Genomic DNA, 115,343 nt, shown 5'->3' with positions numbered 1-115,343 from the left:
GTGTACGCCTTGATGTTTTCAAACTTGGAATCCAGCAGGCCAGCCATCACAGCGTTAGGGACGTTGCCCACGCCGGACTGCATAACGAAGCGGTCGTAGGACAGGCGGCCAGCAGCTACTTCGTCCTCCAGGAACGCGATGAAGTTAGCAGCAATCTTCTCAGAAACCTCATCTGGAGCCTTGAATGGCGCGTTTCGGTCTGGAGCGTTGGTCTCAACAACTGCAACGACCTTCTCAGAAGGCAGCTCGATGAAGGTCTCACCAATGCGGTCTTCAACCTCGGTGATTGGGATTGGCTGGCGGTTAGGCAGCTTGGCAATACGGTAGATGTCGTGCATGCCTTCGAGGTTCTCGGACTGCCAGGAGTTAACTTCCAAGATGATCTTGTCAGCAGCCTCGATGTACTCCAAGTTATTGCCTACAGCGGAGGAAGGAACGATGTTGCCATCTTCCAGGATGCGGACAACCTCGATGATTGCTACCTGGAAGTCACCGTTAAAGCCCTCCTCAACCTGCTGGCCAGAGTGGGAAAGGTGAATATCCTGGTAGAGAATCTCGCCAGCATTAGCCTTATTACGCAAGATTGGATCAGAGTTGTATGGGGAGCGGAAACGCAGTGCATCCGCTTCAGCCAGGACACCGTCACAGTCAGGGGCGGTAGAAGCGCCGGAGAACAGGTCAATCTTGAACTCTTCGCCAGCCGCGTGAGCAGCCTTTGCCTTCTCAGCAATTGCAGTGGGCAGGGCCTTCGGGTAACCAGCACCGGTAAAGCCGGAGATGCCTACACGGTCACCATGGTTAACGAACTTGGCTGCATCTTCAGCAGACATGACCAGGTCCTTGTAATTGCCAATCCTGTCAGACAAATTAATTACCTCCTAGTAGTTACGCCGCTACTTCGCCTGTCAAAGGGCATGTGAAATTTCAGCAACGGCGCTTTAGTTAGTTACATAGCCCACAATAGCGAACTTCTACAGTTTACGCCCAATTGTCCTGCATGCGAACAATGGCTCCCCACCACACTGTGACCTGCTATGGGGACATGTCACGCACACTTGCCATTTCACCTGCATCAAGAGCACAATATCCCCCGTGGCTTTAACAATCGGAAACATTGAACTCTCCTCCCCCGTCATCCTTGCACCGATGGCGGGGGTAACCAACGTTGCCTTCCGCTCGCTGTGCCGCGAACAGGAAGTAGCACGCACTGGCACCGTCTCCGGGCTTTATGTTTGCGAGATGGTCACCGCGCGTGCGCTGGTTGAGCGCAATGAAAAGACCATGCGCATGACCACTTTCGCGCCGGACGAGGATCCGCGTTCCCTGCAGCTGTACACCGTCGATCCGGAGTACACCTACAAGGCCGCGAAGATGATTGTGGACGAGAACTTGGCCGATCACATTGATATGAACTTCGGTTGCCCCGTGCCAAAAATCACCCGTCGCGGCGGCGGTTCGGCATTGCCCTATAAGCGCCGCCTGTTCGGAAATATTGTCGCTGCTGCCGTTAAAGCTACCGAAGGCACCGACATTCCTGTCACCGTCAAGTTCCGCGTGGGCATCGATGATGAGCACCATACTCACCTGGATGCTGGCCGTATCGCCGTCGAGGAAGGCGCAGCCGCCGTCGCATTGCACGCCCGCACCGCAGCCCAGCGCTACTCCGGTGAAGCCGATTGGAATGAGATCAAGCGACTCAAAGAGCACTTGGATCACACAAATATTCCGGTCTTGGGCAATGGCGACATTTTCAAAGCAAGCGACGCCGACCGCATGATGACTGAGACCGGCTGTGACGGCGTTGTGGTTGGACGCGGCTGCCTGGGCAGGCCGTGGCTCTTTGCTGAGCTCTCAGCGCAATTGCGCGGCGAGGACATCCCTTCTGAACCCACCTTGGGAGAGGTTGCCGCCATTATCATCCGCCATGCAGAATTGATGGCCCACTACGACGGCGAATCTCACGCCACCCGCGACATCCGCAAGCACATTGGTTGGTACCTCCGTGGCTTCCCAGTGGGCGGCGAGGTACGCTCCGAGCTTGCTCGCGTGGAGTCACTTGCCTCTTTGCGCGAACTTCTCGCACCGTGGGCAGACTCGCCAGCGCTTGCCGATGACGCCGATGGCCCACGCGGCCGTCAGGGCTCCCCGGGCAAGGTCGTACTTCCCGATGGCTGGCTAGACGATCCTGAAGATGAATCGGTTCCTGAGGGCGCGGAGCTAATGCACTCCGGCGGATAGATCATGTCATTCCTCCAGCTAACACGAACAAATTCAAACATGAACTAATAAATCATTGAATTTACCCACATTCGGGGTCTACCAATAGCAGACATTTTCATTTCGGCGCGCAGATCCCCGGCCGATGGCTTAAACTACCCCTATGCGAAATGCTTATAGGGAAGAACTCAACGCTTTCGCACATGACTTGATCGTGATGTGCGATGGCGTTTCTGCGATCATGCAAAAGGCTTCCCAGGCGTTGTTGACGGCTGAACTTCAGCCCGCCGAAGAAGCTATCACACTATCTGATGAGCTCGATGCCGTAAGGGCACGTTGCGAGGAACGCTCCATGGAGCTCCTGGCACTAGAAAACCCTGTGGCGAAGGACCTCCGCCAGGTGGTTTCATCGATCTATATCGTTGAAGAACTTCAACGCATGGGCGATCTGGCAAAGCATATTGCTAATGCTGCGCGCCGCCGCCACCCAGAATCAGTCGTTCCTGATTCCTACTTGGGCTACTTCAAGGAACTCGCGCGCTTGGTCGCGGATATGGTCTCCATGACCCGTGACGTTCTCGTGGACCCTGATACTGATGTCGCGCTTCGTCTGACTTCTGAAGACGATGCCGTGGATGACATCAATGAGCACTTGCTCAATATTTTGACGCGCCGCGAGTGGACTGAATCTACCCGCGCAGCCGTTGATATCGCGCTGCTTTCCCGGTTCTACGAACGCTATGCTGACCACTGCGTTAACGTTGCTGCCCGCGTCGTATTCCTCATCACTGGCATGACGCCCAAAGAATACCTCGCCGACCGTGAGGTAAGATCAGAACGCGCTGACGTCGAAGCCCGGTTTGCTGAACTTGAGCGCCAATTCCGCAATTAATTAATCAGACCCGCCCTTGCCCAACATGGCAGAGAAAACCTGAAAGCCCAGTTCTTCCCAGTCCCGCATAACCGGGATAAAGGGAGGAACTGGGCTTCTGCTCAGACAATCATTAAGAGCGAATAACCAGATCTAGCCGAAAGGTTTAGCCGAAGCGACCGGAGATGTAGTCTTCGGTTTCCTTCTTATCAGGATTCTCGAAGATCTTCTTGGTCTCGTTGTACTCAACCAGGTGGCCTGGCTTGCCGGTTGCTTCCAAAGAGAAGAAACCGGTCTTATCAGACACACGTGCTGCCTGCTGCATGTTGTGGGTCACGATAACGATGGTGAAGTTTTCCTTCAACTCGTGGATCAGGTCCTCAACAGCCAGGGTGGAGATTGGGTCCAGTGCGGAACAAGGCTCATCCATGAGCAGAACCTCTGGTTCGACTGCAATTGCACGAGCGATGCACAGACGCTGCTGCTGACCACCGGAAAGGCCGCCGCCTGGCTTGTCCAGACGGTCCTTGACCTCTTCCCACAGGTTCGCGCCGCGAAGAGACTTCTCAGCAACTTCCTTGAGCTTCTTCTTGTTCTTCTCACCAGAGAGCTTCAGACCCGCAACGACATTGTCCTCGATGGACATGGTTGGGAATGGGTTAGCTTTCTGGAACACCATGCCGATGGTGTTGCGAACAGATACTGGGTCGACCTTGTTGCCGTAGATGTTCTCGCCGTCGAGCAAGATTTCACCCTTAACGTAAGCGCCCGGGATGACCTCGTGCATACGGTTGATGCTTCGCAGAACGGTGGACTTACCGCAACCGGATGGGCCAATGAACGCAGTCACAGCTTGTGCTGGGATATGCATGTTGACGTTTTGTACGGCGTGGAAGTCACCGTAAAAGATATCCACGTCATTAAGTTCGAGCTTTGACATTTTTACTCCTGGAACAAATCAAGTGTTGGGGTGGCGTTACTGCTTGATGGAGAACTTCGCTGAAATAACGCGAGCACCAATATTGAGGATTGCGATGATCAGAACCAGCGTGAACGCTGCGCCCCACATCTTGTCAAGAACATTCGGGTTCAGACCGGCCTTGTACATATCCAGCATCATCAGAGGCAAGGAAGACATAGGGCCCGAGGTTGGGTCCCACTTAAGTGCTGGGGTGGTGCCCACCAGAATCAGAACTGGTGCGGACTCACCCATGACGCGGGCAATTGCCAGCATGATACCTGTCGCAATACCGGACAGGGCGGTTGGAAGAACGATTCGTGCGATGGTCTTCCACTTTGGAACACCCAGTGCATAAGACGCTTCACGCAGGTCCATTGGGACCACGCGGAGCATTTCTTCAGTGTTACGCACGACAATTGGAATCATCAGCAACAGCAAGGACCAAGCCACAGCCAGACCGGAACGGTCAAAGCCCAAGACGGTAATCCAGGCAGCGTAGATGAACAGTGCAGCAACGATGGAAGGAACACCAGACAAGATGTCCACCATGAAGGTGGTTGTGCGGCCCAACCAGCCACCGCGGGAGTACTCAACCAAGTAGATAGCGGTGAATACGCCCACTGGGATAGCAATTACGGAAGCAATTGCAGCCTGTACGAAAGTACCGACGATAGCGTGCAGTGCACCGCCGCCCTCTTGAGCGTAACGAGTACCCAGCATGTCTTCGGCCCACCACTCGATGTTGAGTACTGGTGGAAGGCCCTTGGAGATGAGTTCCCACAGCACGGCAACCAGCGGAATAATCGCCAGTGCCATGCACAAGTAGATCAATACCTTAGCGGTAGTGTCGCCAGCCTTGCGGCGGCCAGAAATCTGCAAGAAAGCAGAAGTCTTCTTAACTCCGGTTTCTGAAGGAGAAGCTACGTTAGTCATTTTCTCTCCCCTACCCTATTTCTTCTTGCCCGAGACAATGGAACGAGCAATTGCGTTAACCACGAAAGTCAACAGGAACAAGACCAGGCCGGCTGCGATGTACGCACCCGCCTTAATGTCATTGTTAAATTCTGGTGCTGCGTTAGCAATCGCGGTAGCGAATGTTGTACCACCATCGAAGAGTGAGAACCTGAAGGCCGACGATGGAGACACGACCATATACAGCGCCATGGTCTCACCCAGCGCGCGGCCCAAGCCGAGCATCGCACCAGAGATATAACCGGAAAGACCGAATGGAAGAACGGTCATGCGGACCACTTCCCAACGGGTTGCGCCAAGTGCGAGTGCGGATTCAACCTGCCCCTTAGGAGTCTGAACGAAGACCTCACGTGCGGTTGCCGCAATGATCGGCAGAATCATGACTGCCAGGACGATGCCACCGGTGAACATGTTACGGCCGGTAGCGAACGATGGAGAGTTGCTGTAGGTAGCGAAGAGGAAGAAGTCGCCGCCCCAGCTTTCAATCCACTCGTAGAAGCCAGACAGGAATGGGCCCAGAACAAGCCAGCCCCACAGACCGTAGACGATGGAAGGAACTGCAGCCAACATGTCGACCAAGTAGCCCATTGGCTTAACCAAGGACTTTGGTGCGTAGTTGGAGAGGAAGAGTGCAACACCCAATGCAATAGGCATGGCAATAATCAATGCCACAACCGACATCATTACAGTCGCTGCGAACAAGTTCGGAATACCGAAGTACATGTTCTCAAGATCTGAGGTATTCCACGTATCGGAATAGGTGAAGAAGCCAAGGTAACCATTGGCGTTTCGGTTCAGTGCAGGAATTGCACGGAGGATTAGGAAGATACCGATAGCGGCAATGAAAACCGTAATCAGCGTTGCGGATGCGGTAGAGAGAAATTCAAATACGCGGTCGCCGGGACGACGAACGCCTCCCTTTTTTACACCTTCATTCGTACCTGCAGGCTCAGATCCACTGGAATTGACGGTAACCGGATGCGCTTCGGCATTACGGTTATCTTCCAATTTCACGTGGTCGCCCGCGGTCGAGTTGTAGTCAGCCATGTGGCGCAATCCTTCAACTTCGTGGGTTCTATTTTTGGTCACAGTCGCCGGCTAAGCGGCGCGAAGCCCCCGAAGCTTGTATCGGGTGCTTCTGCACACTTTACAAGCTAGCGGGGGCGCTTACTTCCCCAAGGTTAATGCCATTAGGAAGCGCTGGTTATTTAGCTAAATAACCGATTTCGAACTAGCTGTTGATAGCCTGAACAGCCTCAACCAGGCGGTCGTAGTGGCCACCGGTGACTGGGATGTGGCCAGCCTCAGACAGGCCCTCGTCCTGAGCGGACAGAGCGGTCATCAGGAAGTCCTTAACCAGGTTTGCCTCGTCCTCGGAGTAGCCACCGGAGCAGACGATTTCGTAGGTGGTCAGGATGAGTGGGTAGCCAGCATCAGAGCCGTAGAGTGCCTCAGAGTCAACAACCATGTTGTGACCCTCGGTGGTGAACTCCATTGACTCAAGTGCCTGACCAACAGTCTCTTCGTTCAGCTCGGTTGGGCCCTGGCCGAAGTCAATGTTAGCGATGCCCAAGCCGGAGTCAGCTGCGTGAGAGTGCTCAACGTAGGTGATGCCGCCATCAATCTGCTGAACCTGAGTTGCAACACCGGAGGAGCCCTGTGCGCCCTCGCCAACTGCGGTTGGGAAGTTGGTGCCTTCGCCCTCCCAGCTGCCGGTGGACTCGGACAGGAAGGACTGGAAGTTGTCAGAAGTACCGGACTCATCGGAGCGGTATACAACAGAGATGTCGGTGTCTGGAAGCTCAACGCCCTCGTTATCAGCAGCGATAGCGTCATCGTTCCAGGAGGTGATGTCGCCGGAGAAGATACCAGCCAGGGTCTCGGTGGACAGGTTCAGTGGCTCTTCTACACCCTCAAGGTTGTAAGCGATAGCAACTGGGCCGATAACGAATGGCAGGTGCCATGCCTCGTTGCCACCACAGCGCTCAGCTGCTGCGTCAACCTGGTCATCTTCCAGTGGGGAGTCGGAGCCCGCGAAGACGACCTGGCCAGCTACGAAGTTGGTGCGGCCGGAACCGGAGCCGGTTGGGTTGTACTCGAGGTATGAGTCGCCGCCGGTGACTTCCTGGTAAACGGAACCGAAGTAGTCCATAGCGTTCTGCTGGGAGGATGCACCCTCAGCAACCAGACCACCGGTAGCACCGGACAGGGTGTAACCGCCAGGCAGCTCTACGTCGGAGCCGCCTTCTGCGGAAGAGTCTGCAGAGGAATCTTCTGCGGAATCGGAGCAAGCTACGAGGGCGACGGAAGAAGCAGCGACAGCACCAATGAGGGCAGCGGTGCGCTTGAAGTTGCGAATCACGGGAAACCTTTCCGGTTGGGAATTTGGAGAGTTTGATTGTCCGAGCACTGCCCCCGCAACCCGCGTAGTTTATCCATGCTTTCCGTTAAAGGATTTCTAGATATACAAGCAGCGAAATCACAGGCTGTTGTGCTCACGAGTTGCTAACCTATCCGGCGCGGGTTAACCGCAATAGGTGCATCTGGTTAACAAAAGGTTAATTTCGGCGATTTTTCTCGTGAGACTAGTCACTTGTTGTCATCTCACCTAGGTTTCGTCTCATAAACCACATGGTTTTCGGCAATCCCGAAACCAAGACGCTCATAAGCTTTCACAGCCGGTCCGTTATCGGCTTCCACATATAAAATCACGTGTTCAGCACCTTTTTCGACCATGCGAGCTAAGCCAGCGTTAAGCAGTGGACCGCCCAATTTCTGGCCACGGAACGCATCAGCCAACCCGACCACGTAGACCTCTCCAAATCCCGGATCTACTTCATTGTGCCATTTTGTCCAGTGGAAACCTGCCATTTCCGGCTGGGATTCACCTGTGGATTTATTGGCAGTTCCCCAGAAGAAGATGACGTCTTTCTCATCAAACCAGTCGGCTTCCATTCCCCGGTGCAAACGCTCAATGTCCCAGCCCCCTTGCTCTGGGTGCCATGAGAAAGCCTCATTATTAGCCTTGAGCCACTGTTTTTCCACATGCTCCTTGCCAAACTGCGCAACCGAATCTGCGTAGTTAGCAACCAATTTGTCAGTATTCGGCACCTGTGCGGCCTTCTTCAATGCATCGCCTTCGATGGCCATCACCAGTAGATGCCGTGAAATCTCCATGCTGTGCTTCTTGGCTAATGCCTGGGCACCCTCAAAATTGCCATGGGCCCACACTGGTGTTGGTGAGACTGCCTCAAGCAGAGCGGTGCCTCGCCCTTGCTGACGCAGCTCGGGTGCGACAAATAGCTCAGCGCTCGCGCCATCGCTAGCAGCGATAGCTTCCACGGTGCCATCGGATTCAATAATCCAGTGCTGATGGTTTAAGCGCTCATCGCGCAAACCGAGCAAGAACCGTTCTGAGAAAGGATCAATTCCATCGTGCTTGCCGGCCTGCTGCGCAGCGGCCTCCACAGCTGCCGCGAGTTCAGGATCACTCAGGACATTGGCGTTTTTAATCTCAAAAGTCATATCCCCACCCTAGTGTTCATGGTGACGCTAAGTAAGATTTCCTATAACGAGCAATGAAAGTAAGGAATTCATAGTGAGCACACCTGCGTATACCGCCACCGTAACTGTGCCTGCGCGTGCAGTAAAGCCGCTCAAGGTGGTTGGCGGAATCGTGGCAGTTGTCGGTGTATTCGGCGTTGTGGATACGGGTTTCGCCATTCATGCTGAGCACACCTTGGCGCAGCAGGTGAAGGCGGAGGCTCAGCTAGAAAACACCCCTCAGGTTTACATCGGAGGCATGCCATATCTCGGCGCCGCCGTCACACCCGATCACGAGATTCCGCTGATTGAAGTTAATGCTCTTGATATTGAAGTACCTCGTCTGGGACTGGTGAATGCGTCCACCACGCTGCGTGATGTTGAAGTAAGCCCCGATCAGCTCTTCAGCGGCAATTTTTCTGGGGCCGCGGTCTCCACGTGGTCACGCGCGATTTCAATTGATGCGGTGTCACTGGGCCGATTGATGAATATCAATGACTTGCAGATTGCAAATCCAAAGAACATCTCCCCTACATCTGGCACCTCTGCCGAAGCCAGCTTGGTAGGCACCCTGCCCGGCGATGAAGAGGCCACTACCGTTGAAGTTACGCTGCGGCTGGTTGATGAAATGTTCATCATGACTCCAGTCGACGCGGAAAGTGAAGAAGTCCACGAGGCCTTTAGCTATGAGCTCGACACTCGTCTGCTTCCGCTCTCCGCCCAAGCTACAGCTGTACGCCTGCAGGGTGGCTCCATCACTTTTGAGACCCAGCACCGAAACACCACGTTAGATGTCTCAGAGCTCTCACCTGTTGAAATCGACGGTCGCTATGACAGCGAAGGCCGCGAAAACTAAAGTTCGAGCCCTGAGTCGAGGGATTAAAAGACTCGGATAAAGTCGCGGACAATCTCCCGTATTCCGCGTTCATGTGGGGCGCGAGCTTGTCGCGGCGCGTAAATTTCTACCGCATCCGGCACAGCTCGCAGCTCCACCACGGTGTGCTTGCCTTCGGATTCGCCATCTGCTTGGAAGCGATGCGGGCTGGGACAGCTAAGTTTCACAGAACTTGCGTGGTCGAACTCAATCGTGCGTGCATTAGTGAACTTATTCAGCACACGCTTGGGGTCCGCACCAAAGAGATGCAGCACGCCAACCAAGCCACCTAGTCCGGAAAGATCGGTGACGCCGAAGAGGCTCAAGCCATCATCAAAAGAGTTTTCCGGGTTCGTTCCGACTGGCAACGGTCCTAGAAATGTCCACGGATTGGTATTTGAAGCGAGCAATACTGGTGCTTCCGTGATGGAGAATTCCTCGCCCTCAAATGAGGTTGCGGTGGCATTAATCTTCGGTGGACTCTTTCGCGCGCGAAGAAACGCCCGAGAGCCAATGGAAAGGTAGCGAAATGGTGTTGCGGCGAAACCTTTTTCGCGCACGCGGTCTACCTTCGCCAAGACATCCGCGTCTAGGCCGAAACCAGCGTTGACACCAAACCACCGGTCATTCCACGTGCCCAAAGAGATGGTGCGCGAGATATCCTTATTGATCAGCCGAGACAGAACATGCGCGGCTTCCACTGGGTCGGCCGAGAATCCGAGTGCTCGCACTAGAACATTCGCCGAGCCAGTCGGAATGACAGCGAGCTTAGGCAGGGTATCTGGTGCAGGGTTGTCAGTCTCCGCTGAACCCAACAATCCGTTGACGGCTTCATTAACGGTGCCATCACCGCCGAGCAAAATGATCAAATCATAGTCAGCCCGCGTAAGACCTTTCACCATTTCTTCCGCATGGCCTGGATATTGAGTGAATTGGGCAAACAGCCTCAAGCGCTCAATAGCAAAGAGCGGCGGCAAGATTTCTCGCAGCAGTTCAGCAGATTGAGTGGTTGAGTTCGGGTTTAGGATCATTAGTGCTCGCACACCTGTAACACTATCTTTCTTTGTTTCCCAATGTGGTGTCCATAACGACAATTGCCAGGAAATTAAGAACCAACCATGCACTATGACTAGGCTGGTGCACCATGAGCGAAAACAACAATGAATCATCGAATTCCATCCCCGACTCCGCTGCTGATGCGCTAGCAGCTAATTCTGGTGAGGGTGGCCGCCTTAACGGTAATGACGCGGTCAATCTTGCTGCTGAGGCATGGAAAGATGCTGCTTCGCAGAATATCCCTACTTTCACCTTTGCCGATGAAGCATTGGAACCTGATACCGCAAACTTGCGCCAGGGGCCTTCGCTTAACGATGCCCTCTTGGGCCTTCTTCCGCTCGTCGGCGTATGGCAGGGCGAGGGCGAGGCACATGCTTCCGATGGCAGCCAGTTCCACTTCGGCCAGCAGCTCATTATTGCCCACGATGGCGGCGAGTACCTGACGTTTAGCTCCCGAACCTGGAAGATCGATTCCGAGGGCAAAGCCGCAGGGCAAGGTGTCCGTGAGACCGGATTCTGGCGTATTTCTGCCAAGGATGAAATTGAAGTAACCTACACTTCATCTAATGGTGTCGTGGAAATCTTCTACGGTGAAGTCTTCAATGAGCGCGCATGGCAGCTTCAGTCGGCATCCACTATGGTCACCGAAACCGGCCCGAAGAATCTCGGACCCGGCAAGCGTATGTATGGCCTGATGCCAAACAACAACCTTGGCTGGGTTGATGAGCGTTTGGTTGATGACGAGATGCGCCCATACATGTCGGCTGAGCTGCGCCGTGTGGCCGGCTAGCCGTTAGATCCGCCACGCCGCTTAACGCTGGCAGGCTGTGAAACTAGCCTGCCAGCGTCATAGCAATATCGATAAGGTCCCGGATTTCTTTTTCATTACCCGGGGCCTTTAATTTATGCTCCCCCAAGCGCCTGACGCGTGTTGCGATGCGAATGGAAGAGACCAGCCACACCGAATCCGCATCCAACAGATAGTCCAAATCAAGGACTTTTTGTTTACAGCGATATCCCTGCTCAGTCGCATAATCAAACAGAGCGGCCTGGGTTGTGCCCGGCAAGATGGTGTCATCATATGGGGTGCGGATTTTATCGCCCTTGACCGTCACCACCGTGGATGTCGCACCCTCGAGAACATGGCCTTCATACGGGTCGGTGAAAATCACATCATCAAAGCCTTTATCCCGCGCCAGCCGCAACGTCGCCATCGTGGCGGCATAGTTCAGTGTCTTTGCCGGCAATTCTGACGGGAATGACCAATCGCGCTCGCTCAGCATCACCCGCACGCCTTCTGCACGCTGGGCAATCACGTCATCGGATACCGGCTGGATCGATACCCATGCGGTGGGTAAACCAGTCGATGCCCGGCCCCGCGAATAGGTCCAGGTGCATTTGCCTTCACCGTCACCAAATTCTTCGATGGCTGCATTGGTCGCCGTTATCCAAGAGTCCAGGATAGGTTTGGGCAATCCCAATGCTTGTGCAGAAGTAGTAAATCTTTGTGCGTGGCGCTCAATATTGGCTGCCTTACCATCACGAATCAATATCGATTCAAAGATCCCGTCACCGCGGGTCACTGCATAATCATCCCAGTAAATTAGTGGGAGGGAAGGATTATGCCAACGAATCGAACCACCGAATGGTTCAACAACAAAGATAACCGGCTTAGATGAAACCATACTTTCGATTATGCCTTGCCTCATCAATTAAGTCTCGGCGAATATCTCACAGCACAGCAATTTCATCGGCTAGCTGTCCACCAGAGCGACTGAAAGGCGTTCAATGGCCCAGGGGTATCATTAATTGCCTTGGGCAGGTAGGGTGGCTTCTGTGAGTTATACTTCGCCCCTAATGCAATTGCCGGGTGCGGCGGTCGTCCAAGACACCACGCTGATTGACTCCCAAGGAGTCGCGTGGCACTACGGAGACCCGCTAGTTGAGCAACGAGCAATACATTTTGATACCCCTGTGCTGGTAGATCGCTCGCAGCGTCGAGTCATCTCGGTCACCGGACCTGATGCCCCAGAGTTTCTCAATAACCTGCTGTCGCAAAAGCTCGATGACGTTAATGCCGGCTACACCGCAACCGCGTTGGATCTAGATATCCAAGGCCGCATTCTTCACCATGCAGATGTTGTCCGTACTGAAGAGGGCTTCTTTTTAGACACCACTGAGGCTGAGTTCTCAACATTCTTGGACTTCCTGACCAAGATGATTTTCTGGTCGCAAGTCGAAGTGAAAGAAGCCGACCTGGCATTGCTGACTCTCTTAGGTCCAATACCGGAGCTACCTACCGAGGTAACAAGCGAAGCCGCATTTGTCCGCGATGTTCCAGCCTGGACTAAAACTCCACGCACGGATATTGCTATCCCACGTGACCAACTGGCTACCTTGGCCCGCACTTTGATTGATGCTGGCCTGAAACCTGCCGGGCTGATGGCATTTACCGCTGAGCGCATCCGCAACTTGGAACCAGAACGCGCTGCAGATTTGGATGATAAGTCCATCCCGCACGAAGTGTGGCATTGGATTGGCCGCGGCGAGCTTCCAGGCGCTGTGCACTTGGAGAAGGGCTGCTACCGCGGTCAGGAAACCATTGCCCGCGTTGAAAACTTAGGCCGCTCCCCTCGTCTTCTGGTTCTGCTCTACCTGGATGGTTCTGCGCCTGAGATGCCAGAAATCGGTGCAGAAATCACGTCAGGTGGCCGCAAAGTAGGCCGAATGGGCACCATCATTGATGACTTTGAATATGGCCCCATCGCTTTGGGCTTGGTCAAGCGTTCCGCGTTGCCCGCCACCGAGGATGCAGATGCCGCAGCAACTGAGCTGTTAATAGGTGATGTCGCCGCAACCATCGATGTTGACTCTTTGCCTCGTGATGAAGGAATCAAGCTCGGACGCAACGCTATCGATAAGCTGCGCGGCAAATAAGTCGCGCCCCACTTAAAGGCTTCAAATTTTAAGCAAGCCTTTTGTTGCTTAATTTACCGCACTCCTCCCCTTAACGCCCTCTACCGACTCATAAACATGCAGGTCAGCGCAGAGGGCGGGGGTCAGTGCGGCATTTTTGGGCTGTACAGGCTATTGTGTCTAACAGGAACATATACAAGATTACAGCCGATGGGGCGTCCGAATTCCCTGGATTGCCCTACACACCTCAAGGGGGTCATGCACATGGGACGCGGACGCGCAAAGGCAAAGCAGACCAAGGTTGCACGCCAACTAAAGTACAACACTCCTGATATGGACTTGGATTCTCTTCAAAGGGAGCTGGCTTCCCAGCGCCCTGGGGATTCTCGTTCTCAGGATGATGACGACGATTACGGCGACTCATATGACGATTATGTCGATGAGTGGGACGACGACCAGGATGAGGATGACCGGCGTTAGTTACTCTTAAGCGCCCTCGCGTGAGTTGTATGACTTTCAAGGGTTGTTCTTTTAAGCCTTGAGGGTTTTATGTAACTCTTCAACTCATTCGCCAGTAAAACATTAATACCGCACCACGTGGACTTCTCGGTTCCTAGAAAAATCCACGATACGGTGCGGTATTTGTGTTTTTCACCCCGTCCCCCTCTGCCACAACGCAGGAAAGGAGGGGTTACTAATGTAAAAACGCGACTCAACATGAGAGCTCGATTCAACGTGACAGCACGCGTCAGCGAGCTGGCACGCTAGAAGTTGGTGTGCTCGCCCTGCATGATGACGCGGGCGGTATCGCTATCCTGGGTGGTACGGACGGTGCCCAGCTCCCATGCGTCCAAGTGGCGTGCGGTGAGCATCGCGAGTGCACGGTCACGGTCTTCTGGAGAGACAACAGCAATCATGCCTACGCCCATGTTGAAGGTCTTTTCCATCTCTTCCAAAGAGACCTTGCCGAATGACGCGATGGTGCGGAAGATTTCTGCAGGGGTCCAGGATGCGCGGTTCACTTCAGCGGTGAGACCCTCTGGGATAACGCGCTCGAGATTGCCAGCCAAGCCGCCACCAGTGACGTGGCAGAAGGTAGACACTTCGCACTCTGCTGCCAGTGCCAGGCAGTCCTTAGCGTAGATGCGGGTTGGTTCCAGCAATTCTTCGCCGAGGGTGCGGCCCAGTTCATCAATGTAGCCATCGAGCGGTAGGCCAGCCTTTTCCAGCAGGACGTGGCGCGCGAGCGAATAGCCGTTGGAGTGCAGGCCGGAAGAACCCATGGCAATCAGCACATCACCGTCGCGGACCTTAGTTGGGCCGAGCAACTCATCTGCTTCAACAACACCGACCGCGGTAGCGGAGACGTCGTAGTCATTTTCTTCCATAACGCCTGGGTGCTCAGCAGTCTCGCCGCCGAGCAGAGCACAACCAGCCTGAACGCAGCCTTCTGCAATACCCGCGACGATCTGCGCGACCTTTTCTGGCACGACCTTGCCCACAGCAATGTAGTCCTGCAAGAACAGTGGTTCGGCACCGCAGACAACGAGGTCATCCACGCACATTGCCACCAAGTCAATGCCGATGGTGTCATGCTTATCCATTGCCTGCGCAACGGCCAGCTTGGTGCCGACGCCATCGGAACCAGCTGCCAGGATTGGCTCCTTGTACTCGCCAAGCTTAAACAAGCCGGCGAATCCACCAAGGCCACCCATGACCTCAGGGCGGGTGGCGCGCTTAGCGTGTGGCGCGAAGAGTTCTACGGCGCGGTCGCCTTCTTCAATGTTGACGCCTGCCGCGGCATAAGTATTTTCAGACATGTTGGTCAAACCTTTCAGTTTTTCTCGCCGAGCAAGGTCCGCACAGCGTCAGCATTGGGGTTAGCAGTTGGAAGGCCAAGTTCATAGTTGCCGTCGAAGCAAGCGGTGCACAGCTCATTCATTGGCTGGTGGGTTGATTCCACCATGTCTTCAACAGACACAAAGCCCAACGTATCAGCACCGATGGCTTCACAGACTGCCTTGGTGATGGATTCTGGATCACCAGTTGGATCAATATTGGCAATGAGCTCCCCAGGGGATGCGAAGTCAATGCCGTAGAAGCATGGCCACTTCACGGGTGGAGAAGCTATTCGCACGTGAACCTCGGCCGCACCAGCTTCACGCAGCATGCGAATCAGCGCGCGCTGGGTATTACCGCGCACGATGGAGTCATCTACTACCACCAGCTTTTTACCTTCGATGACCTCACGCAAAGGGTTCAGCTTGAGGCGAATACCCAACTGGCGCAAGGTCTGGGTTGGCTGAATGAAGGTACGACCCACATAAGCATTCTTCACCAGACCATGTGCGAAAGTCAGCCCAGATTCGCGGGCATAACCTACCGCAGCTGGATTTCCGGACTCTGGAACCGGGATGACCATGTCGGCATCTTCAGCCGGATGCGACTTAGCCAGCGCACGTCCAATGTCCACGCGGGTGGCATTGACGCTACGGCCCTTGATGACGGTGTCCGGACGAGCCAGATACACGTATTCAAAGACGCAGCCCTGACGCTTAGTCTGGGCAAAACGCTCGCTGCGAACTCCGGCTTCATCAATGGCAATCAGCTCGCCCGGTTCAACCTCCCGGATAAACTGCGCGCCGACAATGTCTAGTGCACAGGTCTCCGAAGCTACGACCCAGCCCTTTTCCATCCGCCCCAGGACAAGCGGACGCACACCATGCAGGTCGCGTGCCGCATACAAGGTGTGACCATCAGTAAAGGTCAAGCAGAATGCGCCTTCGACTGAAGGGAGCAATTCTTTCGCGGACTGGAACACATTCTTGCTATCACTGACGCCATCGGCAAGCAATGCTGTAAGCACCATGGAGTCCGAAAGGGACTTCTCATTTTCTTTAAATAGCCCGCGCGTGACTGCGTGTTCACGCAGCTCCTGGTAGTTGACCAGGTTGCCATTGTGTCCAAGCGCGATGTCCACGCCATTGGGCGTGGTATTAAACATCGGCTGCACATTGGACCACTCTTTGCCGCCAGCCGTGGAGTATCGGGTATGTCCGACACCAACGTTGCCGTGGAGCGAGTTCAGGATAGATTCATCAAAGATATTTGAGACCAGCCCCATGTCTTTAAAGACAACCAGGCGGTCACCATCGCCTACGCCGATACCAGCGGCTTCCTGACCGCGATGTTGAAGAGCAAAGAGACCAAAATAGGTCAGCTTCGCAACATCCTCGCCAGGGGCCCAGACGCCAAATACACCGCATTCATCGCGGGGTCCTTGCTCGTCTTGGTCATCTAAGTTCACGTTGCTGGGGAAAGTAGTGTTCACCACGTGCCTGATTCTACTAAGTAATCACCGCGATAACTAACTGCATTAATTGAATCACTGCACAATCGGGGGCGTATACACCCAATTTCCTACAGGGTGGGAAACTTTTATCTCCTGCACAGACCTTAGCGGCGCTTCAGAGGAATGATTGGCAGCCACTGCGCGATCTCTTGAGCACGTGACCCCGAAGCATCCACATCAGCCTCCTCCCAGGAGATTAGTCCGGTTGCCAACAACAGCCAGGTACGCGGTGAGCACTCAACCACATTAGGTGGGGTGCCACGGGTGTGCCGGGGACCTTCGATACATTGCACTGCCACAAAAGGGGGTACCCGCAACTCCACGGAATGGCCCGGCGCGTCATGTTCTAATGTGCGCGCGGTAGTGCGTACTGCCTTTGCCAATTCAGTGCGGGCTGGGGATTTTGCCTCTTCGGGGGCAAACAACCACTCGGAGATGGCATCGATAGCCGCTTTAGTTTGATGCGAATCAGGCTTGGCGCGTTGAGGACTCATGCGGGCAATTATAGTGACCTGCTAATTTGTTGTGTATGTCCCAAACTGATTCCACTGAACAATCACAAAAAGAGACCCAGTCGCAGGAGTCGCTGAAGTCTCCTTCGATCACCTTGCGGTTTATGGCCGCGCCTACCGATGTTTTGATCGCCGGCTCCCAAGGCATTTCCGGCGGCCGCGTCCTGGAGTGGATCGATAAGGCCGCCTATGCGTGTGCGGTTCAGTGGTCTGGCCAGTACTGCGTGACCGTCTATGTTGGCCATATTCACTTTATGCGCCCGATTGAATCCGGCCACTTGGTGGAGGTCCGCTCACGCCTCGCCATGACCGGCACGTCCTCCATGCACATTGTTAATGAGGTGTGGTCTGCGGATCCGCGTGATGGCATTTTCACCCGTGCCTGTGATTGCCTGGTCATCTTCGTTGCAAAGGACCCTGATACGCAGCGCCCTACCCCGGTACCAAAGTTCGTTCCGGAAACCGATGAGCACATTCGCGTTATGGAAGCTGCCCAGTCCCGCGTGGAGCTGCGCAAGGCTATTGAGACCGAGATGGCAAAGCAGACTTATGATGGCCCTTCTGATGCACCGCGCATGGTGAATCGCTTCTTGGCTAAGCCGACCGACATCAACTGGGGCGGCAACGTCCACGGTGGTACGGCCATGGAGTGGATTGATGAAGCTGCAACCGCCTGCACCATGGAGTGGTCAGGTGAGCACACCATTGCCGTGTATGCCGGTGGTATCCGCTTCTATAAGCCGATTCATATCGGTGACCTGATTGAAGTTGATGCGCGCATGATGCGTACGGATAATCGCTCGATGCAGATGTCCGTCCATGTGCGTTCCGGCGCCCCGAGTGGCGGCCGTTCCGATCTGCAGACCTCAATTCACGCAACGGTGTCCTACATCGCGATGGACCGCGACTGGAATCCGATGCCTGCGCGTCAGTTCATTCCACGTACTGAAGAAGATAAGCGTCTGGCTGAACACGCCACGACTCTGCGCAATCTGCGTGGCCAGTACACCCCGCTGCCGCTGGTGGTTGCGCCAAGTAATCAGCACATCGATTAATAAGCGGCTTGTACGACGGCCATCCACACGGCGATGAGATGCACGATTGCGGCGATGATCGTCGCTGTGTGGAAGTGCTCGTGATAGCCATAATATTTGGCATTACGCCCGGGCCATTTCAGTCCATAAACTAGCGCGCCGACGGTATAGGCAACACCGCCCGCAGCCAGCAGCCACACGACGGTGGGCCCTAGGTTTTGCCACAGGGTTGGAATGAGTGGGATCACCAACCAGCCGAGTACCAGATAGACGGTGACATCCAACCACCGCGGGTGGTTAATCCACACCATATTCAAGATGACTGCGAATAATGCGCCAGTCCAGGCGATTCCCAGCATCCACGCGGCGATAGCCGGTGAAAACGCGATGATACACAGCGGCGTGTAGGTAGCCGCAATAAAGACTGAGATGGTGGCATGGTCAGCTCGGCGCCACCATTGAACGGCACGTGCCGTGGGCCAAGGCCAGCGGTGATACATCGCGGACACAGCAAAAAGTCCCACGAATGCCACGCCATAGATGGTGACGCCTAATGCTTCGACCCATCCGATGGTCATCCACGCAAACGTGATGAGCACGGTGGAAGAAATAACAGACAAAATTGCGGCAATCAAATGTCCCCAACCGCGTGTCAGCGGGCGGGGCCCTCTATCCGCGATCCAGAAACTACGCTGGATTCGGTCCGTTAAGCCGTGATTTCCTGAAGTCATGGTGACCTGCGTATCTTCCAGCGCACTCGCTGGGACATCATGGGGTTTGTCACTGTCCAGAGATTTACGCATCAAGCTCCTCAATTAAATGTTCTCAATGCCTAATACACCAATAGTATCTAATAGAACTATAACCTACGTTTACGTAGCTTACATGGGTAAGGACTATTGCATAGCGAAACAAACCACTAAGGTAAGTATTCGTGTTTAAAAACCTGCCGTCCTTCAGCCGCACTCGGAGCTTTACTGCACTGAGCGCAGTCGCCGCTCTATCCCTTGTCGCCACCGCGGGCTCCCCCATTGCGCTTGCACAATCAGCAACTGGTCCTGGAGCTCTTTCAGCGGAGCAGTCTTCCAACTCTGAAGCCTCGTCGGGCGCGATTGATAACGCGGATGAGATGTCAGCGGAAAATTCCGACAATTCATCACAGAGTTCTTTTGGTTCTTCTCGTGCACTGGACCCGCTGCTTGAGCCTCGTGGTTCCGCGCAACTGCCGGATTCTGTGGGCTCTGGTGATGGCAGTGCTCAAGGCGGATGGCTGGGCAGCGCTATTACAGACTGGCAGGCGATTCTAAACAGCTTGTCTTCAGTTCAAGACGCCAGCTCCAATGGCTCGTCCGGCGAGGATTCCTCGTCAGAGAGTTCCTCGAACGAGGAGCTCAGCAGTTTCAGCGAAGACGGAGCCTTGCTGGGCAGTGCTGCATTAGGCAGCTCTTTAGCTGGAAGTTCCGTGGACGAAGAAGGCAATTACTCCATTGCTAAGGAACTGAGCTCCGGTGAAGATCGTGGTGTGGAAGAGGAAATTGACCACGGTCCAGAGCCGCTACTCATGGATCAACGCCACATTGAGGCCAATCTCTATGAGGTCGATATCTGGTCCCCGGCAAACCAAACCATTATCACTAACCTGCTGCTTCTTCCTGAAGATCCCACACCAGCCCCCTCACTGGTGTTGATGTCTGGCGCTGATGGCGGTGCCGGCGGCGCGAACTGGGCATCGGAGACCGACTACGAGGATTTCTTCGCAGATAAGCACGTGAACGTGATCACACCCATGGGCGGCGGTGCCTCCATGTACGCCAACTGGCTACATGATGACGCTTATGCCGGGCGTAATCAGTGGGAAACCTACCTGGGTGAAGAAATCCCGAAGATTCTAGATAAGGAATTTGATAGCAGCGAACGCAAGGCAATCGCCGGTCTATCGATGTCAGGTGGCCCCTCCCTCAACATTGCTGGAAGCTACCCCGACACATTCCAGGCCGCAGGCTCCTTTTCCGGATTCCCGGCATCATCTGGCCTGTTGGGCCGCGCACTAGTGAATTCCGTCATCAATGGTGGTGAAGGTTCCTCCACCAATGCCTATGGCCTGTCCTCTTCGGATGCATGGCAGCTCAATGACCCTTCCTATACCCCATCAGCCTTGGTCGGTACTCGTGTATTTGTGGGCACCTCTTTGGGCGTCCCAACCGCAAATGAGCTGCTCGGCGATTGGGGCGGCATGGTGGGCATCGAGGTCATTTCTCAATACACTTCCAACTACTTCACTCGCGTTGCCGAAGAAGCAGGCGTAGAGGTTGACCGTCACCACCAATTCTATGGTGCACATACCTATAGCCTTTTCGAACGCCAGCTTTACGCTGCGTGGGAAAGCACTTTCGCGCCAGTGTTATATTAGTCAGCGGTCATGAACCCCGCGGTGACTAGTAGCGCGGATTTATCCCATCCAAATAAAACGATGACAATAGCACTGGGGCAGCAATAGGAAGTGCGCTCAAAATCAGCTGGTTCATGAGGACGCTATAGCTCTCATCATCCAGCAATCCGCGCGAGCTATTGATATTTTGCTCCCCATTAACATTTTGAGCCATCGCCGGGGATGGCGCTGCTAGCCCAATGGCAAGCACACCTGCTAGAGCAAAGGAACCAATCCTTGTGACCATGATATTGCCCTTGCGTTTAGCAGCCGGTGGTATCGAACAGGGTGCATTGCTCGAATCCCAGCAACGACAGAGGGATTGATGATGCCATGAAGGTTGCGTACGTAGACAACAAACCAATCTCTGCAGTCTGTCCCGCTGGATCTTCCAGAAAACCCTGGGAGCTTGTTTGTACTGATTCGCTGAAATCGTTGCCAGGCGCAGCCTGTGTCTCGTTTTGTGCAAACGCGGGTGCGGGCGCAGCAACACCAAGCGCTAAAGCTCCTGACAGAGCAATAGGTGCGATTTTCTTCAACATGACTTTCTCCTTTATTGAGCGGTTTTCAGATGAGGATGAGGGAGGTCGAGCAAAATGCGCTATTCAAATTCCAGGCCGCTTAACGCCTCTGAAGACAGCATGAACGGTGCCAATGCAGACATCGCGATGAGCCCTTGAATAACTTGAACCTGTTCCTGACCGCCAATCAACTCCGAGCACGCGCGGGCTGATTGCCCGAATTGCTCGCCAGAGCTTTGCTGTGGTGTGTCCTGTGCCAGCGCCGGAGCTGGTGCGGCCACGCCTACTGCGAGCGCACCTGCCACGACGATGGACGTAAATTTCTTCAACATGTTTGCTCCTTGAGGTCGTTGATTACGTTCCGTGGCAGCCTCGGGTATCAAAGAGATTGCACTGTTCACCGAAGAGTGATGAACCCATGGTGGATAAAATAAACGGCGTCCAGATGGCCGACCCCAACATGCTTTCGACCGCTGCAGCGGGATCATCGATGAAGCTCTGGGCGCTTTGCTGAGAAGTTTGAGCGTTGGCAACCGCTGGGGCAGTTCCAGCGATACCCATGGCGAGTGCACCTGCCATGGCGATAGAGGCGATTTTCTTGCGCATGATGTTCTCCCTGTTAGGCGTTCGAATATCCCGTGGGACGAACGGTACCAAAGCAGAACCAATATGTCATTAGGGAAAACTATCTTGATTTATCAACAAAATCTAAGAACGATGACCGCGGCATGTTTAGCTTCGCAGACTTGTGTGCCCGTGCGGAAACCCGCGGATCGCTAGAAAACTCGGGCACCTGCGTGAACAACTCCACGAGTGCGCAGAGGCATAAACACGCAGTTAGCGTGCAGGAATCTAATTTCCTGGCAAGGTATCAATTTGGTTTCGATGCCCAATTACTCAGGCAAGATATCAAATCCTGCCCAGGAAGAAAGCACAAATGGCGCGATAGAGAGCATGCCGATGCCTCCCAGTGCGGTGCCCGCGGGATCGGCGAGGAATCCCTGGCTCAGGCTTTGTGCAGATTGAACGAAGGTGCCGGCAGCGTTATCGTTGGCTCCCTCGTCCTGTGCGAAGGCAGGGGCGGGTGCTGCAACGCCGACGGCCAATGCGCCCGCTATAGCCACGGAAGCGATTTTCTTGTGCATGATGTTCTCCTTAGGAAGTTGTGGGTCACACTCTGCGGCGAACGCTACCAAACGCGTCGAGATATGTCTGCAGGCAAAAGTTCCTGAGCTCACGCCTTGACACGATGCTGTCAGATTACTTCTGCCGCTCACCAGGAATTTCCGGCCCTTTAGGTCCAAGTATGCGCGTTGGCTGAAGGTTTTATATGAAGAATCGATGAAACTGGGAGGGGTAAAGATGAGAGTTCTTTAATGTTGATTTTCATAAAGCCAGGCTGGTGCATTTTCGCATTTCATGTACGGTTTTAACGCTTGCCGCACGCTGTGAACGCTGGTTACCTTGAAGGTGTAAGACCCCATCACCCCAGCTAGTGACAGTAAAGGAACTGATCATGAACGCAATCATCGCATCACTTGTTGCCGCACTCGCATCATTGGGCATCGCTGTTCCAGCGAATGTGTCCGACAATATTACTCAGGTGGCGTCCTCCAGCGTCTCGCCAGCGCAGCAAGCACCGAAGTCCAATAACCAGAGCCCTGCCAATAACTCCACCACCATCTCCCGCCAGCAGGCTTTGGATATCTCCTACCGCCACGCAGGTATCACTGCCAGCCAGGTCACTCACTACGATGACGTTGAACTGGACAGCGATGATGGCCGCCGTGTCTGGGAGATTGAATACAAGACTGGCCGCATGGAGCACGAGTTCGACATCGATGCCCGCAGCGGACGCGTCCTCAACTACGAGCGCGACTGGGACGATTAAATACGCCCTAAAATGAAAAGCACCAGGGAGAGGATTCCTCTTCCTGGTGCTTTTCTTTGTACTAATAGCTAAGACGCTTGGTCTTAGCCAATGGTGGAGTTTTTATTCGACGACGGAGTTTGCACCGACAGCGTGGCCAAATAGGTTTGGCAAGGTCGCAGACCATGCCTCGCGCAATTCAGCGACAGCCACCTCTTCACCCGCAAAGGTGAAGTTGCCGGAAGCATTGGTGGTGCCCACAACAGCAGCTGGGATACCCAGCTCAGCTGCGCGAGCCAGCACACCATCGAGGTGGTCAGATGCGGTGGAGATGAGCACGCGGGAGGCGGACTCACTAAACAGTGCGGTCAATGCGTCCTCATGAACCACAGACAGGTCTAGGTCCACACCGACACCGTTCTTCTGAGCCATCTCAAAAGCCGCGATACCCAAGCCGCCCTCAGACAGGTCATGGGATGCGCTGATAGAGGTATTGCCCACGAAGAACTCAGCCAGTTTCGCCTCATTCGCCAAATCCACCTGTGGTGGCAGGCCCTGCAGCCCGCCACCGGAGACCTGCTGCCAAATGGAGCCGCCGAACTCGTCCTTGGTCTCACCCAGAAGAACGAGGGTCTCTGGCTCTTCCACGGAACCCAAGTCATGGGCAAACGCGTTGTGCACATCATCAATGACGCCCAAGACACCAACCACCGGGGTAGGAAGGATTGGTTCCTCGCCAGTCTGGTTGTAGAAGGACACGTTGCCGCCGGACACTGGGATGTTGAGCTCCTTGGAGCCATCGGCAAGCCCGTGCACTGCTTCGCGGAACTGCCACATCACGTCAGGATTCTCAGGAGAACCGAAGTTCAGGCAGTTGGTGACCGCGTATGGGCGGGCACCGGTAACAGCCACGTTGCGGTAAGCCTCAGCCAGGGCCAACCGTGCGCCCATGTTGGGGTCCAACTTGGTGTAGCGCCCGGAAGCATCGGCAGAAATAGCAACGCCGCGGGAGGTCTCCTCATTAATGCGCAGCACACCGGAGTCCGACTGCTTCGCCTGCACGGTGTTGCCGCGCACGTAGCGGTCATACTGGTTCGTGATGAAGTCACGCGAACTCAACGCTGGGGAAGACACCATGTCCTTGAACGCCTGAACCAAAGACTCAGGGTGCGCAATCTCAGGTTCCTGCTGCAGTTCATCCTGCCATGCAGGACGTGCGAATGGGCGCTCATAGACTGGACCCTCATCGATGGTTGATGGCGGAGCATCAATGACCAATTCGCCGTTATGGTAGACGTGGTAGGTGTCCTTCTTATCGGTCACTTCACCGATCTCAGCGCAGGTCACGTCCCACTTTTCACAGATCTCGCGGAACTTTTCCACGTTTTCTGGGGCCACAACCGCACACATGCGCTCCTGGGACTCAGAAGCCAAGATTTCTGCAGCGGACATGTTCTCTGCACGCAGTGGAACATTGTCCAAGTTGACTTCCATGCCGCCATCGCCAGCTGCTGCCAGCTCGGAGGTCGCACATGCCAAACCGCCGCCGCCAAGGTCCTGAATACCAACCACAACGCCAGCCGCGTACAGTTCCAGACAGCACTCGATGAGAACCTTCTCAGCGAATGGGTCGCCAACCTGCACTGCGGGCAGCTTGCGCTCTTCGCCTTCTTCGAAGGACGCCGAGCCCAGCACCGACACGCCGCCGATACCGTCTAGGCCCGTACGGGAGCCAAAAAGCATCACCTTATTGCCGGTACCAGAAGCGAAAGCCAGCTTCAGGTCTTCCACGCGCAAGGTCCCCACACACAGCGCGTTGACCAGTGGGTTACCAGCATAGGACTCATCAAAGACGGTCTCGCCGCCAATATTTGGCAGACCCAAAGAGTTACCGTAGCCGCCAATACCGGAGACAACGCCAGGCAGGACGCGAGCGGTATCAGGGGCATCGGCAGGCCCAAAGCGCAACTGGTCCATCACAGCAATCGGGCGTGCGCCCATCGCCATGATGTCGCGGACGATGCCGCCAACGCCAGTCGCTGCGCCCTGGTATGGCTCAACGAAAGATGGGTGGTTGTGGGATTCCACGCGGAAAGTGACCGCGTCACCATCACCGATATCCACCACACCAGCGTTTTCGCCAATACCCGCCAGGATCTTGGACGCCATCTCCTCAGTGGTGGTTTCACCGAAATAACGCAGGTGGGTCTTCGAGGACTTATAAGAGCAGTGTTCAGACCACATCACGGAGTAGACAGTCAGCTCAGCATCGGTTGGGCGGCGACCCAAAATGCTCACAATCTTGTCATACTCATCTTGTTTCAGGCCGAGCTCTTCCCACGGCTGGTCCAGCTCGGGAGTGGCCTTCGCATTATCTACTGTGTCATTGGAAACAGTCATGTCACTCTCCTAAACAGTCGCCGTGATGGCATTGATGGCGGAAACAAAAAGACCCAGACCATCCGTTGATGGACCGGTCAAAGTCTCAATGGCGTGCTCTGGGTGCGGCATCAGGCCGACGATGCGGCCGGTTGGGTCAGTAACACCAGCGATGTCATTAAGGGAGCCATTGAAGTTATCGGTGTAGCGGAAGACCACTTGGCCTTCGCCTTCCAGCTTGTCGATGGTCTCCTGTGACGCCTGGAAACGGCCCTCACCGTGCTTAGCTGGGACATAAATCTTGTCACCAGCAGCGAACTCTGTGGTCCACGCGGTGTTGTTGTTGACTACCTCGAGGTGGGTATCGATGCAATGAAAATGCAGGCCCTTATTGCGGGTCAATACACCGTCTAGCAGGCCTGCTTCAGTCAGAATCTGGAAACCATTACAAATACCCAAGGTTGGCATGCCTTGGCGCGCGCGGTCAATAACTGACTGCATCACTGGTGCCAGTGCGGAAATCGCACCGGAACGCAGGTAGTCACCGTAGGAAAAGCCACCGGGTACGACCACGGCGTCAACGCCTTTGAGGTCAGTATCCGCGTGCCATAGGGCTACGGGTTCTGCCCCGGCCAGACGCACAGCGCGTTGTGCGTCAACATCATCGAGTGTGCCGGGGAAAGTGATTACTCCGATTTTCGCGGTCAATTTACTTGACCTCCAGCCCTACAACCTCGTAGTCCTCGATCACGGTATTCGCCAGCAAGCTAGCGGCCACCTTGTCCAAGTCTGCTGCGGAAACTGAGTCATCCACCTCAATTTCAAAGCGCTTTCCCTGGCGGACATCGCTTACTCCGTTTACGCCGAGGCGGCCCAGAGCACGGACAACTGCTTGTCCCTGCGGATCCAGGATTTCAGCCTTAGGCATGACATTGACAACAACACGAGCCATAATTTAAAAGCCTTACTGTGCGAGTTTTACTGCTTGTCTGCAATTGCCCACTTTAGCTGTTAGGAACACAAAACTCCTATACGGGTCGAACGTGGACCTCCCCATTATTAGCCCCGTGGCAAAGCGTGCACCCCACGCCGAATGCTTATGCCACCCCCGTGCCATGAACAAAGACCATTAGTTCATCAAACAACAGGCAAACACTAAGGGGTGAATTAATTAACTGCCAGCTCGCATCTATTTTTGCAGTTGCCCGCGTTATCAAGTGGTTATAGAAACGAAATAGTTGCTTTACCGCACTATTCTTTTCCCGCCTGCTTGACAACTTAAAGGGTTCTACTTCTATGTCCACACCACGGTCTTCTCGCCGTTTACGCACGCTTGCACTGGCAGCGTGTGCCTCTACTTCCCTTACCGCTATCGCTATCCCTGCAGCTCACGCAACTCCAAAAGGTGACAATGTGGTCATCAATGAAGTCTATGGCGGTGGCGGCAATTCTGGTGCGCCTTTGTCCCATGATTTCATTGAGCTTTTCAATCCCACGGACGAAGACATCGCCCTGGATGGTTGGAATGTGGAGTACTTCTCCGCTGGCGGAAATTCCGGCGGGACCACCGCACTTTCTGGCACCATCCCTGCTGGCGGCTACTTTCTCATCCAGCAAGCTGCCGGCAATAACCAGGATTTACCTGGCCTACCTAGCGCTGATGCCACCGGAAGCTTGGCCATGGCAGGTGCCAACGGAGCAGTAGAGCTTACCGATGCCACCTCTGACACAGTCGATCTCATCGGCTACGGCACCGCTAACCGCCATGAGTCCGCTGCTGCTTCGGCACTGAGTAACTCCACCTCGGCTTCTCGTACTGAGGATGGCGTGGACACTGACGATAACTCTGCCGATTTCACTACTGGTGCACCAAGCCCGACCAATGCTGCTGGTGAAACCACCGGCGATAATGGCTCGGAAGAACCAGTAGAGCCAGAAACTCCTGTCGATCCTTCTGAGACCATCGCGATTGCTGATATCCAGGGCACTGGCGCTACTTCCCCGCTTGATGGTCAGACCGTGACCACCCAAGGTGAGGTCACCGCGGTCTATGCCGAGGGTGGCCTTAATGGTTTTGTCATTCAGACCCCCGGCACTGGTACCGAAGTACCAGCGGCTACCGATGCCTCTCACGGCATCTTCGTCTTTATGGGCAACCGCCCAGCGGAAGACTACCCAAGCATCGGCGAGGTTCTCACTGTCCGCGGCACCGCGGGTGAGCACTATGATTCCACCCAGCTTTCCAATGTCACCTTTGACACCGCTGAGGGTGAGTTTGAGCCGGTAACTCCGCTGGCCATCGATACGCTGCCCGCCGGCGATACCGAGCGTGAACCTTTTGAATACATGCTGGTTCTGCCCGGCGCGCACACCGTGACGAATAACTACGCGCTCAATACCTTCGGCGAAGTAGGCCTGGCTCCGGGCGAGGAAGCTTTCCGCCAGCCCACTGATGTCATGGCACCTGGTGCGGAAGCAGTCGCTCAGGCGGAAGAGTACAAAGAGCAGCTAGTCACGCTTGATGATGCACGCAGCGCCAATTACATGCAGTCGGATAAGAACACCCCGCTGCCATACATCACTTCCGATAATGGCGAGAACATCAAGTCTCTACGCACTACTGACCAGGTGGAATTCCAAAACCCGGTCATCGTGAAGAAAGACTTCGATCTGTGGCGCTTCTTGCCTACCACTCCGGTGACCGGCAATACTGCCGCTTCTGATTTGCCTATTACCTGGGAAGATTCTCGCGCAGAAGAGCTCGGCGCAGTGGACAATGTCGCGGGCGATTACACCATCTCCGCCTTCAACGTTCTCAACTACTTCACGTCTCTTGGACAGGATGAAGAAGGCTGTGACGCGTACACCGATATCAATGGCAACCCGGTTTCCACTAATTACTGCAACGTGCGTGGCGCTTATTCCGAAAGCGCTTTGGCCGACCAGCAGGAAAAGATTGTTGCTGCCGTCAATGGCCTGAATGCCGATGTCATCGCGCTGTCCGAAATTGAGGAAACCTACGCTGTCACCGGTGATATCGCACGCCGCGATGAAGCACTGCTAACGCTCGTTGATGCTCTCAACGCTGCCGACGGCAACTGGAAAGCTGTGGAGTCCCCAGCTGATGACGAGGTCCCCGCGGATCCTGACGTTATCCGCGTGGCATTCATCTATAACCCAGACCGCGTTGAGCCAGTTGGTGAGTCCCGCATCTTCGTAGATGCGCGCTTCACCGGCACCGCGCGTGAGCCTTTGGCGCAGGAATTCAAACCCGTCGATGAAGACGTGACTGAAACCTTCGTGGCAGTCGCCAACCACTTCAAGTCCAAGGGCTCCATTGCCAATGGCGATGAAGACATGGGCGATGGCCAGGGCAATAACGCCAACCTGCGTGTCTCCCAGTCCGAGGCAGTGTTGGAGCACCTGGCTAAGCAGACTGATTGGAATGACAAGGCCACCTTCGTCATGGGTGATTTGAATACCTACACCCGTGAGCATGCGCTCGACCCATTCCGTGAGGCCGGCTATTCCGTGCCGCAGGAAACCTACAATGCCTCCACCTCTTATCAATTCGATGGCATGCTCGGCTCCCTCGACCATGTCCTGGCCAATGAGCATGTAGACCTGCAGGACGCTCAGGTGTGGAATATCAACGCTGATGAGTCCATTGCCTTCGAGTACTCCCGCCGGCTTTACAACGTGGTTGATTACCACGATGCTTCCCCATTCCGCTCTTCCGACCACGACCCAGTCAAGGTTGGTTTCAACCTGGAGACCGAAGATGCGCCAGTAGACCCAGAGACTCCAGCTACAGATGACATCGCCTCCACTACCTTCGATGCGAAGGTAAACGCCGGTGACACCATCGAGGTTGACGTTCCTGAAGCCTTGGCTGAGCTTCTTGATGCTGACATCGCCTCCACGGACTCCGACCAGGACGCCTTAACTGACCTGGATGACCTCATCGTCGAATTGGACGTCACCGACCTTCCTGCCGGATGGACCATTGACGGCTACCGCGATGGCGCAGTGGAAATCACCACCGCAGATGATGCACAGGGGGATCACGAATTCACCATCACCCGTGCTGATGATGACCAGGTCTTTACCGAAGCAACCGTCACCATCACCGAAGAAGACTCCACGCCAGCACCGAGTGATGATTCCTCCTCCAGCTCTTCCGATGGCTCAGCTACCAGCTCCACGGGTGGCGTCATCGGTGCTATCGCAGCACTCGCTGCTGCACTCGGCCTCGGCGCAGTATTCAGCGGTGTTGTGGATGACCACCTGCCACGCGAAGTTAAAAGCCTCCGCGCACAGATCATGAACTTCTTCAGCAACCTCTTTTAAGCTCCACTCGCCGCAGCACTCCACTTGTATTTTTCACAGCGATACGAGTGGAGTTTTTGCATGCTGCATGCCGCCGCCCCGCAGGCCACGCCCGCCCGAAATTGACAGCCAAATTTAGGCAAGGCTAACCTTTTGTTCATGTCTCAAAACTTCAGCCGCCGTGGCTTCTTGGGTGCCACCCTTGGCGCCGCCACTATTGCCCTAGCCGCGTGCTCCCAGAGCGGCCAAAATGGACAATCCTCCCAATCTTCTACCGATAACGCTGCTCCCAGCAGCACGTCCACCACAGTGGAAGGTGAGCAACGAATCGTTGCGCTCAATACCGGACAGTTGGATAACTTGCTGCTTCTCGGCATCACACCGGTGGGTGTGGCTGCGGCCAAGAACGCTGATTTGATTCCGCAGTTCCTCCGCGATCGTTTCGGGGCGGACATGGACTTGGACTCGATTGCTGACTGCGGATTCCGTCAGGAGCCGGACGTAGAAATAATCGCGAATCTGCAACCCACGCTTATCTGCGCCAATAGTCGCAGCGATGAAGCGTTACTGGAAAAGCTCCGCGCTATCGCACCGGTGGTACTCGGCGAAGGAGGCGGTGAAAATTGGAAACAAGACCTTGTAACCATCGCTGATGCCGCCGGCAAGGCCGATGAAGCGCAGGCACTACTTGATGAATACGAAACTGCGGCAGCTGCGGTCAAAGCCTCCCAGCCAGCAAACCCACCGACGGTGTCTTTCTTGCGCACCAATAAAGGTGAGTTCCAGATGTACGGAGCGCAGTCCATGGCCGGTACCGTCACCGCGGATTGTGGCTTCGCCCGCCCAGCGGCACAACAATTCACGGACCAAGCTGGCCAGGATCTTTCCCCGGAACTAATCAAACAAGCTGATGCCGAGTGGCTCTTCTACGGCGTACAAGACGGTGCCGAAAGCCCCGAAGATACTTCCTTATGGCCAACACTCGAGGCAGTCAAGAATGACCGCGCCATCGCAATTGATTATGACTCCTGGTACATGAATGCCTCGCTCGTGTCAGCCGGAGTCATCCTCGACGGCCTAAAATCGCACATTCTCGAAGCAGCGCCGTCTGCATAACATCGAAATCCGAATCAGAGAAGAAGGAAGAGAGCATGAATAAAAGATTTACCCGTCGAGGCTTCCTCGGGTTTCTCGTGGGAGCCACAGCTCTCTCTCTGGCTGCTTGTTCCCGTACCAGCTCACAGAACTCGAGCGAAGCTAAATCTGCTGCTAACGCGTCCTCCAGCTCTGAGGCGCCGGACTATCACAGGATTGTTGCGCTTAATTCGGGGCAATTAGATACGCTTTTATTGTTAGGCATCACGCCTGTCGGAGTCGCATCAGCAAAGGATGCTGACCTCATCCCACAGTTCATCCGGGATCGCTTTGAGGCGGAATATGACCTCAACAGCATTGTGAATTGCGGTTCCCGGATCGAGCCTGACTTGGAAACTGTCGCAAGCTTGGAACCTACCCTAATTCTTGCGAATACCCGCAGCGATGAAACCCTGTTAGAAAAGCTCAGAACCATAGCACCCGTGGCAACTAGCGTGGGCGGTGCTGATAATTGGAAGCGAGCATTCAACGATATTGCCGAAGTTGTGGACAAACGCAATGAGGCTCAGCAGCTCTTGGATGATTATGAAAGCTCAGCTACTGAGATTCGAGACAGCCTACCTACCCCGCCACCTGTCATTTCATTCCTTCGTGGAAATGAGTCTGGTATTCAGACTTATGGACTACCTTCTATGGTCGGTTCAGTAAGCGCTGATTGTGGATTCGCACGCCCAGCTTCGCAACAATTTACTGATAAAGCTGCGAAAGACCTTTCTCCCGAGCTTATTGCGGAAGCAGACGGTGAATGGCTCTTTTACGCAGTGCAATCCGGCGGTGAATCTCCGGTCAAGGCAGCATTATGGCCGACTCTTGACGCCGTCAAAAATGGTCGCACGGTCGAAGTCGACTATGACTCTTGGTATGTAAATGCTTCACTTGTTTCAGCTCAGATAATCCTCGACGGCCTAAAGTCGCACATTCTCGAAGCCGCCCCTACTGCATAGAGTCCTCAAGACGTAGCCACGAGAGAGTCTTCTTGTGGCTAAGACCCGGTTGCTTTGGCTTTCTTCTTCTCCGCCTGCTGCTTTTCCTTCTTGGAAGGCTGAAGGAAGACATTATAGGAAGCAGGCTCGGCACCGGCTTTCATGGCTTTGCCGATGGCACGCATGAAATCGTGCTGGACTTTCTTCTCTCCCAAGTTGCGCCCAGAGACGGACAAACGCACGGTGTTGCCGCGGTTAGCACCACGCTCGGCTGCGGAAATGATGGAGCGACGCCACCATTTCGCGGCACCAAAGCCCTCACCATAAGACAGGTTGCGGGATTGGTGGAACTCATCTTTGCGCAGGTCATGAATCCCGGTGGAGGACACTGCCAGTGAGAAATCAAAATAGGGCAACACTTCCAGGGTGCCAGGTGACATGCGCCAGCGCGGCGGCGCGAAGATGTCGAAGTCAAACCCCATCTTCGACATCTGACGCGTCGCGCCTTTTAACCGCAGATTCGCTTCGTGCGCATCCAAGTTTGCAAACTCAGCGCGACGGCCTTGCACTGCTTGGTCGAAGCCGTTGAGAATCAAAACACGGCCCGATTCGCGTTGATCTTCCAGCCACTGCTTTGTCGTCGGGTCCTTCGCCAAATGCCAGTTACCGTCAATATGCGGTGCAACAAGCAATGAAACGGGCACGCCTTCTTTATCCAACTGCTCAATGAGCCGCGCAGCGGACTTCCGGGTGTCGTCGAAAATAGATGAAATCGAAACCAGAAGATGCCCATGCATGCCCTCCATTATCACACAGGAGGACAGTGCCCGCGCGGCAAGTGAGCTATCTTATTCCACCAATCCGGTGGCTTTATTGATGGTCCACGCGTATTCAAAAGCGGTCTGGTGCCAACGGGCGTAGCGTCCAGAAACACCGCCGTGACCAGCAGCCATCTCGGTCTTGAGCAAGAACTCACCACCGGTTGCTACCTCACGCAGCTTGGCAATCCACTTCGCTGGTTCCACATACAGCACGCGGGTGTCATTGAGTGATGTCACAGCCAAGATATCCGGGTAGTTTTGCGCCTCAACGTTTTCATATGGCGCATACGTTGCCATGTAGTCATAGACTTCCGGATCGTGGAACGGGTCGCCCCATTCTTCCCACTCGCCCACGGTTAGTGGCAGCTCAGGTTTAAGAATTGAGGTCAGTGGGTCCACGAATGGCACTACCGCTTGAATGGCCTTAAAGCGGTCCGGTGCCATGTTCGCAATCGCGCCCATCAGCAGTCCGCCAGCGGAACCGCCTTCGGCAACCAGTAATTCGGGCTTCGTCAAATTTGTCGCAATGATGTGGTCAGCAACGTCGATGAAGTCAGTGAAGGTGTTCTTCTTATTCATCAGCTTGCCTTCGTCGTACCACAGCCGGCCCATCTCGCCGCCGCCGCGCACGTGCGCAACAACGTACAGCATGCCACGGTCCAGCAGCGACAACCGCGATACGGAGAATCCTGGGTCCATGCTGGCTTCATAGGAGCCATAGCCGTAGATGAGCGTTGGGCGCGGTGTATCGGTCTCAAGGTCTTTGCGCTTCACGATGCTGACGGGGATCTGCGTACCGTCTTTCGCTTCCGCCCAATCACGGTATGCCTCATACTCCTCGGGGTTATAGCCGCCTGGCACTTCCTGCTCTTTGAGCAAAGTACGTTCACCAGTAGCAATGCGGTACTGGAAGATCTGCGCTGGCTGCGTGTAGGAGGTATAGGACAGGCGAATGACTGGCGCGTCCCATTCTGGGTTGCCGGCGGAACCTGCGGAATAAACTTCCTCATCAAAGTGCAGCTCCTCGAATTCACCGAAGGTACCGCCATCAAATTTCATCACCGCAACGCGTGGAATACCGCCACGGCGATAAGACAAGGTCGCGAAATCGCGGTAGGTGTCCACGCCTTCAATACGCACCTCATCATTGTGTGGCACCACAACTTCCAACTCACGGATGCCGGGCAATGGACGTGCATCAGATGCTGCCCAACCAATTTCGAAGTTCGGGCCGTGCGCATTGTGCGTAACCAGCCAATAGTCTTTGTCATTCAGCACTACATGGTCAATGTCATATTCCACGCCGGACTCACGCTCCCAAAGAACCTCAAAGTCACCCTCGGGGTTGTCCATATCCAACACCCAATACTCTGAGGTCAGTGGAGAACCAGCTGCGATCAGCAGATACTTTTCGCTACGTGTGGAGCCGATGCCAACACGGAAGCGCTCATCGTCTTCTTTAAAGACGCATACGTCTTCGCTTTGTGGCGTTCCCACCTTGTGACGCCAGACGGTATCGGGGCGCCAGGCATCATCAACTTTCTGATAGAAGATGTAATCTTCCCCAGCCCAGGTCGCGCCATAGAAGATATCTGTCAAATGGTCTTCGAGCAGCTCACCGGTGTCCAAGTCTTTGATGAAAAGTTCAAAGCGCTCATCACCGGCGGTATCGGTGGAATAGGCCAACAAGCGGCCGGACTTGGTAACCGATGCGGCACCGAGGGCGAAATAATCATGGCCTTCAGCCAAGGCATTATTATCCAGCAGGATCTGCTCACCCTCTGGTTTTCCTTCTTCAGGAATAACCGGTGGCTCCCACGGGTCTTGACCTTCGGAGACTGGAATACGGCAGCTATAGCCATATTCCTTGCCTTCTTCAGAACGACCGTAGTACCAATAGTCGCCTGCGCGCGACGGCACCGACATATCGGTTTGTTTAACGCGCGATTTAATCTCTTCAAACACATTCTCAGTCAGCTGCTTCAAATGTGATGTTTTAGCCTCAGTAAATGTGTTTTCTGCATTGAGGTAATCAAGAGTTTCTGGTGATTCTTTGTCACGCATCCACTCATATTCATCAACGAAGCTTCGTCCGTGGAATTCACGGACGAAGACTTCCTTTTTAGCAATTGGCGCCGATGGGTTATCGAGATGATTTTCTATCATAAGAAACCACCCTACCCGGCGCGAATTGATGAGGTTTTAGCCGCCAATCCAATCAATGAAACGCTGTCCAGACAGGCGCTCATATGCCTCAATGTAGCGCAGACGCGTCGCCGCGACGACTTCTTCTGGTAGCACTGGCGGCTGGGTTTCAGATGCTGCGTCCCACCCGGATTCATCGGAGGTTAGCCAATTGCGTACGTATTGCTTATCAAAGCTCGGCTGCACCACGCCTTCAGCATAAGAATCAGCCGGCCAGTAACGAGAAGAATCTGGGGTTAAGACTTCATCACCTAATACCAGGGTGCCGTCTTCATCAAGGCCGAACTCAAACTTGGTATCTGCCAGGATGATGCCTTGTTCTTCGGCAATTTTCGCTGCCTCAGAGTAGATGCGCAGGGTTTCATAACGCAGCTGCTCAGCGCGTTCTTGGCCTAGGTCTTGCACGACCCGCTCAAAACTCACGTTCTCATCGTGATCTCCCTGCTCTGCCTTGGTCGCAGGGGTAAAGATTGGTTCCGGCAGACGTGATGCCTCCACCAAACCTGCTGGCAATTCAATGCCACACACGGTGCCATTGGCGTTATATTCCTTCAAGCCCGAGCCAGTGAGGTAACCACGTGCAACACACTCGAATGGCAGCATATTAAGCTTTTTGACCACAATCGCACGGCCTAGGACCTCTTCTGGGATCCGTTCATCATCGATGGGTCCCGCTAGGTGGTTGGGGAAATCGATGGCATCAAAGAAAAACATCGTGGTCGCGGTCAATACGCGGCCCTTATCTGGAATGGCTGGTTCCAACGCAAAGTCATAGGCAGAGATGCGGTCGGTAACAACCATGAGTAAAGTCTTGTCATCTACTTCGTAGATATCGCGGACTTTTCCGGAGGACAGGTGCTGATAATCAGAAAGCTGAGGGCGCATGCCCTAAATATTAGTGCATGCGCCCAGTCTTACTTCGACCCGTGGTGAATCTGGTTAGAGGATTTCACCCGGGGTGTACTTCACTGCTTGTGGATGCTGGTCAGCCAATTCCTGGATGCGGTTCAATACTGCCGCAACCTGAGATTCCGCGGCACCGATAAAGGCATGCTTATCGGCCAGGGCTTCCTCCAGCTGTTCCTGGGACATCGGCAAGCGGTCATCGGCAGCTAGGCGCTCAAGAAGATCCTGGTCACCACCGTTTTCGCGCATATTGAGTGCAACTGCCACGGCGTTTTCCTTGATGACCTCGTGTGCGGTTTCGCGGCCCACGCCGGCACGCACAGCAGCCATGAGGATGCGGGTGGTTGCCAAAAATGGCAGGTAGCGCTCCAGCTCACGGTCAATCATCGCTGGGAAAGCACCGAACTCGTCCAAGACGGTGAGGAAGGTTTCAAACTGACCATCGATAGCGAAGAAGGCATCAGGCAGAGCAACGCGGCGTACTACCGAGCAGAATACGTCGCCTTCATTCCACTGCTGACCAGCCAAATCCGCAACCATGGTGAGGTAGCCGCGCAGGATAACCTGCAGGCCACCCACACGCTCGCACGAACGAGCATTCATCTTATGCGGCATGGCAGATGAGCCGACCTGGCCTTCTTTGAAGCCCTCGGTGACAGTTTCATTACCGGCCATCAAACGGATGGTGGTTGCCAAAGACGATGGCGCAGCGCCCAGCTCAACCAACACGGAGACCGCATCAAAGTCCAAGGTGCGTGGGTAAATCTGGCCAACGGAATTGAACACGCGCGCAAAACCCAGGTGGTCTGCAATGGCGGTCTCTAGGGCTGCGAGCTTGTTTTCATCGCCGCCCATCAAATCCAGCATGTCCTGCGAGGTACCCATTGGGCCCTTAATGCCGCGCAGCGGGTAGCGGCTGAGCAGGTTGTCAACGCGTTCAATCGCCAGCAACATCTCATCACCGGCGGAGGCAAAGCGCTTACCCAAGGTGGTCGCCTGTGCCGCCACGTTGTGGGAACGGCCTGCCATCACCAGAGACTGGTATTTTCCGGCATGCTCACCGATGCGCGCCACGACCGCAATCGCCTTATCGCGCACCAGCTCCAAAGAGCGGTAAATCTGCAGCTGCTCCACGTTTTCGGTCAGATCACGTGAGGTCATGCCCTTGTGAATGTGCTCATGGCCAGCTAGGGCGTTGAACTCTTCAATGCGCGCCTTCACGTCATGGCGGGTCACGCGCTCACGCTGGGCGATGGAATCCAAGTCCACCTGGTCAATGACTGCCTCATACGCATCAATTGCGTCAGCCGGGATGTCTACGCCCAGATCTTTCTGGGCGCGCATGACCGCGATCCAGAGCTGGCGCTCCATAATGATTTTGTGTTCCGGGCTCCACAGGTTGGAAAGCGCTGCGGAGGCGTAACGCGAGGACAAAACGTTGGAAATCTTCTTCTTATCAGCCACGGGCTTCATTATTCCACATAGCTAAAGGCGCAAGTACTCTACTTGCGCCTTTCATTCTTATACGATGCCCACAATCCTTTCGTGGGCCTCCATCATCAGCCGATGCTGATGCGGCCTTCCTCAGCTGCCTGACCAATATCAGTGCGGTAGAAGCCATCAGCCAGCTCAATATTCTTGATGACGTCATATGCCGCGGCACGTGCCTCAGCGAGGGTGTCGCCCTTGCCAATCACGTTCAGCACACGTCCGCCATTAGAGATGACTTGCGCGTCTTTCACGCTGGTACCGGCGTGCAAAATCTTGTCTGCATCCGCTAGGTCTGGCGAGGTGATCGCATCACCCTTACGCGGGTCAGCTGGGTAATTCGCCGCAGCCAGAACGACGGTCACGGCATAACCATCTTCCCATTCCAGCGAAGGAAGTTCTTTCAACGTGCCAGTTGCGACGGCATTGAGCACACCTGCGAGCGGAGTCTTCAGCAAAGACAGCACCGGCTGGGTCTCAGGGTCACCGAAGCGGCAGTTGAACTCAATGACCGATGGGCCCTCTTCGCCCCATGCCAGACCTGCGTACAACAGACCGGAATAGGGAGTGCCGCGGTTGACCATTTCTTTAGCTACTGGTTCGCAGACTTCTTTCACAATGCGGTCAACCTGGGCATCAGTGAGCCACGGCAACGGGGTATATGCACCCATGCCGCCGGTGTTCGGGCCTTCATCATTGTCATAGGCACGCTTGTGGTCCTGGGCTGGCAGCAGGGGCACAACGGTTTCACCATCGACCAGACAGAACAGGGAGACCTCAGGGCCATCCAAGAAAGACTCAAGCAGCACCGGGTTACCGGCAGAGTGCACGAGGTGAATATGTTGACGGGCCTCCGCACGGTCAGGGGTCACCACAACGCCCTTACCGCCAGCCAATCCATCATCTTTCACCACGTACATGCGGCCAAAGAAGTCGAGTGCATGTTCAATATCATCGTCAGACATGCCTGCTGGCAGGGTCTGCGCACGTGCGGTAGCTACGCCCGCTTTGTCCATTACTTCCTTGGCGAAAGCTTTGGATCCTTCAATCTGTGCCGCCGCAGCATTCGGGCCAAAGACCGCGATGCCAGCTTCACGGAGCTTATCGGCCACACCGGCCACCAGCGGAACCTCAGGACCCACCACAACCAGATCTGGGGAAATGCTTTTAGCAAGCTCCAGCATGCGGTCAGGATCCGCCACTTCCTTGTAGCCACCGTGCACGGTAGCTAGCGATGCAAATGCTGGTGAACCAGGTGCAACGTGCAGGTCAGTGGTAGCAGGGTCGGCCGCAAGGCCCTTTAAGATGGCGTGCTCACGGCCGCCGGAACCAATTACAAGAATGCGCATGCAAACTATCATAACTTTATGCAGGCGCCTCTTCCCCAACCTGCAGCAAATTTCAATCAAACAATAGGATCAGTACTTAGCGGCAAGCCCGCAGAAATCTATAGCATGGGGCTTATGACTGAGATTGAACCTTCTGTATTTACCAAGATCCTCAACGGCGAACTTCCCGGCCGTTTTGTCTACCGCGATGATAAATGCGCAGCTTTCTTAAGCATTGAGCCGCTGCGCTACGGCCATACCCTGCTGATTCCTAATGAGCAGGTGGATAAGTGGACCGACCTGGATTCTGAGGCCTGGCTGCACCTATCTACTAAGGCACAGGAAATCGGTGAGGCCATCAAGACCGCATATGGCACCCCACGCGCAGGTTTCATCATCGCTGGTTTCGATGTCCCGCACGCACACATCCACCTCTTCCCTACTGAGAAGATGGCTGAATATGACTTCTCCAAGGCCATGGCTGCCGATGCCACCGATCCCAAAGCCATGGACGAAGCCGCCGTCCGCATTCGTCAGCACCTCAACACCGACGAAAACGGTTACCTCAACAGCTAGCGGTCGCGTTCCGGCGCACCATTATTGCCACCATTTTTCTTGCTGTTTCTTCCGTTACCATTTTTGCCATTCTTGCCGTAACGGAAGGAACGGCTTTTGTGTGAGGCTTTCACTGGCGCAGCGTCCGCGTCGGAGGAATTCGCCGCACCTTCGGCGTTACCAGTGCCGTCGGCATTACCAGTGCCATCAACGCCCTCGACACCCTTGGCATCCGCAGCATCCGCAGTTTCCGCGGCTCCTGTGCTGTCCTCGGCCTCATCAGTGTCATCGGAGTCATAGTCTTCCGGCATTGGCGTTGGGTCATCGGCGGCGGGCAGCCGCACCGTGAAGGTGGAACCAACGCCCAGCTCGGATTCAACATCGATGGAACCGCCGTGCTGCTCCACCAGGGACTTCACAATGGCAAGACCCAGGCCGGAGCCGCCGGTATCGCGGGTGCGCGAGGTGTCCTCGCGGTAGAAACGCTCAAAGATGTGGGAGCTAACCTCGGGGTCCATGCCGCGGCCAGTGTCAATGACTTTAATGAGGATGTCATCTCCGTCGCGCTCGAGACCAACGGTAATCTCGGCGTCCTCACCGCCGTGGCGCAGACCATTAGTAATCAGGTTCAAAATGACCTGATGCAGCCGGCTCGGATCGCCATAGACAACCGGCACGCCGGAGGTGTTATTGGAAACATTAATAACGCGCCCGGTAAATGCCGCGCGTGCAGAGGACGCCACTGACAAGGACAGCTCAAGGACATCCACCGTGCGGATATCCAGGCGGGAACCTTCCGCGCGGGTGAGTGCCAGAAGGTCCTCAACCAGATATGACATGCGGGAAGATTCTGCATCAATCTTGGACAACACCAAGTCCACGTCATCAGTAATTCCGGAGCGATACAACTCGGTATATCCACGCAGAGAGGTCAGCGGGGTGCGCAGCTCATGCGAAGCATCGCCAACAAAGCGGCGCATCTGTTCCTCTTTACCTTGTGCATGCTCGATTGATGCCTGCAGCTTAGCCAGCATGATATTCAGAGCGCTGGATAGCTGACCAACCTCGGTGTGTAGGGGCCATTGCGGTACGCGCTTGCCCAGGTCGCCGGCAGCGATTTCCGATGCCGTCTTTTCCACCACACGCAAAGGCCGCAAGGCCCGTCTAATAAACCAGAATCCCGAGATCGCGATAAATATCAGCACCACTGCCGCAATCATCAGCTGCAATATAGCGAGCCCACGCAGCAGCGATTGCTCTGTATCCAAATTCTTTGCCACGATAGTGATAACACCATCGCGTTCAGTGGCCATGGCCCGCCACTGAACAGCAGATTCTGATTCACCGGTGGACTCCACTGTTTGCGGCGCTGCACCGATGACCAGCTCATCGACTTGCGGCATCGAATCATAAGGATTCAAGTAGCGAACAGAACCATCCGGATAGATCTTAATCAGCGAATATTCTGTCGGCGGGCGGCCTGTCATATCCACGCCAAAAATATTGGCGGTACGCGCCCAGCCCACATCGGCATCATGGAGTTCTTCATCGACGCGGTTATAGAGAACGTCGCGCATCGCGGCAGAAACTGCCACTGACGCACTCACCAGGCCGAGACCAGAAACCACAACCAGCAATACCACCAACCAGGTACGCAGCGGCATCGCCTGCGGCGAGCTAGACATCCCGGGATATAAATATCCCTGCACGCGTTGTTTAAATGACCGCGTGTCTTTGGGGTTTGTTTTGTTGGCGCCGCTATCTGTGGTTGCCGAATTGCTCACTTAAAGTGCCTGTCTTTTTACCTTCTAGGAACGTGGGGTACGCAGAACGTAACCTACACCGCGGACGGTGTGAATCAATGGCGCATCACCGGTATCGATCTTACGACGCAGGTAAGAGATATAGGACTCAACCACGTTGCCGTCACCGCCGAAGTCGTAGTGCCAGACATTGTCCAAAATCTTGGCCTTGGACAGCACAACTTCTTTGTTCTGCATCAAAAAGCGCAGCAGGTTGAACTCGGTTGGTGAAAGATCAATAATCTCTCCACCCTTGGTGACCTCATGAGTGTCATCATTCAAGGTCAGGTCGGCATAGGACATCGTGGCATCACCGGACTCATCCTGGGCTGCACCACCGCGGCGCAAAATCACGCGCAGGCGAGTGATGACTTCTTCCAGGCTGAAAGGCTTGGTCACGTAGTCATCAGCCCCAATGGTCAGGCCATGGATGCGCTGGTCAACGCTGTCTTTTGCGGTCAGGTACAGCACTGGGCCATCCAGGCCTTCGGCGCGCAGCTTGCCCAGCAGCTCAAAGCCGTCCATGCCCGGCATCATTACGTCCAGGATGTAGGCCTCAGGGTTGATCTCACGTGCGATGCGCAGAGCTTCCGTGCCGGACGTTGCGCTGCGGACATCAAAACCCTGGAACTTCAGAGACACAGTCAACAGTTCAACAATATTCGGCTCATCATCAACCACCAAGACTGTTACTTGGTCATTATTGGTGTCTTCCATGTTGCTTCCTTCAAAGAATTTCAGAATATTTCGCCATTTCTTAACTAACCAGAAAGTCTGGCACACAGGCTATCAAAGCAACTGAGCATATTCTGAAAGAAAGCTGTGAGAGTTTTTCTCCGGGTTTATTCCCAGCACACGTTCGCTAAATCGATACCTTCTTCCTGCGCTTGGGCTTCGAGCAGGCTGAGCAAAAACTCACGATCATCGCCATAAGCGTCCGCAAAACGCTCATCCGCGACATACATCCGCGCAAGTAGCACCTGCTTGGAACGGCTCATCGGCATATAGGGCGCAATCGTTGCCAAATGCTTATCGATGACCCCTTTTGCCTCCTCGCTGCCTGGCTGCACGGCGCGGGAGTGGGCATCGGCAAGCATGTGCTTAAACTCTTCGGCTTCCTGCTTGGCCGCCTGAATATCAGCCTTGCTCATCTTGGAGACTCTTTCCTGATTGACCTGGTAGTCCTCAGTATCACCCCAGCGCTCGCGGGCTTCTTTGTCATAAACCGGCCAATTCTCACCGAATAGCGCAATCTTGTCTTCTGTATTCATGGTCTTTCCTTTCTTTTCCGTTTCTGCGGTCAACAGGGTGTCGACTGCCTGGATGAGTTGGTGAATGTGACCGGCCTTTTCCTGCAGAAGTTCGCGCTGGTTGCGCAAGATTTCTGCACGATTAGCACTGGAAGCATCAATGAGCTCTGCGACATCTTTCAATGCCACGCCCGCTCCGCGATAGATGAGGATATTCATCCCGCGCTCCACATCCGCTTCGGAATACAGCCGATGATCACCCCAGGTCCGCCAGCTGGGCTGCAATAGCCCAATGTCATTCCAGTGGCGCAGGGTCCGGGTGGATACCTGCAAAATATCTGCGGCTTCACCAATGGTGTATTCCAGCTCTTCTTGTTCGGTCACAAGAATCATCTTCCTCGTTGACGCAGCGTTAAGTTCAAGCCCCATCCTATTATTTCTTTAGCCTGCAGAAATGCAGGCCTGGTTTTAGGATGAGTAGTTATGACAAGCCCTGGGATTGAGAATGTGCCGGATTCCGCGAAGCGCACAGATAAACTGACGGTCTTTTCGTGGGCCATGTGGGACTGGGGATCCGCCGCGTTCAATGCGGTGTTGGTGACATTTATTTTCTCTGTCTACCTGACGGACTCGGTGGGCTCTCAGATTGATACTTCCCGCACGCCAGCGCAGTGGCTCTCGCTCTCGATGACCATCGCGGGCCTGTTCATTTCTGCCGTCACGCCAATTATGGGTCAGCGTTCTGATACCCGCGGTACCCGCCGCCGCTCCCTGGCAACCTGGTCTTTCATCACTTTCGTGTTGATGGCGGCACTGTTTTTCATCCGTAATGATGCACCGGAGTATTTCTGGATCGGGCTGGTGGTGCTCGCCATTGGCACAATTACCATCGAGTTCGCCGAAGTCAACTACTTTGCGCAGCTGGCGCAGGTCTCCACGAAGGAAAATGTGGGCAAGATTTCCGGGCTGGGCTGGTCTTTCGGTTACTTCGGCGGCATCGTATTGCTGCTCATCTGCTATTTCGGTTTCGTGGCCGGCGATGGCGGCATGCTGGGAATTTCCACCGAGGGCGGTCTCAATATCCGCTTGGTGGCGGTGCTGGCCGCCGTCTGGTTCGGGCTCTCTGTCCTGCCGGGGCTTGCCCGCGTGCCGGAAATTCCGCCCTCAGGCGACAAGGCCAGCGGAATTGCTGCGTCTTATGCCAAACTTTTTCGCGATATCAAACAGCTCTGGAAAGTAGACCGCAACGCCTGCTACTTCCTCTTCGCCTCCGCCATCTTCCGCGATGGACTAGCGGGCGTCTTCGCTTTCGGCGCCGTTCTCGGCGTATCGGTCTACGGGCTTAATGCCGGTGACGTGCTGATTTTCGGCGTCGCAGCTAACGTTGCGGCCGCTTTCGGCGCGCTCATTGGCGGGCTTATCGATGACCACGTCGGCCCGAAAATCATCATCCTCACATCGCTCTTCATCCTCGCTGGCACCGGCACCATCATGTACTTTGTCGATGGACCGCTCGCCTTTTGGATTTTCGGCCTCATCTTGTGCCTATTCGTCGGCCCCGCGCAATCCGCATCCCGCGGATTCCTCGCTCGCGTCGCACCGGCCGGCCACGAAGGCCAAATGTTCGGGCTGTATGCCACCACCGGCCGCGCAGTCAGCTGGATGACCCCGCTGCTTTTTGGCATTTTTGTCTCACTAATCGGCGACGGCGACCGCGGCGGAGTGCTCGCCATCGCGGTCGTCCTGCTAGTCGGCGCGCTAATCCTCATCCCCGTGCGCGACCCAAAGAAAGGGGGTGAGTCCTAAACGGACTCACCCGAAAACGGACTCACCCGAAAACGGACTCACCCAGAGAAACTTAAACGCTAAAAGTTCAAGGACCTAAGGGCGTGGGATATTGCGCAGGTTCGAAGCGGCCATATCCACCATATGGCCCACACCACCATCAAAGACGGTGCGCGCCGCGGCCTTAGAAAAGCCCAGCAGCTGGTCGATACTCAGCGTCGGCGGAATAGACAGCGCATTCGGGTCGGTGATGAATTCGACGAGGACGGGGCCATCGAAAGCCAATGCTTCGCGCACCGCTTTGCGTACGTCCTTCGGCTTTTCCACGCGGATCGCCTTGATTCCGGCCCCGGCCGCGATGTCAGCGTAATTGACTTCCTCGTGGTCAGTTTCAAATTCTGGCATGCCCTCAACGAGCATTTCCAGCTTCACCATGCCCAACGAAGAGTTATTAAACACAAACGTCTTCACCGGCAGGTTATGGCGTTTGACCGTCAGGAGCTCACCCAGCAGCATGGCCAGACCGCCATCACCGCTGAAGGTAATAACTTGGCGGTCACGGTCAGCAAATTGCGCGCCAATCGCGTGCGGCAGCGCATTCGCCATGGTGCCGTGGCGGAAAGATCCCAGCTGTTCACGCTGGCCATTCGGGGTGATATAGCGTGCGCCCCACACATTGCACATGCCAGTATCAACGGTGAAGATCGCGTCCTGCGCGGCCTCTTCATCAATGACATCCGCAACGTATTCGGGATGCAGCGGAGTCATCTTTTCTATATTGGAGGTATACGCATCAATGACCTGCGTTAGTTTCTTGTGATGTTCCTTGAGCATCTTATCCAGGAAAGAGCGGTCCTTCTTTTCTTCAACGTGCGGCAAGATGTTGGCAATAGTCGCTGCCACATCACCAGTGACCGGGTAGCTGACCTTGGTGCGCCGGCCAATATGCGCGCCATTGATATCGACTTGGGCAACCACCGTATCGCCCGCGCCGCCCTGTGGCAGGAAGTCTGCATAAGGAAAGTCTGTGCCCAGCAAAATTAGCAGGTCGGCTTCATTCATCGCATCATGCGCGGCACCATAGCCCAGAAGCCCTGACATCCCGACATCGAAAGGATTGTCATATTGGATGTACATCTTGCCGCCGAGCGCATGGCCCACTGGCGCCTTGACCTTCTCAGCCAACTCAAGGACTTCCTTGCGGGCAAAACGTGCACCCGCGCCGACAAAGAACGTGACCTTGTCGGCTTCATTAATCGCCTGCGTTAACGCGGCCGCTTCCGCTGGGTCGGGGAACGTAATTGGGTTACCGGAAGAAATCACCGACTCGGTAAACTGCTCATTTTCCGCCTCAAAGTTCGCGACATCACCGGGAATCACCAGCACCGATACGCCGTTGCCCGCCATCGTGGACTGAATCGCATTATGGGTAATCACAGCACCCTGCGCGGCAGAATTGACCATCTCGCAATAGCCGGATGCTTCTTTGAATAGGATCTCCGGGTGCGTTTCCTGGAAGAATTGCCCACCAATCTGACGCGAAGGGATATGGCTGGCAATCGCCAACACCTTCGCACCATTGCGGTGGGCATCATAAAGCCCCTGAATCAAGTGAGTATTGCCCGGTCCACAGGAACCCGCACACACGGTGAGCTCACCAGTAATCAATGATTCCGCACCTGCAGCAAAAGCAGCGGCTTCCTCATTATGAACATGCACCCATTCAATGTTGGAGCGGCGGACCGCATCCACAATCGGGTTGAGTGAATCGCCCACCAAACCATAAATGCGTTTCACGCCTTGTGCTTCAAGAGTGTCAACTAGTTGGTCTGCATATGTACGTGCCATGTCTAACCTCTTTCCAGGGATTGTTGGCCTTGGACTATCAGCCATTGCCCCTATAGTGCGTCCGTTTCAAATATTTCGCCACAACACCTCGCATCATCACCGCTAAAAGCCAGAGTGACGTTGATAACCAGACCCCAAAGCCAGCTTGTTACTATACCGAACGTGCGTTACAGTTATTGCGCATGACAACAGGACACAATGCGCGTTTAAGGAAGGCGCGCAAAGAATTCGCCGCCAATTCGACCCCGGCGCAGCGTTGGTCTTTCTTCGCTGCCATCTCCCTCGGCCTATTAATGATCGGCCTGGATAACTCCATCCTTTTCACCGCGCTTCCCACCTTGACGGAAGAACTCCACGCGGGTGAGACCCAGCAGCTGTGGATCATCAACGCCTACCCACTAGTGCTCGCCGGCCTACTGTTGGGCACCGGCACATTAGGCGACAAAATTGGTCACCGCCGCATGTTCACCACGGGTCTTATTATCTTCGGTATTGCCTCGCTCGCCGCGGCTTTTGCCCCCAATGCCGCATTATTGATTGCCGCCCGCGCGCTCCTGGGTCTGGGCGCCGCAGTCATGATGCCCGCAACCTTGGCGCTGATTCGCCTGACATTTACTGATGAGCGCGAACGCAACACCGCCATCGGCATCTGGGGTTCCGTCGCCGTGGTCGGCGCAGCGGCCGGCCCAGTCGTCGGCGGTGCCCTGCTGGAAGTCTGGTGGTGGGGCTCGGTCTTTCTCATCAACGTGCCCATCGTGGTTATCGCGCTAATTGCCACCGCTTTGCTTGCGCCACCGAATATGGCTAATCCCACCAAGCATTGGGATTTCATTTCCTCGCTCTTCGCACTCATCACGCTTTCCAGCTTGGTGCTGGCTATCAAGGAGCTGGCCAACCCGAACCGCTCCTGGATTCTCATTGCGGTGGCATTTATCGCGTGTGTTATCGGCGGATATCTCTTTGTGCATCGGCAAGCAAAGCTCGAAGAGCCCCTGCTCACCTTTGATATTTTCCGCAGCCGGCTCTTTGCGGGCGGCGTGATTGCTGCCTCGGGTGCGATGTTCATCATGGCCGGGCTTGAAATGATTACGGCGCAAAAGCTTCAGCTTGCCGATGATTTCTCCCCCTTCCACGCCGGCTTCATCGTCGCGGCGGCCGCGGTGGCTGCCTTCCCGATGTCCGCACTGGGTGGCGCAAACCTGCACCGCATCGGGTTCTTACCGCTGATTTCCGGTGGTTTCTTGCTTACCGTCCTGGGCACTGGTTTGGCAGCCTGGTCATCGCATATCGATTCTGTCCCTTTGCTGGTTATTGGCCTACTGCTCATCGGTGCGGGTGCTGGTTCAATTATGTCCGTTTCCTCGATTGCCATTATTGGTTCCGCGCCCATGCATCGTTCCGGCATGGCCGCGGGCGTGGAGGAAGTCTCCTATGAATTCGGCACATTAATCTCGGTAGCATTCGTGGGCTCTTTGACTCCGGCGCTGTATCTGAGCAACTTGCCGTCGCAGCTGCAACACCATGGAATGGAATCGCTTCATGGCGGGCTTGGCCATGCGGAGGCATCGACCGCGTATGCTTCTGCCTACGGCACCACCGTGGCGTTTATGGCCGCCGTGGCTTTCATCTTCATGGTGATCACCGCGTGGTGCTTCCGCGATAACCCGAAGTCAGGAGGAAACGGTGGCGCGCACTAGTAAGAAGGAAGAAGCGCTGCAAGCAGCCCTTTCCATCATTGAACGCGATGGCATCCCCGCCTTGACCTATGAGTCTTTGGCGGAGGCCACCGGTATGTCCAAGTCGGGGTTGATTTATCACTTTCCTTCCCGGCACGAGATGCTCATTGACATCCATGCCTGGTCCGCCAACCGCTGGGAAGATGAGCTCATTGCCATTGCGGGCGGGCCAGCCGATGACCTCACTGCTTCCCAACGCCTTCGTTCCGTCGTGTTGTCTCTGGGTAAAAATGACCCGCTGGTCGAGCTCATTTTGAGCATTCACACCAAGTCCCACCCCGATTTTGCCCAGCAGTGGGCCCCGGTTGATAGCCGATGGATTCCCAATGCCTCCGACCCGGATTTGAGCCCAGAGATGCTGGAGATTTCTCTCATGGCGAATGGCTTGTGGGTCTATGACCACATCTCGCAGCGCCCGCTTGCCGCCGCCAACCGCAAGCGCATGGTGGATAAGCTGCTCGCCCGCATCGACGCCGCCTAGCCAGGACGGATTCTAGCGCCCTCCAACGCATAATCCCCTTTCACCAGCGAAAATCATTGGTGAAAGGGGATTATTTGAGCTGGAGACGAGACTTGAACTCGCAACCTACGCATTACAAGTGCGTTGCGCTACCAATTGCGCCACTCCAGCGGTGCCTATTTACACTACAACATTCAGATTATAAAGTTCCAAATAGGCCCATTCCCGCTGGAAAGCGCAGAATATGCGGGTGAAAACTTAGCCTGACACGGTGGTGTGCACGATTGCGGATCCGGCATTAAAGTGCAGTACATAAATCATCACGCGCGCACTGTGTGCAGTTGAAACATTGAGGAAGTTCGTTGTCTGTATTTAGGTCTTTAAGAGAGCGCCTTATTAAGCACTCCGCCCCTGACACTTCTGCGCAAGATACGTCCACCACCAGTACTGTGCCGGATGAGGACTCCACTGTTCATGGCATTTTGACCGGTGAATTTCCCGAGGGCTTCATCAACACTGACCGCGTTGCAACGGTCGATACGGCAATCGCCGCGCCACCACCATCGCCGCTGGCACCAGTTGACCTGACCGACCCGGCGCAGGTGACCGGCGTGATGGAAATCGCCGCCCGCATCGGTGAGATTTTGCTCTTTTCAGGCAGCTCCAACTCCGATACCCGCGCGCAGGTCTGCCTGGCCGCCGCATCTTATGGTTTGCACTATTGCCACGTGGATATCGTGATGAACACGATTACTATCCACACCAATATCGGAACCGGTTCCAACCGTCAGCCGCTGACGGTGGTTCGGTCCGCACACAAGTGGACGATCAACTTTTCTAAGCTGTCTGCCGTGGACCGTCTGATTCGTTCCATCCACTCCGGTCTCACGCCGCCGGCGGTGGCTGAACAGGCGCTGGATGACATCGAAAAGCTCAAGTCCCCGCGCACCATTTTCACCGAGCTTTTGGGCTGGGCCACGATGGGTGGCGCGTTCTCCGTCATGCTGGGCGGCAACGCGTTTGTTGCCATCATGTCTTTCTTCGTGGCGTTTAGCATCATGGCCGTGGTCATTTGGATGGAGATCATCCGCATACCGCCGTTTTATCACAACATCGTCGGCGGTTTTATGGCCGTTGTGCCCGCCGCGGTCGTCTACAATATTGCGTCCTCGCTGGGGATCGCTTTTTCGCCCAGCCAGGTTATCGGTATGGGCATCATTGTCCTGGTCGCAGGTTTGACGTTGGTGCAATCGCTTGTCGATGGCATCACCCGCGCCCCCGTCACCTCTACCGCTAGGTTCTTTGAGGCCATATTATCTACTGGCGCCATCATCGGCGGCGTCGGTTTGGGCATTCAGTTCTCCGCGTGGATTGGCTATCCTCTGCCGCCACTGGCATCGATGGGCGCCCCTGTCTATTACGAGGTGCCCCTGCTGGTACTGGCCGGCGGAATTGGTTCCGCTGCCCTGGCTTATGCCAGCCACGCGTCCTGGCCGGAGGTATTGGTCTCCGGCGCGACTGCCGCAGCCGGCATGCTGTTTTACTACTTTGTTGTCATTCCTTTTGGCGCCGGAGTCGTGGTGGCATCGGGTGTATCCGCCATCGTCGTTGGCCTCGCCGGTGGTCTTCTGGCCCGCCGCTACTTCATTCCGCCGCTGATTACGATGATCATCGGCTATACCCCGATGCTGCCCGGCCTGACGCTGTACCGCGGCATGTATGCCATGCTCAATGAGCAATTCATCACCGGCATTGCCAACCTTGCCACCGCCATCGCCATCGCGGGCGCACTCGCGGCTGGCGTGCTGCTCGGCGAGCGCGGCGCACGTCGTCTGCGCAGGCCTAAGCATTTCCGCCCGTACAAGGCTTTCAAGCGCATCGGCCGCTATTCCGTCGACCAAGCCAAGGGTTTGGCCGCCAAGGCGCAAAAGATTCCGCGCGTGCCGATGGCCCCTCTCGCCCCCCGCGCCACCCGCCCCGAATTGCCGCCGATTCAGGGCCCAGTGGAGTCGCACGATACAACCAGCACCGTGTACGCCGATGCGACCCCAACGACCCAGTGGGAAGCGCAACCAGAAGAGCCGCTTCATGATGACGACTGGCCACCGCGCACCACCTTCCCCGCCCAGAACTGGCCCGATGAAGACGCCCCCACGGTGTACACTTCGCCGGGTACGGAGGAGTTCGTCGCCCAGCATGCAGCTGACGAGGATTCTGAGGGCGACGCGGCTTCACAAGGTGAGATACGGTAGAATATTCGGTCTGTACCCTACGATCGGTCGATCAACATTTTCCCTGCCCTAACCTGTAGGGAACGCATATAGGAGGAACTCGTGCCACCAAAGGTCACTGACACTCAGCCAGCAGCGGAGCAGATGCATGCTGTGGAGGAAGAGACCGCGAGCTCAGCACGCCGCGTTGTCGCAACTTATGCTCAAGATTTCTTGGACGGCGTTACTTTGATGTCCATGCTGGGCGTTGAACCAGAGGGTCTCATCCACCGCAAGGTCTTGGCTGAGCAGGTCGAAGCTGAACCAAAGACCACGCGCAAGAAGGCTACTAAGAAGGCAACGAAGAAGACCGCTGCCAAGAAGGCCACCAAAAAAGCTACCAAGAAGACTGCTGCGAAGAAGGCAACTAAAAAGGCCACCAAGAAGACTTCAAGCTAAAACCACCTTATAAAGGAGATGTGACAAGCCCATGAGTCCGAGTGCCACCGGTGACTTTGTTGTCGTTGCCAACCGGTTGCCTGTTGATATGGTCACCGCAGCCGATGGCTCCAAGACCTGGCAAGCATCTCCCGGTGGTCTCGTCGCAGCACTGTCACCGGTGCTAGAAAAACACAAGGGCTGCTGGGTTGGCTGGCCCGGCGTGGCCGATGAATCCCCCGAGACTTTCCGCACCGAGCGCGGCGTCTTGCTGCACCCGGTGACGCTGACTCATCACGATTATGAAGAATTCTACGAAGGATTCTCCAATGCCACCCTGTGGCCGCTGTACCACAACCTGATTGTCACCCCGGAGTTCAATCGTTCCTGGTGGGATGCCTACCGCGACGTCAATCTCCGGTTCGCCACCGAAGTCGCCACCATCGCTGCCGAAGGCGCCACCGTTTGGGTCCAGGATTATCAATTACAGCTGGTTCCCGGCATTTTGCGTCAAATGCGCCCCGATCTCACCATCGGATTCTTCCTGCACATTCCCTTCCCGCCTGCAGAGATCTACCGCCAGCTGCCCTGGCGCGATGAAATGCTGCGTGGGTTGCTCGATGCCGACCTCATCGGCTTTCACCTCGAATCCAATGTGCGCAACTTCGTCGAGCTGTGCCGCGCCTATGACCTGGATATCAGCGGGGACATCACCATCCGTGAAGCCGGAATTACCATCACCACTACGTCCGGCCACACCGTCGGCGTGGGTGCCTTCCCAATTTCCATTGATACCTCCGCCACGGCCGAACCCGATGAAGCGGCGTTGCAGCAAACTTTCCGCGACATGGGCTCACCTTCCACGGTCTTTCTCGGCGTCGACCGCCTTGATTACACCAAAGGCATCTTGCAAAGGCTCACGGCCTTCGAAGAATTGCTGGAATCCGGCGCGCTGAACCCCGCCGACGTCGCACTGGTGCAGCTGGCCACGCCGTCGCGCGAGCGCATCGATAGCTATCGCATCACCCGCTCCCAGGTCGAAGAAGCTGTCGGTCGCATCAATGGCCGTTTCGCCCAAATCGGGCGCCCCGTGGTGCACTACCAGCACCGATCCGTCAGCAAAGAAGTTCTGCAGCGCTACTATAAGCTTGCCGATGTCATGCTGGTCACCCCATTTCGCGATGGCATGAATCTCGTGGCCAAAGAATTCGTGGCCACCCGCGCCGATTCTTCCGGCGCCCTGGTGCTGTCCGAATTCGCCGGCGCTGCCGATGAGCTCACCCAGGCACACCTGTGCAATCCTTTTGATATCGAGTCCATCAAAAAGGCCATGTTGCAGGCCGCGCTGGGTCTGAAGAATAATCCCGAGACGATGAAGGAAAGAATGTCGGCGATGTATAACCAGGTCATGGACCATGACGTCGATCTGTGGGCCTCCGCATTTCTCGGGGCGCTAGAAAAGGCGCGCTCATGAGCAAGCGTTTTCTAACCGGCGTACTCGCTGCCGGCATGTTTGTGCTTGCCGGTTGCAGCACCCCTGATGATGCCCCGCCCGAGCCGCTTGGCGATGACCGCGTGGGCGGCAAGACCTGGCAAGCCATCGGTATCTACACCTCCCCCGATGCCAACGGCGGCATTTCTGAGAACGCGCTCGTGGTTCCGCGCGTGGTCTTTGGCGAAACATCCATGATTGGTTCCACTGGCTGCGAACGTTTCACCGCCCAGGTCAGTTACTTCAGCGATGATCCAGAATCCGAGGAGGATTCTTCCGCCGAGCTGCGCCGAGCCGATTCCGTGCGGATTGATTCCATCAACTATGACACCGAGGGCGAGACCGGCGATGTCGACTGCGCTGGCGAAATGCTGTGGGCACATAATAATTTGTCGCGTCTTTATACCGAAGGCAATCAGTTTGATATCACCGTGGACAAAAATAATCAGTTGATTCTGACGCTGCAGGATGACCTGGTGGATTCGCCTGCTATTCGCTACGTCGGACTCTAATCGCCACCACGCGCGGTACTGTTGTACCCATGTCTTTACCGATTGATTTCCGTGACGCAGCCCAAGCCCAAGAGCTCATTGACGCCATCGCCGCGACGGAGCGTTTATTTGTCATTTCCGACTTCGATGGCACCGTGGCCCATTTCTCCACGGATATCTATGGCGTCCCCGTCAATCAAGACTCCCTCGATGCGCTCAGCGCGTTCGCGCAGCTGCCTAACACTTTCGCCGCGGCCTTGTCCGGGCGCCACCTGGACGGCCTCAAGCGCGTCTTCCCGCTGCGTGACCCAGTCATGCTCGGCGGCTCCCACGGTGCTGAGACCGAAGGCGAGGAAAGTTCTCTCACCGAGGACATGAAGTCTTTCCTCGACCGCGTCGACGCCGAACTCAACGCGATTGCCGCCGACTACGAAGGCGCCTTCGTGGAGCAAAAGCCTTTCCACCGTGGCCTCCACGTCAAAGCAGTGTCCGAGCGCGACCCCCAAGCCGCCGCCGAAGCTCTCGCACGCGGCCTTGAAGTCGACCCAGGTGACTACTTCGTCGCCGAAGGCAAAAACCTCGTGGAATTCTCCGCCACCACCGCCAATAAGGGCACCTGGATCAAAACCCAGCGCGCAAACGTCGATGCCACCGCCGTGGTGTTCCTCGGCGATGACACCACCGACGAAGACGGCTTCAAAGTGCTCAATCAGCCAACCGACCTCGGCGTCAAAGTCGGCGACGGCGACACCGCGGCCTACCTACGTGTCACCGACATCGACGAAGTCGCCGAATTCCTGGCCTCACTGCTCAGAGCCCGCCAAGCTTTCCTCGCGAACTAACTATCGACGAGGCCGCGCAATAGTACTGCCCGGCGCGAGGTGAGTGTCCAGCAGCACGCGCAGCGGCGAGCCGTCTTCGTTTGAGGGGGCGGCGGTGTCGGCGACGGCGGCATCGATAAGCTCTGCAAGCATACCGCCAGCCTCCGCCCCTTTTTGGAAATTCGGCTGAATCACGGTGGTCAAGCCCCGAAGGCGCCCGGATTCAATACCATCAAAGCCGGTCACCGACAGCCACTCGGGGATGGAAATCCCCTCTTCTTCGGCATAATCCATCACGCCGAGCGCCATCGAGTCCGTCGTGCACAGCACAGCGGTGAGCTCAGGGTTCTGCGTCAGCAGTTCTTCCGCGGCCTCACGCGCGGTATCGCGGTTATTGATGTGGCGGGTGACCACGGGAATCGCATCGGCATCAAGGCCAGCATCAGCGAAAGTCTGCAGCGCGCCTTGGACACGCAGGCGCTGCACATCGAATTCGGCCGCATCCAGATTGTCGCGGTCGACGTGACCATCCAGCCGGCCGTGACGCAGACGAATAGACAAAATACCTACCTTTTTATGCCCGGCATCAACCAGCGCCTGGGCCGCAGGAGCAATCGCGGCGAAGTCATCGATGCCCACAAACGGCTGCCCAGTATCGCGCGGCTGGTCACACACCACAACCGGTAATCCGCGGGCCGTCGCCGCAGCCAGATACGGGTCATCATCGCCCACCGAATACACCACGAACCCATCCACTACCGCGCGGCCCAAAAGCTCCGCAGCGCCGGTGTCTTCAGCAGTATCAGGGCCTGCCGGAATCAGCGTCAGGGTGGTCTGCCTCCCTGCGAGTGCCTGCGCCATGCCCGCCAAAAAATCAACGGACGCGGCATCCTCGAAGGCATAGCTCAAGTCCTCGGTCAAAATCACGCCAATGGATCCCACACGCCGCGTGCGCAGACTCCGCGCCATCGGGTCAGGGCCGGAATAGCCATGGGCCGCAGCCGCTGCCAAAATGCGGCCCCGCAACGCCGGTGAAAGCTGGTCAGGGCGGTTATACGCATTTGACACCGTCGTCCGGGAGACCCCTAATTCGGCTGCTAATGAAGCAAGAGTCTTGCGAACCGGACCACGTTTAACCATGACCTACACCTTACCGCTCCCACGGCTTTGCGTATCGATGGCGGTTGATTCTTCCCTGCGCCGTTGACGCCGCCGAAAATAGTAGTCCACCGACAACCAACCCGCCACGAGAAGCAAGCCCAATAAGGTTCGCCCCTTCGTCCCCACATCGAAAGCGGTACCCAACACGATTCCCAAGACGATGAGTGACCCGAAGAAAATGAGCCAGGAGACTTGAGAATTGTATTTTATCTTCGCCATGTAAAAAGATGCTGCCACAATTTGCCGCCTGCTGAAACCCCGCCTTTCGAGGAATGAATTGCGCGAAACAACTGTTTGAAATGGAGGTTGGCACCATAATTCATTTTCAATCCATTTTCAGTTGACAATTGTTTTCAATAAGGCAATTATAGAGCTTATGCATTTACAGACTTCCCACTTATCTTCCCGCCGTCGCCGGGCCACGCTCGCTGCTGTCAGCATCGGTGTGCTCGCTTTCGTCTCCGCGTGTTCTTCCGCGTCTTCAGATGAAGCCAGCACTGATTCTGCCGCTGCCGATGACATGTTGAACATCGTTACCTCGACCTCCATTTGGGGCGATGTTGCGCAGTCCGTTGCCGATACCGCCGACGGCGCGAACGTGGAAGTCACCTCCATCGTTGAGGGCAATAACATGGACCCCCACCACTTCGAGCCGACCGCAGCGGACCTCGCCCGGGCTGGTGAAGCCGACGTCATCGTTGTCGGCGGCGGCGGTTATGACGCATGGCTTTACGATGTCATCGAAGACCAAGACAAAATTATCCACGCCCTGCCGCTAACCGCACACGACCACGATCATGACCACGGCGCAGAATCAGAAGATTCTGAAGAAACCGAGGATTCACATGACCACGCGCACGACCATGATCACGGCGAAGAGGGACACACGCATGATGTTTCTTCCATCGATGGCAATGAGCACATCTGGTATGACCCCACCGCGGTGATGGACGTAGCCCACGAGATCGCAGAGCACATTAATGAAGCTAACCCGGAAGCGCAAGCGAGCGATGAAGAAGTAGTCAACCTCGTCTCCGACCTGGACTCCCGCCTGCATGAGCTGCCGGAGCTGACCTACGCGCAGACAGAGCCGATCGCGGATTACCTGCTCGCGCACACCGATATGACTGATGCAACGCCAGAAGGCTACCGCCACGCAACACTCAGCCACGGTGAACCAGCAGCGGCGGACTTGGCAGCATTCATCGATGAACTCAAAGCCGGCAACATCGACGTGCTTATCTACAACCCACAGACCCAGACCGATATGACTAACCGCATCCGCACCACCGCGGAAGATGAAGGCATCGAGGTCGTAGAAATCGGCGAGACTCCCCCAGATAACACCAATTTCTTTGATTATTATGAAGAAGTCGTTTCCAGCCTGGAGGCGCTTGGCGCGTAAGATGGTCTGGCTTAGACAAGCTCACCCATCCTTTGGAGTTTGATGTTAGTTTCTTTTTCTCAAGCCGCCGTGGACCCATTGTGGTCCGGGCTGGACTTGGAAGTACACCCCGGTGAGTTCATCGCCGTGTTAGGGCCCAATGGCGTCGGTAAATCCACGCTGCTGGGCACTATTTTGGGCACCCGCCACCTGACTGCCGGCACGCTGGACGTCAACGCCCGGATTGGTTATATCCCGCAGCAGCGCATGTTCCCGCCGCAGTTGCCGTTGCGTGCGCGTGATTTGGTGTCATTGTCGTTGGCGCATGGGGTCATCGGTAAGCGTAGCCCGTCGAAGGCGCAGGTCGATGCGCTTTTGGCCGAGGTTGGCGCTGAAGGCATTGCTAACCGACGCGTCGGGCAACTATCCGGCGGCCAGCAACAGCTGGTGCGCCAAGCCCAGGCGTTGGCTAATGATCCGCAGGTCATTCTTGCCGATGAACCCCTGCTGTCGCTGGACCCAGCGCGCCAACAGATGACCATCGAGAGGCTGCAGCGCCGCCGCCACGAGAAAGACACCGCGGTGCTATTTGTCACCCACGGTATTAATCCGGTGCTCGATGTGGTCTCGCGCGTGCTGTATCTAGCGCCGCACGGGCACATGCTGGGCACGGTCGATGAGGTCATGCGCACCGAGGTTTTATCGGAGCTTTATGGCGCAAACGTCAAGGTGTTGAATGTCGATGGAAGGATTATTGTCGCCTAATGGATTTTCAGACCTTGGTTGAAGACACCGGCTATCTGCTCTCTGTAGATTTCGTGCAGCAGGCGCTGATTGCGTGTGCATTGCTCGGTGTGCTCTCTGGTGTGATGACCTCGCTGATTGTGCTGCGCCAGATGTCTTTTTCGGTGCACGCGACCTCCGAGCTCGCGCTGATGGGTGCTGCAGCAGCGCTGCTTTTCGGCCTCAATATTGGTTGGGGTGCGATTGCCGGCGCGATTGGAGCGGCGATTGTTCTTGCGGTACTGGGTTTCAAAGGCCAGCAAGATAGCGCCATTGGCGTGGTCATGAGCTTCGGTTTGGGTCTCTCGGTGCTGTTTATTCACCTTTATCCCGGTAACTCCACGGCGGCGATGTCGCTTCTGACCGGTCAAATTGTGGGTGTTTCTGGCGCCTCGATTTGGCTGCTCGCGCTGACCACGCTCATTATTGTCGGCGCCGTAGTGCTCTTTTGGCGCCCTATGCTTTTTGCGTCCGCCGACCCGGTCATGGCGCAGGCCGCCGGGATTCCGGTGCGCGCTATCTCCGTGCTTTTCGCTATCCTCGTCGGCCTGGCTGCTGCGCAGTCTGTGCAGATTGTCGGTGCGCTTTTGGTGATGGCACTGCTGATTACCCCAGGCGCTGCGGCGGTGCAGATTACGTCTTCTCCGCTGAAGTCCGTCATGTGGTCGGTCATCTTCGCCGAGATCGCTGCGGTTGGCGGCTTGATCTTGTCGCTAGCGCCAGGACTTCCGGTCTCCGTCTTTGTGACCACTATTTCTTTTGTCATTTATCTCATCTGCCGCGGTATTGGCGCAGTCAACAATCGCCGCGCGGTACGCGATGATATCGCTGCAAAACGTTCCTCTGCGTCTTTCGCAGCAACCGTTACCCCGCAGCACAATAACGCCGACCCGGCAGAAATCCATCACACCGACCACCACGATGATTAAGCTTTAGGCTTATGGAACAACGCCGGATTACATTCCAGGACACTGAACGCCGCTACGTTCTCATTCCACCGGAGAACCCCGAAGATTCACCGCAAGATTTGCTGCTGGTCTTTCATGGTTCTTTGCAGTCCCCGAATGTGATTCGGCGTTTTACTGATTTCACTTTTGATGCGCTCGCCAGCTGCAACACGATTGTCGCCTATCCGGGCGGTATCCATAATCACTTCAATGATGCCCGCAAGCATCTGCCGGAAAAGACGCGTGAGCTGGGCACCGATGACGTCGGGTTCACACGCGCCCTGATTGATGAGCTACGCGCCGAGTACAATATCGGCCGGATTTTTGCCTGTGGCTATTCCAATGGCGGGCAGATGGTCTTGCGCTTGCTTTTCGATGCCCCAGGTCTGCTTTCCGGCGCCGCTTGTTTCGCCGCGACCTTAGCCGCTGGTGAAAACCTTGCGCCGACCAATCCCATCGACGCCTATGAGCCCACGCCGCTGCTGATGATTCACGGCACGCTGGATGATAAAGCGCCCTATGAGGGCGGCATGGCAGGCATCCACGTCAAACGCACCCGCGGCGAAGTGCTCTCCGCTCCCGCGACCGGCGCGTTCTTTGCCGAGCACAATCACGCAGGTGAGCCTGAGACCAGCAATCCTTATCCTGATGTTGAGATCACCACATGGCCCGGTGCCAACCCGGTTGAATTGTGGACGGTGCAAGACATGGGACATGTCGTGCCATCCGGCAAAGAGCTCGACCCGCGCTTGGGAAAGAATACAGATTCTTTTACGGCGACAGAAGTCGTCGCGAATTTCTTCGAGCTCAGCTAGTTAATCAGGTCCATCGCTCCTAGGTCTGAGACCTGATGGGTATTGCCAAAGGTGTGCCCACCGGGCGAGGTATAGCGCACCTTTCCGCGATGCCGCCTCATGCGCCCGCGGCTTTTGTGTCCCGCCCGGCCCTGTCCGCGCTGGTCATCATCATTGACACCATTGTGATAGCGGCACAGGGTGGTCAGATTCGCAGGGGTGGTGTGCCCGCCGTGCTTGTGGGCATCGATGTGGTGTATCTGGCACCTATCAGCGGGCACATTGCAATCAGGCCACGGGCACACGAGGTTCTCCGCTTTCGCCAGTAAACGGTGCTTGAAAGAAGCAAACCGTGCCTCATACAAATTCACCGGGCCTTGCGTGGGGTGGAAAAGCCCGGCGTAAATGTCATCGCCGAGTGCGCCAGCCAGCGCAGCGTTGACGAGCTCTTGCCCGCTCATGGTGGAGCCATCGGAGAGGCCGACGGTGACGTCATCGGCAAGCCCGGCATTAATTTTGGCAAAATCATCCAACCCGATGGCAATCACCGTGGAATATTTCGGCTCAAACCTCCCACCGCGTTCCATCCGCTGCCACAACGCATCCAGCAACCCCTGTGGCCGGGGAGCTTCCGGATCGGCGAGGGCATCCAAAGATTTCTCCAGGTCGGTAATCTTGCGCTCGGAATCCGTAATGACCATCGTGCGCATCCCCATCCGGGTAGTGCCCACGCGCACGCCCGCTGTTGGTGGCTTCGCAGGCTTGAGCTCATCGACTCGCGCTAGGCCCAGCTTGCGAATTTCATCGATGCCGCCCTCATGCGCAAGCAGCTCGACGCGCAGCTTCCATGCCTGCCCGCGGTAGGACTTGAGCTTCCTGGCATAAAACTCAATCACCAGCAGATGCTCCAGTGATAAGCCGCGCGATGTGGCAAGCTCCACGGCGTCTTGTTGCTTGCGCGGGGAATCCGTCGGACCAAAATAGGCTGTGCTTGCGTTAATAATGCTTTTCGCGGTCTTTAATTCCATGCCCAAGCGCGTCAGGTCATAAGGCGACTGCGAAGAAAATAGCCGCAATAGCGCCATGCCCTGGCTATTGACATAAGTAAACGCTGCTAAAAGTTCCATAAACCTGACGCTATGGCACAGCGCAAGGCAGGGCTAGTGAAAACCGAAAAACCTGTGGACAACTACGCTGATGCGTCAACTAAACGCGGTAGTTATCCACAGGTGGGCAAACTTTAATAAAGTTTAGGTCTCATTCGCGACGCGGCGCTGACGGGCGAACTCAGACAGCACGGCACCAGCCGCAACAGAAGCATTCAGCGATTCGACCCAGCTGGTCATCGGAATGGACATGACAACGTCACAGTTTTCCTTCACCAGACGCGAAATACCCTTGCCTTCAGAACCGATGACAATAACCACTGGGTCCTTGCCGCCCTTGTAGGTATCCAGGGTGTGCTCGCCGCCGGTATCCAAGCCAACGACCTGGTAGCCATTCTTCTGGAATTCCTTCACGGTGCGGGTCATGTTGGTCTCACGCGCAACCGGCAGGCGCGCCGCGGTACCAGCTGAGGTACGCCACGCCACCGCGGTCACTGATGCCGAACGACGCTCAGGGATAATCACGCCATCGCCGCCGAAAGCCGCAACGGAACGAATAACCGCGCCCAAGTTACGTGGGTCGGTGATGTTATCCAAGATGACAAACATGCCTGGCTCCTGCTTATCAGCAGCATTAGCAATCAGGTCATGCACATCGGCGTACTTATAAGGCGGAATCTGCAGGCCAATGCCCTGGTGCATGCCATTGCCAGTCATCTGGTCCATGACGTGGCGCTGGACTTCCAAAATCGGAAGGTTGCGGCCATTGGCAATGGCGACGGCTTCGGACAGGCGTTCATCGTTACGCGTGCCCTGCACGATGTACAAGCTGGTCGCTGGCACCTTCGCATGCAGGCATTCGATGACCGGGTTGCGGCCGACGACCATCTCCGCGGTCTCTTTCTCATGGCGTCCGGATTCACTGCGCTGACGGCGCAGCTTCGCCTTGTGCTTCGCGTGATAAACGCGGTCTTCAGCCTTCGGGGTAGGTCCCTTGCCTTCTAGCCCCTTGCGGCGCTGACCGCCGGTGCCTTTGACGGCGCCCTTCTTATTGGTTTTACGGGGACCTGCGCCTCCGCGGCCGTGAGTACGTGCCATAAGTTTTCTCCTTAAAGGTGGTTTAATTCAGCGACCACGTGGCGCCATCAGCGGAATCAATTACGGTAATTCCGGCTTCAGCGAGACGATCGCGGACTTCATCAGCAACAGCCCAGTTCTTTTCTGCACGAGCTTGCGCGCGGCGTGACAGTTCGGCTTGGACCAAAACATCCAACGCGACCATCGCAGCAGAATCATCAGTTCCACCAGCGGTCCACTGGTCACTGAGCGGGTCGAAACCCAAAATAGCGGCCATGCGGCGAACTGACTCTGCCAAGGTTTGTGCAGTCTGCTCATCGGAAGCAGATAGGGCCTTATTGCCCTCACGAACAGCAACATGAATTTCAGCCAGTGCCTTAGGTACTGAGAAGTCATCATTCATGGCCTTCTCAAAGCCCTCGGTCCACTGCCCAGGTTCCACGTTGTCAAAGCGTGCTAGGAACTCCTCAATGCGACGGTAGCCTGCGGCTGCCTCGGTCAGCGCACCTTCGGAGTACTCCAGAACAGAGCGATAATGTGCAGACCCCAGATAATAGCGCAATTCTTGCGGACGAACTATTTCCAGCAGATTATCCACGGCGAGCACGTTGCCCAGGGACTTAGACATTTTCTCCCCGGCCATGGTCACCCAGTGGTTGTGCATCCAGAAATTGGCAAAGCCGTCGCCCGCAGCATGCGATTGCGCGATTTCATTCTCGTGGTGTGGGAATTGCAGGTCGAGGCCGCCGCCGTGGATGTCGAAGCTTTCGCCCAGGTAGTAGGTGGACATCGCTGAGCATTCCAGGTGCCAGCCGGGACGGCCGTCACCCCACGGCGTGGGCCAGGAGGGCTCGCCGGGTTTAGCGGCTTTCCACAGAGCAAAGTCTTGGGGGCTTCGCTTGCCGATGACATCCGACTCCCCCTGCTCCATTTCCTCCACGTGGTTACCGGATAAGGAGCCATAGTCGGAGCCTTCTGCATTGACCCATGCGGCGACGTCGAAGTACACCGAGCCCTCTGATGCATACGCGAACCCGCGGTCCATCAACCGTTGCATGTAGTCCACCATTTGCGTGACAAAGCCGGTGGCGCGGGGCTCGACCGAGGGAGGGAGGACGCCGAGTAAGTCATAAGCCTTGGTGAATTCGCGCTCATAGGTAGAGACCCATTCCCACCACGGGCGGTTATTGTCAGCGGCTTTCGTTAAAATCTTGTCATCAATGTCGGTGACATTGCGGACAAAAGCCACGTCCAAGCCTTGGGCGGTGAGCCAGCGGCGCACGATATCGAAAGCTACGCCTGAGCGCAGGTGACCGATGTGGGGCTTGGCTTGTGGGGTGGCACCACACAAATAGATCGAAGCGTGGCCGGGTTTAATCGGCTCAAAGTCGCGCAACGAACGGGTGGCGGTGTCAAAAATACGTAGATTCACGTGCTTTAGTCTACCGCCCGCCAGTTGGGAACTAAACAGCTGGCTTAGGCGGGTTTATGCTTTTGGATGAACTCGTAATAGTCGGTGTTGTGAAGCTGGCTGGCTGCGGCTACATCCACAATCACTGTCGCTCGTGGGTGCACCTGCAGGATGGATGCTGGGCAGGATGCAGACAACGGGCCTTCCACTAGGTTAGCGACGGCATTCGCTTTATTCTCGCCGGTCGCGAGCAGCAGCAGGTGGCCTGCGCGTGAGATGGTACCCAAGCCTTGGGTGACCACGTGCACGGGGACTTCCTCGGCGGAGTCGAAGAAACGCGCATTATCGTGCACGGTCTGTGGGTGCAGGGTCTTTTGGCGTGTGAGCGACGACAAAGAGCTGGATGGCTCATTGAATCCGACGTGGCCATTGGTTCCCACACCCAAAAGCTGCAGGTCAATGCCACCGGCATCAACGATTGCCTGCTCATAGTCCGCACAGGCGCCCGCCAGATCTTCTGCCAAACCGTCTGGGATGTGTACGTTTGCCGGGTCAACATCGACGTGGTCGGAAAATTCTGAGTGAATCACGTGGTAGTAGCTTTGCTCATGTTCAATGGGCAAACCAACGTATTCATCGAGCGCGAACATCGTGGTGTTTTTGAAGCTCACCTCACCGGCGAGGTGGCGGCGGATGAGTTCCTGGTAGGTCGCCAATGGCGTGGAGCCGGTAGCAACGCCCAGGACAGCATCCTGGTTGGCATATTCCTGGATGACATCTGCGGCCCGAAAAGCCACATCCTTCAGGGTCTCGCAAATGATAATTTCCATGGAGGCTGCCTCATTTCCACATCTTGATTTCTTCAGCTTTCAGTCAAGAATAACCTAGACCATGATTACAGAAGCGCCGAGCATGCCATTTCCATTCCCAAGTGTGACCTTTCCAACTTGCTGCTTGGTGGGCATCACAACGGCGATGGTCAGATCCACGCCTTGAGCGCGCAATGCTTGGGCATCCACGCGGATAATCGGCTGACCGGCTTCAACCTGCTCACCTTGCTCAATGTGGCGGGTGAAACCTGCCCCTTTGAGTTTCACCGTGTCGAACCCAATGTGCACCAAAACCTCCAGGCCGTCTGTGGTGGTCAGCGAGAATGCATGATTGGTTTTAAATATCATGTCCACACTGCCCGATGCCGGGGCGCAGACATCAAATGTTGCCGCCGAATCCACCGGTATCAGGGCAAAACCATCGCCAACAGACTTGGTGGCAAAGGCCTCATCAGCAACATGTTCAATCGCCGTCACCGTACCCACAGTCGGTGTTAAAAGCTCGACGGTGGTACCCACGGCTGTGGTTTGGCGGGGCGCTGTTGCCGTTGCGATATCGCCCTCCAGCTCGGATTCGGGACGCTCCCCGATGAGCTCCGTGTCCACGCCGGATTGCGCCAGCATGCGCGCGACTTCGTCATAGACAAATTGCACCTTCGGACCGATAATCACCTGCACGGTTTGCTTCGACGGGCGCACCAGTCCAGAAATCTGGGCTTTTCGAATCTCTGATTCCTCCACCAACGTCGGGTTCGTGACCTTGGTGCGCAGGCGCGTGGAGCAATAATCAATCGAGTCAATATTGGTCTTACCGCCCAATCCGGCAATGATTTGTGCGGCGGTGTGGGAATGGGGATTGTCGGTGGATGGGGCATCGGTGGATGGAGCATCGGCAAGCTGCTCTGCGTCATCATCTTCACGGCCAGGCGTTTTAATATTCAACGCGCCAATAAGGAAGTAGAAAATGGCGAGGTAGATGAAGAAATACACCACGCCCATGACCAACAACATCCACCACTGATTGGCCAACGGGTTTTGCGATGAAAGCAAAAAGTCCACCGCACCCGCGCTGAACCCAAAGCCGGCGGTCCATCCCATCGCGGACGCAATGGCCAGAGAAATGCCGGTCAAGATAGCGTGCACCAGGTACAGCAACGGTGCCAGGAACATGAAGGAGAACTCGAGTGGCTCGGTCACGCCAGTGAAGAAGGACGCGACGGCCGCGGCCATCATCAGCGCGCCGACTGCCTTGCGTCGCTTGGTCTTTGCGCGCAGGTAAATCGCCAGCGCCGCGCCCGGCAGACCGAACATCATGATCGGGAAGAAACCGGCCTGATACTGGCCGATGATGCCAACTACCTCACACGTGGTGCCGTCCCACACGCCGGGGCAGCTTAGGGCATCGGTAGCCGCATTCGCCGCCTCAATGGTGGCGGGGCCCTCCTGGAATTTGCGGATGTCATCAATACCCATGACATCGAACCAAAAGACTGAATTCAACGCATGGTGCAGGCCAGTGGGGATGAGCAGGCGGTTAGCAAAGCCATAAAGACCCGCGCCCACCGCGCCAAGACCTTGGATCCAAGCTCCAAAAGAAAAGAGCGCGGAGTAGACCAGCGGCCAAACGACGTACATAATTCCCGCGACGATGGCAGAGAAAATGGAGGCCAAGATAGGCACCAAACGGCGCCCGGAGAAGAATGCCAGGGCGTCCGGAAGCTGGGTCTGATAGAACTTATTATATGTCCACGCTGCGAGGATACCGATGAGGATTCCGAATAAGACATTGCCATAACCGATGCCGTCCCAGCCGGCCTCAGCCCAGTTCATAGCCTCATCGCCGCTTAATTCCGCTGGGTCGATGCCGCGATAACCCGCGATGGCATCCGGCCCAATCAGGTTGACCAGCGTGGCAAAACCGACGAAACCAGCCAAGGCTGCCGCGCCGGAATTATCTTTGGAGAGACCAAAAGCAATTGCGATGGCGAAAATGATGCCCAGGTTATCCAGCACCGCGCCGCCGGTTTTGAGGAGAAGGTCACCGAAGATGACCGCGTTATCCCCGCCGACGGAAGTAATCCAGTAGCCAACACCCATCATGAGTGCCGCCAGTGGCATCACGGCCACCGCACCCATCAAGGCTTTTCCGAGTCGCTGTAGCGGCTCCATGAGTTTATCCATGTGCCCGCCCCTGCCCTTCTTTAGTCAATATGTCAGTTGCTTGAAATTGCGCCACAGATGTAATCTGTCGCACATTTTGGACTGTTCACTCAAACTAACACGGTCAGGGCACGGTGGGAATGACTTTCGCCGAGCTCACTATCGAGGGCTAACCTCGTGGTGGCTGGGGCAAGCCCTAAACTCCGTCCCACCCAGCGAAATGATAGGCGTGCGGCTCGGCATGAAAACGGCGAAACCGCCCCAGCAGTCTGAGCGAATTACTGATGGAGCGGGATGAAATAACCCCAAATGGGTGACGCGAAGGAACTGGCCGTTATTGCGAGGCCTTCCACACCACGGCGGAGGCAATAGCTGCGCGGCCTTGCCCACTGCCGGTAAAGCCCATGTGGTCCGTGGTAGTAGCGGATACCGATACCGGTGCGCCCAGAAGCTCGGACAAGGTGGCCTCGGCTTCCTCGCGGCGCGGTCCCATCTTGGGAGTCTGGCCGATAAGCTGTGCGCTGGCGTTGCCGATGATAAATCCGTGAGATTCCAGTAGCTCGCGACATTCTTTCAACAGACGCGCCCCTAAGACACCGTCATATTCTTTGCGGCCGACGCCGACGAAAGAACCCAAGTCGCCCAGGTTGGCGGCGGATAATAGCGCATCCACAATCGCATGGGAGACCACATCGCCATCGGAATGCCCCTCGCAGCCAGCAACGTCGGGGAAAAGCAGGCCGGCGATCCAGCAGTCTTTGCCCTGCTCAATCTGGTGCGCGTCAAAGGCCGTGCCCACGCGCGGGATAATTGGTTGCACAGGTTCAGTCATTGTCAGTGTCCTTCTTGTTCATTCACGAGCGCGTTGGCCAAGGTCAAGTCCAGCGGCGTGGTGATTTTAAATGCCATGACGTCACCGTCCACGGTCGCAACGGACTGGCCGAACCATTCCATGAGGCTGGCGTCATCGGTAGCTACAAAGCTGCGCTGTGATGCCCCGAAGTACTTCTCATTCGCCGCCCGCAACACCGCGAGGTCAAAAGCTTGAGGGGTTTGCACCGCGCGCAAGGTGGAACGATCCGGGGTGTCGATGACCACCTGTCCATCCACTCGTTTGATGGTGTCCGACACAGGCAGCACCGGGATAGCAGCTGGTGCCCCGTTGCGCACTGCTTCAACGACCCGGGCGATCATCGCTGGTGGAGTCAACGCCCGTGCGGCGTCATGCACCAAAACGACGCCATCGGAGTCGGCGATGGACTTAAGCCCCTCCCACACGGAATCGGCCCGCTCCACGCTGCCATGCACGAATCGCACGCTGTCAGCCAATCCGGCTTGGTCAAAAATACTGCGGGCGTGGTCTTCCATCGCGGGACTAATAATCACCGCAATGTCATCAACCACGCCTGAATCAAGCATGGCGCGAGCAGAACGCTCCAGCAGCGTTTGGCCGGCGAGCTCCACATAGGCTTTGGGTAGTGCTGCACCTAGACGTGTGCCCTGGCCAGCAGCAGCGACCAGGGCACTAACGCGACGAGTCACCTTTAGTCCTCGTCATCGTCGAAGGACAGGTCATCCATGTCGACGTCATCATCAATCGTGGTGGTAATCGAGTTATCCTCAACCAGGCCAGCAGCGCGGTGGCGCTCAATGGTGGATGCGATTTCATCCAGCATGGTGTCGGCCTTCTTGTCATCTACTGGCTGTGCGAGCGCGAGTTCACCCACCAGAATCTGACGCGCCTTGGCAAGCATGCGCTTCTCACCAGCAGACAGGCCACGGTCTTGGTCACGGCGCCAGAGGTCACGAACAACCTCAGCGACCTTGTTGATATCACCGGACGCCAGACGCTCCTGGTTCGCTTTATAACGGCGGGACCAGTTGCCGGCCTCTTCCACATCTACTTCACGCAGCACGGAGAAGACCTTTTCCAGGCCTTCCTTGCCTACGACGTCACGAACGCCGACCTGCTCCACGTTCTTGGAAGGAACGCGGACAACAAGGTCAGACTGGTTGATCTGCAACACGAGATACTCCAGTGTCTCGCCGCCCATCTCACGATGCTCAATAGCTTCAATCACCGCCGCACCATGATGGGGATATACGACAACCTCGCCGACCTTGAACTCCATTGCAGCTCCTTTAAAATAAACACTCATTACACCAATGCGCTCGCGCCATAACCCGTAGGCTTGCTCAAGATTGGAATCTCTGGCCGCATTATGCGCATCGGTCAGCACACCTTGCAGCTATCGATGCACGTTGGACACACTCAGATGCTAGATTCTACCACGCTTGGCATGGCCGCCGCCGCTGAGGGTTGAGCAAAATTACCAGCGCAAATACTGCGCATTCCGCCATGTGCGCCGAATTTCGGACGATTACCCCCGATTCACCCCGCGATTGCCCCCTAAATTGCCACTGTGAGCATCCCTACAGGTTAGTAACTGTGAATTACGTGGCGTTTAGGACTAAGCTAAGACGTTGATAACCCCCGTGATCTCTATCGATGGAGGACGCTCGACGTGAAGTCCCTGAAGTCTGTTACCCGCAAGGGTGCCACCATTTCCGCCACTGCTATTGCCGCTTTGGTGCTGGCATCTTGCTCCGCAGGCCAGATTACCCAGACCTCTAGCCAGGTAGCAGCAGTTGATGGCGGCGAGGCCGAAAGCGAAGACGGCAATGTCGCGGTCCGCGACGTCGTCATCCAGGTTGAAGCTGATTCCGGTGAAGCATCCCTGAAGTTCGTCGCTTCCAACCAGGCATATAGCGATGAGTCATACGAGCTTGAGTCCGTCACCGTTGATGGCCAGGACGTTGCACTGCCAGGTCTGGAGCCTATGGCACGCAACACCCGCATTGTTGGCGATTCCCAGGAGGCGCTTGACGCTCACCCTCAGACCGAGGACGACTCCACCCAGTACGTGACCACCACCCTGGACAATGAGGACTACGGCTACGCGGGTCACCGTCCAGTCGTCTTCACTTTCTCCAATGGCACCATCGAGCTGAACGCAACCATCTCCGCGCCTCAGCTGCCAGCCGGTGAGCTCGACCGCGACGTCGAGAGCGAAGAAGGCTACGCACCAGTTAGCTAACCTCTCATCTCGACTCGCGCACTGCGAGCGTGCGTGATTATGCGCGCCTAGGTATGGATTTCTCATACTTGGGCGCGTTTGTCGATCTCCGCCCGCGGTCATGCATAGGACGTAAAGGCGACTAGGTCTGTCGCCATCAGCCGGCCGTGCGTTACACCCTAGCCCGTTTTCACCCTAACGGGGGTAGGTTTTAGCCAGTTTAATTTCGGGAAACACTCAGGAAAAAGTTAGCTTCTCAAACACTAAATCACTGCAGGTGAAAGCGTATATTCTCCACCGGAGATTAGTGACGGGTGACACGTCACCTTTCGATTCGCTGTCGCTGAGCTGCTAATTTACGCTGCACGAATGGTCTCGATATTTATAATTGAGGAGACACTTTCACCCTATCGAGAGGAAATCTCCATGTACGCCATCCTGAGCTTGGCATCTTCCGCAGCATTCATCTGGGGCGTTCTCGAGGTATTCACCGAGTACCAGCGTGCACCAGGTGCAGGCATCCCTTCCGCTGCTCGCCGCGCAGCGTCCAAGTACGGCTTCTAAACCCAACCAGAAGCCCTTTCAGCCGCCGCTCGGTCTCGCCTCGGGACTGGCAGCGGCTTTCTTCATACCCGGGATAACTTCTCGTGTCTGGTGGGTCTACTAAAGTGTGAAGACATGGCTAAAAAGCAACGTCCCATTCACACCTGTTCTGAATGTGGTTATGTTTCACCGAAGTGGTTGGGTCGCTGCCCAGAGTGCGGTTCTTGGGGCACGCTGCAGGAATCGATGCCGGCATCGGCAAGCGCGAATGTCGCCGCCTCCGCAATTGCGGGCCAAGTATCCAAGGGCCTAACGCCGACTGCACCCGCGAAACCGATTTCCCAGATCACCAGCACCACCACGAAAGCTCTCAAAACCGGTATTGGGGAGCTCGACCGCGTTCTCGGTGATGGCATCGTGCCCGGCTCCGTCGTGTTGATGGCGGGCGAGCCAGGCGTTGGCAAATCGACGTTGCTTTTAGAGGTGGCTGCCCATTGGACGCAGGCCGCCAAGGAACCCCGCACGGCCCTGTATGTGACTGCAGAGGAGTCTGTGGGGCAGGTTCGCACTCGCGCTGAACGCACCGGGGCTTTGCATGACACGTTATACCTTGCTGCTGAATCCAACCTGGATATTGTCTTTGGTCACGTGGACCAAATCAAGCCATCGCTTATCATTGTGGACTCGGTGCAGACCATGCATGCGGCTGGCGTGGAAGGTGTCGCAGGTGGCGTCGCGCAGTCTCGTGCGGTGACGGCTGCGTTGACCACACTAGCCAAGACGACTGGCATCCCCATCTTGCTGGTCGGCCACGTCACCAAAGAAGGCAACGTCGCGGGTCCGCGCGTGCTGGAACACCTGGTTGACGTTGTGCTCAACTTTGAGGGTGACCGCCAATCCAGCCTGCGCATGCTGCGCGGCATTAAAAACCGCTTTGGCGCTACCGATGAAGTCGGCTGTTTTGAGCAAACCGCCGGCGGCATCCGTGAGGTCGCCGACCCCTCCGGGCTGTTTCTCTCCCACCGGGGCACCACGCCGGACGGCTCGGCGGTCACCGTCGCGATGGATGGTGTGCGACCTATCCTGGCTGAAGTGCAGTCGCTGACTGTTGACCCGGTGGGCAAGAATCCTCGCCGTGTGGTCACGGGGCTGGACAATAACCGCGTGCCGATGGTGCTTGCGGTCCTCCAAGCCCGCGCCAACGAACGCACGAATGACAAAGATGCTTATGTCGCTACCGTTGGCGGTGTGCGCATTTCTGAAACCGCCACGGACCTAGCGGTCGCGTTGGCAACCTGGTCTTCTTTACATGAACGCCCGCTGCCGTCTAAGACCGTGGTGATTGGCGAGGTGGGCCTAGCAGGCGAGCTGCGCCGCGTGCCGAATATCGAACGCCGCCTGAGCGAAGCCGCACGTTTGGGATATACCCACGCGATTGTGCCGGCCGGTGCAAAGTCCGACGTGGAGGGAATGAAGATTGCCTACGCTTCGACCCTCGGTCAGGCCATCGCGATCATCAAAGGCTACGGCTAAGCCATTGGGCCTTAGCCCTAGGCGAGGTTGAAGGTATACGGCTCGGAGGCGTTGTCTCCAATGACCGTGTGCAGGAAGTATGCGCCTGGTTCAACGACTGGGCGCTCGCTGCAATCGCCACCACGCTCAGAAGCCAGACGGGACCACACGGCATCAAAGCTGCGTTCTTCGCCCGCTGGGAAGTTATAGGTTCCGGTTTGCACCGATTCATAGCAGTCGGTATCAGCCCACATGCGCGCATTATCAGTCAGGCGGTAGACCTCAAAGCGCAGCGTGTCCTCATCCAGGTCGATCTCGCAATCAGCACCGGTCGGGTTGACCACGGTCATGCCGAAATTCGGCTGCACACCATTCGGGTAGGTGGTGCCATCAGAGGATGCGCGGATAACCAGGTCGGAGAGTTCGCACATATCTTTATCAGCCAAAGCTGGATCGATATTGTTGGAGTCGGAGTCTTCCTCATCCTCGCGCGGGGTGGCTTCCTCAGAAGCTTCAGGCTCCTCCGATTCAGAAGGAGACGCGGATTCGGATTCGATTTCTTCCTCGCCCGATTCACTCGCGCCCTCATCCTCAGGATTTTCAGGGGCGGAAACTTCGGTGGTTTCTGGCGCCGCAGCGTCATCATCGGAGTTGCCGCCGAAAGCGGTGAAGGCGATCAAAAGACCAATGACCAGCACCAAGATCACGACAAACGCCGCGATGCGACGTCGCATGTAGATTTCGCGCGGCAGCTTGTTGGATGGCTGGTTTGGGTTAGTCACACCCTCATTTTAGGCTCAATTGCTGCTCAGGGATACAACCGCCGCGCGCGTGTTGAAAACCTTCGTACCCACAACGTAGGTCTCAAGACTTTAGTCGAGACCTACGTTGCGGCCGATGATGGGTTGAGTGCGGCCATCGGAAAGCTGGTAGCGCAAACCAATGATGCCGACGGTGCCCTCTTCGACCTTCTGGTTAATCTCTGGGGAGCGCGAAAGAATTTGGTTCACGGTCGCAACCACGTGGTGCTCTTCGAAGTCCTTGATGGAGCTCATGCCCTCTGCCTTGGCTTCGAGGATGGACGGCGCTACCTTTTCAATCAGCACGCGCTGGTAGCCGCCAGGAATCTCGCCGCCGTCGAGGGCGCCAGCGGTTGCAGCGACTGCACCACAAGATTCATGTCCCATGACAATCACCAGTGGCACACCAATGGACTCAATCGCATATTCAATAGAGGCAAAGACAGCCTGGTCAAGGATTTCGCCGGCGGTACGGACCACGAAAAGGTCGCCCAAGCCAACGTCAAAAATCAGCTCGACTGGGACGCGGGAATCGGAGCAGGAGATCACCACTGCCGCAGGCTTTTGGCCATCGCGCACCTCACGGCGACGAATAGGTCCCTGGTTCGGGCGGTCTTCCGTAAAGCTCATGAAACGCTCATTGCCCTGAGACAGAGCGTTCCAGACATCGACGGGGGTTCTTTCAACATTACGCAAAGGCATAAACGCTATTGTTCCACCGAGTGTGACGCAGCGCCTAATAAAGGGGCCAGTACAATCACCAGTGACATGTCATATACGCAGTTTCAACAAGCCATACTCGACTGGTTTCGAGTAAACGCCCGCAACCTCGCGTGGCGTGATCCAGGTACTTCTGCCTGGGGAATTCTAATTTCTGAGGTGATGAGCCAGCAGACTCCAGTGGCTCGCGTGGAGCCGGTTTGGAAAAGGTGGATAAAAATGTGGCCTACCCCCAAAGATTTTGCTGCCGCAACTACTGATGAGGTTCTGCGCGCCTGGGGCAAGCTGGGTTATCCGCGCCGCGCGCTGCGTCTGAAAGAATGCGCGCAGGCGATTGTTGATAACCACGATGGCCAGGTGCCTGATTCGGTGGATGAGCTACTGGCGCTGCCCGGCATTGGTGATTACACCGCGCGCGCAGTTGCCGCTTTCCATTTTGGGCAAAGCGTGCCGGTGGTAGATACCAATGTGCGCCGTGTGTATCAGCGGGCGATTAATGGCAAGTATTTGGCGGGGACGGCACGGAAGCAAGAGCTGGCCGATGTCGCCGCTCTCCTACCCACTGCTCACACCGCCGAATTTTCCGCTGCCATCATGGAGATGGGCGCTTTGGTGTGCACTGCATCGTCCCCTGATTGCGGCGCGTGCCCAGTGATTGATTTATGTCAGTGGCAAAAGCTGGGCTGTCCGCAGCCTAGTGAGGAAGAGCTAGCGTCAGCGAAAAAGCGTGTGCAGAAGTTTGCGGGCACTGACCGTCAGGTACGCGGTCTGTTGATGGACGTGCTGCGCGGCGCCGATGCTCCCGTTCCCATCACCGAGTTGGACGTGGTGTGGCCCGATGCGGCGCAGCGCTCGCGCGCGTTATTCTCGCTCATCGAGGATGGTCTTGCCGAACAGACCGCTGAGGGAAACTTCAAACTCCCCGGTTAGCCTGCGCGGCTACTCGCCTGCACGGCTGCTCGCCTACTCGGCTAACGAGCAAAGTGGATTTACTTCCAGCGGCCGCGGAAGTTGAGGCCGCCGGGCAGATTCACCCACATGCCGCCGCGCGAGTTCAGCGTGATTGGGCCGATCTTGGTCGAGGTGGATGCACCCGAGCCGGAGAAATTAACCCAGCTGTTCTTGCCGATCTTTTTGCGATTTCTAAAGTAAATTCCCATAAAGAAAACTCTAGCGCAGGTGTGAAAGTTCAGCCAGCAATTTAAAAGGTCGCCGTTCCAGGGATGTCCTTGGAACGGCGACTTAATGGTGTCAGCCTTCTGACGTGCACGCCTCGCGACTGTAGGCGAATGACCTACAGGCCGAGCGGCCTACTGGCCGGATGGAGCTCCTGCACCAGCTGGTGGTGGGTTATTTCCGTCATCGTTGGATGAAGAAATGGGCTCTTCTGGCAGGGTGTCCGGAACGATGGTGTCGGCACCGTCGGAGTTTTCGCCGTCATTTTCATGAATCTCGGTGTCATCCAAAGGCTCATCGAAGGTGCCTTCTGGCAATGGCTTCGGACGAGGACTGAACGTGAAGGTGGCCTTGGAGTTGTCCTTGGACTCACCATCCCAGTCAGCAACATCGACGGAGATGATCTCGCCGGCACCGATTTCGCCGTAGAGAATCTTCTCGGACAGCTGGTCCTCGATCTCGCGCTGGATGGTACGACGCAGTGGACGTGCACCCAGCACTGGGTCGAAGCCGCGCTGTGCCAGCAGATCCTTGGCCTTCTGGGTCAGCTCGATACCCATGTCGCGCTCAGCCAGCTGAGTCTCGACGCGACCGATGAGCAGCTCAACCATTTGAACAATCTCATCGCGGGTGAGCTGGTGGAAGACCACAATCTCATCAATACGGTTCAGGAACTCTGGGCGGAAGTGCTTCTTCAGCTCATCGTTGACCTTGTTCTTCATGCGGTCGTATTGCGCATCCGAATCGGTCTCATTGGCTGAGGTGAAGCCCAGGCCGACTGCCTTGGAGATGTCCTGGGTGCCCAAGTTCGAGGTGAAAATCAGAACTGTGTTCTTGAAGTCCACGATTCGACCCTGACCATCGGTCAAGCGGCCATCTTCGAGTACCTGCAGCAAGGTGTTGTAAATCTCCTTGTGGGCTTTCTCGATCTCATCGAAAAGCACGACGGAGAATGGCTTGCGGCGAACCTTCTCGGTCAGCTGGCCACCCTCTTCGTAGCCAACGTATCCCGGAGGAGCACCGAAGAGACGGGACGCGGTGAAGCGGTCGTGGAACTCACCCATGTCGATCTGAATCAAGTCATCATCAGAACCGAATAGGAAGTTAGCCAAAGCCTTGGACAGCTCAGTCTTACCAACACCGGATGGACCAGCGAAGATGAAGGAACCGGATGGACGGCGTGGATCCTTCAGGCCTGCGCGGGTACGGCGGATGGCGCGGGAGACAGCCTTGACTGCCTCGTTCTGGCCAATGATGCGCTTGTGCAGCTCTTCTTCCATGTTGAGCAGACGGGAGGATTCCTTCTCCGTCAGCTTCAGAACAGGGATACCAGTCCAGTGTGCAAGCACCTCTGCGATGTGGTCTTCGCTGACCTCAGCGATTTCTTCGAGGTCGCCGGAGCGCCACTGCTTTTCCTTGGTGGTGCGCTCTTCGTGCAGCTTACGCTCGGTATCGCGCAGGCCAGCTGCTTTCTCGAAGTCCTGAGCATCAATGGCTGCTTCCTTCTCCTTGCGGACTTCTGCGATGCGGTCATCCACATCACGAATACCCTTTGGAGCAGTCATGCGCTTAATGCGCATGCGCGCACCAGCCTCATCGAGCAGGTCAACAGCCTTATCTGGCAAGTAGCGGTCATTGATGTAGCGATCCGACAGGGACGCCGCAGCCTTGAGGGCTTCATCGGTGTAGGACACACGGTGGTGTGCTTCGTACTTATCGCGCAGACCACGCAGGATGGTGATGGTGTCTTCCAGGGAAGGCTCATCAACCTTGACCGGCTGGAAACGACGCTCCAGCGCAGCATCCTTTTCGATGTGCTTGCGGTACTCATCCAGAGTGGTCGCACCGATGGTCTGCAGCTCACCACGAGCCAGCTTTGGCTTCAGCAAGGAAGCGGCATCGATAGCGCCCTCGGCTGCACCGGCACCAACGAGGGTGTGAATCTCATCGATGAACAAGATGATGTCGCCGCGCTGGTTAATTTCCTTAAGAACCTTCTTCAGGCGTTCCTCAAAGTCACCGCGGTAACGAGAACCCGCGACCAAAGAACCCAGGTCCAAAGAGTAAACCTGCTTATCCTTCAGGGTCTCTGGAACCTTGCCGTTCACAATGTCTAATGCAAGACCTTCAACAACAGCGGTCTTACCAACACCAGGTTCACCAATGAGAACCGGGTTATTCTTGGTGCGGCGTGACAGGACCTGCATGATGCGCTCAATTTCGGATTCGCGGCCCACAACTGGGTCGAGCTTTCCGTCCTTGGCAGCCTGGGTCAGGTTGCGGCCGAATTGGTCTAATACCAGCGAGTTGGAACGCTCGCCCTGGTTGCCTGGGCCTTGACGGCCAGGTCCAGCCTGCGCACCGGAGCCAGCACCAACTGGTCCTGCGCCCCCGGATTCTGGCTTCTCGCCCTGATTACCTTCATAACCGGACAGCAATTGGATAACCTGCTGGCGCACGCGTGGCAGGTCAGCACCGAGCTTGGTCAGAACCTGTGCTGCAACGCCTTCGCCCTCACGGATGAGGCCAAGCAGTAGGAATTCAGTACCGATGTACTTATGACCCATCTGCAGACCCTCACGCAGGGACAGCTCAAGCACCTTCTTGGCGCGTGGAGTAAATGGAATATGGCCATTGTGTGGCTGGGTTCCATGTCCAATAATTGCTTCTACTTCACCACGGACGTCTTCCAGGGAAATTCCCATGGACTCCAACGCCTTGGCAGCAACGCCTTCACCCTCTTGGATGAGGCCGAGCAGAATGTGCTCCGTGCCAATGTAATTGTGGTTAAGCATGCGTGCTTCCTCCTGCGCCAATACGATGACGCGGCGAGCACGGTCCGTGAACCTCTCAAACATGAGTCTTACCCCTTGATATTCGTTGCTAAGTTGATACCCACTCTAACGCTACTTAGGACAGACTATTTCTCCCCTTGGCTCCAATTTCTTCCAAAATCACTATCTTTGCAGCTCAAAGGGGTGTACGCCGGTAGCGAACAACCACTTTTAGGGCAATAAAAAGCGGGCATCGGAAAGCATTTGCTTCATTTCCGTTGCCCGCTGGGGATTAGATTTTATAAGCCCTAGCGTGGTTCGCTGACTTCAACAATTTCCGGATCATTGTTGACGCGCTTCACGAATGGCACGAGGCAAACGACGATAACCATGCAGATGGCAGCGAAGGTGAACGCGCCGCTTGCACCTTGGGCGGTGGCGGCAGCTTCGGACATGCCATCGGCAAGCCCGGTATTGGTGCCGCGGGTCAGGAATACGACGAGGATGGCGGTACCGGTCGCGCCAGCCAGCTGCTGCAAGGTGTTCATGCCTGCGGAGCCGTGGCTGTAAAGGTTATCCGGCAGGGAACTTAGCGCCGTGGTCATCATTGGGGTCATCATCAATGCCATACCAACGGCGAAGGTGACGTGCATGGCCACGACCATCCACACGGCGGAGTTTTCATTCAGCGTGATCATGGAACCAACACCGGCGAGCATCAGCACAACACCAGGAACGGCGAGTGGGAATGGGCCGTATTTGTCGAAGAGGCGGCCGACGAATGGCGACATGATTGCCTGCAGTACACCACCAGGCATGACGACCATGCCAGTGACCAGCGCGGTCGCGCCAAGAGAGGTCTGCAGGTAAATCGGCAGAACGGTCGCGAAACCGAGCATGGCACCGAAAGACACGAGGATCACGGAGACCGCGAGAGTGAAGTTGCGGATGGTGAATGGACGCAGGTCCAAGAATGCGCGGTTTTCTTTGCCCAGCTTGATTTGGCGCCATACGAACAGCGCCAGGGAGATGACGCCAACGGCGGAGACGATAAGCGGAGCGGTGCCCTCGCCTTCGAGGATGGGTTCGATGGACGACAGACCGTAGATGAGACCACCGAATGCGATGGCGGATAGCAAGAAGGAGAGCATATCCAGTGGGACATTGCGGTTTTCGCCGACGTTCTTCAGCTTGAACCAGCCGGCAGGCAAGATAATCAGAATCAGAGGAACCATCAGCCAAAAGACCCAGTGCCAGGTCAAAGAGTTAACGATGGCGCCGCCGACTGTTGGGCCGAGCGCTGGTGCGACAGAAATAACGATGGAGATAATGCCCATCACCGAACCGCGGCGCTGGCGTGGAACCAGGGTCATTGCCACGGTCATCAACAATGGCATGACCAGTGCGGTACCGGCAGCCTGGATGACGCGGCCGGCCAGCAGAATCACGAATGCTGGCGCAATTGCAGCAATAATTGTGCCGACGGTAAATAAGATACAGGCGGTGATGAATACCTGGCGGGTGGTGAAGCGTTCAATCACGAAACCGGTCGCTGGAATCACGACGGCCATGGTCAACATGAAGCCTGTGAGCAACCACTGGACGGTGGTAGCCGGAACGTCATACTCGACCATGATGGAAGGCAGCGCAACGGACAATGATGTCTCATTGAGAATCATGATGGTTGCTGCTGCAACGAGCACAGCCAACGTCGACTTGACGTCAGCAGACAGCTTGTCAGAGCGCGGATCTTGCATCTGCTCTGGAGAATAGTTTTGTGCCAATGGGAAGTTCTTTCTCAATAAATCATTAATTAAGCCGTGGGATGGCTATAGGGCACGTCACAAGGTGCCTAAAGACAAAAAGACCCTAGCGCGGCAAGATTACTTTTTCTTGAACCACACTGAAGGAGTACCCACAGGCTAATGAGTTTTTGTGGGCAGCGGTAGTTCAAAGAAAGCGTTGTAACTGAAAACACTTAATACTTAAAGTGTGCGATATTAAAGTGCAGGTAGTGGACCTGAAGAGTGATCTTGGCGCAGCCGCTTGATGATATTTTCCGCAGAGATCAGACACAGTGGAACGCCGACTCCCGGTACGGTGGTGGCTCCCGCGTAGAAAAGGTTATCCACCTTTGATGAGACATTTTTGCCGCGGAAGAACGCTGATTGCCACAATGTGTGAGCAGGCCCTATCGCTCCGCCATCCCAGGCGTGGTAGCGCTGGGCGAAATCAGCAGGACCGACCGTCTTCATGGTGGTGATGCGCTGGCTGAGGTTCTCAATTCCGGCCCAAGCACCAATTTGCTCGATAGCGCGGTAGGCAATCTGTGCGACCCGTGGGTCCTCTTCTTCGCCATATGCGCTACCGTGGCCCATATCAGGACGGGCGGCAGCAGGAATCAGCACGAAGAGATTCTCGTGGCCTTCGGGAGCGACATCAGTGTCTGTTGCCGAGGTCTTGGAGATATAAATCGACTGCGACCAGGACTTATCCAATGCGGTGTCATTTCCGAAAACGGCGCGGAAATCCGGGTCCCAGTCTTTGCTGAACATCAATGTGTGGTGCGCAAGCTCCGGCAGCGCGCCTTTGACACCGGCATAGATGAGAATTGAGCTCAATCCCGGGTCGCGGGTCTCGAAATACTTTGCTGGGTAGGTCTGCAGCTCCGGTGGCAAAAGCTGGGTTTCAGTGTGCTTGAGGTCAGCTGCGGATACCACGATGTCTGCATTGAGGATCTCACCAGATTTAGTGCGCACGCCGCGCACCCGCTGGCGCTTCTTGCCGTAGGTCAGAATCTCAGTGACTTCCGTCCCCAATTGGAAAGTCACGTCATTGTCGAGGGCCAAACGGTAGAAAGACTCCACCACTGCTGCGAATCCGCCGCGGGGATAGCGCGGTCCTTGGATGAGATCCGTGTGGCTCATCAGTGAATAGAGCGCTGGTGCTTTCTTCGGCTCGGTGGAGAGGAACACCGCTGGGTAGCTCAGAATTTGGCGCAGACGATAGTCCTTGGCCACTTGGCGGACATAAGACTGCAAGCTGCGCGAAAGCAGCACCGCCAGCAATCCGACGTGTGGAAGCACATCCCTGGTGATCAGGTTGTGTGGGCGCGCGAAGTTGGTATAGAGGAATTTTTGGATGGCGACGCCATAGACCAGCGAAGACTTCTCCAGGTAGCGCTGCAGCTTCTGCCCAGAACCGGGCTCGATTGAGTCAAAGGTGTCAATGATGCTCGCGGGGCTCACGTCGATGGCTTGGGGCGTATCTCCAGTGGGTTCGGAAATCACGCGGTAGGCGGGCTCGAGGGTCCGCAGCTCTAGTTGTTCTTCAGTGCTCGTGCCACAGAGTTCATAGAAGTGATCGAAGGCCTCGGGCATGAGGTACCAGCTGGGGCCAGAATCCCAACGAAATCCCGGTGCATCTGGGGAGAGGTAGTTCGCTGCTCGACCACCGACCACATCGAGTTTATCCACGACCGTGACCCGCAGTCCTTCGCGTGCAAGCAGTGTTGCGGTGGCTAGACCTGCCACGCCCGCGCCAATGACCACGGCCTGTTGACCTACGTAGGATTGTTGATTCTTGGAAGACATCGTCAAATTTCTACTTCTTTTTCAACCAGGTGCGCGGGACGCGGGTCATGACTAGCGCTTTATGAGCTGGAGATAGGCTTACTCGGCGGCGCAGGAGCTCGGTTGCGCTAATGCGGTCAATCTCGGTAGTGAGTTCGCTAAAGAGCTCGAGGGCGGCTGCGACGCCGAGGCGGGCATCGGCAGGCAAGAGCGCAACACTGTCCCGTGCAAAATCCAGGTCTTGGCGGATATCAGCCACCAACTCGGCCTTGATGCCGTCATTAAGCTCATTGCTTTCTAGCTCCGGAAAGTACTGCCTTCCTAAGAACTCCATGTCACTGGCAAGATCACGCAGGAAGTTGATCTTCTGGAAAGCGGCACCCAGCCTGCGTGCACCAGCTTCCATTTTCTCGCGCTGCTGCTCCGTAACGGGAAAATTAACCAGGAAGGACTGTAGGCACAGCAAGCCGATAACTTCAGCGGAGCCATATATATAGGAATTAAGTTCCTGCTGGCTCAGCTGCTCACGATTATCGAGATCGCGGCGCATGGAGTTAAAGAAAGCCCTAATGTGGGCGTCTTTGAAACCGCAGCGGCGCGCGCTGATGCCATATGCATGCAAAATGAGGTCACTATTGATACGGCGGTGCGAGGCTTGAAGAACTTGGTGCTCATAATCATTGAGCAACACGCGGCACTCGTCAGTGCTGAGGCCCGCGGCATGGCCGGCGCCGTCGACGATCTCATCGGCAATCCGCACAACCGCATATAAGCTACGGATATCTGTGCGCACATGCCCGCGCAACAGTCCCGAGGCGAGAAAGAAGCTGCTGGAATAGCGCTTGATGACCTGGTGGGCTGCAGATTGTGCGGTGCGGTCATAGTGGCGCAACAATTTCTCAGGTTGCTCACCCCACTGACCGGCCATTGTGCCCAGCACCCTTCTTTCCACGCAAATTTAGTACTCAATGACTATAAGCCGGAAGAAGGGGCGGTAATAAATCGGGCAGACTGCGGTCGAAATCCTTAATTGTTTACGACATCGTTATATTTAAGCGACTGGATTTTGACGTGATTTAGCGGATGAATTTAAACCCCATTTTTCACATATGCAACATTCGAAACCACAGGTCACAGTGGTGTACCCCTTGTCTACCCCTGCTGCTCGCATGGTGAAAATTTCACTCCTAAAGTTTCTCCACAGGCCCATATATATCGTTTAAATAACAAACCCGCTTCGATCTGGTGTCGGTGCCAGAAGAAGATTCACAAGGTTTAAGTGGAGAACATCCGATGAACGCAATTCAAACTCAGATCACTGGCGTCCTCGCCATCATCACGGCTACCTTCGGCAGCCTCACCGGTGGTGTACAGGATGCAGTTGAGTCAATTAATGCCCAATTCGCTGGTTCCTCACAGAACGCTACCGCGACCGCAACTGCAGGCGTCAATAAGGTAGCCACTCCGGCCAGCAGCGCAGCTGGGGTGAACAGCACCTCTGTTTACCTCGCTATTAATGAGTACCGCGCGCGCCAGGGAGTTGCCCCAGTGGCATCCAATCCGCAGCTGACGTCCATCGCGCAGGGTTGGGCGGACCACATGGCCAAGACTGGAGTGCCGGCGCACAACCCGAACTACTTGGCGCAGTACCCAGCCGGCTGGCGTGAGGGCGGCGAGAACGTCCACCAGAACTGGCGTGGCGCTTCCACACAGGAAGTTGTGCAGGCATGGCACAACTCGCCATCACACCGCCAGAACCAGGCGGACCCGAACTTCAACCAAATTGGCGTGGGCGTTGCCTATAGCGCCGACGGCCGCATGTGGGTTGTCACCAACTACATGCGCTAGAAATTACAATAAGTGAGCTCCTTTTGTTGCTAAGAAAAAAGTAATCGCGGGCACAGTTATAGACGACTAATGTCCGCGATTTTCGCGATTACACGTGCAACTACTAAGCGTTGACCTTCTTCAGCATTGCCTCAAGATCGGTAAATAGGTTCGCTGCTTCTTCTGCCTTGCGGTCAGCTGGCGCGAAGCCATTCTCATTGAATTCGGTAAACAGGTTGAATTCCAGTGCAGCACGGACCTGCAGCATCTGGAAGTTTGCAACAACCAAGCGCCATGCTTCAATTGCACGGACGCCGCTGGATGCACCATAGCCAACGAAAGCGACGGCCTTGCCGAACCACTCGGAACCGAGGGCATCGAATGCGTTCTTGAAAGCACCTGGAACAGAGTGGTTGTACTCTGGGGTCACAAAAATGAAACCGTCATAAGAATCAATGGCATTGGACCATTCCTGGACCTGCTCATTGTCGTACTGCTTATTGGCAGCACCTGGAACAACTGGGCTCTCCAAAAGTGGAACGTTGAACTTCTTCAGGTCAACCAGCTCGTACTCAACGCCGGTGTCGCGCCCCTGAGCCAAATCATTGAGCCACTGAGCAACGCCCTCGCCCGAGCGGCCTTCGCGGATAGAACCAATAATAATTCCGACCTTCATGACATATTCCTTTCAGTCGTTGACATGTCAACACGCTAGGCTAGTCGCTTAAAGGTTTAAGCGCTAGTTCTGTGATTCAGGTTTCACAATTGGGAAAAGTACAGTCTCACGAATACCCAGACCGGTTAACGCCATGAGCAGGCGATCAATGCCCATTCCGGCACCACCTGTTGGTGGCATGCCCTGCTCCATTGCTGAAAGAAATTCTTCATCCAACACCATGGCCTCATCATCACCAGCGGCCGCCAGGCGCGCCTGGTCCTCAAAACGCTCACGCTGGATCACTGGGTCCACCAACTCCGAGTAGCCGGTGGCCAACTCGAATCCGCGAACGTACAGGTCCCACTTCTCGGTTACGCCTGACTCGGAGCGGTGGGAACGGGTCAGCGGGGAAGTTTCAACTGGGAAGTGCTTGACAAAGATTGGGCCTTCCAGCTGATCTTCGCACAGCAGCTCCCAGATTTCTTCCACCAGCTTGCCGTGGCCCCAGCCGCCATTTTTAGGAACGTCGAGCCCGATGACATCGGCAAGCGCTTGAAGCTCCTCAACAGTGGAATCAATGGTGACTTCCGGCTGGCCTGGGAACTTCTTTGCCAAAGCCTCATTCAGCGATGGGTACATCTCAATTTCCGGCCAGGTCTCGCCGCCGAGGTCATACTCGGTACCATCGGCAAGCGTAACAACGTGCGAACCGAACACAGCCTTGGCTACGCCCTGGATGGAATCCTTGATGGTTTTAGCGATGCCGTTGTAGTCGCTCCAGGCATCATAAATCTCCAGCATGGCAAATTCCGGGGAGTGCGACTTATCGATGCCCTCGTTGCGGAAGTTGCGGTTAATCTCAAAGACCTTGTCGATGCCGCCGACGACAGCCCTCTTAAGGAAAAGCTCCGGCGCGATGCGCAGGTAGAGGTCAATATCCAGCGCGTTGGAATGCGTCACGAATGGACGTGCCGCTGCACCACCATGCAAGGTCTGCAGCATCGGGGTTTCAATCTCATTGAAGCCCTCATCCTCGAGGTGATGACGCAGCGCGCGAATGACCTGAATGCGAGTCATGGCATTCTTACGTGCCTCTTCACGCATAATTAGGTCATTGTAGCGCTGACGCACGCGGGTATCTTCTGCCATATCAGCGAAAGCCACTGGCATCGGGCGCAGGGACTTCGCGGCCATCTGCCACTCAGTAGCCATGACAGAAAGCTCGCCGCGGCGAGAAGAAATCACGCGGCCAGTCACAGAAATGAAGTCACCGAGGTCAACATCAGCCTTCCACGCAGCCAACGCTTCCTCGCCAACCTCCGCGAGAGACAGCATGGCTTGCACCTGGGTGCCGTCACCATCCTGCAAGGTGGCAAAACACAGCTTGCCGGTATTGCGCATGAAGATTAGACGGCCAGCAATAGAGACCACCGTGTCAGTTTCTTGACCAACCTCCAGGTAGGTCACGCCTTCCTCGGTGCCGGCGGTCTCATCCTCAGCCAAGACCTGGAATTGCTGGCGCAAATCACGCAACGCGATGGTGCGCTTGACGGAAACCGGGTAGGCCTCCGTGCCGTTTTCTAGCAGGCGGGCGCGCTTTTCGCGGCGAATCCGCAGCTGCTCTGGAACGTCTGGTGTCTGATTACTATTCTTCTGCTGGCTCACGCACACAAGGTTAGTCGATCATATAGGTAGGCGTTAAATACAGCTCGAGCAGGCGTTTCCAATAGTGACAGCAGGCCCCATATTTGATTAATTCGGCAATGTTTTTCAATTCATCTACTTGTCATCTGAAATTATCAGTTAGGTAAACTGAACTACCTAATTTAGATGTGTCACCCCAGACTAGATATTTTCTTGAACCAACTTATGACTGGAGCACATCTCGTGGATCTCAAAGGACGCAACCTCCTCAGTTCCCTATTCTCTTCCTCTCGCTCTTCGCTGACCTGCACCTACAAGTGCGGTAATGCCTGTTTCGGCGCATGTGAGAACACGTCGAATAACCCTTACTTCGCGGACCAGTTCTCCCGCCGTACCGCGCTGCGCGCTGGTGGTCTGACCGTTGTCACCGTTGGAGGCGGCGCTGCTTTGGCTGCATGTGCTGCACCAAGCGAGAATGATGCAGCGGCCACCTCCGCGAATGCAGCGCCATCCTCCGAGGGCTCCTCCTCCGAGGCAACCGTTGAGCACGTCTCCAATAAAGGCATGCAATTTACCCCGGTTGAACCAAATACCGAGGATGCTGTTGTTATCCCTGAAGGCTATGAGCAGTCCATTCTGATTGCATGGGGCGACCCAGTCATCGAAGGCGCTCCAGAATTCGATGTTGAGAACCAGACTGCAGAAGATGCTGAGAAGCAGTTCGGGTTCAACAATGACTTCGCTGGCCTGCTGGACCACCCGGAAGATGACTCCCGCATGGTGTACGTGTGCTCCCACGAATACACCACCGAGCCACAGATGTTCCCGGATTATGATCCAGAAGATCCTACTGAAGAGCACGTGAAGATTGGCTGGGCTGGCCACGGCCTAACCGTCTTGGAGGTATCCAAGGTTGATGGCACCGGTGACCTGAAACGCGAATTCGGTCCTCTCAACCGCCGCATCACCGCGACCACCCCATTCAAGTTGGTTGGTCCTGCCGCAGGTTCTGATTACACCAAGACCGACGCTGACCCAACTGGTGAAGACGTTCTGGGCACCTTGAATAACTGCGCTGGTGGTGTGACCCCATGGGGCACCATCTTGTCTGGTGAAGAAAACTTTGACCAGTACTTCGCCAATGCATCCAGCGATGATGAGCGCACCCAAGCTTCTCTCGAGCGCTTCGGTTTCAGCGATGAAGCTTCGGACCGCAAGTGGGAAAACTACGACGACCGCTTCGATGTCTCCAAGGTTCCAAATGAAGTCAATCGCTTCGGCTACATCGTGGAGTTCGATCCTTTCGATCCAGAATCCACCCCTATCAAGCACTCCGCCAATGGCCGCTTCAAGCACGAAGCTGGCAACATCCACATCGCCGACGACGGCACCGTTGTGTGCTACTCCGGTGATGACTCCCGCTTTGAGTACATCTATAAGTTCGTCTCTTCCAAGCAGATGGTTGAAGGCGACCTCGAGCACAACATGACCATCCTGGACAATGGCACCCTGTATGTCGCTGTCATGGAAGGTAACTCTCCTGAGGATGAAATCGATGGCTCCGGCGTTTTGCCAGAAGATGGCGCTTTCGACGGCACCGGCAAGTGGGAGCCACTGCTGACCGCCAACGAGGGCGAGTACGAGTCTCACGTTGACGGTTTCACCGCTGAAGAGGTTGCCATCTTCACCCGCGAAGCGGCAGACGCTGTCGGTGCAACCAAGATGGACCGTCCAGAAGACATGGAAGTTCACCCTTCCACCTCCAAGGTTTATGTTGCGTTGACCAATAACTCCTACCGTGGCGCTACCGGCGAAGACGCGGATAGCAACAAGGAAGATCCAATGGAGTGGGCACCAGTGAAGGAAAACAAGAACGGTCTGGTCATGGAGATTGAAGATGACCACGCCGGCGAAAAGTTCACTTGGAACCTGTTCCTGGTTTGTGGTGACCCAGCGGAAGCTTCCACCTACTTCGGCGGCTTTGATAAGGAAAAGGTCTCCCCTATCTCTTGCCCAGATAACTTGGCATTCGATAATAATGAGCTGATGTGGATCTCCACCGATGGCAACGCTCTGGGCTCCAACGACGGCCTGTACGCAGTGACCACCGAGGGCGAAAACCGTGGTGAGCTCAAGTGCTTCCTCACCGTTCCTGCTGGCGGTGAGACCTGCGGCCCAATCGTCACCGATGAACGCGTCATGGTCAACGTGCAGCACCCAGGCGAAACCGATGACGCCACCTTCGACAACCCAACCTCCAACTGGCCTGACGGCGGCGACTCCACCCCACGCCCAGCTGTTGTGACCGTATGGCGCACCGATGGCAATATCGGCATCCAGGACGCTTAAACACACTCGGCGAGGTTCGCAGAATTAGCTAAAACTAGCCCCGAGACAGTACCCCGGTAAGAATCCATTTCAAGGATCTACCGGGGACTTCTATATCCTGCGCCCCCACGGCCATTCCCCCGGCCGGTCTGGAAGGTTCATTAATTTTCAATAACCCTAGTGAACTCCGATTTCATGGTCTACGCTTAATTCACAGCAAACCTTGATTCACATCACATCTATGCGGCAAGTATTGATGTGGTGGCCCTCCCGTCGACCAGTTTTCGGAGCACGATAATGAACTCTCTACTTCTAGCACTAATTGGTGTAGCCATGATGATTTGTGGCTATCTTCTTTATTCCAAATTCTTGGGTAAGAAGATCTACCAACTGTCCCCTAAGTATAAAACCCCAGCCCACACCATGGAAGATGGCGTGGACTTTGTACCCACCAATAAGTATGTGTTGTGGGGACACCACTTCACGTCTGTCGCCGGTGCCGCGCCAATTATTGGTCCAGCCGTCGCGGTAATTTGGGGCTGGTTCCCAGCCTTCTTATGGGTCACCATCGGCACGGTCTTTGCCGCCGGCATGCATGACCTCGGCGTTTTGTGGGCATCACAACGCCACCGCGGGCAGTCGATTGGTATGTTGTCGGGACGATACATCGGCAAGCGCGGCCGCATGCTGTTTTTGGTGGTCATCTTCCTGCTGCTGCTCATGGTTAATACGGCCTTCGGCGTGGTGATTTCTAACCTTCTGATTTCCACGCCGTCTGCGGTTATCCCAACCTGGGGTGCTATTGTCGTAGCGCTTCTCATTGGTCAGGCTATTTACCGCTTTAATTGGAACCTGCCGCTGGTATCCATCGTGGGCGTGGTTGCGCTTTACTCACTGATGATTTTGGGCGATATGTACCCAATCGCCCTGCCGGAAACCGTCTTGGGCATTCCGGCTAACGGTGTCTGGATCATCATCCTGTTCATCTACGCCTTCTGTGCTTCCCTGCTGCCGGTCTGGGTCCTGCTGCAGCCACGAGATTACATCAACGGGCTGCAACTGTTTATCGGACTCGGCATTTTGTACGCATCCTTCATCTTCACCCGCCCAGACATCCTAGCCCCGGCCATTCGCGCCGATGTCCCCGAAGGCACCCCGGGCATGTTCCCACTGCTGTTTGTGACCATTGCGTGTGGCGCGATTTCCGGTTTCCACGGCATGGTTGCCTCCGGTACCTCTTCTAAGCAGCTGGATAAAGAAACCGATGCGCGCTTCGTAGGCTACTTCGGTGCTGTTGGTGAAGGCCTTCTGGCACTGGGCACGATTATTGCGACCACCGCTGGTTTCCGCACCGTCGCCGACTGGGAGAATATCTACTCCGAATTCAATGCGGGCGGCGTTGAAGCTTTCGTCGAAGGCGGCGGCAACCTGCTCAATGAGGGCTTGGGCATTTCCACCTCACTATCAGCCACTATTTTGGCAACCATGGCCGTGCTCTTTGCCGCGACCACCATGGACTCTGGTGTGCGTCTGCAGCGAATCGTGGTCCAGGAATTCGGTGACGTTGCCGGCGTGAAAATCAATACCTTCTTGGCTACCTGTATCGCCGTGCTGGTTGCCTTCGGACTGACTTTCTCCCAAGGCACTGACGGCTCGGGCGGTATGACCATCTGGCCGCTCTTCGGCACGACTAACCAGCTCATGGCCGGTCTGTCTCTATCCATCCTGCTGCTGATTCTCATGCACCTGCGCCGACCAACCTGGCCGATTCTCATCCCGCTCATTTTCCTGACTGTGATGAGTCTGTGGGCGGCACTCATCCAGCTTGTCTCCTTCTTCCAGGAAGGCAATTGGCTGCTCTTTGTCATGGACGTCATCATTGTCCTGGCCGCGGTGTGGATCATCGTCGAGGTCTTCCTGGCCATCGGCCGGATGAAAAACACCAAACCACTAGTCTGGTCTGATGATGATGTTGATGCGCCCGCGCCCGAATCGGCCGACAGTAATGTCTAAGTCATGTCATTAAAAGACACCCTGGCTCGCTTTGGCGCGGAGCTGCAAGAGTATTACTCCGCGCCTTATCGCGCTGCCTTTGCCAAAGCCCAGCAGCAAGAAGATGACCTGTTCATGATGCTGGTCATGTCAGAAGCACTCGGCATCCCCAACCCAGCGAGCTTTTACACGCTGGAGTTATTGCCGGTTGTCTATGAAGATTTCCACGCCTGGCACCGCCGCATGGGCATGGCGAACTCACCGTTGGAGAATATTCAGTGTTGCTAAATTTCCCGGCTTCCCCCGTCATGTTCTTCGGTGGCAAAGGTGGCGTGGGTAAGACAACCATCGCGAATGCAACTGCATTGCAGCTTTCTGCTTCCGCTACCACGCTGGTGGTCTCCACCGACCCGGCGCACAATGTGGGTCATCTGTGGGATACCAAGGTAGGTGATGTTCCTACGGCCGTGCGCCCGGGCATTGATGTGCTGGAGCTTGATCCCGCGCGTGCCACCCAGGAACATCTTCAGCAGGCGGGTGACACCATGCGGCGGATGATGCCGGAGCACCTGCATAAAGAGGTCAAAAAGCATCTTCATTTAGCCGAGCATTCCCCCGGCACGCATGAGGCTGCCATGTTAGAGCGCATTGCCATCCTGTTGGAAGATTACGGCGAGAAATATGACCACATCATTTTTGATACCGCTCCATCCGGTCACACCGCCCGGCTCATGGCGCTGCCGGAGCTGATGTCCGCCTGGACCGATGGTTTGCTAGAGCGGCGCGCTAAGTCGGAGAAATTCTCGGACATTGTGCGCGGGATGTCGCCAACAGGCAAAGACCGCACCGTGGCAACAGCGGTGGATCCGGTGGATCGCCGCAACCAGGAATTGCGGTCGATTCTGCTCAAGCGCCGCCGCCGGTTTGAACAACTTCGGGCAGTGCTTACCGATGCCACCCGTTGCCAATTCCACATCGTGCTCACCGCCGAGCGCCTGCCAGTGCTAGAAACTGATGAATTTCACGCGGAGCTAAACGCCAATGGTGTACATGTTGGTGCATTAATTGTGAATCGCCGCTCCCCTGCTGATCAGGGTGAGTTCTTGGCTTCACGCCGTAAGTATGAAGATGAGGCACTGGCCGATCTTCAGCGGCGTTTGCCCAAGCTGGATGTTATTGAGATTCCGCTGCGTGCGCACGATGTGGGTTCACCGCAGGCACTGGAAGAAATCGCGAGCTTTCTCTAGTTCTCTGCTTGGCTTGCTGCTTCGGCGTGAGCTTCGATGTTGCGGAAGCCAATACCGATAGGCAGTCCGACGTTATCTGTCAGGCGCACGCCGCCAATGGTGGCAGCAACCAGCAGGCGGGCGTCACCAATCTCAGGTGCTTCACCCAGGTCGCGGCCGCGGAGTTCTACGTACTCTGGCTCAATACCCGCCGCGTCAAGGACGGTCTTGACTACTTCTAGCACCTGCTTCGCGCCCGCTTCGGCCGCATGCGCGCCCGCAGTGAGCGCCGCCGATAGTGTGCTGGCCTTCTCACGTGCGGACTCTTTCACCTCAAGGTTACGCAGGGACAGCGCCAGACCATCAGGCATACGCACGGTTGGAACGCCTTGCAGACGAACCTGGATATGGAAATCATGAATAGCCTGGTTCAGCGCGATGAGCAGCTCATAGTCTTTCTCTCCGACCACAACATCGCTGGGGCCCAGTGCACCGAGCAGCGCCAGGATTCGTGTGAGTTCAGAACTGATGAATTCCGCTGGTTCTAGCGTCGGGGTCTGCGAGGTAATCTGCAGGCGCTGACCATTGGGCCACAATTGTTCATCGGTGTACTGCCAGATAACATCCACCGATTCCTTGCGCAGGGCCTCTAGATCTTGCTCATCAGTAGAAGACAGCGCGACCACCACGACGGAACCGCGAATGGCTTTAGCCGCGCGCACCAGCGCGATGTGACCGGCGTGAACCCCGCGGCCAAGGGGCACCAGCGCAACAGGAGCACCTGTCTTCTTAAAAGCCGAGCCCACCTTGGAAATCATGTCCAGGTCTGACACTACTGTTGCTTGCCCGCGGCCAATGCTCATCGAAGTTCCTCCTGCAGTCCCCACATCTCTAATTCCATGTTATTTTCTAGCTCGCCCACCCGGCGTGCGGCCTCGACATAGGCTTTGCGGAAACCCGGGTCGGTGATGCCTGCAAATGCAGCGTACACATCGCTGGGTTCAATCGTGGTCAGCCCGTTATCTAGAAGAGCGTCTGGATCTGTGAACAGAGCATCGTCGCCAATATCCATGTACACATCTCGGTATGCCTTGCTGGTTATTCGCGCAATCAGCTCGGCGTAGACGATTTTCGGCGCCAACTCCGCGCGTTCGGAATCAGTCTTTGGGACGGAGACCTGACCGGATTCAAAAAGCAGGACTTCAGCAATACCTTGGGCCAGCTCATCACTGGTGCTCACGAGCCAGCGGTCGGTTCCGACGTGCGCAATCGCCATCGCCAAAGCACCTTTGACTTCCACTGGGTCTAGCACCTGCACGCCCAATCCAATGCTGGTGTGAATGACAATCTGGCCGCGTCGAATGTGCGGTTCAAGGGCTAAGGCTAAGCCCTCGACTTGTTGCTGCGGAGTGCTAATCACGATCGCTTCGAAAGCAGAGACGTCTGGAATGTCATCGACATCAATAACGTCATGGCCCTGCGTGGTGAGCAAGGTACGCAGGGCATTCGAACGCCCCAACCACCCAACGTTCATACGTGGTGCTGGCATAAAATTTATGAATCCTTATTGCGCTTCTTCGCAGCAGCAAGCAGCTCGGCAACAGAGACAGAACCTTCACGGTGGGAATCGCTGCGGCGACGTCCACGGCGTGGTTCATCCTCTTCACCGGAAGCATGCTTTGCATGTGCCTTCGCTGCATCATCGCCACCAGCATCCCAGCGCACTGCTTGGAAGGAACCAGTGTTGAATTCCTTAGGCTTGTCATCCTGCTGTGAATCTTCAGCAGATGCCGCAGTCGCAGCGGCTTCCTGCTTCTTGCCGGACTTCGACTTTGCCTTGGATTTCTTCTTTGCAGATTCCGTACCTGCGGTTACTGCTGCGGAAGAAGCCGCAGAAGTGCTCGAAGCCGGAGTCTCGGCTGGCTTCGCAGCTGGGGTCTCCGCTGCCGCTGGTGCTGACTTGTCAGCGGCAGGCTCGGAAGCATCACTATTCATCTCATTGATGAACTCGGCCAGCGGATTATCGTTGCGGGTGTAGGTGGGTTGGCTGCCCAAGCGGCCTGCGATGGCATCAGCGGAAGGCTTGCCGCCGGATTGCTGGGTGAATTCGACGTCATCTTCTGAAGGCAGATCAGAGAAGGAATCATAGCCAGAGGTGTAGGACGCATTGGAGTGCTGGAAACCATTTTGCTGTGCTTCACGCTCAGCAGCCTGGAACTCAGCGGCGTGAGCGCGAGCTTCAATTTCCATGATGCGGCGAGCTTCCGCCTTCAACGCAGCTGGTTCATAGGTGAACTCGCGGCCAGAAAGCTCCTCAATCTGCTCACGGATAGATGCCAGCTCCGCCTTAATTTCAGCGAGCACATCCATGTCAATGGAAGAAGATCCTTCTAGGCGCTCCAGTGCTTGACTGGTGGATTGCTGTGCACGAATCTTTTCCAGCTCTGCGTGGTAAAGCTCGTCGCGGACATCCATTTCTTCTTCGCGCTCACGTACCTGATTGCGGTAACGGGTTACCAGGAAGATTCCGCCTACAGCCGCCCACAGTGCCGCCAGCAGCGCGATCTTTAATGCCGCGGTGGAGCTAGCCAACAGCATCACGATGGAGGCAATAATCGCTAGGACCACTAGGACGATCAAAATGATCTGCCCGGTATCGCGTCCCTCCAACAGGTTGGCCGAATCACTGGTTCCATGACCGGTTGAATGATCATCACCATAATCATCACCAGTGTGATAATTGGCGTTGTCAGAGTCGTTGTACTTCTCTTTATCGTAGGCGGTCATATTTCTACTCTATCGCTTGTGCTCCATCGGTTGGAGGTGGCACTTCACAGTGTCGCTCCAAGATTATTCCAGCAATCGCCATCGCCAAACCACCCAAAACGGATGTCACGACCCCAATGAGGTCATCGGCAGCGGCAGCAATCTGTCCACTCATTGGCACCACATATAATGCGATACCCAAATAAGCTGAGCCCACGATAGCACCCGTCCATGCTGATGCTTTTCCCACCAACATAAATTGCGCTATCGTCAACGGGTTTAATTGCGAGCGGTCCAGGCCAATGCCGTGGGCATCCTCCCCTTTGGCTTTGCGCACTTTGAAGGTCAGGCCACCGCATAAAATTGCCATTGCCCACAACGTGATGGACACGGCGGTCGGGATGGCAAACATGGAGCCATAAAAGCCGCGGGTCAGGATGTATGCGGCCAGGGTGATAAAGACAGCAATGCCCACTAGCGCGGGAATCGATGTCTTTTTCACAGCTCCTCCACGCGTCCTAGTACTTTGATTCCGTCGATATCTGCTTGCGGTACGTTGCCAATCAGGCCAGCAACAGGCTTGCCGCCCAGGGTGGCATTCACATCTGCGGCCATCCATGGGATCAGAACGAATGCGCGTTCCGATGCCCTCGGGTGCGGCACCGTCAGCTCCTCATCATCGGAGGAATAGCCATCGATCTCGATAATATCGACATCCAATGTCCGCGGCCCCCACCGCTTTTCCCGTACGCGGTCAGCTGCGTTTTCTAATTCCTGACAGCGACGCAAAAGCTCATATGGGGTTTGGTCAACATCCACGATGAGAATCGCGTTATAGAATTCCGCTTGGTCTTCCACGCCCCACGGCGGGGTGGAGTACACACGCGATGATGAGAGGGTTTCATTCTTGAACCCGTCAAAGACAGTCTGCAAAAGAGCTGCCTTATCGCCCATATTGGAGCCAATGGATAACACCGCGCGCATGTCGTCTACCTTTCAGACTTTCGGGAGCGACGCGCTACCACGGACACGTCACGGAAGGTGCGCTCAATTGGCGCATCCGGCTTATGAACGGTGACTTCGACAGCATAAAGCGCGGCGAAGTCAGCCATGATTTTCTCCGCGATTTCACTGGCCACGGTTTCAATCAGATCGCGGGCAGGGCCCTCGACGATGTTCGCGGCAAGCTCAGCGAGGTCGGCGTAGCTGACGGTCTCAGAAAGGTCATCGGTGGCGGCCGCCTTTTTGAAACTTGACCAGCAGGTCACATCCACGATGAACTTTTGTCCATCGCGCTTTTCATGGTCGAAAACGCCGTGATAGCCAAAGCACTCAAGTCCTCTGAGTTCAATCCGGTCAGCCATTTACCTCACCTTTACTACTAAGTGTTCCGGGGTGTCCGGGTTCTCCGGGATCTCCGGTTTAAGCCCGTGTCTGATAGTTTGCGCCAGCAGCCCAAGCCGCTGCAACATCCACGGCATCACGCGAAACCTCTACGTCATGCACACGAACTGCCCATGCACCCATCTGTGCGGACAGCGCCGTGACCGCCGCGGTGGCTGGGTCCGCTAGGTGCGGACCGAATTCCACGCCGCGTTCCTCACGGATCCCCGCTAGGAATCGCTTGCGGGAAGCACCCACCAAAATCGGATACTCTCCGTTGATGAATTCCGGCAAAGCTTTCAGTAATGCCCAGTTATCTTGTGGGGTCTTGGCAAAACCCAGACCTGGATCCAGGCTGATGCGCTCCGGGGTTACCCCGGCGCTAATCGCATTATCGGTCACACGCGCAAGTGTTTCGTGTACGTCTTTGACCACGTCACCATTGTGGTCAGCAGAACCAGCCGCATCACCAAAACGCACGGTCCGCCAGTGCATCAAGCACACCGGCACCTGGGAATCAGCCATGACGCGGTACATGTTGTCATCGGCCAGCCCGCCGGAGACATCGTTGAGCAACACTGCCCCTGCCTCAACAGCGGCCTCAGCAACGCTGGCGCGCATGGTGTCAACGGAGCACGGGATGCCTTCATCTGCCAGCGCCTTAATCACCGGAGTAACGCGTTCCTTCTCAACATCTGCGTCCACGCGGGTCGCACCGGGACGCGTGGATTCACCGCCCACGTCAATCATGTCTGCGCCGTTCGCCACCAGCTCACGGCCGTGTTTAATGGCCGTATCAATATTGATCCACTTACCACCATCAGAAAATGAATCTTCCGTGACATTCACGATGCCCATAATCAGCGTGCGGTCTTTCGCAACCTTTGGGCAAATATCATTAACGTTCATGAGCTGGTCTGACCTCCTGGTGGCATGGGTGAGAATAGTTTTAGCTGCGGATGAGGCTCATGACCTCAGCGCGGGAAGCGGCGTTATTCTTAAATCCGCCACGCACCGCTGAAGTGGTGGTCACCGCGCCTGGCTTACGAACCCCACGCATACCCATGCACAGGTGCTCGCATTCAATGACCACGATGACAGACTGTGCGCCCAGCTTTTCAATCAGCGCATCTGCCACCTGGCGGGTAAGACGTTCCTGGACCTGTGGGCGCTTGGCAAAACCTTCTGCCAGACGCGCCAACTTAGATAGTCCCGTGACGTGCCCATCTTTGCCGGGTATGTAGCCAATGTGCGCAACACCGTAGAAAGGCACCAGGTGGTGCTCACACGTGGAGTAAATCGGAATGTCACGCACCAGCACCAGTTCCTGGTGGTCTTCAGCAAAAGTCTTGCTTAGTACTTCAGTGGGATCAGTGTGCAGCCCGTCAAAAATCTCTTCATATGCTCTGGCCACGCGCGCTGGGGTTTCTTGCAGCCCCTCGCGGTCTGGGTCTTCACCAACGGCGATGAGCAATTCACGAATAGCTGCTTCCGCTCGTGCCTGGTCAAACTCACGCACAGCTGGGATAGAGCTGTCACTATTGTCCATGGATATTGTCCTTGTTTGAAAAGTTTCTAAAACCGCCCGCGCCATGACAGCGCGGGCGGTCAAATGTTTTTAGTAATTATCTTCACCCGGGTGACGCTCTGGCTTTTTAGCATAAGGATTCTGAGTGTCGTCATCATTGAGCCCCGGAGTTGCCCAGCCTTCGTCATCATGTGCCGATGGCTTATGGTGACGCCCGGTTGGGATTTCCGTCGTGTCATCCTCGCTCGGACGACGCTCACCCATCCGCTCAGAAATCGAGCGCTTTTCCTCGCCCTCATCCAGCTTGTCTTCCAACTGAGCCTCTGGCTGTGCTTCCGGCTTCGGCGCTGGCTGGCGGTCAATCACGGACGTTTTGTCATCGGACTTGCCGGACTGTGGCGTGGCCTTTGGTTCGGCCTCTGATTGCGACTGCACTTCCTGCTGTGGTTCCGGCGCAGGCTGAGCTGCAGGCTCGGTTTCTTCAATGACCTTGGAATCTGCGGCGCCAGCAGCCTTGACGGAGTCTTCGGTCCAGTCGCCGGCATGCTGGCCGAAGTTGAAGCCGATTTCAGGCTCATTCTTGTCAGCAGTGCCGGTTGCGGAATCTCGAGAGTCCGAGGCATCGGCGTCATTGGATGCATTGGCCTGGGATTCTTCCAAGGCGAGTCGGCGTTCGCGGGCGATACGGGAGGCATCGAGAAGCGTGAAGCGCTTCGGTGGTTCCTCGCCGCGTTCGATGGCCAGCTCAACCGGGGTTTGAACTGGTTCACGGCCAGCTTGTGCTGGGAAGTGATTATCTTCGCCCGGGAAGACCTCCCGGGATTCGCGGGGCTCAATGCCATCGAAGAGAGCTTCCAGGTCTGGGCGACGCAGGGTTTCCTTCTCCAACAATGCTTCGGCGAGCTTATCAAGGTAATCACGGTGCTCGCCCAAAATGTCATAGGCCTGCTGGTGAGCGGAATCCAGAAGGAAGGAAATCTGCTCATCAATCTTGGCCGCCACAGCATCGGAGTACTCGGAGACGCCACCGCCGCCCATGTAAGACATTGGGTCGCCTTGTTCCTTGCCGTACTTGACGGTGCCAAGCGTTGGGCTGAAGCCGTACTCAGTGATCATGGCGCGGGCAATCTTGGTGGCCTGCTCAATATCGGAAGATGCGCCGGTGGTTGGGGCACCAAAGACGAGTTCTTCGGCAGCGCGGCCACCCATGGCGAAGACGAGGCGCGCGAAGAGTTCATCGCGGGTGTACATGCCCTTATCATCTTCTTGCGCGGTCATCGCGTGACCACCGGTGCGGCCACGGGCCAAAATGGTGACCTTGTAGACGCGCTCAATATCCTTCAGCGCCCATGCGGACAGCGTGTGGCCGCCCTCATGGTAGGCAGTGACCTTCTTTTCGTGCTCAGAAATCACCTTGGACTGACGTCGTGGGCCGCCGACCACGCGGTCGGTGGCTTCTTCCAGAGCATCAGCAGTAATGACGTTACCGCCAATACGCGCGGTCAGAAGGGCTGCTTCATTGAGCACGTTGGCCAGATCCGCACCAGACATACCGGCAGTACGCTTAGCCAGTTGAGTGACGTCAACTTCCTTGGCCAAAGGCTTATTCTTCGAGTGCACACGCAGAATCTGCTCGCGGCCGGCCAAATCAGGTGGCGTGACAGGAATCTGACGGTCAAAGCGGCCCGGGCGTAGCAACGCGGGGTCCAAAATGTCCGGGCGGTTAGTTGCGGCAATGAGGATGACGCCCTCGCGGTCGCCGAAGCCGTCCATCTCCACCAGCAGCTGGTTCAGGGTCTGCTCACGTTCATCGTGGCCACCACCGGTACCGGAGCCACGCTGGCGTCCAACGGCATCGATCTCATCGACGAAGATAATACAAGGGCTATTTTCCTTCGCCTGCTTGAACAAGTCACGCACGCGGGAGGCACCCACGCCGACGAACATTTCCACGAAGTCGGAGCCGGAGATGGAATAGAAAGGAACGCCTGCTTCACCGGCAACGGCACGCGCCAGCAAAGTCTTACCAGTACCCGGAGGGCCATAGAGCAGCACGCCGCGTGGAATCTTCGCGCCCAACTCGTGATAACGGGTCGGGTCTTCAAGGAAGTCCTTGATTTCTTGCAGCTCATCGACTGCTTCATCAGCACCGGCCACGTCCTCAAACGTGTTGGTCGGCATGTCCTTGGTCAATTCCTTGGCCTTATTGCCGCCAATACCAAACATGCCACCGGCACCGGTCTGCATGCGCGAGATGAACCAGAACAATACTGCGAACAGGATCAGCATCGGCAGCAAGAAGGTGAACATCGACATCAAGACACTGTCTTGAGTGACGTTGGTCTGGAAGGACTCTGCGCCGGAAGTGCGGACAGCATCGAAGATTTCAGGGGAGGTGCGCGCAGGGTACTTTGCGATAACCTCTTCTACACCTTCGCGCTCTTCCACAGTGATCGGCTCACGCAAGGTGAGTCGGACCTGCTGTTCGCGGTCATCAATTTGAGCTTCCTCAACGTTTTGCGCATCCAGCTGTTCCAACGCAATAGATGTGTCCACGCGCATGAATGAGCGAGTGTCATCGGAGAAGAAGGTGAAGATATACAGCGCTACCAGGATTACTGCAGCGATGCCACCATAACGGAGCCAAGAAGAATTTTTCATTAAGAGGAATTATAAGTTAGTTGTTGGAGTAAACGTCCGGGTGCAGGGTGCCAACATAAGGAAGGTCACGGTAGCGTTCGGCGTAGTCAAGGCCATAGCCAATGACGAATTCATTCGGGATATCAAAGCCGACATCAAAAAGGTCAATCTTGGCGGTCACAACCTCAGGCTTGCGCAATAAGGTGATCACTTCCAAAGACTTGGGGTTGCGGCCCTTCAGGTTACGAATCAGCCAGGACAAGGTCAGGCCGGAGTCGATGATGTCTTCAACGATCAACACGTCACGGCCCTCGATTTCACGGTCCAGGTCCTTCAAAATGCGCACCACGCCGGAAGAGGTGGTGGAGTTGCCATAAGAAGAAACAGCCATGAATTCAATCTGGGATGGGATGCTCAGAGCACGCGCAAAGTCGGTCAAGAAGTAGACCGCGCCCTTCAACACGCAGATCAACAGCAGGTCATCATCAGTATCGGCGTAGTGCTTGGAGGCTTTATCCGCCAATTCTTGAATGCGTTCCTGGAGCTTTTCCTCGCTGATCAGTACGGCCTCAACATCGTTGCCGTAGCGGTGCGGTGGGACATTGAAGTCTTTAGATTCGTATAACGCAGTGTCATTTGTAGCCATGGTTGCCCTTTCTCATGAGCCGGTTTGAGGACCTTAAGGTGGCTTAGGGAGCGTGAAAACGCAATAGTCTCAGTTTGCCACCATCGCGTTGGACTTCCAACCTTGCCCCACGGTTTTTTGCGGTCATATCAGCAACGGCCACATTACCTTGTCCGCTCCAATCGCTGATGAGAGCATCAATTGCCGCTAATGCTGCACGCGTGGGGCTGGCATCATTTGCGGTTAACCAGCGGGCAATTACACGCTTTCTGACAGGTTGCGCCATGCCGGCAAGGTCGGCACAGACCAACTCTTCCGCCGCCGCTACGTCAGGGACGAGGGAATGCAAGAAGGCATCGTCATGGGCAATATCGCTTGCCGATGCCCCCAGCACCGCCACCACATCCCCGCCGTGGATTTCTTCCAACAGCGGCAAGACGCGTTTACGGATAGCGACGCGGCGGAAATCCTCGCGCTCATTATGCGGGTCATGCCAGATATCTGCGCCCACTTCCTCGCAGGCACCCAAGGTATCTGCGCGACGAACCGACAGCAATGGGCGAATGAGGCGCGCACCTTCAATGAACGCTTCAAAGCTCATGCCGTTTACGTGCCCGCGCAGGCTCGATAGCAGCAGGTTTTCGGCCTGGTCATTGGCGGTGTGCGCGACCATCACTGGGGCAGCACCGGCGCGCTGTGCAAATCCTTGGTAACGGGCCCGGCGCGCGGCAGCTTCCATGCCATCTGGATGTGAAGTATCAACATCAACGGTGATGATGTCCGTGTTTGCGCCCCACGCTTCAGCTTGTGCAGCAGCACGCTGGGCGACCTCACGGGAACCAGGTTGCAGCTGATGGTCGACGCATAGCGCTGTAACTGCGGTCTTGGTTCCGCGAGTTTCGGCACATACTGCCGCTATTAGAGCCAGTGAATCAGCCCCACCGGAAAGACCCACGAATACCGTGGGTGGATATTCGAGCGTTGCAAGTGCCCGGCGCACCGCCACGCGCACGCGCAGAAAGTGCGGGGATGTCCGCGGCCAAAAAGGTGGGGTGCTCATTGTTAGTATTCGCGCAGGATACTAGCCATGGTGTCTTGGGCTTGGCGTGCACCTAAGATGTCGCCATCATTGACCAGGAAGGTAAACGCGTAGACGTTGCCGGAATCACCCAGCGCGGTGCCACTGAGTGCGGAGACACCGGTGAGCGTGCCGGTCTTGGCACGCACGAAACCCCGTCCGGACAGATCCACGTAGCGGTCAGCCAAGGTTCCCTCACCGCCGGCGACCGGCAGGTAAAGCAAAATCTCGCGCAGTGATGCGTTACTAGCGGCATCCAAGATGATGTGGGTGAGCAGGTCCGCGTTGATGCGGTTATCTACTGACAGCCCCGAATTATCGTTGAGGATAACGCCATCAGTGTTAAAGCCGGCATCGGCAAGCAATTGCAACGTGTTGTCTGTTGCCCCATCGAAGCTGGGCTCGGCGCCCGAAGCAAGAGCGGTCTCGCGCGCGATGGCCTCGGCCATGACATTGTCCGAGTGCTTCATCATTTCTTCAGCGCGCTGCATGAAGGTATCGGACTCCACGTGAGCTATGACCTCACCATCTTCCGGCGCGGGCCCGGTACCGGCATTGGACGCGCCCACGTAGTCAGCGACGGTGGACGCTACATCGAGCGCCGGGGTGTGCGAACGCGGCACATCGCCCTCGGTATCGCCTAATCTTCCACCGTAGAGCATCGCCGGCTGCATCGGTGCAACATATCCACCATCCACGTTACTGGGATCCCAGCCTTCGGCCTGGTCATCTCCCGTCCAAATGCTGGTATCAATCAACACCGTGTCAATGGTGTCACCGGTAGCCTGAGCGCTTTCGGTGATCTGTTCAGCTAAATCCTCCAGCTGCTCGTGAGTCATCCACACATCACCAGCTGCCTTAATTACTGCGGTGTCCGTGCCCGGTGCATGCAGGACTTCCGTTTTTAGGCGCGCATCAGCATCGATTTCTAATGCAGCAGCCGCAGCGGTTAAGACTTTGGTCGATGATGCTGGAATCAGCGGCTCGGTGGCGTCATGCTCCCACAACACTTCCCCATCGGTGGTGTTGATGACCTGCGCTCCCAGGGTTGGCAGCGCCGGGCCCTGTGCCATGGCATCCAGACGCCCAGCCATTGAAGAGGTATCAACGTCCGCAGGTTGTGCTGGCTGAACTAGCTCACGTGCTTGCGGTGGCTGCGGGGCCTGCCCGTGGTCCAACGCGCTGTATTCTTGGTGCACAGCAACACCCACTGCAGCGGTTGTTCCCACTGCAGCGGTGGTTAATACTGTGACAGCTATCCAGGCAACGTGTTTTGCTTTCATCGCCACATAGCCTAGCGCTTTGCGTGCAAAAGGTAGACTATGGGCCAGCATTGTTTATCCACAGAAAGGACGCGTCAACGTGAGCGTTGAAGTAACCATTGAAATTCCTAAGGGTTCCCGTAATAAGTACGAGGTTGACCATGAGACCGGCAAGGTCTACCTGGACCGCTACCTGTTTACGCCAATGGCATACCCAGCTGACTACGGTTTCATTGACCACACCCTCGGTGAAGACGGCGACCCATTGGACGCACTGGTTATTCTCCCTGAACCAGTTTTCCCAGGCGTCATTGTTAAGGCCCGCATCCTCGGCGTTTTCAAGATGACCGACGAAGCTGGCGGCGATGACAAGCTGCTGTGCGTTGTGGATGATCCTCGCTCCGAGCGCTACCAGGACATCAGCGACGTTGAGCAGCACGTCAAGGATGAAATCGAGCACTTCTTCACCCGCTACAAGGACCTGGAGCCAAATAAGGAAGTTACCGGTTCCGGCTGGGGCGATAAGGCTGAAGCAGAAGCTATCCACCAGGCTTCCATCGAGCGTTACGGTCAGTAAAGCTCTATCGAGCTCCACTGACGGGGAGAGCGAACCACAACGCCGCGTGCGAAAGCTCGCAGCTAAGCGCCATAACCTTTGGGTTGTGGCGCATTTTTTATTCATAGGCATTTTATATTCACGTCCAAGGCGTAGGATGGGGAGCTATGAAAGAAGTGAACCCGCAAGAAGTACCTACCGATGCCCAGCTGATTGATGTCCGCGAAGACTTCGAATACAACGAGGACCACGCGCGCGGCGTCACTCATATTCCGATGGCTGAGATTCCTGCTCGCTATAAGGAAATCGATGTTGATCAGGATATTTATGTCATCTGCAAGGCCGGCGGCCGCTCCGCCCAGGTAGCGGACTATCTGGAAAACGCCTTGGGTTGGGACAATGTTATTAACGTCGCTGGCGGCACCGATGCGTGGCGTTCGCAGGGCTTGCCGATGGACACTCCACAGCAATAGGCACTGCGCCAAACGCAGCAATAAGCTCTGGCTATTAGCCCGCTTTGGAGCCTTGACCACCATTTTCAATTAGTGGATAACCTCAATCATTTAGACAACAGATGGTAGGAGAGCTACTATTGCCTTATGAGTTCTGCTAATTCACACCATGTGCCGACACCCCTGCTGGAGTCCCCATCATTCCAGCTGGAGCGCCTGCGCCGTCGCACCCGCGACTGCGTGGATGCCGCCCTCGCCGCGCATCAGACCACTATCCGCGAGTACTGGGTGCTGACCTGCCTCATTGAGGAGGATGCAGCGTCCCAGTCCTTTTTGTCTGCCACCTTGGCCATTGACGCATCCGATATGGTGCGCCTGATTGACGCGCTGGAAAAGCGCGGCTGGGCTAAGCGCGAGCGTGACCCGAAAGATCGCCGCCGCCAGATTGTTGCTTCCACCAAAAAGGGCACCAAGATGCATGCGGACTTGGCCAAGTTGGTCACCGCCGCAGAAGATGATGCACTCGATGAATCAACGTCCAAGCAGCTGAAACATTTGCGTAAGCTGGCGCAAGCGATCATTGATGCTGACAAGGAAGAAGAGGCATCTTAAAAAGTGAGTAATCACCTGGCCACGATTCCCGACCAGTACCTGCTTAAAGACCACGCCCCTGCCCCACGCACCCTGTGGGATGTTGTCAAAGATACCGCCACTCAATACCCCGAGGCCGCCGCCATCGATGATGGCGAGATCCTGACTTATTCCGAGCTCATCACCGATGTTGAAGCTTGGGCTTCCGAACTACGTGCGCACGGCGTGAAACGCGGTGACCACATTGGCGTGCGCATGACTTCTGGTCAGCGCGCTCTCTACCTGGCTATTTTGGCGACCCTCGCCTCTGGCGCCGCCTATGTCCCTGTGGACGCCGATGACCCGGATGAGCGCGCTGACATGGTCTTTGGTGAGGCCAATATCAACGGCATCTTCACCGATGAAGGCTTCCGCAAGCTCAACGAATCTGCCGGCACCGACCAAGATGAGCCCCATCTCGAGGACACCGCCTGGATCATCTTCACCTCCGGCTCCACGGGCAAGCCAAAGGGTGTTGCTGTAACTCACCGTTCTGCCGCTGCCTTTGTTGACGCTGAGGCGGCGCTCTTTTTGCAGGATAACCCCCTCGGCCCCGAGGACCGCGTTCTGGCTGGTCTCTCCGTTGCTTTTGACGCATCATGTGAAGAAATGTGGCTGGCATGGGGCCACGGTGCTTGTCTCGTACCAGCTCCTCGTTCACTCGTGCGTTCCGGCATGGACTTGGGCCCATGGCTGATTCGCCGTGACATCACGGTGGTCTCCACGGTTCCTACCTTGGCGGGCCTGTGGCCTGCGGAGGCGCTCGATAATATTCGCCTGTTGATTGTTGGTGGTGAGGCCTGCTCGCAGGAACTCGTTAACCGTCTTGCCACTGACGATCGTGAAATGTGGAATACCTACGGTCCTACCGAGGCGACCGTGGTGGCATCGGCAGCAATGCTCAAACCTAACCACCCAGTCTCCATTGGCTTGCCTTTAAATGGCTGGGACTTGGTTGTCATCGATGATGCCGGTAACCCAGTTTCTCCTGGCGAGGTTGGCGAGCTCGTCATCGGCGGCGTTGGACTGGCCCGCTACCTCGACCCAGAAAAGGACGCCGAGAAATACGCTCCGCTCGATTCCGTCGGCTGGGAACGCGCGTATCGCACCGGTGACCATGTGCGATTGGAAGAAGACGGCCTGTACTTTGTGGGCCGTGTTGATGACCAGGTCAAAATTGGTGGCCGCCGAATTGAGCTCGGTGAAGTCGAAGCCAATGTCGCAGCACTACCCAACGTGTACAACTCCGCAGTAGCGGTCAACAAGACCGCTGCTGGCGAGTCTGTCCTAGTCGGCTACGTCTCCTTGGATGATCCGGATGCCGGCTTTGACCACCGCGCGGCCAAAGAACGCCTGGCAGAAGTCATGCCGGCGGCACTAGTTCCGCGGATCTGCGTCATGGATGAACTACCAATCCGCACCTCCGGCAAAGTGGATAAGAAGGCTTTGCCGTGGCCACTGCCTGGTGTGGGTATTGAGGCCATTGGCCTGAGTGAGACCGAGGAATGGCTCGCGCAACTTTTCGTCGATGTCCTCGGTGTCTCAGTGGAAGATGAACAAGCTGACTTCTTCTCCCTCGGCGGCACGTCACTGGCTGCAGCAACCTTGGTGGGCAGAATTCGTGAGCGCTACCCGAGCGTTGCCGTGCGTGACCTCTATGACCACCCACGCTTGGGCTCTCTCGCCGAAATCATTGATTCCACGGCAGTGGAGGCTAAAGAAGTAGTCACCCGCGAAGTCACACCTGTAGGTGCTGGTACTCGCGTGGTGCAATTTCTGTGGCAATTACCTTCGATGACGCTTTTTGCCACCAACTGGTTGGCATGGCTGCTCTTTGGCTCCAATATTGCTGCCGAATTCGGCGTGAGCTTTGCACCCCACACCCCGTGGTGGCTGGTCATTGTTTTCCTCATTGTCTTTGCCTCACCTCTGGGACGCATCCCGCTGGGTGCTTTTGGCGCGCGCATATTGACGTCTGGCATTACTCCGGGCGAATATCCGCGCGGGGGTTCCGTGCACCTGCGTATTTGGGCTGCTGAACGCTGGAGTGATGCCTCCGGGGCTCGCTCGATTGCTGGCGCCACCTGGGTCTTGACCTACGCACGCCTTCTCGGCGTCAAGGTCGGTAAATTCGTGGACTTGCACTCACTTCCGCCGGTGACTGGTTTGCTCACCCTGGGCAACCATGTCGCTGTGGAACCCGAAGTGGACTTGAGCGGCTACTGGGTTGACGGCGATATTCTCAAGGTCGGCACCATCACGATTAAGGATGAAGCACGCATTGGTGCCCGTTCCCAGCTGATGCCCGGCGCGGTCATCGGCGAGGAAGCCCACATTGAGGCAGGCTCCACCGTCACAGGCAACAAGAAGGTCAAGGCCGGCGCACGCTGGTCAGGTTCCCCGGCTAAAAAAGTTGGGCGTTCCAAGCACCGCTTCCCGGATCATGCACCGAAGCGTCGTCCGCAGTGGGTCTTTATCTACGGCCTGACCTCAATCTTGCTGGCGGCGCAGCCACTGGTCGCAATCGCTCTTGCTGCGGTAGTCATTTTGTATCTCGTTGCTATCACTGGCGGCAATGCATTTGTCGGCGGCATTCTTTTTGCTCCCGTCGGCGCGCTCGCAGCTTTCGCTTTCTACATGGTGCAGACCTGGTTGGGTGTGCGTATCTTGTCCATCGGTATCAAGCCGGGTGTCTTCCCCGTGCGTTCAGCGTCCGGCTGGCGCTTGTGGGCGATTGAGCGTCTCATGGATGACGCCCGTACGGTTCTCTTCCCGCTGTATGCTGGTCAGCTAACCCCGTTGTGGCTGCGTTCTTTGGGTGCCGATATTGGCAAGGATGTGGAAATTTCCACTGCCGTCATGGTTCCTAAATTCACTGAGGTCAAAGACGGCGCGTTCTTGGCCGATGACACCATGATTGGTGGTTATGAGCTCGGCGGCGGTTGGATGTCTTCTGGTTTAACCAAGGTGGGCAAGCGTTCCTTCGTGGGGAACTCCGGCATCACTTCTCCGGGCCGCAAGTTGGCGAAGAATTCCTTGGTTGCTGTCTTGTCTTCAACGCCGAAGAAGGCAAAGTCCGGCACCAACTGGTGGGGCTCTCCACCAGAGCGCATGCGCCGCGTGGAAGCGTCCGTTGATTCTGGTGATTCACTGACTTATAACCCACCGATGTGGGCCAAGGTCGCACGCGGTGTGATTGAAACTCTGCGCCTTTTGGCTCCTGCTGCATCCGCCATGTTGCTGGCTGCAGTAGTTGGCCTCATGGTGGTGCTCATCAACTCCATCGGCTTGTGGTTGACATGGCTGGTCTCCGGCTTGCTGCTGATGGGTGCGGGCATCGTCGCTGTCATCATCACCGTCGTGGTCAAGTGGATCTGCGTGGGCAAACATCGCCCAGGCGACCATCCGTTGTGGTCATCATTTGTCTGGCTCAACGAGCTGCAAGATGCATTCGTGGAAAGCGTTGCCGCACCGTGGTTCTTCAACCATGCGATGGGCACGGCCGAATTGAACACCTCACTGCGCCTTCTCGGCGTGCGGATTGGTCGTGGCGCGTGGATTGAATCCTATTGGTTCCCGGAAACCGACCTCTGCTACATCGGCAAGGGTGCAACCGTTGGGCCTGGCACAGTAGTGCAAACCCACCTCTTCCAGGACCGCGTCATGAGTCTGGATACGGTGACCGTGGATGATGGCGCTACCCTGGCTGCGCATTCAGTCTCGTTGCCAGCATCGCACATTCACACCAATGCAACCGTTGCCCCAGGATCTTTGGTCATGCGTGGTGACCAGGTTCCTGGCCACACCACGTGGCAGGGCAACCCGATTGAACCCGTCGAATAATCCACGTTCTCACTGTGCGGCTCCTGCTTCTTTCATCGTTGCGGGGGCCGCACTTTTGTTTTCCCGGCGCGGGGAGAAAATGGCGTTCACCCCCAATTCACCAGCGATTAAGCGGTGCTCATGGGCGATTTTTCTAAAGTCCTAGATTCCTGACACTGCCGCACTTAGAGTAATCCACATCACTTTAAAGTACGTATCGGGAGCATTGATGACAGCGCAACTTAAACCACTCGAAGGCATCAAGGTTCTATCGCTTGGCGGCATTGGCCCAGTACCCTTCGCAGCGATGCTGCTAGCAGATCTCGGTGCGGAGATAACCCGCTTGGAAACCCCCGCAGGACTTTCTGAGACCGAACAGGCCTTGCACGGAATCATTTTCCGCGACCAACCCGCACGCACCACGGATCTCAAAGACCCAGATGATCTGGCTGCAGTTCGTGACATGATTGCCACATCTGATGTTCTTCTCGAGGGTTTTCGTCCCGGCGTGGCGGAAAGGCTGGGTGTGGGGCCGCAGGATTGCCATTCGATTAATCCTGGGCTCATCTATGGCCGCATGACCGGATGGGGCCAGGATGGCCCCCTTGCGCATTCGCCTGGCCATGACATCAATTACATTGCGATTTCCGGATTATTGGAACCCATTGCTGGTTCGGACGGCACCCCAGTTCCGCCCATGAACCTGCTGGGCGATTTCGCAGGTGGATCCATGTACTTGGTGGCAGGCGTTCTGTCCTCCCTATATCGTCGGGATAATCGCACCTACGGCACTGGCGAAGGCGTAGTTATTGACGCAGCAATTGTAGACGGCGTTGCTCACCATTCGGCGATGTTGCATTCGATGCGTGCCGCCGGGCACTGGGATGGCGGTCGTGCCGGAAACCTCCTGGATGGCGGCGCCCCGTTTTATCAGATTTACAGAACTTCTGATGATAAGTGGATGAGCGCGGGCGCTATTGAACCGAAGTTCTACGCGAACCTTTTGGAGGGCCTTGGTCTTTCAGAAGGTTTCAGTGCCAAAGACCAATATGACCAATCACAGTGGCCATTGCTGCGCGAAAAGTTTGCGGAAGCCTTTGCTTCAAAGACCCGGCAGCAGTGGGTGGAGATTTTCCGCCATCTGGAGGCATGCGTCTTTGAGGTTGTCGCTGCTGATGAAGTAGTAGACCACCCGCACCTTTCAGCGCGTGGTTCATATACCGATGCGCGTGGGTTTATCGAACCCACCACCGCACCACGTATTTACCCCGCGCAATAGTTTCACGCGCACCAATTCAGATATAAAAGGAGCAATCATGGACATTTCTTCAAAGACCGCACTAGTGACCGGCGGAGCTTCAGGGCTGGGCTTGGCGACAACGGCGATGCTCGCATCGGCAGGCGCACGCGTGGTGGTGATTGACCTCCCGCACGCTGATCAAACCCAGCTGAACACTCTCGACGGTGAAATCGTCTTTGTCCCCGCTGATGTCACTAATGAGGATGACGTCCAGCGCGCAGTAGATATCGCTAATGACAACAATGACTTAGCCATCGTGGTGAATTGTGCTGGCATGCTCAACGGGTTTAAGACTGCCGGTTCCAAGGGAGCCTTTCCATTCGAAGCCTTCACCAAAGTAGTCAACGTCAATCTCAACGGAACTTTCAATGTCATCCGCCTTGCTGCGCAAGCGATGCTAAATAACCCTGCGCAGGGTGAAGAACGCGGCGTCATTATCAATACGGCATCGGTCGCCGCATTCGATGGCCAAATGGGGCAGGCTGCCTACTCTGCGTCCAAAGCCGGTATCGCGGGAATGACGCTACCCATTGCCCGTGACCTTTCACGCTCCCTGATTCGCGTCATGTCGATTGCCCCAGGCACTTTTGAAACCCCCATGGTGGCAACCATGTCTGATGAGGTCAAAGAATCTTTGGGCAAGCAGGTCCCCCACCCATCACGCCTGGGCAAACCGACCGAATACGCACAATTAGTGAAATCCATCATCCGCAACCCGATGCTCAATGGCGAAACCATCCGCCTCGACGGCGCCATCCGCATGGGAATGCGCTAACACGTGCAATGAAGCACAGACCCAACTCGCCCTTTCTGGGTCTGTGCCAGGTAGGTTCATAAAGTGTCACCGATGCTTTGGGTAATTCGGCTCTCCATTTGGACGCCGTGCAATCGTCGCACACAATAGGACTGTTGAATACCTCCAGGTTTAGTCCCTGGCACACACACGAGCACGCAATCGTGCGCAAACAAGGAAAGGGCGAAACGATGACCGGCAATCTTCAGGATGGTCTCCCCGATGAGGAAGGCACTGTGCCGCGTCCCGCTGCTGTCCCGCCCGCTCCTACCGCCGATGTCCCCGCCGCACCCAGCGCGTACGCGGCCCCCTCGGCTCCCACAGCGCCCCAAGCACCCGCTGCCCCAGCAGCGCCTGCTGCTCCATCCGGTTCTGTGCCCTCGGCCCCTGTAACGCCTGCTGCACCATCGGCTAACTCTGCGCCATCCGCTCCCGCAGCACCCACGGCGCCCGCGGCACCCGCGGTTCCCCAAGCTCCAAGTGTTCCTGCTGCTCCGGCATCGCCCGCAGCTTCCGCACCTGCAGCCCCTAGCGCTCCAAGCGCGCCTGCCGCGCCTCCAGTTTCTGAAACTCCTTCAGCTCCTTCGGTGCCCGCGGCACCGGCTGCCCCTGGTACGGCAACGCCAAATGCTCCAAGCGCACCAAGTGCTCCGCAGGCACCGTCCGTTCCAAGCCCTCCGGCAGCGCCCTCAGCTTCCGCACCTGCAGCACCCGGCGCTCCAAGCGCTCCCGCTGCACCCGCAGCTCCGCAAGCGCCATCAGTTCCTTCTGTGCCTGGCGGATCGACTCCCTCAGCGCAGGTTCCTCCAGCAGCGCCCTCCGCCCCAGCCGCGCCTGGGGTTCCTTCCGCACCAGCTGTTCCTGGTGCAGCTAATCCAGCTCCAAGTGCTCCAGCCGCACCAGCTACTGGCGCGCCAGCAGCGCCGAGCGTGCCGTCAGCACCCACGCCACCTGCGGCCCCAGGAACCCCAGCGGCTGTTCCTTCTCAGCCAGCAGGTTCGACCGCAGCCAAGCCAGCAGAAACAAGGCCTGAGGCAAAGCCTGCTGCGGCGAAGAAAGAAGATGAGAAAAAGTACGGCCGTTTCACACTGAAACAGTGGATTGGTGGCGGCTTAACAGTCATCATTGGGTTGGCAGTCCTACTCGCGCTAGCGGTTTTCGGCGCACGGTATTTCTTCACTACTGAAGTTGGAGCAAACTTCCTCGAACGCTACTCCGGTCATATGGAACTGCCTGAGAATGCACCAGTTGGTATTCCGGCGTGGATGAACTGGCAGCACTTCTTCAATGTCTTTTTCATGGTGCTGATTATCCGCAGTGGTCTGCAAATTCGATATGAGCGAAAGCCAGCTGCGTATTTCACTGGGAAGAACTCTTCGAAGAAGATCAGTCTTACGTTGTGGTATCACCTGTCACTGGATTTGCTGTGGATCATCAACGGCGCCATCTTCATCATTTTATTGTTCGTCACTGGGCACTGGATGCGCATTGTGCCAACCAGCTGGGAGATTTTCCCACATGCGCTGTCCGCAGGTCTGCAGTACCTGACGTTGGACTGGCCAACAGAAAATGGTTGGGCTAACTACAACGCACTGCAGGTCATCACGTACTTCCTGACCGTCTTCGTGGCTGCTCCTTTGGCAATTATTTCTGGTTTCCGTATGAGTAACTTCTGGTCCAAGTCGTGGACTACGGCATCGAAGTATTTCCCAGCACCGATTGCCCGCAAGATTCACTTCCCAGTGATGATCTACATCGTCATTTTCATCATCATGCACGTTGTCATGGTGTTCGCAACGGGTGCGCTGCGCAATCTCAACCACATGTACGCGGCTCAAGGCGATGTCGACCCGACCGTTTATGCCGATAATTGGACCGGATTCTTTAGCTTCTTGGGCTCACTTGTGGTCATCGCAGCGGCCTGGATTGCTGCGCGTCCATCACTGCTGGCTCCTGTGGCACGCCTCTTCGGTAAGGTCACTGCCCGCTAGCACTTCGGCACAACAAAAATGGTCACTCCGGGATTCTTCCTAGAGTGACCATTTTCTTTGCCAGACTGACTAAAAGACCGTATTAATCACCAATCTGATTGCGACCACGCTTCACGATGTGCTCATCAGGTTCACCAACCACCGAGTGGTCTTTATTGGTGTACTCAAACTTGCTCAGAACATAACGCATTGCATTAATGCGGGCGCGCTTCTTGTCATTCGACTTAATGGTGATCCATGGGGATTCATCAGTGTCGGTGTATCGGAACTGTTCTTCCTTCGCGCGGGTGTAATCATCCCACTTATCCAAAGAGGCCAAGTCCATTGGAGACAGCTTCCACTGACGCACTGGGTCAATTTGACGGATAGCAAAACGGGTGCGCTGCTCCTTACGGGTCACCGAGAACCACAGCTTCGTCAAAGAGATTCCAGAGCCCAGAAGCATGTTCTCCAGCATTGGGACCTCACGGAGGAACTCGGCGTGCTGGGATTCGGTACAGAAGCCCATGACGCGTTCCACGCCGGAGCGGTTGTACCAAGAGCGGTCGAAGAATACGATTTCACCGCCGGCTGGGAAGTGCTGAATATAACGCTGGAAGTACCAGGACGTGGACTCACGGGGAGAAGGCTTCTCCAATGCCACGGTACGAGCACCGCGCGGATTGAGGTGTTCGTTAAAGCGCTTAATAGTGCCACCCTTACCGGCGGCGTCGCGGCCTTCGAAGAGGATGATGTGGCGCTGACCGGTTTCCTTGGTCCAGTTCTGCCACTTTAAAAGCTCGATCTGAAGCGCACGCTTGGTCGCCTCATACTCATCACGCGACATGCGCTCTTCATAAGGGTAATTCTCACGCCAGGTCTCTACTGCAGAGCCATCAGGCATGATGAGGCTCGGATCATCCTCGTCCGAGTCATCAACTACATAACCGTCGGTCTTTGCCAGATCGATAACTGGTAATTCATCGTCTTTAATATCAGCCATGAAGATTAGTTTAATCGTAATCCAGAATTCCGGCGCGTTGAATTCATGCCCCTGGTTTGAAAGCCACCGCAAGGCCTTAAGTATGCGAAAAGCCCCCATCCGCAAGGGATGGAGGCTTCACTCTTAACCACTGCTTAGGCAGTAGTTAATTAGCCAACCAGACCGATCAGGTCAGCGGTTGCGCCAGCCCAATCGCCAGCGATCTCGAGCAGGTCAATCAGGCGGCCGAGGATGCCGTCAGAAGAAAGGGTGCCCCAAGATGCGATGAAATCCATTTTTACTCCTTTAGGAAATGCAGTGAACCAGTCTCAATAACTGCTCACTGGCAAAATTTGATGTTGATAGGTTGCCAGACAGGCAGTTAATTACTCGCCAGCGTTTTCGGACTCAGCAGCGCCGTTGCCACCGTTGGAAGAACCGAATGCATTCTGGGTGGTCTCCCAGTCGTCAGCGATTGGGGTGGTGCCATCTTCGCCCTCGGTGAACCAGTTAACGAGGCCACCGAAGAACTCTGCAGGCTTCTGCAGGAAGTCACCGATTGCGCCAGCGAAGGTAGCGAAGGTATCGAGCTGCTCCTGGATGAAAGACAGATCCATGTTGATCTCCTTATGTGAAGTCCGGACGTCTGCCCGGAGGTGTTTGCGGATTTGCAGACACCCTATCGGGCGTCACAGATAACTATTTTGTCACAAACCCGTTGCTTTTCAAGCCGAATTTTAGTGTTGCCTTATTTCCCGCTGATTCAGTTCTGATTTTCTTGAACAATGGTGGCCAGTGGCTGAGTTTTCACCAGAAATCTTCTAATTCATTAAAACAGGCCACTTACCTGCAATTACTTTGCCGTTGAAAATGTTCACTGCAACTTATTTAGACCATTGAGTTAACACCCAGTCTTTTGGGTTCGATATATAGGCCATTTCAAGCCCCAATCATCCAGAAAAATTTTCCTAACAGAGATCACTCTTTACCCTAATACGGGGTTATTTCTTCAGCCACGTGGACGGCACACGGTCGCTCGCGTTGCCCTATTTTAGACAAAATGAATGCAGTTCTACGCTGAGATTAATCGCGTTCGTCCTGAGTATTTACTGGTAAACCACCTCCTGTTATGTATTTAATATCCAACATTCAACTCCTGCCCGGCTGTGAATAACGCAAATCTCCCAGGAAGCTTTAAGGACACGCCGGTATTCACAAAGGCCTCAAGAAGTCGTGTAGGTGTGCCCTGTTTCGTTTAAGCCTTTAGTGAGACAGTTGCAGGCCCTGGGACGGGTTCATAGCTGTGTAGAAGGCGGTTTAGGGCACGAGAAGAGGGCTCACCGCCTGGCGGTGAGCCCTCTTCGTTCTTATCTTCTTAAGCCATTCCTATCTAGAGGCGGCTCGAGTTGTAGCGGAGCTTAGAAGCCCATGCCACCCATTGCGTCAGCATCTGGCATAGCTGGAGCGTTTGGCTCTGGCTTGTCAGCAACAACTGCCTCAGTGGTGAGGAACAGTGCAGCAATGGAGGTTGCGTTCTGCAGAGCAGAGCGGGTGACCTTCACTGGGTCGTTGATGCCAGCTTCCATGAGGTCAACGTACTCGCCGGTTGCAGCGTTCAGGCCTTCGCCTGCTGGCAAGGAGGAAACCTTATCAGCAACGACGCCTGGCTCCAGGCCAGCGTTGAAAGCGATCTGCTTCAGCGGTGCAGACAGTGCGGAGCGAACAATGTTCGCGCCGGTTGCCTCGTCACCGGACAACCCGAGGGAGTCAAGAGCGGTTGCAGCCTGCAGCAGTGCAACACCACCGCCAGCAACGATGCCCTCTTCAACAGCAGCCTTTGCGTTGCGGACTGCGTCCTCAATGCGGTGCTTACGTTCCTTGAGCTCAACCTCGGTTGCAGCGCCAACCTTGAGAACTGCAACGCCGCCGGACAGCTTAGCCAGGCGCTCCTGCAGCTTCTCGCGGTCATAGTCAGAGTCGGAGTTGTCAATCTCTGCGCGGATCTGCTTGATGCGGCCGTCGATCTGCTCCTGAGCGCCAGCACCCTGAACGATGGTGGTGTCATCCTTGGTAACAACTACCTTACGCGCCTGGCCCAGCAGTGGAAGGTCAGCGGTCTCAAGGGAGAGGCCAACTTCCTCAGAAATGACCTGGCCACCGGTAAGGATAGCCATGTCCTGCAGGGTTGCCTTGCGGCGGTCGCCGAAGCCTGGTGCCTTCACAGCAACGGACTTGAAGGTGCCGCGGATCTTGTTCACAACCAGGGTGGACAGTGCTTCGCCCTCAACGTCTTCAGCGATGATCAGCAGTGGCTTACCGGACTGCATGACCTTCTCCAGGACAGGAACGAGGTCCTTGATGTTGGAGATCTTGGAGGAGACCAGCAGGATGTATGGGTCTTCCAGGACTGCCTCCTGACGCTCAACGTCGGTTGCGAAGTAGCCGGAGATGTAGCCCTTATCAAAGCGCATGCCCTCGGTAACTTCGAGGTCAACGCCGAAGGTGTTGGATTCTTCAACGGTAATGACGGAATCCTTGTTCACCGCGCCATTGCCAACGGTGTACATAGCTTCAGCGATCTTCTCGCCGATAGCGGAGTCAGCTGCAGAGATACCAGCGGTGGTAGCAATCTGCTCCTGGGTCTCAATGTCCTTAGCGGATGCGAGCAGCGCCTCAACAACAGTCTTGGTTGCTGCTTCGATGCCGCGCTTGATGCCCATTGGGTTGGAACCAGCTGCTACGTTGCGCAGACCTTCGCGAACCAGCGCCTGTGCCAGAACGGTTGCGGTGGTGGTGCCGTCACCAGCGACGTCATCAGTCTTCTTAGCAACTTCCTTGACCAGCTCTGCGCCGATCTTCTCGTATGGGTCCTCGAGCTCGATTTCGCGAGCGATGGAAACACCATCGTTAGTAATGGTTGGCGCGCCCCAGCTCTTTTCCAGAACTACGTTGCGTCCCTTAGGGCCGAGCGTTACCTTTACTGCGTCTGCAAGAGTGTTGAGACCACTCTCAAGACCACGACGTGCCTCTTCATCGAAGGCAATAATCTTTGCCATTGTGTTTAATCTCCTAGATTGGGTTTCACTCAAGGTTTTTGCTCACGCAGGCGCCCGCGACGGCAGGATTGGTGAGTGCGTACCAACCTCAACCTGGTGTCACCAACCATTCTGGCACTCTCACCCCTCGAGTGCAAGAAAAAATGCTATCGGCGATCGCATCCACGCACCATTCCACTAAATGAGATATCGGTGCGGTGTAGGTTGGTGTGCATGGCTGATATTAAGGACCTCATTAAAAACGATCGCGACACCATCTTTACCCAGCTGTCGGAGCTGGTGAAGTTTAATTCGGTGCACACAATCCCTGAGCTCAAAGACCAGATGAATGCCGCAAAGACCTGGGTTAGCAAAGCGCTTTCCGATGCCGGGCTCGAAGTAGAAGAGCATGTCACCGAAGATGGTTCAGTTACTTTGATCGGTCAGCGAGCAGGCAAAGAGGGTGCGAAGACAGTGCTGCTTTATTCGCACTATGACGTGGTACCAGCGGGCAACCCGGAGAAGTGGGATTCTGATCCTTTTACGCTGACCGAGCGTGATGGTCGTTGGTATGGCCGTGGCGCAGCTGATTGCAAGGGCAATGTGGTTATGCACCTGGCGGCGCTGCGCGCGCTGGAGCAGACTGGCGGCACCGATTTGAATATCAAAGTGCTTATTGAAGGCTCTGAAGAGATGGGCGGTGCGGGCCTGTCCAAGTTGATTGCGGACTCACCAGAAGCATTTGCTGCCGATGCCATCTTGATCGCCGACTGCGGCAACTGGGCCGTGGGAGAGCCAACGCTGACGTCATCATTGCGTGGCTCCGCGCAGGTCCGTGTCCAGATGGATACCCTGTCTTCACCAGCGCACTCTGGCCAGTTCGGCGGCGCCGCACCGGATGCCGTAAAAGCCTTGATGCGCGCGCTCGATTCGCTGTATGACGAGACCGGCGCAACTGTTATCGAAGGCACCGATTCCACCGCCAAGTGGGAAGGTCGCTCCTACCCCGCCGAGGACTTCCGCGCTGATGCCCACCTGCTTGAGGGCACCGAAATTGCCGGTGATGACAATACTGATGCTGGTGACTTAGTGTGGGCCCGCCCATCGGTCACCGTCACCGGTTTTACTTCCACCCCAGTGGACCAGGCAGTCAACGCCGTTCCCGCAACTGCCGAGGCAATGCTCAACGTGCGCGTGCCAGCAACCGCCGATCCGCAAGAAATCGCCCAAGCAGTCATCGCACACCTCGAGGCGCACACGCCTTTCGGTGCACATTTCACCGGCGAGATCATCGAGGCCGCGCGTGGATTCGAGACCGACCTCACCAAGCCTGCGCTCAAGCTGCTGGAGCAGTGCCTATCCGAATCCTACGACACGGAAACCACCACCATGGGCATGGGCGGTTCCATCCCACTGACCGTGGAACTTCAAGACGCGCACCCACATGCAGAAATCGCGCTCTTTGGTGTC

General features: G+C 56.0%; 108 protein-coding genes and 1 tRNA gene (2 of these 109 running past the window's edge). 43 read left to right on the top strand and 66 right to left on the bottom strand.

The annotated features are described in order from the left end of the window. Window positions 1–866: the 5' portion of a succinate CoA transferase gene (locus tag ACG98I_RS06070; RefSeq protein ID WP_394718875.1), read on the bottom strand. It extends 640 nt beyond the left edge of the window; the window shows 866 of its 1,506 coding nt (coding positions 1–866); its start codon is at window positions 864–866; its stop codon lies beyond the left edge, outside the window. A gap of 226 nt (window positions 867–1,092) precedes the next feature. On the opposite strand from ACG98I_RS06070, the gene dusB reads away from it, so the two are divergent. Together dusB and phoU are read left to right on the top strand one after the other, a co-directional pair. Continuing rightward, window positions 1,093–2,238, top strand: a complete 1,146-nt coding sequence (gene dusB / locus ACG98I_RS06065) for a tRNA dihydrouridine synthase DusB (protein WP_394718877.1) — start codon at window positions 1,093–1,095, stop codon at window positions 2,236–2,238. A 142-nt stretch (window positions 2,239–2,380) separates the two neighbouring features. Continuing rightward, the gene (phoU, locus tag ACG98I_RS06060; protein WP_394718879.1) at window positions 2,381–3,109 is read left to right on the top strand and encodes a phosphate signaling complex protein PhoU; all 729 of its coding nucleotides are present in this window, start codon (window positions 2,381–2,383) and stop codon (window positions 3,107–3,109) included. 145 nt (window positions 3,110–3,254) lie between these two features. On the opposite strand, the gene pstB is transcribed toward phoU, so the two are convergent. The 5 genes from pstB to mshD form a co-directional block, all read right to left on the bottom strand. Continuing rightward, entirely contained in the window at window positions 3,255–4,028 is a 774-nt protein-coding gene (gene pstB / locus ACG98I_RS06055; RefSeq protein ID WP_394718881.1) for a phosphate ABC transporter ATP-binding protein PstB, read from the bottom strand. Window positions 4,029–4,064: 36 nt separating this feature from the next. Continuing rightward, window positions 4,065–4,982: a phosphate ABC transporter permease PstA gene (gene pstA, locus ACG98I_RS06050; RefSeq protein WP_394718883.1), complete on the bottom strand. Its 918-nt coding sequence runs from the start codon at window positions 4,980–4,982 to the stop codon at window positions 4,065–4,067. Window positions 4,983–4,997: 15 nt separating this feature from the next. Then, entirely contained in the window at window positions 4,998–6,068 is a 1,071-nt protein-coding gene (gene pstC, locus ACG98I_RS06045) for a phosphate ABC transporter permease subunit PstC (protein WP_394718885.1), read from the bottom strand. A 184-nt stretch (window positions 6,069–6,252) separates the two neighbouring features. Next, window positions 6,253–7,383 (bottom strand): phosphate ABC transporter substrate-binding protein PstS, encoded by a 1,131-nt coding sequence (pstS, locus tag ACG98I_RS06040; protein ID WP_394718887.1) that lies wholly within the window; start codon window positions 7,381–7,383, stop codon window positions 6,253–6,255. 242 nt (window positions 7,384–7,625) lie between these two features. Further along, entirely contained in the window at window positions 7,626–8,546 is a 921-nt protein-coding gene (mshD, locus tag ACG98I_RS06035) for a mycothiol synthase (protein ID WP_394718889.1), read from the bottom strand. 73 nt (window positions 8,547–8,619) lie between these two features. On the opposite strand from mshD, the gene ACG98I_RS06030 reads away from it, so the two are divergent. Next, a complete protein-coding gene (locus ACG98I_RS06030) occupies window positions 8,620–9,420 on the top strand; it encodes a DUF2993 domain-containing protein (RefSeq protein WP_394718891.1) in 801 nt (266 codons plus the stop codon). 23 nt (window positions 9,421–9,443) lie between these two features. Here the strand turns inward: ACG98I_RS06030 and ACG98I_RS06025 are convergent, their stop codons facing one another. After that, window positions 9,444–10,469: a diacylglycerol/lipid kinase family protein gene (locus ACG98I_RS06025; protein ID WP_394718893.1), complete on the bottom strand. Its 1,026-nt coding sequence runs from the start codon at window positions 10,467–10,469 to the stop codon at window positions 9,444–9,446. A gap of 113 nt (window positions 10,470–10,582) precedes the next feature. On the opposite strand from ACG98I_RS06025, the gene ACG98I_RS06020 reads away from it, so the two are divergent. Further along, window positions 10,583–11,284 (top strand): FABP family protein, encoded by a 702-nt coding sequence (locus ACG98I_RS06020; protein ID WP_394718895.1) that lies wholly within the window; start codon window positions 10,583–10,585, stop codon window positions 11,282–11,284. 43 nt (window positions 11,285–11,327) lie between these two features. On the opposite strand, the gene ACG98I_RS06015 is transcribed toward ACG98I_RS06020, so the two are convergent. Continuing rightward, entirely contained in the window at window positions 11,328–12,179 is an 852-nt protein-coding gene (locus tag ACG98I_RS06015) for an aminodeoxychorismate lyase (RefSeq protein WP_394718896.1), read from the bottom strand. 172 nt (window positions 12,180–12,351) lie between these two features. Here ACG98I_RS06015 and ACG98I_RS06010 point away from each other — a divergent pair, with 172 nt between their 5' ends. Continuing rightward, window positions 12,352–13,431 carry a YgfZ/GcvT domain-containing protein gene (locus ACG98I_RS06010; protein WP_394732541.1) on the top strand — a complete coding sequence of 360 codons (1,080 nt, stop codon included), beginning with the start codon at window positions 12,352–12,354 and terminating at the stop codon, window positions 13,429–13,431. A 243-nt stretch (window positions 13,432–13,674) separates the two neighbouring features. Then, complete coding sequence (locus tag ACG98I_RS06005; protein ID WP_394718899.1) at window positions 13,675–13,890, top strand: DUF3073 domain-containing protein; 216 nt, start codon at window positions 13,675–13,677, stop codon at window positions 13,888–13,890. A 284-nt stretch (window positions 13,891–14,174) separates the two neighbouring features. Here ACG98I_RS06005 and purM read toward each other — a convergent pair whose 3' ends face one another. The 3 genes from purM to ACG98I_RS05990 form a co-directional block, all read right to left on the bottom strand. Further along, on the bottom strand, window positions 14,175–15,230 hold the full coding sequence (gene purM, locus ACG98I_RS06000) for a phosphoribosylformylglycinamidine cyclo-ligase (RefSeq protein WP_394718901.1): 1,056 nt from the start codon (window positions 15,228–15,230) through the stop codon (window positions 14,175–14,177). Between the two features lie 14 nt (window positions 15,231–15,244). Further along, the gene (gene purF, locus ACG98I_RS05995) at window positions 15,245–16,744 is read right to left on the bottom strand and encodes an amidophosphoribosyltransferase (protein WP_394718903.1); all 1,500 of its coding nucleotides are present in this window, start codon (window positions 16,742–16,744) and stop codon (window positions 15,245–15,247) included. A 122-nt stretch (window positions 16,745–16,866) separates the two neighbouring features. Then, the gene (locus ACG98I_RS05990) at window positions 16,867–17,256 is read right to left on the bottom strand and encodes a sterol carrier family protein (RefSeq protein ID WP_394718905.1); all 390 of its coding nucleotides are present in this window, start codon (window positions 17,254–17,256) and stop codon (window positions 16,867–16,869) included. A gap of 35 nt (window positions 17,257–17,291) precedes the next feature. On the opposite strand from ACG98I_RS05990, the gene ACG98I_RS05985 reads away from it, so the two are divergent. After that, on the top strand, window positions 17,292–18,329 hold the full coding sequence (locus ACG98I_RS05985) for an acyl-CoA thioesterase (protein ID WP_394718907.1): 1,038 nt from the start codon (window positions 17,292–17,294) through the stop codon (window positions 18,327–18,329). Here ACG98I_RS05985 and ACG98I_RS05980 read toward each other — a convergent pair. Then, complete coding sequence (locus tag ACG98I_RS05980; protein ID WP_394719266.1) at window positions 18,326–19,039, bottom strand: hemolysin III family protein; 714 nt, start codon at window positions 19,037–19,039, stop codon at window positions 18,326–18,328. The two genes, ACG98I_RS05985 and ACG98I_RS05980, sit on opposite strands and share 4 nt — an antisense overlap. A 203-nt stretch (window positions 19,040–19,242) precedes the next feature. Here ACG98I_RS05980 and ACG98I_RS05975 point away from each other — a divergent pair, with 203 nt between their 5' ends. Next, on the top strand, window positions 19,243–20,718 hold the full coding sequence (locus ACG98I_RS05975) for an alpha/beta hydrolase (RefSeq protein WP_394718908.1): 1,476 nt from the start codon (window positions 19,243–19,245) through the stop codon (window positions 20,716–20,718). A 25-nt stretch (window positions 20,719–20,743) separates the two neighbouring features. Here ACG98I_RS05975 and ACG98I_RS05970 read toward each other — a convergent pair whose 3' ends face one another. The 5 genes from ACG98I_RS05970 to ACG98I_RS05950 all read right to left on the bottom strand — a co-directional run bounded on the left by ACG98I_RS05970 (window position 20,744) and on the right by ACG98I_RS05950 (window position 22,402). Continuing rightward, window positions 20,744–20,983 (bottom strand): hypothetical protein, encoded by a 240-nt coding sequence (locus ACG98I_RS05970; RefSeq protein WP_394718910.1) that lies wholly within the window; start codon window positions 20,981–20,983, stop codon window positions 20,744–20,746. Window positions 20,984–20,999: 16 nt separating this feature from the next. Next, window positions 21,000–21,278 carry a hypothetical protein gene (locus ACG98I_RS05965; RefSeq protein WP_394718912.1) on the bottom strand — a complete coding sequence of 93 codons (279 nt, stop codon included), beginning with the start codon at window positions 21,276–21,278 and terminating at the stop codon, window positions 21,000–21,002. A gap of 59 nt (window positions 21,279–21,337) precedes the next feature. Next, window positions 21,338–21,589 (bottom strand): hypothetical protein, encoded by a 252-nt coding sequence (locus tag ACG98I_RS05960; protein ID WP_394718914.1) that lies wholly within the window; start codon window positions 21,587–21,589, stop codon window positions 21,338–21,340. A 22-nt stretch (window positions 21,590–21,611) separates the two neighbouring features. Next, entirely contained in the window at window positions 21,612–21,863 is a 252-nt protein-coding gene (locus ACG98I_RS05955) for a hypothetical protein (RefSeq protein ID WP_394718915.1), read from the bottom strand. Between the two features lie 287 nt (window positions 21,864–22,150). After that, the gene (locus ACG98I_RS05950) at window positions 22,151–22,402 is read right to left on the bottom strand and encodes a hypothetical protein (RefSeq protein WP_394718916.1); all 252 of its coding nucleotides are present in this window, start codon (window positions 22,400–22,402) and stop codon (window positions 22,151–22,153) included. A gap of 371 nt (window positions 22,403–22,773) precedes the next feature. Between ACG98I_RS05950 and ACG98I_RS05945 the strand changes: the two genes are divergently transcribed. Further along, window positions 22,774–23,148 (top strand): PepSY domain-containing protein, encoded by a 375-nt coding sequence (locus ACG98I_RS05945; protein WP_394718917.1) that lies wholly within the window; start codon window positions 22,774–22,776, stop codon window positions 23,146–23,148. Window positions 23,149–23,250: 102 nt separating this feature from the next. On the opposite strand, the gene purL is transcribed toward ACG98I_RS05945, so the two are convergent. Genes purL through purS form a run of 3 tightly spaced genes read right to left on the bottom strand, consistent with a single transcriptional unit; the run spans window position 23,251 to window position 26,458 of the window. Beyond that, on the bottom strand, window positions 23,251–25,527 hold the full coding sequence (purL, locus tag ACG98I_RS05940; RefSeq protein WP_394718919.1) for a phosphoribosylformylglycinamidine synthase subunit PurL: 2,277 nt from the start codon (window positions 25,525–25,527) through the stop codon (window positions 23,251–23,253). Window positions 25,528–25,536: 9 nt separating this feature from the next. After that, window positions 25,537–26,214 (bottom strand): phosphoribosylformylglycinamidine synthase subunit PurQ, encoded by a 678-nt coding sequence (purQ, locus tag ACG98I_RS05935; RefSeq protein ID WP_394718920.1) that lies wholly within the window; start codon window positions 26,212–26,214, stop codon window positions 25,537–25,539. Between the two features lies 1 nt (window position 26,215). Beyond that, entirely contained in the window at window positions 26,216–26,458 is a 243-nt protein-coding gene (gene purS, locus ACG98I_RS05930) for a phosphoribosylformylglycinamidine synthase subunit PurS (protein ID WP_394718921.1), read from the bottom strand. 344 nt (window positions 26,459–26,802) lie between these two features. On the opposite strand from purS, the gene ACG98I_RS05925 reads away from it, so the two are divergent. The 3 genes from ACG98I_RS05925 to ACG98I_RS05915 all read left to right on the top strand — a co-directional run bounded on the left by ACG98I_RS05925 (window position 26,803) and on the right by ACG98I_RS05915 (window position 31,934). Beyond that, entirely contained in the window at window positions 26,803–29,856 is a 3,054-nt protein-coding gene (locus tag ACG98I_RS05925; RefSeq protein ID WP_394718923.1) for an ExeM/NucH family extracellular endonuclease, read from the top strand. Between the two features lie 138 nt (window positions 29,857–29,994). Next, window positions 29,995–30,951, top strand: a complete 957-nt coding sequence (locus ACG98I_RS05920; RefSeq protein ID WP_394718925.1) for an ABC transporter substrate-binding protein — start codon at window positions 29,995–29,997, stop codon at window positions 30,949–30,951. Window positions 30,952–30,986: 35 nt separating this feature from the next. Next, a complete protein-coding gene (locus ACG98I_RS05915; protein WP_394718927.1) occupies window positions 30,987–31,934 on the top strand; it encodes an iron-siderophore ABC transporter substrate-binding protein in 948 nt (315 codons plus the stop codon). 38 nt (window positions 31,935–31,972) lie between these two features. On the opposite strand, the gene ACG98I_RS05910 is transcribed toward ACG98I_RS05915, so the two are convergent. From ACG98I_RS05910 to purD, 5 genes are all read right to left on the bottom strand, one after another. Then, window positions 31,973–32,710: a DUF2334 domain-containing protein gene (locus ACG98I_RS05910; protein WP_394718929.1), complete on the bottom strand. Its 738-nt coding sequence runs from the start codon at window positions 32,708–32,710 to the stop codon at window positions 31,973–31,975. A 51-nt stretch (window positions 32,711–32,761) separates the two neighbouring features. Beyond that, complete coding sequence (locus tag ACG98I_RS05905; RefSeq protein WP_394718931.1) at window positions 32,762–34,900, bottom strand: S9 family peptidase; 2,139 nt, start codon at window positions 34,898–34,900, stop codon at window positions 32,762–32,764. A gap of 36 nt (window positions 34,901–34,936) precedes the next feature. Next, window positions 34,937–35,824 carry a phosphoribosylaminoimidazolesuccinocarboxamide synthase gene (locus ACG98I_RS05900; RefSeq protein ID WP_394718933.1) on the bottom strand — a complete coding sequence of 296 codons (888 nt, stop codon included), beginning with the start codon at window positions 35,822–35,824 and terminating at the stop codon, window positions 34,937–34,939. Window positions 35,825–35,878: 54 nt separating this feature from the next. Beyond that, a complete protein-coding gene (gene purB / locus ACG98I_RS05895) occupies window positions 35,879–37,318 on the bottom strand; it encodes an adenylosuccinate lyase (protein ID WP_394718935.1) in 1,440 nt (479 codons plus the stop codon). A gap of 86 nt (window positions 37,319–37,404) precedes the next feature. Next, on the bottom strand, window positions 37,405–38,682 hold the full coding sequence (gene purD, locus ACG98I_RS05890) for a phosphoribosylamine--glycine ligase (RefSeq protein WP_394718937.1): 1,278 nt from the start codon (window positions 38,680–38,682) through the stop codon (window positions 37,405–37,407). Between the two features lie 114 nt (window positions 38,683–38,796). Here purD and ACG98I_RS05885 point away from each other — a divergent pair, with 114 nt between their 5' ends. Then, on the top strand, window positions 38,797–39,237 hold the full coding sequence (locus ACG98I_RS05885; protein WP_394718938.1) for an HIT family protein: 441 nt from the start codon (window positions 38,797–38,799) through the stop codon (window positions 39,235–39,237). Here the strand turns inward: ACG98I_RS05885 and ACG98I_RS05880 are convergent. The 3 genes from ACG98I_RS05880 to ACG98I_RS05870 all read right to left on the bottom strand — a co-directional run bounded on the left by ACG98I_RS05880 (window position 39,234) and on the right by ACG98I_RS05870 (window position 42,661). Further along, complete coding sequence (locus ACG98I_RS05880; protein WP_394718940.1) at window positions 39,234–40,901, bottom strand: sensor histidine kinase; 1,668 nt, start codon at window positions 40,899–40,901, stop codon at window positions 39,234–39,236. The two genes, ACG98I_RS05885 and ACG98I_RS05880, sit on opposite strands and share 4 nt — an antisense overlap. 123 nt (window positions 40,902–41,024) lie before the next feature. Beyond that, on the bottom strand, window positions 41,025–41,735 hold the full coding sequence (locus ACG98I_RS05875) for a response regulator transcription factor (protein ID WP_394718942.1): 711 nt from the start codon (window positions 41,733–41,735) through the stop codon (window positions 41,025–41,027). A gap of 125 nt (window positions 41,736–41,860) precedes the next feature. Further along, window positions 41,861–42,661, bottom strand: a complete 801-nt coding sequence (locus ACG98I_RS05870; protein WP_394732539.1) for a MerR family transcriptional regulator — start codon at window positions 42,659–42,661, stop codon at window positions 41,861–41,863. Between the two features lie 90 nt (window positions 42,662–42,751). Between ACG98I_RS05870 and ACG98I_RS05865 the strand changes: the two genes are divergently transcribed. Next, a complete protein-coding gene (locus ACG98I_RS05865; RefSeq protein ID WP_394718945.1) occupies window positions 42,752–44,074 on the top strand; it encodes an MFS transporter in 1,323 nt (440 codons plus the stop codon). 75 nt (window positions 44,075–44,149) lie between these two features. On the opposite strand, the gene ACG98I_RS05860 is transcribed toward ACG98I_RS05865, so the two are convergent. Further along, window positions 44,150–45,901, bottom strand: coding sequence for a pyruvate dehydrogenase (locus tag ACG98I_RS05860; RefSeq protein ID WP_394718946.1), 1,752 nt, complete (start codon window positions 45,899–45,901; stop codon window positions 44,150–44,152). Between the two features lie 182 nt (window positions 45,902–46,083). On the opposite strand from ACG98I_RS05860, the gene ACG98I_RS05855 reads away from it, so the two are divergent. Together ACG98I_RS05855 and ACG98I_RS05850 are read left to right on the top strand one after the other, a co-directional pair. Then, complete coding sequence (locus tag ACG98I_RS05855) at window positions 46,084–47,598, top strand: MFS transporter (RefSeq protein WP_394718947.1); 1,515 nt, start codon at window positions 46,084–46,086, stop codon at window positions 47,596–47,598. Beyond that, a complete protein-coding gene (locus ACG98I_RS05850; protein ID WP_394718949.1) occupies window positions 47,585–48,118 on the top strand; it encodes a TetR/AcrR family transcriptional regulator in 534 nt (177 codons plus the stop codon). Before ACG98I_RS05855 ends, ACG98I_RS05850 begins: the two co-directional genes overlap by 14 nt. 77 nt (window positions 48,119–48,195) lie before the next feature. Here ACG98I_RS05850 and ACG98I_RS05845 read toward each other — a convergent pair. Further along, a tRNA-Thr gene (locus tag ACG98I_RS05845) sits at window positions 48,196–48,268 on the bottom strand. A 311-nt stretch (window positions 48,269–48,579) separates the two neighbouring features. On the opposite strand from ACG98I_RS05845, the gene ACG98I_RS05840 reads away from it, so the two are divergent. The 5 genes from ACG98I_RS05840 (at window position 48,580) to otsB (ending at window position 53,570) form a co-directional block, all read left to right on the top strand. Continuing rightward, on the top strand, window positions 48,580–50,349 hold the full coding sequence (locus tag ACG98I_RS05840) for a threonine/serine exporter ThrE family protein (RefSeq protein ID WP_394719267.1): 1,770 nt from the start codon (window positions 48,580–48,582) through the stop codon (window positions 50,347–50,349). 81 nt (window positions 50,350–50,430) lie between these two features. Further along, complete coding sequence (locus ACG98I_RS05835) at window positions 50,431–50,766, top strand: hypothetical protein (RefSeq protein ID WP_394718951.1); 336 nt, start codon at window positions 50,431–50,433, stop codon at window positions 50,764–50,766. A 31-nt stretch (window positions 50,767–50,797) separates the two neighbouring features. After that, entirely contained in the window at window positions 50,798–52,219 is a 1,422-nt protein-coding gene (locus ACG98I_RS05830) for a trehalose-6-phosphate synthase (protein ID WP_394718953.1), read from the top strand. After that, entirely contained in the window at window positions 52,216–52,749 is a 534-nt protein-coding gene (locus ACG98I_RS05825) for a hypothetical protein (protein WP_394718955.1), read from the top strand. The genes ACG98I_RS05830 and ACG98I_RS05825 overlap by 4 nt, the downstream gene beginning before the upstream one ends. 29 nt (window positions 52,750–52,778) lie before the next feature. After that, window positions 52,779–53,570: a trehalose-phosphatase gene (otsB, locus tag ACG98I_RS05820; protein ID WP_394718956.1), complete on the top strand. Its 792-nt coding sequence runs from the start codon at window positions 52,779–52,781 to the stop codon at window positions 53,568–53,570. Here the strand turns inward: otsB and ACG98I_RS05815 are convergent, their stop codons facing one another. Beyond that, complete coding sequence (locus tag ACG98I_RS05815; RefSeq protein ID WP_394718957.1) at window positions 53,571–54,689, bottom strand: LacI family DNA-binding transcriptional regulator; 1,119 nt, start codon at window positions 54,687–54,689, stop codon at window positions 53,571–53,573. A 3-nt stretch (window positions 54,690–54,692) separates the two neighbouring features. After that, complete coding sequence (locus ACG98I_RS05810) at window positions 54,693–54,947, bottom strand: hypothetical protein (RefSeq protein WP_394718959.1); 255 nt, start codon at window positions 54,945–54,947, stop codon at window positions 54,693–54,695. Between the two features lie 139 nt (window positions 54,948–55,086). On the opposite strand from ACG98I_RS05810, the gene ACG98I_RS05805 reads away from it, so the two are divergent. The 4 genes from ACG98I_RS05805 to ACG98I_RS05790 are packed head-to-tail and all read left to right on the top strand — an operon-like array spanning window position 55,087 to window position 58,639. Then, the gene (locus ACG98I_RS05805; protein WP_394718960.1) at window positions 55,087–56,115 is read left to right on the top strand and encodes a metal ABC transporter solute-binding protein, Zn/Mn family; all 1,029 of its coding nucleotides are present in this window, start codon (window positions 55,087–55,089) and stop codon (window positions 56,113–56,115) included. Window positions 56,116–56,157: 42 nt separating this feature from the next. Beyond that, on the top strand, window positions 56,158–56,859 hold the full coding sequence (locus tag ACG98I_RS05800) for a metal ABC transporter ATP-binding protein (RefSeq protein ID WP_394718961.1): 702 nt from the start codon (window positions 56,158–56,160) through the stop codon (window positions 56,857–56,859). Beyond that, entirely contained in the window at window positions 56,859–57,806 is a 948-nt protein-coding gene (locus ACG98I_RS05795; protein WP_394718963.1) for a metal ABC transporter permease, read from the top strand. The genes ACG98I_RS05800 and ACG98I_RS05795 overlap by 1 nt, the downstream gene beginning before the upstream one ends. 11 nt (window positions 57,807–57,817) lie before the next feature. Next, a complete protein-coding gene (locus ACG98I_RS05790; RefSeq protein ID WP_394718965.1) occupies window positions 57,818–58,639 on the top strand; it encodes an alpha/beta hydrolase family esterase in 822 nt (273 codons plus the stop codon). On the opposite strand, the gene ACG98I_RS05785 is transcribed toward ACG98I_RS05790, so the two are convergent. From ACG98I_RS05785 to ACG98I_RS05750, 8 genes are all read right to left on the bottom strand, one after another. Further along, window positions 58,636–59,745 carry an HNH endonuclease signature motif containing protein gene (locus ACG98I_RS05785; RefSeq protein WP_394718967.1) on the bottom strand — a complete coding sequence of 370 codons (1,110 nt, stop codon included), beginning with the start codon at window positions 59,743–59,745 and terminating at the stop codon, window positions 58,636–58,638. The genes ACG98I_RS05790 and ACG98I_RS05785 overlap by 4 nt on opposite strands. A gap of 123 nt (window positions 59,746–59,868) precedes the next feature. Further along, window positions 59,869–60,822, bottom strand: a complete 954-nt coding sequence (gene rlmB, locus ACG98I_RS05780) for a 23S rRNA (guanosine(2251)-2'-O)-methyltransferase RlmB (RefSeq protein WP_394718969.1) — start codon at window positions 60,820–60,822, stop codon at window positions 59,869–59,871. Window positions 60,823–60,844: 22 nt separating this feature from the next. Beyond that, window positions 60,845–62,233 carry a cysteine--tRNA ligase gene (gene cysS, locus ACG98I_RS05775; protein ID WP_394718971.1) on the bottom strand — a complete coding sequence of 463 codons (1,389 nt, stop codon included), beginning with the start codon at window positions 62,231–62,233 and terminating at the stop codon, window positions 60,845–60,847. A gap of 44 nt (window positions 62,234–62,277) precedes the next feature. Further along, window positions 62,278–63,042: a glucosamine-6-phosphate deaminase gene (gene nagB, locus ACG98I_RS05770; RefSeq protein WP_394718973.1), complete on the bottom strand. Its 765-nt coding sequence runs from the start codon at window positions 63,040–63,042 to the stop codon at window positions 62,278–62,280. 54 nt (window positions 63,043–63,096) lie between these two features. Then, window positions 63,097–65,223, bottom strand: coding sequence for an N-acetylglucosamine-specific PTS transporter subunit IIBC (gene nagE, locus ACG98I_RS05765; RefSeq protein WP_394718975.1), 2,127 nt, complete (start codon window positions 65,221–65,223; stop codon window positions 63,097–63,099). Between the two features lie 313 nt (window positions 65,224–65,536). Further along, a complete protein-coding gene (gene ispF / locus ACG98I_RS05760) occupies window positions 65,537–66,034 on the bottom strand; it encodes a 2-C-methyl-D-erythritol 2,4-cyclodiphosphate synthase (protein WP_394718976.1) in 498 nt (165 codons plus the stop codon). A gap of 2 nt (window positions 66,035–66,036) precedes the next feature. Further along, window positions 66,037–66,744: a 2-C-methyl-D-erythritol 4-phosphate cytidylyltransferase gene (gene ispD / locus ACG98I_RS05755; protein ID WP_394718978.1), complete on the bottom strand. Its 708-nt coding sequence runs from the start codon at window positions 66,742–66,744 to the stop codon at window positions 66,037–66,039. 2 nt (window positions 66,745–66,746) lie between these two features. After that, complete coding sequence (locus ACG98I_RS05750) at window positions 66,747–67,334, bottom strand: CarD family transcriptional regulator (RefSeq protein ID WP_394718980.1); 588 nt, start codon at window positions 67,332–67,334, stop codon at window positions 66,747–66,749. A gap of 60 nt (window positions 67,335–67,394) precedes the next feature. Between ACG98I_RS05750 and ACG98I_RS05745 the strand changes: the two genes are divergently transcribed. From ACG98I_RS05745 to radA, 4 genes are all read left to right on the top strand, one after another. After that, on the top strand, window positions 67,395–67,526 hold the full coding sequence (locus ACG98I_RS05745) for a hypothetical protein (RefSeq protein WP_394718981.1): 132 nt from the start codon (window positions 67,395–67,397) through the stop codon (window positions 67,524–67,526). A 201-nt stretch (window positions 67,527–67,727) separates the two neighbouring features. Continuing rightward, window positions 67,728–68,300: a hypothetical protein gene (locus ACG98I_RS05740; RefSeq protein ID WP_394718982.1), complete on the top strand. Its 573-nt coding sequence runs from the start codon at window positions 67,728–67,730 to the stop codon at window positions 68,298–68,300. A gap of 405 nt (window positions 68,301–68,705) precedes the next feature. Beyond that, window positions 68,706–68,843 (top strand): hypothetical protein, encoded by a 138-nt coding sequence (locus ACG98I_RS05735; RefSeq protein ID WP_394718983.1) that lies wholly within the window; start codon window positions 68,706–68,708, stop codon window positions 68,841–68,843. 114 nt (window positions 68,844–68,957) lie between these two features. Next, window positions 68,958–70,355: a DNA repair protein RadA gene (gene radA, locus ACG98I_RS05730; RefSeq protein WP_394718985.1), complete on the top strand. Its 1,398-nt coding sequence runs from the start codon at window positions 68,958–68,960 to the stop codon at window positions 70,353–70,355. Between the two features lie 17 nt (window positions 70,356–70,372). Here the strand turns inward: radA and ACG98I_RS05725 are convergent, their stop codons facing one another. Further along, window positions 70,373–71,116, bottom strand: a complete 744-nt coding sequence (locus ACG98I_RS05725; protein ID WP_394718986.1) for a hypothetical protein — start codon at window positions 71,114–71,116, stop codon at window positions 70,373–70,375. 90 nt (window positions 71,117–71,206) lie between these two features. After that, window positions 71,207–71,836, bottom strand: a complete 630-nt coding sequence (locus ACG98I_RS05720) for a carbonic anhydrase (RefSeq protein WP_394718988.1) — start codon at window positions 71,834–71,836, stop codon at window positions 71,207–71,209. 66 nt (window positions 71,837–71,902) lie between these two features. Between ACG98I_RS05720 and ACG98I_RS05715 the strand changes: the two genes are divergently transcribed. After that, a complete protein-coding gene (locus ACG98I_RS05715; RefSeq protein ID WP_394718990.1) occupies window positions 71,903–72,784 on the top strand; it encodes an A/G-specific adenine glycosylase in 882 nt (293 codons plus the stop codon). A gap of 59 nt (window positions 72,785–72,843) precedes the next feature. Here ACG98I_RS05715 and ACG98I_RS05710 read toward each other — a convergent pair whose 3' ends face one another. The 5 genes from ACG98I_RS05710 to ACG98I_RS05690 form a co-directional block, all read right to left on the bottom strand. Next, window positions 72,844–73,014, bottom strand: a complete 171-nt coding sequence (locus tag ACG98I_RS05710; protein ID WP_394718992.1) for a DUF4236 domain-containing protein — start codon at window positions 73,012–73,014, stop codon at window positions 72,844–72,846. 150 nt (window positions 73,015–73,164) lie between these two features. Beyond that, on the bottom strand, window positions 73,165–75,888 hold the full coding sequence (locus tag ACG98I_RS05705; RefSeq protein WP_394718994.1) for an ATP-dependent Clp protease ATP-binding subunit: 2,724 nt from the start codon (window positions 75,886–75,888) through the stop codon (window positions 73,165–73,167). 224 nt (window positions 75,889–76,112) lie between these two features. Further along, entirely contained in the window at window positions 76,113–77,561 is a 1,449-nt protein-coding gene (locus tag ACG98I_RS05700; protein ID WP_394719268.1) for an MDR family MFS transporter, read from the bottom strand. Window positions 77,562–77,804: 243 nt separating this feature from the next. Continuing rightward, entirely contained in the window at window positions 77,805–79,397 is a 1,593-nt protein-coding gene (gene crtI, locus ACG98I_RS05695) for a phytoene desaturase family protein (protein WP_394718996.1), read from the bottom strand. A gap of 10 nt (window positions 79,398–79,407) precedes the next feature. Beyond that, window positions 79,408–80,304, bottom strand: a complete 897-nt coding sequence (locus ACG98I_RS05690) for a phytoene/squalene synthase family protein (RefSeq protein WP_394718998.1) — start codon at window positions 80,302–80,304, stop codon at window positions 79,408–79,410. A 365-nt stretch (window positions 80,305–80,669) separates the two neighbouring features. Here ACG98I_RS05690 and ACG98I_RS05685 point away from each other — a divergent pair, with 365 nt between their 5' ends. Continuing rightward, window positions 80,670–81,224 carry a CAP domain-containing protein gene (locus ACG98I_RS05685; RefSeq protein WP_394719000.1) on the top strand — a complete coding sequence of 185 codons (555 nt, stop codon included), beginning with the start codon at window positions 80,670–80,672 and terminating at the stop codon, window positions 81,222–81,224. 103 nt (window positions 81,225–81,327) lie between these two features. Here ACG98I_RS05685 and ACG98I_RS05680 read toward each other — a convergent pair whose 3' ends face one another. Further along, entirely contained in the window at window positions 81,328–81,879 is a 552-nt protein-coding gene (locus ACG98I_RS05680; RefSeq protein ID WP_394719002.1) for an NADPH-dependent FMN reductase, read from the bottom strand. A gap of 63 nt (window positions 81,880–81,942) precedes the next feature. After that, window positions 81,943–83,526, bottom strand: a complete 1,584-nt coding sequence (gene lysS / locus ACG98I_RS05675; protein WP_394719003.1) for a lysine--tRNA ligase — start codon at window positions 83,524–83,526, stop codon at window positions 81,943–81,945. A gap of 222 nt (window positions 83,527–83,748) precedes the next feature. On the opposite strand from lysS, the gene ACG98I_RS05670 reads away from it, so the two are divergent. The 4 genes from ACG98I_RS05670 to ACG98I_RS05655 all read left to right on the top strand — a co-directional run bounded on the left by ACG98I_RS05670 (window position 83,749) and on the right by ACG98I_RS05655 (window position 89,072). Next, a complete protein-coding gene (locus ACG98I_RS05670; protein ID WP_394719270.1) occupies window positions 83,749–85,854 on the top strand; it encodes a PhoX family protein in 2,106 nt (701 codons plus the stop codon). A 276-nt stretch (window positions 85,855–86,130) separates the two neighbouring features. Next, window positions 86,131–87,846, top strand: a complete 1,716-nt coding sequence (locus ACG98I_RS05665; RefSeq protein ID WP_394719005.1) for a carbon starvation protein A — start codon at window positions 86,131–86,133, stop codon at window positions 87,844–87,846. Between the two features lie 3 nt (window positions 87,847–87,849). Further along, a complete protein-coding gene (locus ACG98I_RS05660; RefSeq protein ID WP_394719007.1) occupies window positions 87,850–88,113 on the top strand; it encodes a cory-CC-star protein in 264 nt (87 codons plus the stop codon). A 20-nt stretch (window positions 88,114–88,133) separates the two neighbouring features. Continuing rightward, window positions 88,134–89,072: an ArsA family ATPase gene (locus ACG98I_RS05655; RefSeq protein ID WP_394719271.1), complete on the top strand. Its 939-nt coding sequence runs from the start codon at window positions 88,134–88,136 to the stop codon at window positions 89,070–89,072. Here the strand turns inward: ACG98I_RS05655 and ACG98I_RS05650 are convergent. From ACG98I_RS05650 to dacB, 12 genes are all read right to left on the bottom strand, one after another. Further along, window positions 89,069–89,914: a pantoate--beta-alanine ligase gene (locus ACG98I_RS05650; RefSeq protein WP_394719009.1), complete on the bottom strand. Its 846-nt coding sequence runs from the start codon at window positions 89,912–89,914 to the stop codon at window positions 89,069–89,071. The two genes, ACG98I_RS05655 and ACG98I_RS05650, sit on opposite strands and share 4 nt — an antisense overlap. Further along, window positions 89,911–90,600, bottom strand: a complete 690-nt coding sequence (locus ACG98I_RS05645; protein WP_394719011.1) for a hypothetical protein — start codon at window positions 90,598–90,600, stop codon at window positions 89,911–89,913. Before ACG98I_RS05645 ends, ACG98I_RS05650 begins: the two co-directional genes overlap by 4 nt. A 5-nt stretch (window positions 90,601–90,605) precedes the next feature. Further along, on the bottom strand, window positions 90,606–91,838 hold the full coding sequence (locus tag ACG98I_RS05640) for a DUF6779 domain-containing protein (RefSeq protein ID WP_394719012.1): 1,233 nt from the start codon (window positions 91,836–91,838) through the stop codon (window positions 90,606–90,608). 4 nt (window positions 91,839–91,842) lie between these two features. Beyond that, entirely contained in the window at window positions 91,843–92,319 is a 477-nt protein-coding gene (locus ACG98I_RS05635) for a DUF3180 domain-containing protein (RefSeq protein WP_394719013.1), read from the bottom strand. Then, window positions 92,316–92,801, bottom strand: coding sequence for a 2-amino-4-hydroxy-6-hydroxymethyldihydropteridine diphosphokinase (gene folK, locus ACG98I_RS05630; protein ID WP_394719014.1), 486 nt, complete (start codon window positions 92,799–92,801; stop codon window positions 92,316–92,318). Before folK ends, ACG98I_RS05635 begins: the two co-directional genes overlap by 4 nt. A gap of 5 nt (window positions 92,802–92,806) precedes the next feature. Continuing rightward, entirely contained in the window at window positions 92,807–93,181 is a 375-nt protein-coding gene (folB, locus tag ACG98I_RS05625) for a dihydroneopterin aldolase (RefSeq protein ID WP_394719015.1), read from the bottom strand. 58 nt (window positions 93,182–93,239) lie between these two features. Further along, the gene (gene folP, locus ACG98I_RS05620; protein WP_394719016.1) at window positions 93,240–94,109 is read right to left on the bottom strand and encodes a dihydropteroate synthase; all 870 of its coding nucleotides are present in this window, start codon (window positions 94,107–94,109) and stop codon (window positions 93,240–93,242) included. Window positions 94,110–94,149: 40 nt separating this feature from the next. Continuing rightward, a complete protein-coding gene (gene folE / locus ACG98I_RS05615) occupies window positions 94,150–94,749 on the bottom strand; it encodes a GTP cyclohydrolase I FolE (RefSeq protein ID WP_394719017.1) in 600 nt (199 codons plus the stop codon). A 69-nt stretch (window positions 94,750–94,818) separates the two neighbouring features. Then, window positions 94,819–97,389 (bottom strand): ATP-dependent zinc metalloprotease FtsH, encoded by a 2,571-nt coding sequence (gene ftsH, locus ACG98I_RS05610; RefSeq protein ID WP_394719018.1) that lies wholly within the window; start codon window positions 97,387–97,389, stop codon window positions 94,819–94,821. 16 nt (window positions 97,390–97,405) lie between these two features. Further along, a complete protein-coding gene (gene hpt, locus ACG98I_RS05605; protein ID WP_394719019.1) occupies window positions 97,406–98,014 on the bottom strand; it encodes a hypoxanthine phosphoribosyltransferase in 609 nt (202 codons plus the stop codon). A 43-nt stretch (window positions 98,015–98,057) separates the two neighbouring features. Beyond that, on the bottom strand, window positions 98,058–99,053 hold the full coding sequence (tilS, locus tag ACG98I_RS05600; protein ID WP_394719021.1) for a tRNA lysidine(34) synthetase TilS: 996 nt from the start codon (window positions 99,051–99,053) through the stop codon (window positions 98,058–98,060). A gap of 2 nt (window positions 99,054–99,055) precedes the next feature. Beyond that, on the bottom strand, window positions 99,056–100,354 hold the full coding sequence (gene dacB / locus ACG98I_RS05595; RefSeq protein ID WP_394719022.1) for a D-alanyl-D-alanine carboxypeptidase/D-alanyl-D-alanine-endopeptidase: 1,299 nt from the start codon (window positions 100,352–100,354) through the stop codon (window positions 99,056–99,058). 79 nt (window positions 100,355–100,433) lie between these two features. Here dacB and ACG98I_RS05590 point away from each other — a divergent pair, with 79 nt between their 5' ends. The 6 genes from ACG98I_RS05590 (at window position 100,434) to ACG98I_RS05565 (ending at window position 107,868) form a co-directional block, all read left to right on the top strand. Then, window positions 100,434–100,910 (top strand): inorganic diphosphatase, encoded by a 477-nt coding sequence (locus ACG98I_RS05590; protein ID WP_394719023.1) that lies wholly within the window; start codon window positions 100,434–100,436, stop codon window positions 100,908–100,910. Between the two features lie 146 nt (window positions 100,911–101,056). Further along, window positions 101,057–101,362 (top strand): rhodanese-like domain-containing protein, encoded by a 306-nt coding sequence (locus ACG98I_RS05585; protein WP_394719025.1) that lies wholly within the window; start codon window positions 101,057–101,059, stop codon window positions 101,360–101,362. 126 nt (window positions 101,363–101,488) lie between these two features. Further along, entirely contained in the window at window positions 101,489–101,953 is a 465-nt protein-coding gene (locus tag ACG98I_RS05580) for a MarR family winged helix-turn-helix transcriptional regulator (protein WP_394719027.1), read from the top strand. Between the two features lie 3 nt (window positions 101,954–101,956). Continuing rightward, on the top strand, window positions 101,957–105,814 hold the full coding sequence (locus ACG98I_RS05575; RefSeq protein WP_394719029.1) for a Pls/PosA family non-ribosomal peptide synthetase: 3,858 nt from the start codon (window positions 101,957–101,959) through the stop codon (window positions 105,812–105,814). A gap of 208 nt (window positions 105,815–106,022) precedes the next feature. After that, the gene (locus ACG98I_RS05570) at window positions 106,023–107,072 is read left to right on the top strand and encodes a CaiB/BaiF CoA transferase family protein (RefSeq protein ID WP_394719031.1); all 1,050 of its coding nucleotides are present in this window, start codon (window positions 106,023–106,025) and stop codon (window positions 107,070–107,072) included. A gap of 37 nt (window positions 107,073–107,109) precedes the next feature. After that, entirely contained in the window at window positions 107,110–107,868 is a 759-nt protein-coding gene (locus ACG98I_RS05565; RefSeq protein ID WP_394719033.1) for an SDR family NAD(P)-dependent oxidoreductase, read from the top strand. Between the two features lie 223 nt (window positions 107,869–108,091). On the opposite strand, the gene ACG98I_RS05560 is transcribed toward ACG98I_RS05565, so the two are convergent. Further along, the gene (locus ACG98I_RS05560; protein WP_394719035.1) at window positions 108,092–108,832 is read right to left on the bottom strand and encodes a hypothetical protein; all 741 of its coding nucleotides are present in this window, start codon (window positions 108,830–108,832) and stop codon (window positions 108,092–108,094) included. Between ACG98I_RS05560 and ACG98I_RS05555 the strand changes: the two genes are divergently transcribed. Next, window positions 108,816–109,877 carry a cytochrome b/b6 domain-containing protein gene (locus tag ACG98I_RS05555; RefSeq protein ID WP_394719036.1) on the top strand — a complete coding sequence of 354 codons (1,062 nt, stop codon included), beginning with the start codon at window positions 108,816–108,818 and terminating at the stop codon, window positions 109,875–109,877. The genes ACG98I_RS05560 and ACG98I_RS05555 overlap by 17 nt on opposite strands. 82 nt (window positions 109,878–109,959) lie before the next feature. Here ACG98I_RS05555 and ppk2 read toward each other — a convergent pair whose 3' ends face one another. From ppk2 to groL, 4 genes are all read right to left on the bottom strand, one after another. Continuing rightward, complete coding sequence (gene ppk2, locus ACG98I_RS05550) at window positions 109,960–110,859, bottom strand: polyphosphate kinase 2 (RefSeq protein ID WP_394719038.1); 900 nt, start codon at window positions 110,857–110,859, stop codon at window positions 109,960–109,962. A 149-nt stretch (window positions 110,860–111,008) separates the two neighbouring features. Further along, window positions 111,009–111,134 (bottom strand): porin, encoded by a 126-nt coding sequence (locus ACG98I_RS05545; protein WP_394719040.1) that lies wholly within the window; start codon window positions 111,132–111,134, stop codon window positions 111,009–111,011. 90 nt (window positions 111,135–111,224) lie between these two features. Continuing rightward, window positions 111,225–111,455: a PorH family porin gene (locus tag ACG98I_RS05540; RefSeq protein ID WP_394719042.1), complete on the bottom strand. Its 231-nt coding sequence runs from the start codon at window positions 111,453–111,455 to the stop codon at window positions 111,225–111,227. An 801-nt stretch (window positions 111,456–112,256) separates the two neighbouring features. Then, window positions 112,257–113,894 carry a chaperonin GroEL gene (groL, locus tag ACG98I_RS05535; protein ID WP_394719044.1) on the bottom strand — a complete coding sequence of 546 codons (1,638 nt, stop codon included), beginning with the start codon at window positions 113,892–113,894 and terminating at the stop codon, window positions 112,257–112,259. Between the two features lie 213 nt (window positions 113,895–114,107). Between groL and ACG98I_RS05530 the strand changes: the two genes are divergently transcribed. Next, window positions 114,108–115,343 carry the 5' portion of a dipeptidase gene (locus ACG98I_RS05530; RefSeq protein WP_394719046.1) on the top strand. It continues 105 nt past the right edge of the window, so only the first 1,236 of its 1,341 coding nucleotides appear in the window; the start codon lies at window positions 114,108–114,110; its stop codon lies off the right edge, out of view.

The sequence above is a fragment of the Corynebacterium sp. L4757 genome, from assembly GCF_043673995.1.
Lineage (GTDB): Bacteria > Actinomycetota > Actinomycetes > Mycobacteriales > Mycobacteriaceae > Corynebacterium.
This window is presented reverse-complemented; position numbering and strand designations above follow the sequence as displayed.

Coding starts and splice junctions, on each gene's coding strand:
- phoU (WP_394718879.1), top strand. CDS start 2,381: ATGCGAAATGCTTATAGGGAAGAACTCAACGCTTTCGCACATGACTTG.
- pstB (WP_394718881.1), bottom strand. CDS start 4,028: ATGTCAAAGCTCGAACTTAATGACGTGGATATCTTTTACGGTGACTTC.
- pstA (WP_394718883.1), bottom strand. CDS start 4,982: ATGACTAACGTAGCTTCTCCTTCAGAAACCGGAGTTAAGAAGACTTCT.
- pstC (WP_394718885.1), bottom strand. CDS start 6,068: ATGGCTGACTACAACTCGACCGCGGGCGACCACGTGAAATTGGAAGAT.
- mshD (WP_394718889.1), bottom strand. CDS start 8,546: ATGACTTTTGAGATTAAAAACGCCAATGTCCTGAGTGATCCTGAACTC.
- ACG98I_RS06025 (WP_394718893.1), bottom strand. CDS start 10,469: ATGATCCTAAACCCGAACTCAACCACTCAATCTGCTGAACTGCTGCGA.
- ACG98I_RS06020 (WP_394718895.1), top strand. CDS start 10,583: ATGAGCGAAAACAACAATGAATCATCGAATTCCATCCCCGACTCCGCT.
- ACG98I_RS06015 (WP_394718896.1), bottom strand. CDS start 12,179: ATGGTTTCATCTAAGCCGGTTATCTTTGTTGTTGAACCATTCGGTGGT.
- ACG98I_RS06010 (WP_394732541.1), top strand. CDS start 12,352: ATGCAATTGCCGGGTGCGGCGGTCGTCCAAGACACCACGCTGATTGAC.
- ACG98I_RS06005 (WP_394718899.1), top strand. CDS start 13,675: ATGGGACGCGGACGCGCAAAGGCAAAGCAGACCAAGGTTGCACGCCAA.
- purM (WP_394718901.1), bottom strand. CDS start 15,230: ATGTCTGAAAATACTTATGCCGCGGCAGGCGTCAACATTGAAGAAGGC.
- ACG98I_RS05990 (WP_394718905.1), bottom strand. CDS start 17,256: ATGAGTCCTCAACGCGCCAAGCCTGATTCGCATCAAACTAAAGCGGCT.
- ACG98I_RS05985 (WP_394718907.1), top strand. CDS start 17,292: ATGTCCCAAACTGATTCCACTGAACAATCACAAAAAGAGACCCAGTCG.
- ACG98I_RS05980 (WP_394719266.1), bottom strand. CDS start 19,039: ATGACTTCAGGAAATCACGGCTTAACGGACCGAATCCAGCGTAGTTTC.
- ACG98I_RS05970 (WP_394718910.1), bottom strand. CDS start 20,983: ATGGTCACAAGGATTGGTTCCTTTGCTCTAGCAGGTGTGCTTGCCATT.
- ACG98I_RS05965 (WP_394718912.1), bottom strand. CDS start 21,278: ATGTTGAAGAAAATCGCACCTATTGCTCTGTCAGGAGCTTTAGCGCTT.
- ACG98I_RS05960 (WP_394718914.1), bottom strand. CDS start 21,589: ATGTTGAAGAAATTTACGTCCATCGTCGTGGCAGGTGCGCTCGCAGTA.
- ACG98I_RS05955 (WP_394718915.1), bottom strand. CDS start 21,863: ATGCGCAAGAAAATCGCCTCTATCGCCATGGCAGGTGCACTCGCCATG.
- ACG98I_RS05950 (WP_394718916.1), bottom strand. CDS start 22,402: ATGCACAAGAAAATCGCTTCCGTGGCTATAGCGGGCGCATTGGCCGTC.
- ACG98I_RS05945 (WP_394718917.1), top strand. CDS start 22,774: ATGAACGCAATCATCGCATCACTTGTTGCCGCACTCGCATCATTGGGC.
- purL (WP_394718919.1), bottom strand. CDS start 25,527: ATGACTGTTTCCAATGACACAGTAGATAATGCGAAGGCCACTCCCGAG.
- purS (WP_394718921.1), bottom strand. CDS start 26,458: ATGGCTCGTGTTGTTGTCAATGTCATGCCTAAGGCTGAAATCCTGGAT.
- ACG98I_RS05925 (WP_394718923.1), top strand. CDS start 26,803: ATGTCCACACCACGGTCTTCTCGCCGTTTACGCACGCTTGCACTGGCA.
- ACG98I_RS05920 (WP_394718925.1), top strand. CDS start 29,995: ATGTCTCAAAACTTCAGCCGCCGTGGCTTCTTGGGTGCCACCCTTGGC.
- ACG98I_RS05915 (WP_394718927.1), top strand. CDS start 30,987: ATGAATAAAAGATTTACCCGTCGAGGCTTCCTCGGGTTTCTCGTGGGA.
- ACG98I_RS05910 (WP_394718929.1), bottom strand. CDS start 32,710: ATGCATGGGCATCTTCTGGTTTCGATTTCATCTATTTTCGACGACACC.
- ACG98I_RS05905 (WP_394718931.1), bottom strand. CDS start 34,900: ATGATAGAAAATCATCTCGATAACCCATCGGCGCCAATTGCTAAAAAG.
- ACG98I_RS05900 (WP_394718933.1), bottom strand. CDS start 35,824: ATGCGCCCTCAGCTTTCTGATTATCAGCACCTGTCCTCCGGAAAAGTC.
- purB (WP_394718935.1), bottom strand. CDS start 37,318: ATGAAGCCCGTGGCTGATAAGAAGAAGATTTCCAACGTTTTGTCCTCG.
- purD (WP_394718937.1), bottom strand. CDS start 38,682: ATGCGCATTCTTGTAATTGGTTCCGGCGGCCGTGAGCACGCCATCTTA.
- ACG98I_RS05885 (WP_394718938.1), top strand. CDS start 38,797: ATGACTGAGATTGAACCTTCTGTATTTACCAAGATCCTCAACGGCGAA.
- ACG98I_RS05880 (WP_394718940.1), bottom strand. CDS start 40,901: ATGTCTAGCTCGCCGCAGGCGATGCCGCTGCGTACCTGGTTGGTGGTA.
- ACG98I_RS05875 (WP_394718942.1), bottom strand. CDS start 41,735: ATGGAAGACACCAATAATGACCAAGTAACAGTCTTGGTGGTTGATGAT.
- ACG98I_RS05870 (WP_394732539.1), bottom strand. CDS start 42,661: ATGATTCTTGTGACCGAACAAGAAGAGCTGGAATACACCATTGGTGAA.
- ACG98I_RS05865 (WP_394718945.1), top strand. CDS start 42,752: ATGACAAGCCCTGGGATTGAGAATGTGCCGGATTCCGCGAAGCGCACA.
- ACG98I_RS05860 (WP_394718946.1), bottom strand. CDS start 45,901: ATGGCACGTACATATGCAGACCAACTAGTTGACACTCTTGAAGCACAA.
- ACG98I_RS05855 (WP_394718947.1), top strand. CDS start 46,084: ATGACAACAGGACACAATGCGCGTTTAAGGAAGGCGCGCAAAGAATTC.
- ACG98I_RS05830 (WP_394718953.1), top strand. CDS start 50,798: ATGAGTCCGAGTGCCACCGGTGACTTTGTTGTCGTTGCCAACCGGTTG.
- ACG98I_RS05825 (WP_394718955.1), top strand. CDS start 52,216: ATGAGCAAGCGTTTTCTAACCGGCGTACTCGCTGCCGGCATGTTTGTG.
- otsB (WP_394718956.1), top strand. CDS start 52,779: ATGTCTTTACCGATTGATTTCCGTGACGCAGCCCAAGCCCAAGAGCTC.
- ACG98I_RS05815 (WP_394718957.1), bottom strand. CDS start 54,689: ATGGTTAAACGTGGTCCGGTTCGCAAGACTCTTGCTTCATTAGCAGCC.
- ACG98I_RS05805 (WP_394718960.1), top strand. CDS start 55,087: ATGCATTTACAGACTTCCCACTTATCTTCCCGCCGTCGCCGGGCCACG.
- ACG98I_RS05800 (WP_394718961.1), top strand. CDS start 56,158: ATGTTAGTTTCTTTTTCTCAAGCCGCCGTGGACCCATTGTGGTCCGGG.
- ACG98I_RS05795 (WP_394718963.1), top strand. CDS start 56,859: ATGGATTTTCAGACCTTGGTTGAAGACACCGGCTATCTGCTCTCTGTA.
- ACG98I_RS05790 (WP_394718965.1), top strand. CDS start 57,818: ATGGAACAACGCCGGATTACATTCCAGGACACTGAACGCCGCTACGTT.
- ACG98I_RS05785 (WP_394718967.1), bottom strand. CDS start 59,745: ATGGAACTTTTAGCAGCGTTTACTTATGTCAATAGCCAGGGCATGGCG.
- rlmB (WP_394718969.1), bottom strand. CDS start 60,822: ATGGCACGTACTCACGGCCGCGGAGGCGCAGGTCCCCGTAAAACCAAT.
- nagB (WP_394718973.1), bottom strand. CDS start 63,042: ATGGAAATTATCATTTGCGAGACCCTGAAGGATGTGGCTTTTCGGGCC.
- nagE (WP_394718975.1), bottom strand. CDS start 65,223: ATGGATAAACTCATGGAGCCGCTACAGCGACTCGGAAAAGCCTTGATG.
- ispF (WP_394718976.1), bottom strand. CDS start 66,034: ATGACTGAACCTGTGCAACCAATTATCCCGCGCGTGGGCACGGCCTTT.
- ACG98I_RS05750 (WP_394718980.1), bottom strand. CDS start 67,334: ATGGAGTTCAAGGTCGGCGAGGTTGTCGTATATCCCCATCATGGTGCG.
- ACG98I_RS05735 (WP_394718983.1), top strand. CDS start 68,706: ATGTACGCCATCCTGAGCTTGGCATCTTCCGCAGCATTCATCTGGGGC.
- radA (WP_394718985.1), top strand. CDS start 68,958: ATGGCTAAAAAGCAACGTCCCATTCACACCTGTTCTGAATGTGGTTAT.
- ACG98I_RS05720 (WP_394718988.1), bottom strand. CDS start 71,836: ATGCCTTTGCGTAATGTTGAAAGAACCCCCGTCGATGTCTGGAACGCT.
- ACG98I_RS05715 (WP_394718990.1), top strand. CDS start 71,903: ATGTCATATACGCAGTTTCAACAAGCCATACTCGACTGGTTTCGAGTA.
- ACG98I_RS05710 (WP_394718992.1), bottom strand. CDS start 73,014: ATGGGAATTTACTTTAGAAATCGCAAAAAGATCGGCAAGAACAGCTGG.
- ACG98I_RS05705 (WP_394718994.1), bottom strand. CDS start 75,888: ATGTTTGAGAGGTTCACGGACCGTGCTCGCCGCGTCATCGTATTGGCG.
- ACG98I_RS05700 (WP_394719268.1), bottom strand. CDS start 77,561: ATGCAAGATCCGCGCTCTGACAAGCTGTCTGCTGACGTCAAGTCGACG.
- crtI (WP_394718996.1), bottom strand. CDS start 79,397: ATGTCTTCCAAGAATCAACAATCCTACGTAGGTCAACAGGCCGTGGTC.
- ACG98I_RS05690 (WP_394718998.1), bottom strand. CDS start 80,304: ATGGCCGGTCAGTGGGGTGAGCAACCTGAGAAATTGTTGCGCCACTAT.
- ACG98I_RS05685 (WP_394719000.1), top strand. CDS start 80,670: ATGAACGCAATTCAAACTCAGATCACTGGCGTCCTCGCCATCATCACG.
- ACG98I_RS05680 (WP_394719002.1), bottom strand. CDS start 81,879: ATGAAGGTCGGAATTATTATTGGTTCTATCCGCGAAGGCCGCTCGGGC.
- ACG98I_RS05665 (WP_394719005.1), top strand. CDS start 86,131: ATGAACTCTCTACTTCTAGCACTAATTGGTGTAGCCATGATGATTTGT.
- ACG98I_RS05660 (WP_394719007.1), top strand. CDS start 87,850: ATGTCATTAAAAGACACCCTGGCTCGCTTTGGCGCGGAGCTGCAAGAG.
- ACG98I_RS05655 (WP_394719271.1), top strand. CDS start 88,134: ATGTTCTTCGGTGGCAAAGGTGGCGTGGGTAAGACAACCATCGCGAAT.
- ACG98I_RS05650 (WP_394719009.1), bottom strand. CDS start 89,914: ATGAGCATTGGCCGCGGGCAAGCAACAGTAGTGTCAGACCTGGACATG.
- ACG98I_RS05645 (WP_394719011.1), bottom strand. CDS start 90,600: ATGCCAGCACCACGTATGAACGTTGGGTGGTTGGGGCGTTCGAATGCC.
- ACG98I_RS05640 (WP_394719012.1), bottom strand. CDS start 91,838: ATGACCGCCTACGATAAAGAGAAGTACAACGACTCTGACAACGCCAAT.
- folK (WP_394719014.1), bottom strand. CDS start 92,801: ATGCGCGCGGTGTTATCCATTGGCTCCAATATGGGCGATAAGGCAGCT.
- folB (WP_394719015.1), bottom strand. CDS start 93,181: ATGGCTGACCGGATTGAACTCAGAGGACTTGAGTGCTTTGGCTATCAC.
- folP (WP_394719016.1), bottom strand. CDS start 94,109: ATGAACGTTAATGATATTTGCCCAAAGGTTGCGAAAGACCGCACGCTG.
- folE (WP_394719017.1), bottom strand. CDS start 94,749: ATGGACAATAGTGACAGCTCTATCCCAGCTGTGCGTGAGTTTGACCAG.
- ftsH (WP_394719018.1), bottom strand. CDS start 97,389: ATGAAAAATTCTTCTTGGCTCCGTTATGGTGGCATCGCTGCAGTAATC.
- hpt (WP_394719019.1), bottom strand. CDS start 98,014: ATGGCTACAAATGACACTGCGTTATACGAATCTAAAGACTTCAATGTC.
- tilS (WP_394719021.1), bottom strand. CDS start 99,053: ATGAGCACCCCACCTTTTTGGCCGCGGACATCCCCGCACTTTCTGCGC.
- dacB (WP_394719022.1), bottom strand. CDS start 100,354: ATGAAAGCAAAACACGTTGCCTGGATAGCTGTCACAGTATTAACCACC.
- ACG98I_RS05585 (WP_394719025.1), top strand. CDS start 101,057: ATGAAAGAAGTGAACCCGCAAGAAGTACCTACCGATGCCCAGCTGATT.
- ACG98I_RS05580 (WP_394719027.1), top strand. CDS start 101,489: ATGAGTTCTGCTAATTCACACCATGTGCCGACACCCCTGCTGGAGTCC.
- ACG98I_RS05570 (WP_394719031.1), top strand. CDS start 106,023: ATGACAGCGCAACTTAAACCACTCGAAGGCATCAAGGTTCTATCGCTT.
- ACG98I_RS05565 (WP_394719033.1), top strand. CDS start 107,110: ATGGACATTTCTTCAAAGACCGCACTAGTGACCGGCGGAGCTTCAGGG.
- ppk2 (WP_394719038.1), bottom strand. CDS start 110,859: ATGGCTGATATTAAAGACGATGAATTACCAGTTATCGATCTGGCAAAG.
- ACG98I_RS05545 (WP_394719040.1), bottom strand. CDS start 111,134: ATGGATTTCATCGCATCTTGGGGCACCCTTTCTTCTGACGGCATCCTC.
- ACG98I_RS05540 (WP_394719042.1), bottom strand. CDS start 111,455: ATGGATCTGTCTTTCATCCAGGAGCAGCTCGATACCTTCGCTACCTTC.
- groL (WP_394719044.1), bottom strand. CDS start 113,894: ATGGCAAAGATTATTGCCTTCGATGAAGAGGCACGTCGTGGTCTTGAG.